A 92,262-nucleotide genomic window follows, 5' to 3' on the forward strand; every position below is an offset into this window, starting at 1 on the left:
CTCAGATCATCAGCGGGGTCTGCAATGCTGTGGACCCATTTTAATGTGGCATCGCTTGGCAAAAGGATGCGCGCCAGCGTCCCATCATAAGCCCGTGCTTTGAGCGTTTGTGCCCGCCGCGCTGTGATCGCAAGAACGGCCTGCCCGTCCAATGTCATCATATGTGCCAGTCGATCCTCAGTTAACGTTTCTGCCGCCAGCACAAGGATATTTCCAAGGATGACAGGCACGCCCATACGCAAATCCGCACGCGCACGTGCCAGCATTTCGGTTACATCGGGTGTGAAGGGCATAGAAATGTTACAACTCATCGGATCGGTTAAGACATATCTAAGGCATGACCCGAGGAATTGAAACATTCGACCGCTTTTGTGACACGCGTATGTGAGGCGGCAGGGCGGCCCCTTGCTGAACGGCCCCAAGGCTATATCTATAGGTTAACAAAACGGAGACTGAACATGGCACAGCTCAAGAAAATTCTGCTGGTAGATGACGATGACGACCTGCGCGAAGCGCTGAGCGAACAATTGATCATGACCGAGGACTTCGACGTGTTCGAAGCCGCAAATGGTGCTGATGCGATGAGTCGCGCCAAAGAAATGATCTATGATCTGCTGATTCTCGATGTGGGCCTACCTGATACCGATGGCCGCGAGTTGTGTCGCTTGCTGCGCAAGCAAGGGATCAAAAGCCCAATCATGATGCTGACAGGCCATGATGGCGATGCGGATACCATTTTGGGTTTGGATGCTGGCGCGAATGATTATGTCTCCAAGCCGTTCAAATTCCCTGTTCTTCTGGCCCGCATCCGCAGTCAGCTGCGTACGCATGAGCAGTCGGAAGATGCGATTTTCCAGTTGGGGCCATATACGTTCAAGCCGTCGATGAAGATGTTGATCACCGAGGACGATAAAAAAGTCCGCCTGACGGAAAAAGAAACCAACATTCTTAAGTTTTTGCACCGCTCTGCCGAAGGTGTGGTGGCGCGCGATGTGCTGTTGCATGAAGTCTGGGGCTATAATGCGGGCGTTACGACTCACACATTGGAAACGCACATCTATCGTTTGCGCCAGAAGATTGAGCCCGATCCAGCGAATGTACGTCTTTTGGTCACTGAATCAGGTGGTTACAGATTGATGATCTAAACTGGGGAACTTTCTTAACCCCTACGTGTTACTCCAATAACAGACAGGCTTTTTTCATGAGTTTCCTGTCGGTTTGAACCCGAAGCAGAGTGGCCGGGGTAATTGCCACTCGTTCCCTCCCTGTTGGACTTGGCCGGGCCTTTGTGCCCGGTCTTTTTTTGCGGTGTTTATGGTGGTTGCCGCAAGCCGCTCACGTTAGGGTGCGTCAAATCAAAGCTGGAGCGCCCCACATGTCCTTTACCCTTGCCACTTGGAACATCAATTCTGTCCGCCTGCGCGAACCGATTGTGTGCAAACTACTGGCCGAAGAAGGGCCGGATGTGCTGTGCTTGCAAGAATGCAAAAGCCCCGTTGATAAAATCCCGCTGGAGGCGTTTGCGGCCCTTGGTTACACCCACATGGTTGCCGAAGGGCAAAAGGGCTATAACGGCGTGGCGATCCTGTCCAAACTGCCGTTGGAACCCGCTGGCGCGCAGGATTTCGCACAATTGGGGCATGCACGTCACGTCGCAGCAAGGTTGCCTAACGGGGTGACTGTTCACAACTTCTATGTCCCTGCGGGCGGTGATGTGGCGGACCGTGAAGTGAATGAAAAATTTGGACAAAAGATGGATTACCTCTCGCAGATGCGTGACTTTTTCCATGCGGATGCCCCGCAGAAATCTATTCTGGTCGGGGACCTGAATATTGCCCCGCGCGAAGATGACGTTTGGGATCATAAAAAATTGCTTAAGGTCGTCAGCCATACGCCGATTGAAGTAGAAGCGCTGGCGCAAACTCAAGACGCTGGCAAATGGGTGGACATTACCCGTCAGGATATCCCTGAAGGTTTGCTATATAGCTGGTGGAGCTACCGTGCCAAAGATTGGGACGGTGCCGATAAAGGCCGTAGGCTGGATCATGTCTGGGCAACGCCTGATATATCCACAGCGGCCCACAGCAGCCGTGTTTTGCGCGATGCCCGTGGGTGGGAAAAGCCGTCAGATCACGCGCCCGTTTTTGCAACTTTCGATCTTTGAGCATATGTCTCTTTGAAACGCGCCCCTGACATCACATATTAGCAGTAACTGCCAAACACCGCACAATAGGACCGATGAAATGATGGATCTCAACCTTTCCGCTGCCACCCCTGCCGCCGACTTGATCAAGGACACAACCGAAGCCACGTTTATGCAAGATGTGGTCGAAGCATCGCAAACTACGCCTGTCATCGTTGATTTCTGGGCCCCATGGTGCGGCCCGTGCAAAACTTTGGGTCCGCAGTTGGAGGCGGCAGTTGTCGCAGCCAAAGGGGCTGTGAATATGGTGAAGATCAATGTGGATGAAGCACAGGGCATTGCAGGGCAGCTGCAAATCCAGTCGATCCCGACTGTGTATGCTTTTTGGAAAGGCCAGCCTGTTGACGGTTTCCAAGGCGCTGTGCCGCAATCCGAGATCACTGATTTTGTAAACCGCGTGATCAAAGCTGCGGGCGGCGAAGCGCCAGCGGATACGCTGAATGATGCTGTTGAAGCGGCAGAAGAAATGCTGACTGACGGGCAGGCCGAAGACGCGGCGCAAACTTTTGCAGCGATCCTGGGCGAAGACCCGCTGCATGCTGGGGCCTATGGCGGCATGGTGCGCGCGCATATCGCTTTGGGTGATCTGGATCAGGCCGAAGGCTTGCTGAATGGTGCACCGATCGAGATTTCCAAGTCTCCCGAGTTGGAAGCAGCCCACGCCCAATTGGAGTTGGCACGTCAGGCCGCAGACGCAGGCCCTGTGGCAGATCTGCAGGCCGCCGTTGAGGCGGATGAAAATGACCACCAAGCGCGGTTTGACCTCGCGCAGGCGCTATATGCCAATGGCGATGCAGAGGGGGCGGTCACCGAACTGCTGGATCTTTTCAGACGCGACCGTGAATGGAACGAGGGCGCAGCCAAGACGCAGCTTTTCACCATCTTTGATGCGCTCAAAGCTAATGATCCTGTGGTGCTGAATGGCCGCCGTAAACTAAGCTCAATGATATTTGCCTGAGGCGTTTCACGCGCTATCTTATACCTATGATAAAACACGCAGACCTGCCCGACACGATCCCGATCTTCCCGCTAGGCGGGGCGCTGCTGTTGCCGCGCGCCCGCTTGCCGTTGCACGTGTTTGAGCCGCGGTATTTGCAGATGATTGAGGATGCGTTGAAAACGTCCTCCCGCTTGATCGGGATGGTACAACCCAATGTCGTTCCGGGCCGTGAAGGTCCGGGCCTGCAAACCATCGGTTGTGTGGGGCGGATCACTCAGTTCTCCGAGACCGAAGACGGCCGTTACATGATCACTCTGGCTGGCATCTCGCGGTTTCGCGTGCTTGCCGAGGTGGAGGGGTTTGCCCCTTACCGCCGTTGTGAGGTGTCATGGGAGGGGTTCGATCAGGACCATCGCAGCGAAAAGACGGATGTGAATTTTAAACGCCAGCCGTTTTTAGATGCGTTAAGCCGCTATTTTGATGTGCGCGGTCTGTCGGCAGATTGGGATGCGTTGAAAGATGCGGATGACGAGTTGCTGATAAATTCACTGTCGATGATGTTGGATTTTGCGGATGAAGACAAACAGGCGCTTCTTGAGGCACCATCGTTGAGCACTAGACGTGAAACGCTAGTGACGTTGATAGAATATGCGCTGCGGGGCGGCGGTGAAGGGGAGATGATGCAATGAGCGATACCACAATCCAGTTTGACCGCCGCATGTTGGAGGCATTGATCTGCCCCCGCAGCCAGCAAACTCTCAGCTATGATGCAGAGCGTCAGGAGTTGATTTCAAAATCAGCGGGGCTGGCCTATCCGATCCGCAACGGTATCCCCGTGATGTTGATAGATGAGGCGCGGGTGCTGGACTGATAGACCGCTCTTATCAGAGAGGCTTACCACGCATTAATCTGGGCAAGTCGCCATTCAAGCCAGCCGCTTCTCGAATAAATGTCCGGCGCAATCCGGGCAGGGCGTTGATCACACCCATGCCAATGTCGCGTGCTATGCGAATGAAAGCATTGTCGTTTGAAAACAGCCTGTTAAAGCTGTCGGTGGCAAGCGCCAGCGAGGTGTTATCAAACCGCCGCCATTCCTGATACCGCGCCAAAGCAACACCTGCACCAAAGTCCTCGCCGCGCCGCTGTGCATCAACAATAACTTCGCTCAGCGCAGCAATATCGCGGAAACCCGCGTTCAGCCCTTGGCCCGCAATCGGGTGGACGCCGTGTGCGCTATCCCCTACCAAAGCGACACGTGGGGCGATCATTTCATGGGTCAAAGACAGGCTGAGTGGATAGGTATAGCGCGCACCAGCGAGAGAAATTTCACCCAGAAAATCACCAAATCGCGGACGCAGCACATCCAGATATGCCTCGTCATCTAGCGCGTGGATACGGGCTGCGTTCTCTGCGGTTTCGGACCAGACGATAGAACTTCGGTTGCCTGTCAGCGGCAGAATGGCCAGCGGGCCGGGGGGCATGAAGAATTGATGTGCGATGCCCTCATGGGGTAATTCATGCGCCACGGCGCAGACCAGAGCAGTCTGGCCATAGGCCCAGCCCGTCCGTTTGATCCCTGCACGCAGGGCGGTGCCAGAGCTGCGTCCATCCGCCCCCACACACAGACGGGCACGCAGATGTTTCCCAGACGCGAGGGTCAACGTGATGCCTGTTCCGTCAGCTTTTTGCGCGATAACCGTTTCGCCGTTCATAACGCGCACGTTTTTATTGGCGGCAACTGCATCCATCAAGGCGCGGCGCAGGTGGCGGTCTTCGACCATATGCCCCATCGGGCCTTCTTCGATCTCGGCATGGTCGAAATGCATGAAGAACGGCGATGGCCCTTCGCCTGCGCGTCCGTCAGTGACCTTGATTTCCAACATCGGTTGCGCGTGTTCAGCCACAGCATCCCACAATCCGATGCCTTGCAGCAGTCGGACCGAAGTAAGGGCCAATGCGTAAGAGCGCCCGTCAAACCCGTCTTGCGCACGCGGTGCCTCTGGCAGCGCGTCAATCACGGTCACGTTCAACCCGCTTACCGAGAGGGCGAGAGCGAGGGCAGGGCCGCTGAGCCCACCCCCAATAATGGCGATATCTGTGTCAAAACTCATGGCTTTTAATATGTCTCTGCGCAGGGGATTGTCCATGCGCCCAAGCGCCGCTACCGTCTGGGAAAACCAGATAAGGGAAAAGAAATGCAAAACTGGCTTGGCATGACAGCCGCAGACCTTGGCCGTGGCATCGCAGACGGTGAAATTGATCCGGTTGCCCTATGTGACACTTATCTGGCTGCAATTGATGTGCACCCGCTGCGGGACCGTATTTATGCGCGTGTAACTCCAGAACGTGCCCGCGGCGAAGCACGTGCATCCTCCGATCGCGCAAAAGCAGGTCAGCGTAGATCACTGCTGGACGGTGTGCCGATCAGTTGGAAAGACCTATTCGACACGGCTGATATTGGAACTGAAGCGGGGACCAAGCTGCTGGAAGGCCGCGTGCCAGAGGTTGACGCGCTGGTTTTGCAAAACGCCACTGCGGCGGGGTTGGTGTGTCTGGGCAAAGTTCACATGAGTGAACTGGCATTTTCCGGTCTGGGTTATAACCCTTCTACGGGCACACCGCCCTGCGTGAATGATGCCGGGGCTGTGCCAGGGGGATCGTCTTCGGGGTCTGCTGCGTCGGTGGCATTTGGTCTGGCGGCGGCCAGTATCGGCTCTGATACAGGTGGCTCGGTGCGTATTCCTGCGGCGTGGAATGATCTGGTTGGGCTGAAAACCACCCATGGACGGCTGAGCCTTGAGGGCGTTGTGCCGCTTGCGCTCAAGTTTGATACGATCGGGCCGTTGTGCCGTTCGGTAGAAGATGCCGCCTTGCTGACCGCCGCGCTGGAAGGCAGTAAAGCGCCCGATTTGCGCGGCGCATCACTGAAGGGGCGCCGTTTTGCGATTATTGAGACGGCGATGATGGAGGGGCTACGCGATGCGCCCAAGGCCGCTTTCATGAAAGCGGTTGCGCGCATGGAAGCTGCGGGGGCGATCATTGAAATGATCGAAGTGCCCGCAGTGCAAGAGGCGTTGGATGTGTCAGGGATACTGATGACCTGCGAAGCCTATGGCTTGTGGGGCGAGGTGATCGAGGCTGCACCTGAAAAGATGTACGATGAAATTTTGCGCCGCTTTCGATTGGGGCGAGACAGCTCGGGTGCTGATTATGTGGCGTCTTGGGCCAAACTTGATGCAGCGCGACGCGCCTATGATGTGGCGACCGCAGGCTTTGATGCCATCATCGCGCCAACATCGGCGATCATGCCGCCCAATTTGGATCGGTTAAACAGTGAGCCAGATTATTATGTAACCGAAAACTTAATGGCGCTGCGCAATACGCGCATTGGTAACTTGTTGGGATTGTGTGGTTTATCACTTCCAACAGGCACACCAAGTTGCGGGCTGATGTTGCAGGCGGCCCCTGATCAGGACACTGCACTGCTGCGTTTGGGCGCTGCTGTTGAGGCCGTATTGGCATAAGGGACCAAAAAGCCACAAACATGGTAGATTCATCGGGTTTTTCCTAGACGCCGGAGGTCAATTCAAGCTACCTTGGGTCAAACGGGGCGATAATGATCCCGATCCGAGGCAGTTGTAATGAAATATCCTGAGCGGTTTTCGAACCTTCCAGCTCATGTGTGGCCCCGTCTGCGCGCTCTTTTGGACGTGCATGAAGGTGGTGGCCCACTGATCCAGATGACCATAGGCGAGCCGAAACATGTGTTTCCGGCGTGGATCACTGATGTGATCGTTGAAAATGCCGCTGGCTTTAACAGCTATCCGCCCAACGATGGCACTCCCGCGTTGCGTGGCGCGATTGCGGGTTGGATCAAACGCCGCTACGGCGTTGCGGTGGATGCCGATACCCAAGTGATGGCGCTGAACGGCACCCGCGAGGGGCTGTATAACGCGGTGATTGCGCTATGCCCCGAGACGAAGAACGGCCAAAAGCCTGCGATCTTGATCCCGAACCCGTTTTATCAGGTCTACATGATTGCTGCGATTTCCGGCGCCGCCGATCCTGTCATGGTCAACGCAACCGAAGCCACAGGCCACTTGCCTGATTTTGACGCGGTGGATGCCGAAACGCTGGACCGCACTGTTGCTGTCTATATCTGTTCACCGGCCAATCCGCAGGGTGCTGTTGCGACGCGTGAGTATTGGGAAAACCTGATCAAATTGGCCGAGAAACATGATTTCTTGATCTTCGCGGATGAATGCTATTCCGAAATCTACCGCGACACGGCTCCTGTTGGTGCATTGCAAGTTGCGGATGAAATGGGTGCAGACCTAAACCGTGTGGTGATTTTCCATAGCCTGAGCAAACGCTCGAACCTGCCAGGGTTGCGTTCGGGGTTTGTGGCCTCTGGTGTAGAGACCATGCGCGAGATCAAACAGTTGCGTAATTATTCGGGCACGCCTTTGGCCCTTCCTTTGCAGGCGGCGTCCGCTGCTGTTTGGGAGGACGAGGCGCATGTGGTCGAAAATCGCGCACTTTATGCCGAGAAAATTGAAATCGCGGACCGCATCTTTGGCAATGTTGCGGGCTATGTCAGCCCCGAAGGCGGTTTCTTTTTGTGGTTGCCGGTGGAAGATGATGAAGAAGCCACGGTGAAACTGTGGCGTGAGACAGGCGTGAAGGTGCTGCCGGGCAGTTATCTTGCACAAAACGTAGCGGGGGCCGAAAACCCCGGTAAGAAATACATTCGCGTGGCTCTTGTGGCCCCGAAAGACGAGACCGAGCGGGGGCTTCAGGCCATCCGTGATAGTCTCTATCCGGTATAAGAGGGACGGTTATGGCATATCAAGCACGGCAGCGCGAACCGCTGATTGACAGCAACACAGCAGAAGCACTCGAGAAACGCGGCAAGGAATTGCTGGGCATTGTTCTGGTTGTGCTTGGTGTGATGGCCGCGATGATGATCGGCAGCTATACCCCGGATGATCCAAGCTGGATGTTGGCCACAGATGAACCTGCGCAAAATTGGCTTGGCCGTATGGGCGCTTCGCTATCTGCGCCGTTGTTTATGATTGTGGGCTGGGGCGCTTGGGGGCTGGCGATTGTTCTGCTGGTCTGGGGCGTCCGCTTTGCGCTGCACCGTGGTCAGGAACGCGCCATGGGCCGTCTGATTTTTGCGCCGATTGCCATGGCGCTAGGCGCGATTTACGCCGCCACGCTGACCCCCAACGCTGAATGGCTGCAAACCCATAGCTTTGGTTTGGGTGGTTTGTTTGGCGATACAATTATGGGCGTGATCCTGACTGTTTTACCCATCGGATCGACCTTTACTGTTAAGTTGATGTCCCTTTTGATGGGGGTGGGTATTTTAGCGCTTGGCGCTTTTGTCTTGGGGTTCACGCGTTCCGAGCTCAGCCGTTTTGCACGTTTCTTGTTGGTGGGTACAATCATGGCCTACGCGACATTGATGAATGTTTTAGGCCGCGGTGCCAGTGGCGCTATGGGTGCTGCGCAAGTACTTCAGGCCAAGCAGGCGGACCGCCGTGAGCACAAGCGCGCAGAGGTTGAGCAAGCAAATGCTTATGCTGCTGAACAAGCACGTGCAGAGGCTCAGGTTGCTCCGGCGATGGCCGCCCGTGCGCCGTTGATCGTGTCCAGCCGCCCCGTGGCTGAACCCGCCTATGCAGAAGACGGCTATTTCGATGAACCAGCTGCGCCTGTTGAGGCAAAAACCGGCCTTTTGGCGCGGATGCCTAGCTTGATCAAACGCCCAGAGCCGATGCCAGAGCCCGAGTTGGTAGAAGAAGATCACTATGCCGTTGTGGACGATGCGCCAGATGCCGACCGGATTCGCAGCAAAATTTCGGATGTAATCAAAAACCGTGTACGGAGCAGCAACGCAGTTCATGTGCCCGCTACAGCACCGCTGACCCGTGGTCGGGGCCGTGGCCCTGATCCTTTGGTGCTGAACACTGCGCGCGCAGAGCCACCATTGACTGCCGCTGCCGCACCGCAACGTGTTGAGCCACAAATCACGGCCTCAGTAGCACCTGTGGTTGCTGCGGCACCGCGTGCCATTCCGACAACGGCTGCTGTGCCTGTCTATCAAGACACCGATCCTATGGTGAGCCATGTTTCATTTTCGCAAGGATATGAAACAGATGAAGCGGGAGCCTATGATTCAGAAGCCTATGAAGCTGATGAGGTAAACATCTTCAACGACCACGCAGTCGAAGACGTTGCGCAGTCCGAGCCAGAATACGTGAGGCCCACCGTTGCCGCACCACAGATTCCTGTGGCCGAGCCAAAACGCGTGGTCATGCCCATGACACGCAAACCCGTTGCGCAAAGCAAACAGGCCAAAGCCGAGGCACAACCCGTGCTGTCGTTTGAAGACACGCAAACGGGGTTTGAGCTGCCGCCGTTGAGCTTGCTTGAATCCGCTGATGATGTGCAGCGCCTGCACCTAAGCGATGAGGCGTTGGAAGAAAACGCGCGTATGCTGGAAACTGTTCTGGATGATTACGGCGTAAAAGGCGAAATCGTCGCCGTACGCCCGGGCCCGGTTGTCACGATGTATGAGCTAGAACCAGCGCCGGGTCTAAAAGCATCCCGCGTCATTGGCTTGGCTGATGATATTGCCCGCTCTATGGCGGCGCTGTCCGCGCGTGTTTCGACTGTGCCTGGCCGCTCGGTGATCGGTATCGAATTGCCGAATGAAAACCGCGAGAAGGTTGTGCTACGCGAAATCCTGAGCAGTCGTGACTTTGGCGATGGCAACCAAAACCTGCCGCTGGCGCTGGGTAAGGACATCGGAGGGGAGCCTGTGGTGGCGAACCTGGCCAAGATGCCCCACCTTTTGATCGCGGGTACAACCGGTTCGGGTAAGTCTGTGGCGATCAACACAATGATCCTTAGCTTGCTGTATAAATTGACGCCGCAAGAATGCCGGATGATCATGATCGACCCTAAAATGCTGGAACTCAGCGTTTATGATGGTATTCCACACCTTCTTTCCCCTGTTGTGACAGACCCGAAAAAGGCGCTGGTGGCGCTGAAATGGACTGTGGGCGAGATGGAAGACCGCTATCGCAAGATGTCCAAAATGGGTGTGCGTAACATCGAGGGCTACAATGGCCGCGTGCGCGAGGCGCTGGCCAAAGGTGAGCTGTTCAGCCGTACGGTACAAACCGGATTTGATGAAGACACTGGCGAGCCAATTTTTGAGACAGAAGAAAACACACCAGAGGCGCTGCCTTATATCGTGGTGATTGTGGACGAAATGGCCGACTTGATGATGGTTGCGGGCAAAGAGATCGAAGCCTGTATCCAACGTCTGGCGCAGATGGCGCGTGCTTCGGGCATCCACCTGATCATGGCGACACAACGCCCCTCGGTTGATGTTATCACGGGTACGATCAAGGCGAACTTCCCAACGCGGATTTCCTTCCAAGTGACCAGCAAGATCGACAGCCGCACCATTCTAGGTGAAATGGGGGCCGAACAATTGCTGGGCATGGGCGACATGCTGTATATGGCTGGCGGTTCCAAGATTGTGCGTTGCCACGGCCCGTTTGTGAGCGATGAGGAAGTTGAAGAAATCGTCAACCACCTCAAGCAATTCGGTGAACCTGATTATGTCTCTGGCGTTGTTGAAGGACCGCCTGAGGGTAAAGAAGCAGACATCGACACGGTGCTTGGCCTGAACACAGGTGGCAACACCGATGTAGAAGACGCCCTGTATGATACGGCTGTTCAAATTGTCACAAAGGACCGGAAATGCTCCACGTCCTACATCCAACGGAAACTCGCTATCGGCTATAACAAGGCCGCTCGTTTGGTTGAGCAGATGGAAGACGAAGGTCTTGTTTCTGCTGCGAACCATGTGGGTAAGCGCGAGATACTTGTGCCAGAGCAGGGCTAATCTCCCCCGCTGGCAACCTCGTGAAAATGGCTCCCCTGCTCAGAGGGGGGCCGTTTTTGTTTGTAATGGCGCGTTACGGCGCTGCATTTGATCCGATAAACCAGGCGTCTTTATCCAAGGTTCGGCTGACTTCGGTGAACAAATCCTCGGTGTCGGCATCACCCGCATCAGAGGCGTCATCGATCGCGTCACGCACCATTTCACCGGCCTTCAGAAAGCGTTCTTTCAGTGCCGCGATGTGATCTTCGATTTTTTGCATCTCAAGCGGGTAGGCGTCTAGTTTGGTCTGTGAGGACGCCTCCTCCACCGTGCCTTTGGCGTGACCACCCAAGATCACAGCGCGCTCTGCCATCAGGTCGGCGCCTTCGCGCAAGCGGTCTGCGACTTGATCCAGCAGTTCGTGCACGCCGATATACCCCGGCCCTTTTACGTTCCAATGGGCCTGTTTGACGGCCAGCGTCAGTGAAACCATATCTGCAAGCCGCGCGTTGAGCAGATCAATCATCTTGTGGCGGGTCTGGTCATCTAGGCCAGTTACAAATGCTTCGGGCATTGGTTGTCTCCTTTGCGTTTTAACATCATTCATGGGTTAAAGCGTTTTGGAGGGGGCTTGGTTCCATGATAGGCGATTACACGCAATTTTTTCCCGTTGATATCGCATATCAAGTCGTGGTGACCTATCTATAGTATCTCGCCAACGGAATAATACAGGACCGATAAATATGCGATTCTTGAAAACAATCATGTTGGGTGCCGCGCTGAGCATCGCTGCCTCGACTGCGATGGCGGATAAAATCCCGCTGGGCAACATCAGCAACTACTTGAATGAGCTGACGACTGCTAAAGGGGACTTTACGCAGATCAACAGCGATGGGACCATTTCAACAGGAACAATCTATATCAAACGGCCTGGACGTGTGCGGTTTGAATATAATGCACCGGATACAGGTTTGGTGATTGCGGGATCAAATACCGTGGTGATCTATGACACCAAATCTAACCAGCCCCCGGAAACCTACCCGCTGTCACGTACGCCGCTATCGATCATTCTGGCGCGCAAGGTGAACCTTGGACAAGCCAAAATGGTAACGGGCCACGCTTATGATGGCACTGCAACAACGGTAACTGCGCAAGATCCTGAAAACCCGCAATATGGCAATATCCAGATGAAGTTCACGGGCCCTACGCCAGAACTCCGCCAGTGGATCATCAACGATGGAAACGGGGGCCAGACAACTGTGGTCCTTGGCGAACTACAAAAGGGTGGAAACATCCCGAACAATTTGTTCAATGTGGGCACCCCCGGCAGAAACAACCGTTAACAAGCGCGAAATTTTGACCTCAAATGATGACGTTTCTGCGCTCTGAGGCCGACAAATAGAAACCCCCGCATGATTTCACCATGCGGGGGTTTTTGATTACACACTTTGCTGCAATGGCTTAGCGCAGGCGGCATCCAGCGATTTGATCGCGATACATGAGCGAGCGGCTATCAACCTTACCTGCCACCGCAACGAGCCATGGTTTGGCGTTGTAGCTGGCGCGGCTAAAGCCTGTGTGGCCTTCGTGATAGGCGAGATATTGGTTGCGGGCGTCGGTGAGCGCGATGCCATTTCTTTCGCGACTGATGTTCATGTACCAACCCATGAAATCCGTGGCGTCTTTGATGTTATCTCGCTTCGCGCCATTGCGCCGTTCGGCTGCGCGGTATTCATCCCACGTTGCATCCAGTGCCTGACCATAGCCAAAGGCGCTGGATTGACGGCCCATGGGAATCACCCCCAAGACATATTTGAAGGGGGTGCGTGCATCGCCGACAAATTTGCTTTCCTGATGAATCGTAGCCATCTGGACGTGAATGGGGATGCCCCATTTGCGCTCTGCCGCTTTGAATGCCTTGTAATAATCGGGGCGCTGTTGGAGAATCGTACACGCATTGTCCAGATCCCGTGGAGGGGTGCTGGGGCTGCTGCCACAACTTGCCAGAAGTAGCGCGATCATCATAGCGCGAAGGGGTGTTTTCATGTGCCGCTCGCCTCAAGTTTTGTTTTTATATTTTGCGCCACATTATTCTATTTGATCCCTGATTTACAGGGGAAACCTTCGGTGCAGGGGGTGAATAAAGCGGCAATGCGCCGATTGGCAACAGTACTGTCTATGTCAAGTCCACAGACTGTTTCCAGAAACTAAGCTGCAATGATTAGACAAAATGTTCTTGTTTCGGCTACCCACGAAGGGTAGGGAGCGCATTGCAATGATTAGAACTCGCGCCAAATATCACCTTGGACAGATTGTCCGGCACAAAAAACACCCCTTTCGCGGGGTGGTTTTCGACGTGGACCCAGAGTTTTCCAATACTGAAGAATGGTATGAGTCGATTCCTGAGGAAAGCCGCCCGATCAAAGGGCAGCCCTATTACCACCTTTTGGCCGAGAACGACCAAAGCTATTATGTGGCTTATGTGTCCGAGCAAAACCTCGTCGCTGATTATTCAGGTGAACCCGTGGATCACCCTGATATTCCTGACCTTTTCGGCCCCTTCGAGAACGGCACATACCCGCTGCATTTCCAGATGAACTAAACGGGGACGCGGTTGGCGCCCCCGTTTGATTGCTCAATAACCCAACGCGCAACCGTCTTTACGGGCATCTGACGCACCTTCCAGAACACCACTTTCATGGATTTTGATCGCCTGTGCGCCGCCAATAGCGGTGCGCGGGATTTCGACCTTGTGACCCATGTCGGACAGTTCGGCGCGAATAGAATCGGAGTAACCACGCTCTACACTCAGGACGCCTTTGTCGGTAAATGCGCGGGGCGCATCAATGGCATCCTGTGGCTCCATCCCGAAGTCAGTCAAATTTGATGCGAATCGCGCATGCCCACACGGTTGGTACGCGCCACCCATCACACCAAACGGCATGATGACACGGCCCGCCTGACGGATCATTCCCGGAATAATAGTGTGCATCGGGCGTTTGCCGCCTTTCAACTCATTCGGGTGTCCTTTCTCAAGGGTGAAACCTGCACCACGGTTTTGCAGCAGTAGGCCAAATTTATCTGAGGCAAGGCCCGACCCGAATCCATGGAAAATGGAATAGATCAGGGACACTGACATGCCGTCGCCGTCTACCACGGTGATATAGATTGTATCCTTATGAACCGATTCTGACAGGGCAGCGGGGCTTTGCATTGCTTTGGTCGGATCAATCAACGCAGCAAGTTTCTTGGCTGTGCTCATCTCCAACATATGATCGGCGCGGGTGGCATAATCTGCATCCGCGAGGAAGCGGTTCCGCGCATCATAGGCCAATTTAGAGGCTTCTGCCTCGATGTGGATACGTTGTGCGCCCAGCGGGTCCATGCTTGCGATGTCAAACTGTGCGAGGATGTTAAGCATCAACAAGGCGGTAGCGCCCTGACCGTTCGGCGGGTGCTCAACAACTTCGATGTCTTTATATGAAGCGGCGATGGGGGTGGTGAGGGTGCAGCGCGCTGCGGCGAAATCGTCGGCAGTATGTTTGCCGCCATTCGCGTTCAAGACCGCCAACATATCTTCGGCGATTTCGCCGGTGTAAAAGGCATCGCGCCCGTCTTTGGCGACGCGGCGCAGCACCTCTGCCTGTCCCGGTGCGCGGAACACCTGACCCACCGTGGGTGCTTTGCCATCAATCAGATAGTGATCCCGCGCCCGACCCTGCAAGGTGCCTGCATCATTGGCCCAATCAAAAGCAACGCGAGGGGCAACCACCACGCCTTGCTCTGCATAGCGGATCGCAGGCGCAAGGAGATCATCCAAGCCCAGTTTGCCGACGGTTTCGGATAGGTGGCAAAAGGCATCGATGGCACCGGGCACTGTGACTGCATGGGCGGAATGAAGAGGCACAGTTGCCTCGCCTGAATCGCGCAGATGCGCTGCGTCAAGTGCTGCCGGTGCGCGACCAGAACCATTAAGCGCGTGAACGGTGTCGCTGCCCCCTTCGGACCACAACACAAAACAATCGCCGCCAATGCCGGTCATCTGCGGCTCACAAATACCCAGCAAAACGGCTCCGGCTATGGCTGCGTCCATGGCGTTACCGCCGCGTTCCAGCACATCAATGGCAGCTTTTGCGCCTAAGGGATGGGATGTTGCACACATGCCGCCTGTGGCCAGCACGGGCGAACGGCCAGGGAGTTGGAAGTCACGCATTGTTTGAAGGCCTCTCTCAATCATTTATTCGAGCTCAGCCTAGGGGCAATCCTTGGGCGTGCCAATGGTAATGATGTGAGTAAAGGGAGGGGGGGAGTGCCTCGGCGTCGCGTACTGGGTGGGGGCAATTAAACGCGACGCCAAGGGAAGCTATATGCAGCTACAAGGAATGGTATGACGGTAAACCGTGGCGCAATTGTGATGATCAGGTGGCGGTTCTGGGGAATTGATATGGTTATACTGCATCAAGTCAGATGTTGATGCGTTATCCGCCCACAGCTAGCCGCAAGGTGAGGTGGTTTAACCCGTCTTTTCTACGATATGAGACATCTTGGACCAATGAGCGGATCATGAACCAGCCGAATCCGCCTTCGGGCATCATTGCAATGTCTACATTGATATCGGGCGCAGGGGGATTAGGCAGCGCATGATTGCGCATCGGGGCGCCTTCGTCGGTTATGACCAGATCCAATCCGCAAGCATTGTAATCTGCCTTGATTCTTATTCCAGTTGGTTTGCCTACATAGGGTAACGCATGTTCGATGATGTTATTTAGCGCTTCAGCTAGCACCAACTGGATGGTGATCATTTCATCTTCACTGAGTCCAAGTATAGCCAGCTGTGCAGCTGTCTGAGAGATCGCATTGCATACAGCGGTTTCTACGCCAGCCAGAGAAACCGTAAAGCTGGTGAATTTCTCGCGATTAGGCATAGGGGGTTACTCTGTAAGAATGGCCCGTCATCGCAGGTCAGTGAGGGCCGCCTCTACCGTTGAGAAGACGCCAAACACTGTGTCCATCCTTGTCAGGCGGAACACTTTATCTACCGCAGGTCTTAGTCCTGCCAGTACGAGCCGCCGGTCAGGGCTTAGGTCTTTCATGGCTGCAACAATCGCGCCAAGCCCACTAGAATCAATAAAATCAACTTGATTGAGGTCCAGCAATACGGTGCCATTCCTGCCTTCCGTAATGTTGCGCATGCCATCCTTGAACATCAGCGCCACAGCAGCGTCAATGCGCGGGCCATGCACTGCAACGATCTGAATATCCGATTGTGTTGAGGTGACAAGTTCCATGATATATTCCTGCAAGGATTACGTGCGACCTTTGTTAGGGCCAAATGGCTAACAAGTGGTAAGCACCTCGGAAAAGGGAGACTAAACATGCGCAAAGTGGTGATAGCAGGGGCGTCACGGACGCCGATGGCTGGCTTCCAAGGAGAGTTTTCCAGCATGACGGCTGCTCAGCTCGGCGGTGCGGCGATCCGCGCGGCATTGGCGGGGGCTGGTCCCGCGGTTGTCCAAGAGGTGCTGATGGGATGCGTTCTGCCTGCGGGTCAAGGCCAGGCGCCTGCGCGTCAGGCGGGTTTTGCGGCAGGGCTGGGTGAAGATGTACCAGCGACAACATTAAATAAAATGTGCGGTAGCGGTATGAAGGCTGCGATGATCGGCTTTGACCAGATCGCACTTGGCCATACGGATGTGATGGTCACTGGCGGTATGGAGAGTATGACAAACGCGCCTTATGTGCTGCCCAAAATGCGGGGCGGTGCGCGGTTGGGGCATGCGTCGGTGATTGACCATATGTTCCTTGATGGTCTGGAAGATGCCTATGACAAAGGCCGCTTGATGGGCACCTTTGCAGAAGATTGCGCCGAAACCTATCAGTTCACCCGCCAAGTGCAGGATGATTACGCCCTCGCATCGCTTAGCCGTGCTTTGCATGCGCAAGAAACAGGTGCGTTTGCGGATGAGGTCACTTCCGTTGAAGTCACGTCGCGCAAAGGCAGCGCGATGATTGACGCTGACGAGCAACCAAAAACGGCCCGCCCGGAGAAAATTCCGCAACTCAAACCGGCATTCCGCGAGGGCGGTACGGTGACGGCAGCGAATTCGTCTTCGATTTCCGATGGTGCGGCGGCCCTTATTCTGGCTTCTGAAGAGGCGGCCAAAGCGCAAGGTCTCAACATTCGCGCGCATATCGTTGGTCACGCCAGCCACGCCCAAGCACCGGGCCTGTTCGCAACCGCTCCTGTGCCTGCAGCGCAAAAACTGCTCAAGCGGATCGGCTGGAGCAAGGATGACGTGGACCTGTGGGAAGTGAACGAAGCATTTGCGGTTGTGCCTTTGGCCTTTATGCACGAAATGGACATTTCTCACGACATCGTAAACGTAAACGGCGGGGCTTGTGCGCTGGGCCATCCTATTGGCGCATCTGGCGCACGGATCATAGTTACTCTGCTTAATGCATTGGAAAAGCGCGGGTTGAAACGTGGCATTGCTGCTATCTGCATTGGGGGCGGCGAAGGGACGGCGATTGCCATCGAGCTGCCTTAACATATCCGCCGCTGGCTGCTTCATTCCGCCTTTAAACTTATCGTGGCCCGTAAGGGCCACCTCCCTCAATAAAAGTGCAAAACCATGCCTCTCGATTACGAAACTCTCTCTAAAACGATAACCTCTCTAACAGAGGGCGAAACCGACGCCGTGGCGTTGATGGCGACTGTCGCCTGTGAAGTGCATCACAGTGATGATCGTTTTGACTGGACGGGGTTTTACCGTGTGACTGCCCCTGAAATATTGAAAATTGGTCCCTATCAGGGCGGCCACGGCTGCCTTGTGATCCCATTTTCACGCGGTGTTTGCGGCGCTGCCGCGCGCAGCAGAGAGGCGCAGCTTGTGGCGGATGTAGATGCCTTCCCCGGCCATATCGCTTGCGCCAGTTCCACACGATCAGAACTGGTTTTGCCTGTATTTGGGGCAGGGGGCGTGCTGCTGGGGGTCTTTGATATCGACAGCAACCAGCCAGACGCATTTACGCAAGAGGATGCCCAAAAGCTGGCCGAAATTCTGGCCAGTACTTTCAGGGACGTGACGTGAGCTAGGATGAATGAACATCGCCCAGACAAAACGGCTTGGGCGGTAGGCGCATTTGACAGTTCGGCTGGGCAAACCTTGCCGCAGACATTACAAAACAGCTTGGCGGTATTGCGCCACCCGCATATTGACGGAGACCAATCGAGATGACCTTTGAGGCATGGACTGTCTTCACCCTGTTTTGGGTGGTTTTCGTGACCACCCCCGGTCCAAACGCGGTCAATTGTATCAACAACGGCATGAACTTGGGGATGCGCAAAGCGATGGTCGGCGTCTTGGCGATTCTCACGCAAGCGTCCTTGTTTTTGCTGCTATCGGCTTTGGGTGTTACCGCTCTGATTGCGGCTTCGCCAACGGCATTCACAGTGGCCAAATTGCTGGGCGCCGCTTTTCTGATTTACCTCGGTGTACGTGGCTGGATCCAAGCGCGGAAACCGGTGACAGTTGAGGAACGCCCCGCCAAATCGATCTATCTGCGTGCATTAGCCATCGCCACGATAAATCCCAAAAGCGTCGCAGGCTATCTGGCCGCATTTTCGCAGTTTGTGCAGCCTGACGTCCCAATCTGGGACCAGATGGTGGTGATTGTACCTACCGCTCTGACGCTGACCGCGCTTAGTTATACAGGCTTTACCGGGCTGGGTGCGGGCCTTGGGCGTGCGGCGCTGGGCGCGGTGTTCAACGTCTGGGTGCGCCGGATCATGGGATTGTGTTTTATTGTCTACGGTGTGCTGCTGGGCAGTGCCGCAACTCCTTCAAGGGGATAGTTATGCTCAAAGGATCTTGCTTGTGCGGCACAATCACATTCACAGCGGCAAAAGCCGCACGTGATCCGGCGGCCTGTCACTGCACACAATGCCGCAAGCAGTCAGGGCATCATTGGGCGTCTGTTCAGGTTATGGACGATGATTTGCAGATCACTGGCACACCGCGCTGGTATGCCTCCAGCACAACTGCGAAACGGGGTTTCTGCCCGACGTGCGGATCATTTCTGTTCTGGAAAGGTCAGGCTGACCTCGACACAGGTATCAGTCTCGGCGTGCTGGACGGCGCAACAGGGCTGCGTCTGGAACGTCATATTTTCACGGACGATAAAGGCGATTATTACGACATCTCAGACAACGCATCTGACGGCCCAAGCAAGACCTGAGCGCTGGAACAGGGCGTTAGGACTGTGAAAACGGATCAGCCCTTTTGGGGCGGTAAATAGAAAGACTGCACGCATGAGCGACATCATCCTTTTAGACGGCTCAATCGGGCAGGAATTGACGAAACGCAGTTCCGCCCCCGCGACCAATCTGTGGTCAACCAGCGTTATGATGGATCAACCAGAGCTAGTCGGGGCTGTCCATGCGGAGTACTTTGCGGCGGGTGCTACAATTGCCAGCACAAACACATATGCCGTGCATCGGAACCGACTGGCGCGTGCGGGAATAGAGGATAAGCAAGCTGCGTTGATCGGTCTGGCAGTGGATCAAGCCGTGCAGGCACGCGACGCCCATGGACGCGGTCGTATTGCAGGGGCACTTGGCCCGCTGTTGGCAACCTATCGGCCTGATTTGAAACCCGATGTGGGCTTGGCGGCTGAAGGTTTTGCGGAAATGATAACCTTGCTTGGGGACCAAGTGGATGTGTTGTTGGCGGAAACCATCTGCTCTTTGCAAGAAGCCGAAGGCGTTTTTCAGGGGTATGCGGCTTCTGGATCAACCAAGCCGTTGTGGATTGGAATTTCGGTGGATGATCAGGATGGCACCAAGTTGCGGTCAGGTGAGCCGCTGTTTGTTTTGACAAGCATGCTAAGCTATTATGGTCCTGCGGCTGCTTTACTCAATTGTTCGACACCTGAAGCAATCAACCAAGGCCTGCCCATCCTCACGGATTGCGGCTTACCCTTTGGTGCATATGCAAATGGATTCACAAAGATCACAGATGCATTCAAACAAGACGCGCCTACGGTAGATGCGTTGAGTGCGCGAAGTGATCTGACGCCAGACGCCTATGCGGATCATGTCATGCAATGGGTCGGGGCAGGGGCATCAATTGTCGGCGGCTGCTGTGAGGTTGGTCCAGCGCATATCGCCGAAATTGCACGGCGCCTGAGTGCCGCTGGTCATAACATCGTCTGAAGCGGCGAATTTTCAGAATCCTATCAAGCTGCCGTGTCATGAAATGTGATCTAAGCCAAGGCCCGCAGCTTTATCAAAAGAGCAAGGGGCGGTTGTTGACGTTAAGGTCAAAGTCATCTGACGTTTCACACCTTTTTTGCTGGCAGTGTGCATAGATATGGTCGGCGCAGTATTCCTCCGTAGGGGGCGCCAAGGTGTAACGGGTACAATCTAGCGCTTTCAAGGGCCACGCACATAGCCTAGGTCTGCGCGTAGAGGAGCCCCCAAATGCGTAATACAGATACCCAACCGCCGACCGCTCATCAGGATACGCCACAAGGGCTGTTGTTTGCGGGTTGTGCTTATGTACTTTGGGGTTTTTTGCCGCTCTATATGAAGCTGCTAAGCCATGTCCCGGTGGCCGAAGTCATTGCCCACCGCGTTATCTGGTCAGTGCCTGTTGCGGCTGTGGTGCTGATCCTGATGGGGCGCACCAAAGATCTGCGCGACGCCTTTCGCAATCCGCGCATGTTGGCGATGGGTTGTGTTACGGCTCTGCTCATCTCGCTTAACTGGGGCATTTACGTTTATGCCATCGGCACAGGCCGCGCTTTGGATGCGGCAATCGGCTATTATATTAATCCCCTGTTTAGTGTTTTTCTGGCAGCCGTATTGCTGGGCGAAAAACTGGACCGCGCGCAATTGGTGGCGATTGCATTGGTGGTGGTCGCGGTGCTGGTTCTTGTGTTTGACGCTGAAGAAATGCCGTGGCTGGCGTTTGGCATGATGTTGACATGGGGCTTCTACGCACTGGCGAAGAAGAGCTTACCCATCGGCCCGAACCAAGGGTTCATGATGGAAGTCCTGATCCTGCTGCCCCCTGCGTTGGCCTATGCCGTATACGTTGGCAGCACAGGCGAGGGGAACTTCATGGCGGGCAGCGCTTATAATACGTGGCTGTTGTTAGGGTGTGGCGTCGTGACTGCGGTGCCGCTGCTGTTTTATGCAAACGGTGCCAAACGGCTGCGCCTTTCCACAATCGCGGTCATGCAATATATTGCGCCGACCATGATCTTGCTCAACGCAGTGTTTATATTCGGCGAGCCATTTGGCCGCGCGCGTGCAATTGCTTTGCCGTTAATCTGGTTGGCGTTGATTATCTACACCGTCTCGATGGTCCGGCAAATGCGCGCGGCGCGGGCTTAAGATAAGGCCGATTTGTGTTTGAGGAATGAGGGGTCTTTCGAAACCCGTTCGTTCATCGCGGCGCGCAATGCACCGATTGTTTTGTAAGGCCGCATGACGACCTCAAAGTCCTGCATCAGGCCTTCTTCATTAAGGGTAACCAGATCGACGCCGACGCAATCAAGGCCATCAACCTTGCACTGAAATTCTAGGGCCCAATCATTGCCGGACCCCATCACGCGGCGGTACTTAAAATCGGTGAAGACCTGATTAACATGGCCAAGCACAGCAGCCACGGCATCGCGGCCATTCCAAGTTGCCCAATAGGTAGGCGGCTGAAACTTGATGTCTTCGGCCATCAGTTCGGCCACACCATCGTGACGATTGGCCAGCACGAGGTCGTGAAATTTCTGGATCGTTGAATGCATATTAGTCCTCCCATTTCCGATCAGCCTGCCACGCGGCGGGTTGAAAACCTAGCCTGCACATGGGACTGAGGCGCTTATGGACGTAACGTATTCCCCTCCGATGGACCCGCTAGAGGTCTTGCACCTCGATCATGAAGTTATTTTGGTCGACAAGCCCGCTGGCCTGTTATCGGTTCCGGGCAAAGGCCCAGATTTGGCTGATTGTTTGTTAACTCGCGTTCAAGCAGCCTTCCCCGACGCGCTGTTGGTGCATCGGTTAGACCGCGATACATCTGGTGTCATGATATTCGCTATGACGCCCTATGCGCAAAGGCATCTGGGGCTACAATTTGAAAAGCGGATGACGAAAAAAACCTATGTGGCACGGGTTATGGGCGTGCCTCAGGAAAAGACAGGCACAATTGATTTGCCGCTGATTGTGGATTGGCCAAATCGCCCGCGCCAAATGGTCTGTCACGAGACTGGTAAATCGGCGCAAACGGATTGGCGTGTGATCAAAGATGACGGCAGCACAGCCCGTGTGCGCCTGACCCCCCACACAGGCCGCAGCCATCAGTTGCGCGTTCATATGTTGAGCCTCGGGCACCCGATTCTGGGCGATCCGTTTTATGCTTCTGGCGTGGCGTTGGAATACCCGCGCATGATGCTGCATTCAGAAGAGTTGCGCTTCAAGCACCCAGATGGCGGGCAATCTACCAAAGTGCGCAGTAAGGCCCCGTTTTAAGGGGCATATAAACTCTGCGCATTACGCGCCCTTACTAAGGTGGGCGGGTCTTTTGGGTATGCAATGTCAGCAAAAAGTGCGGAACGTTGGCGTAAACAAAAAGTTAATGCTATGATAGATTCTATATTTTATAGGAGACACTGCCATGTCAATTTTTGATCGACGTACACTTTTACTCTCGGGGGCTGCTACATTTATCGCTGGCCCGACTCTGGCTGCACAGGCTGGCTATCAGGTGCCTCGCCACCTTCAACCCCGCATTGTAGATATCAAAAGCGGGTTTGGTCCCAACGAAATCCACGTAGACCCGGGCCAGTTCGCGCTTTATTGGACACAGCCCGACGGCAAGGCGATCCGCTATTCCGTCGGTATCGGCACGGAAGGCCGCTATAAGTCGGGCACATTCCGTATCCGCCGCAAGGCTGAGTGGCCAAACTGGACGCCAACCCCTGCCATGATCCGTCGCGAACCGCAGATCTATGCCAAATATGCGGCAGGCATGAAGGGCGGCGGCATGAACCCACTGGGTGCGCGCGCCCTCTACCTATACAACGGAAGCCACGATACGTATCTTCGCATCCACGGCACGCCAAAACCTCAAACGGTCGCAGCGCGTGTGTCTAACGGCTGTGTGCGCATGATCAACGCCCATGTGATTGATCTCTATAACCGCGTGCCAAACGGGACGCGTGTTGTGCTGCACTAAGCAGCGCGTTGCTAAAAAATATGCAATAAAAAATGCCCCGCAAAACTGCGGGGCATTTTCATTTAGCGGGTCAATATCAGGACGGCAGTTGTGTTGTCCGCAGATACGGCAATACCGTTTTAAACTCACCGTATTTCGCTTTGGCGTCCTCATCTGAGACAGATGTCGGGATGATCACATCATCGCCCACGTTCCAGTTTGCCGGTGTCGCAACACCTTGGCTTGCTGATGTCTGCAATCCGTCCAGCGCACGCAGTACTTCGGCAAAGTTGCGGCCAACAGTCATCGGGTATGTCATCGACAGCTTCAGCTTTTTGTCAGGCCCAATGATGAACACAGAACGTACTGTGGCGCTATCGGCAGGGGTGCGGCCATCGGGCAGATAGGCCTCGGCAGGCAGCATATCAAAGGCTTTGGACAAGGTCAGATCAGCATCTGCAACAATCGGGAAGCCCGCTTTTGCGCCGCCGACTGTTTCGATGTCTGTTTTCCATTTTTTGTGGTCCTCAACCCCGTCAACAGACACGCCCAGTACTTTTGTGCCGCGTTTGGCCCATTCATCGGCCAGCTGCGCGACAGCGCCGAATTCGGTTGTGCAAACGGGTGTAAAGTCTTTGGGGTGCGAAAACAGGATCGCCCATTGATCGCCCACAAATTTATGCAGCGTCATGGTGCCTTGATCGGTCTCGACAGAAAGATCGGGGATAGTATCGTTAATGCGCAAACTCATTTCAGGTTACTCCTTGAGGTGATCCGTTAAGCAATTACATAAGCATTCAGTCGCTGACTTCCATAGCCATCTTGCACGAAGTCAGCCGCAGTGACACAGTGACGCAAACCTCAGACAAGGAGCATTACCAATGCTGGAACATCGGAATTTTTACATCAACGGTGCATGGGTCGCCCCTGCTGCCGCAAATGATTTCCCTGTAATCGACCCTTCCACCGAAGAACAATGCGCTGTGATTTCCTTGGGCGACGCAGCGGATACCGATGCAGCGGTGTCAGCTGCACGCGCAGCCTTTGATAGCTGGTCACAAACATCCAAAGAAGAGCGCACAGCCTTGATCAAAAAGCTGGCTGAAATTTATGACGCCCGCCAAGAAGAAATGGCGCAGGCCATGTCCGCAGAAATGGGCGCCCCCATTACGATGAGCCGCCAATCTCAAGTCGGCGCGGGCAGCTGGCATATCCAAGGTTTCCTTGAAGCATTTGAGGATTTCTCTTTTGAGAGCGATTACACTGCGACAGAGAAAACCCTTAAAGAACCTATTGGTGTATGCGCCCTGATCACACCTTGGAACTGGCCGATGAACCAGATTGTCCTCAAGGTAATCCCTGCACTGGCGACGGGCTGTACCGTGGTTTTGAAACCTTCCGAAATCGCCCCTCTTTCTGCGCTGCTGTTTGCTGAATTCGTGCACGAAGCAGGCTTCCCTGCTGGTGTGTTCAACCTCGTCAACGGCGACGGGGTTGGTGTTGGCAGCCAGCTCTCTTCACACCCTGAAGTAGATATGGTCAGCTTCACTGGTTCAACCCGCGCAGGCATCGCTATTTCCAAGGCAGCGGCGGATACCCTTAAACGTGTCAGCCTTGAATTGGGCGGCAAAGGTGCAAATATCATCTTTGAAGACGCTGATCCCAAAGCTGCCAAACGCGGCGCGATTCACTGTTTTGGCAACTCCGGCCAGTCATGCAACGCGCCGACACGGATGCTGGTGCATAAATCCCGCTATGACCAAGCCGTTGCAGACGCAACCAAAGTTGCGCTGAACACCCCTGTGGGTGTTGCATCCGAAGAGGGTAAACAGATGGGCCCCGTTGTGTCAGAGGCGCAATTCAACAAAATCCAAGGCTTGATCGAAGTTGGCATGTCCGAGGCACGCCTCACGGCGGGGGGGCTGGGCCGTCCTGACGGTTTGAACCGTGGTTATTTTGTTAAACCAACCGTCTTTGCGGATGTGAACAATGATATGACCATCGCGCGTGAAGAGGTCTTTGGCCCCGTTTTGTCAATCATTCCCTTCGATACAGAAGAGGAAGCAATCGCGATCGCCAACGATACGCCTTACGGTCTGACCAACTATGTGCAAACCACCGACGAAGAACAACGCCGCCGCGTAGCACGTCGTCTGCGCTCGGGCATGGTGCAAACCAACGGTGTCGGATTTGCCAAAGGGTCGCCTTTCGGTGGCTATAAACAATCCGGTAACGGCCGTGAGGGCGGGCTTTTTGGCCTAGAGGAATTCCTCGAAGTCAAAGCTGTATCTGGTTGGGCTACCGAGTAACGCGTTAACGCTTTACTAAGAAGGGGGCTGCCTGCGGGCGGTCCCTTTTCGTATTCCTTTGCGTAAATAGGGATGGGCGGATTGAGTTTAAGGCCCTGTTAGGGGTCACAACCGTTGCCTATTCGTCCACAATCTGCATAAGGGCGCGCTACACCATTAACTCCAAGGACAGCACATGGCACGCAGACGCAAAGGGCGCGATATTTCTGGCTGGGTTGTGATCGACAAACCCGCAGGACCGACATCGACAACCGTGGTCAACAAAGTGCGTTGGGCATTTGACGCGCGCAAAGCAGGTCATGCAGGCACGTTGGACCCTGACGCGACAGGCGTTCTGGCCATCGCGCTGGGTGAGGCTACCAAAACGGTTCCTTACATCACCGATGCGCTTAAGGCTTATGTGTTCACCGTGCGTTTGGGGGTTTCCACCAATACCGATGATGCCGAAGGCGAAGTTCTTGCCACGACCGATCTACGCCCTGATGACAGCGCGATCAAAGAGGCTCTGAACGGTTTTGTCGGTGACATCGAGCAAGTGCCACCGCAGTTTTCTGCCGTCAAAATTGACGGAGAGCGGGCCTATAAGCGCGCCCGCGATGGGGAACAGATGGAGATTGCGGCACGCCCGCTGTTTGTCGAAAGCCTGATCATGTTGGACCGCCCCGATGTGGATCACGTGACGCTAGAGATGGTGTGTGGCAAAGGCGGCTATGTCCGCTCGATTGCCCGCGATCTGGGCGAGGTTTTGGGCTGCAAGGCCCATGTCCGCGAATTGCGCCGCACGTGGTCTGGGCCGTTTGACGTAGATAACGCGATTACGCTCGAACAGGTTGACGAGATGGCGAAAACCTTGGCCCTTGATGAATTCCTCGGACCGCTTGAAATGGGGTTGCAGGACTTGCCACAGGTCACTGCCAGTGCCGAGGGGGCGAACAAGCTGCGCCATGGTAATCCCGGTATGGTGTTTGCCAAAGACGTTGAATACGGGGATGAATGCTGGGCCGTATATGAGGGGCAAGCCGTTGCCGTTGGCACATATCGTGCGGGTGAACTGCACCCTTCACGTGTGTTTAACACTGGCGATTCAAACGACTAACGTGATCACCCGCAGCCACATCAAAGGGGATGCGCCCTCAACGGCGGTTTATTCCGATTGCGAGGTTTATCGCTATAGCCTGACCCGTATCTGGGATGAGCAGGCGCCGCGTGTTGTGTTTATCATGCTCAACCCCTCTACGGCGACCGAGGTGCAAAACGACCCGACAATCCAGCGTTGCGAACAACGTGCCCGAAAATTGGGATTTGGCGGTTTTTGCGCGGTGAACATCTTTGCCATTCGCGCGACTGATCCGCGGGATATGCGTGCGGCAAGCGACCCCGAGGGCCCAGATAATATGGCCGCGCTGGATGCCGCTGCCCAATGGGCAGACCTGAGCATCGCTGCGTGGGGTGTGCATGCAGAGCACCGTAACCAAGGGCCAATTGTGGCGGCACGTTTGCGAGCTGCTGGCCATCGTTTGCACCAGTTGGGTTTGACCAAAGCGGGCCATCCCCGCCACCCGCTCTATCTGCCATATACGGCGCAACCTCAGATTTGGCTCGCCTAAGAATAGAGCGGCCCAAGCTAAGACGGTATTAACCTGTTTCCGATTACAGTTTTGACGATTCTGTGAGAGTCTGCGCTTATATACTTCAGCGCATTTGTTAAATTTATGGAAAAGTTGTTATGTTGTGGTTAGCGGGATTGATGGGATTGATGGGGGTTGGCGCTGTATCTTTTGTGGAGCCTCACTCCGAAGAGGAGGAGGATACAACAGAGGCACAATCGGTGGCTGATGCAACATCCTTGCGTTGGACCGGGCAAGAGACGTCGCAAGAGAATGCTCCCGTAGATAATTATGACCCACGCGGCGGCGATGATGCGGCTTTGCTTGGTGCTTCTTCCACCACACAGCCAGACCAGATCATATTGAAAGAAGGCACCAATGGTGCGGATACCGTTGCAGGGACGCCTGAAGCGGATCACATGCGCGGGCGCGATGGTTCAGACGTCTTGAACGGGGGCAATGACAATGACGCATTGTACGGTGATGGCGGTGACGACACCCTGAACGGCGATGGCGGTAATGATACGCTGCATGGTGACCACGGCGGCGATGCCTTGAATGGCGGTGCGGATGATGACGTGCTGTTTGGTCACAGTGAAAACGATACGCTGTCTGGCGATGCTGGTGATGATTATTTACAAGGCTCTGCTGGCGATGATGAATTGGCTGGGGGCGATGGCGACGATACCCTGCAAGGTGGTTTAGACAATGACACGATTGTCGGGGGCTTGGGCGCTGACCTGCTGTTTGGCGGCTGGGGTAATGATGTCCTCAGCGGTGTGGTCCATAATGCGTCAGCCGGTGACCATGACAGCGGCGATTTCCTGAATGGCGGCGGCGGCGATGACAGTATTCTTGCGGGCGCAGGCGATATAATTACCGCAGGCTCAGGCGCGGATGAGATTGTTTTAGGGGATTGGATCACCTCCGGTGAGGCAGCGCAGATTTTGGATTATGCTCCCGAAGAGGATAACATCGTCTTGCTTTGGGATGACAGCGCAGGCGATAGCGCGGAACCGCAGATCAGCCTGAGTGACGACCCAGACACAACCGAACAGACGCTGATTTTGATGGATGGTGCGGTTGTTGCAGTGGTCAACGGCAGTGATCTGGAGCTCGGGGACATCACTTTGATCCCCTACAGCACGGCCACGCATCTTGGGTTAACTGCCTGATCCCGCCTGTATCAGCTAGGCTGCAATGCAATAAGTATTTGCCAACTGAGTAAAACCCGCCTAAACGCCACAAATCGCCTGCAACTGTTGGCGATTCCTCCATGGGCCTGCACTGGACGACATCCCGGGCTGCGCCATCTATTTTAACCTTTTGACAAGGAGACCCCGATGTCGATTACGAAAGAAGAAAAAGCCCGCTTGATGAGCGAATTTGGTGCCAAAGAAGGCGATACAGGTTCCCCAGAAGTACAAGTGGCAGTTCTTAGCTCGCGCATCGCGACACTGACAGAGCACTTCAAAACACACAAAAAAGACAACCACGGTCGCCGTGGCCTGTTGAAAATGGTTGCGACACGCCGCAAGCTTTTGGACTATGTTAAGTCCAAAGATGAGGCACGTTACCAAGACTTGATCAAACGTCTGGGCCTGCGCCGCTAAGCGCCAGCCTGACATTTATGTTCGGTTTAAACCGCGCCTTGTTTCACAGGGCGCGGTTTTTCTTTTGCCTATGGTCGTTTCTCAGGGCGTGACAACCTTGATGGCTTCGCCGCGCGCTTCAATCGCTTCTGCGGCATCCAGCAATATATCTTCACGGAAACGCCCGCCGATCAGCTGGGCGCCCAGCGGCACGCGGCCCATGTCACTTTTGCCAAATCCTGTAAATACCGACATCCCCGGCAAGCCCATCAGCGGCAAGCCCACTTGCGTCAACTGGGCTTCGATCACGCGGGGAAAATCTTCGAGGTCCAGCAAATCAGGGAAAGGCGGCTCTGAGGAGACAGGGCAAATCAGAACGGGGTACTTGGCCAAAAACGCCTGCCATTCGCGTAAAAAGCCCAAGCGCGCTTGCAGTGCGTCCAGTGTCTCATTCAGGTCGGGGACGGGGGTGAGCTGGTGCATTTCCGCCAGCACATGGTTGGCATCTGGATCGTCTTCTTGTGCAAATGCGGCCTGTGCGCCACGCGCCATTTCCGCCAGCCACAGTTGCGCCTGAAGGCGAGCAGGTTCGCGAAAGGGCGGGCAGTCGATTTCTTCGACCTGCCAACCTGCATCCACCAACCGTGCGGCAGCGTCACGCAACGCCCCTTCAACCAGCGGATCAGTTTGAAGGCCCTCGGGTGCTACACATAGCGCGGCACGGCGAGGGTAATCAGCGCCTTGTAGCGGCACGGCGCTGTGCCACGGATCACCCAGATCAACCTGTGACATCACGGCCAGCGATGTGCGCACATCGCGCACAGATCGCGCATGCGGACCCGATACCGCCATCAACTGCGCCCCAATATGCCGGTCTGCACTGGAGGGATTCCACGCCGCCACACGGCCCAGCGTAGGGCGGATGCCCTGCAAGCCACAGGCATAAGCAGGATAGCGGATCGAGCCGCCAATATCCGTGCCATGGCCCATCGCCCCGATGCCCGCCGCCGTGGCCGAAGCCGCGCCACCAGATGAGCCACCGGGCGTGATGCGCGGATTATGTGGATTTTTCGTATGCCCGTGCAGGGAGTTTCGCGTAAACCAGCGCAGCGAAAACGCAGGTGTATTTGTCCGCCCGACAATCACCGCCCCTGCATTGCGCAGATTCGAAACAACAGGGTTATCCATCTCCGCGATCAAGTCTTTCTGGATGCGCAGCCCGTTGGTGGTGGCAAAACCCTTTTGATCAACGTTCACTTTGGTGGTGATTGGCACACCCGCCAGCGGCCCCAGTTCCGCGCCACTTGCGCGTGCTGCATCAACAGCGTCGGCTGCTTTCAATGCAGCTTCATCGTCGCGTGCGACGACGGCGTTGATCGCGGGGTTCACGGCATCCATCCGCGCCAATGTGGCCTCTGTCACCTCCCTCGCTGTGATGCTGCCATCCTGTATCTGTGCCGCGATTGCGACACCGTCCAATTCCCAAAGCGCCATCTTCATCTCCTCGTTTTTACGGCAGCTTTGCACGAAGCCTGTGCCCCGACAATCAAATCAAATAAAAAGCAATCTATTGAACTGTGTCGGTGCCCACTTTATGGCCATAGGCCTACCTCAAAGGAATTTGCCATGACCGACACGCCCGATGTTGCACAGTTGCTTGCCACTGCCGAAGCAATTGTAAACGATTCCACGGCTGAAACTGCTGAAGTAGAAGCCGCAACTGTTGAGACAGTTTCCGCGTTTGAGGCGCGGTTGCAGCACCATTTCGCACGCGGCCCGTTCTTTGTGAAACTCCGCAATCGCCTCAAGACTGAAGGGCATGACGACCTCGCGCAGGATGTGTACCACTATTATCTGGCTGCGAATGTGCTGAAACACGGCGGTGGGAAAAGCTATCGCGAGTTGGAGAAGCTGACGGATCAGCCGTTTACGCTTCAGGATGAAGAGGGCAAGGCGCTGATTGATGTCACGGCGGACGGTTTCCTGTCTGGTTTAGTAAACACACTTCGTCAGGCACATGCGTTTTTAGAATAACCCTGATTGCAGCCTAGATAGCGCCTTAAACCACCATTCCCTTCCCATCGGCCTTATTCTGCTGTACACGCCGCCCTATCGACTTGCCGGCGCCCGGACCTCAGCGCCGACCAAACAAGATACCGAGGTCAGGGGGAATACGCCCTCTACGCAAATGGCCAACAGGCCTACACAGGAAACGATGATGTTTAACGAAGTTAAAAAATCTATGCAGTGGGGCGAAGAGACGCTTACACTGGAAACAGGGAAAGTTGCGCGTCAAGCCGACGGTTCTGTCATTGCCACATATGGCGAGACATCCGTTATGGCAAACGTGACATTCGCACGTGCGCAAAAGCCGGGTCAGGACTTTTTCCCGCTGACCGTACACTACAACGAGAAATATTACGCCGCCGGTAAAATCCCAGGCGGCTTTTTCAAACGCGAAGCGCGTCCAACTGAAAAAGAAACACTGACAAGCCGCCTGATCGACCGTCCGATCCGCCCGCTGTTTGTACCTGGCTTCAAAAACGAAGTTCTGGTGATGTGTACCGTTCTGTCCCACGATCTGGTGAACGACCCCGACATGGTAGCAATGATTGCGGCTTCCGCAGCTTTGACCATCTCTGGCGCGCCATTCATGGGCCCGATCGCTGCTTGCCGCGTGGGTTATGAGGGCGGCAACTATGTGCTGAACCCTGAAATCGACGACATGCAAGACCTCAAGAACAACCCTGATCAGCGCCTTGATCTGGTTGTCGCCGGCACAAAAGATGCCGTGATGATGGTTGAATCCGAAGCATACGAGCTGACCGAAGAAGAGATGCTGGGTGCGGTTAAATTCGCCCATGATCAAATCCAGCCGGTTATCGACTTGATCATTGATCTGGCCGAATCCGCTGCAAAAGAGCCGTTTGATTTCCAACCGGTTGATTACTCTGACCTCTCCGCAGCCGTTAAGGCCGCAGGCGAAGCAGACATGCGCGCCGCCTTCGCAATCGGTGACAAGCAAGAGCGTACAGCAGCAGTTGCTGCCGCACGTGACGTGATCAAAGCAGCCCTGACCGAAGAGCAGCTGGCAGACAGCAACCTTGGTTCCGCGATGAAAGGCCTCGAAGCCTCCATCCTGCGTGGCGACGTTGTTAAAACCGGTGTACGTATCGATGGTCGTAAGACTGACGAAATCCGCGATATCGTTTCCCAGACTGGCATCCTGCCACGTACACACGGCTCTGCCCTGTTTACACGCGGTGAGACACAAGGTCTGGTTGTGACCACATTGGGTACCGGAGACGACGAGCAGTTCATCGACGCGCTGCACGGCAACTTCAAATCCAACTTCTTGCTGCACTATAACTTCCCTCCCTATTCGGTTGGTGAAGTTGGTCGCGTAGGCCCTCCAGGCCGTCGTGAAATCGGTCACGGTAAACTTGCATGGCGCGCCCTTCAGGCCGTTCTGCCTGCCGCAACTGATTTCCCATACACGATCCGTGTTGTGTCCGAGATCACAGAATCCAACGGCTCCTCCTCCATGGCATCCGTTTGTGGTGGCTCCTTGTCGATGATGGATGCGGGCGTTCCGCTTAAATCCGCTGTTGCTGGTGTTGCTATGGGCCTGATCCTTGAGGAAAATGGCGAATACGCAATTCTGTCCGACATCTTGGGTGACGAAGACCACCTCGGCGATATGGATTTCAAGGTTGCGGGTACTGAAAACGGTATCACGTCCTTGCAGATGGACATCAAGATCGCAGGCATTACGCCTGATATCATGGAAAAAGCATTGGCTCAGGCCAAAGCGGGCCGTTTGCACATCCTTGGTGAAATGGGCAAAGCTATCTCTGGCGCGCAGGAATTCTCTGTGCATGCTCCACGCATCGAGACAATGCAGATCCCAACGGATAAAATCCGCGAAGTGATCGGTTCTGGCGGTAAAGTTATCCGCGAGATCGTCGAAGTGTCTGGCGCCAAAGTTGATATCAACGACGAAGGCATCATCAAAATCGCATCCCCGAACGGCGAAGCGATCAAGAAAGCCTACGACATGATCTGGTCCATCGTGGCCGAGCCAGAAGAAGGTGCCGTTTATACCGGTACCGTTGTGAAGATCGTCGATTTCGGCGCCTTCGTGAACTTCTTTGGCAAGCGCGACGGTCTTGTTCACGTCTCCCAGATCGAAAACCGCCGCCTGAACCACCCTTCAGATGTTCTGAAAGAAGGTCAGGAAGTGAAAGTGAAGCTTTTGGGCTTTGACGATCGCGGCAAGGTTCGCCTGTCCATGAAAGTGGTCGATCAGGAAACTGGCGAAGAAGTAAAAGAAGAGCCGAAGTCGGAAGAATAATCTTCCCCTAGGTTCTGTCTGAACGAAAAGACTCCGGATGTAATGTCCGGGGTCTTTTTTTTAATTACAACAGGATCGTTGAGGTGTTGATCGCAGCATTTAGGGATAGCGGTAGGGGGTTAAAGCGCTAAACGGGCGGCTACTCTATACAAGACGCAGCGGCGAGGCGTGGTTATTCTTCCAGCGTATCGGCAGCGGGCGCTAGCGTGCCAGAATCGTCATCACCGTTTTCCGTTTGCGGCACGTCTTCGATCACGGGCAATTCAGGTAGGTCCTGCCCCTCTACAACACCGATGATGGGGCCTAGTGCGCCAAATCCAATGTCATTTCGCCCTAATTCGGGCGCGCGCAGGCGGGAGACATTGCCATCAAAGTAAAGTGCATTGCGCAGCCCTAAATGGTCTCGAAAGAAGCTGCCAAAGGTGTGGAATGTCACAGGGCTGTTCGAGATCACAAACACGGCCTTGGTGCCATCATCCGATGTCCCGACACCATTGCGAATGTAGCGGGAGGTAGAGCTGCGCAGGAAGCGCGGATGCAATTCACCGTCGATTACCAGCATCGGGCCTGATTGCGTCGCACTGACGCAGTCAGGTGCTTCCTCAATATAACGCAATGTTTCGATCACATCGGCACGGCGGTCACGCAGGCATAGCACACCGTTGGGCAGCAGGCCGAAATTGCCCGGCCCTGCATTGCTGATCACAGTCTGGGCTGTCTCGCCGTCTTCGATATACAGGCCAACAGGGGCACGGTTGTCGTGGTACATGCCCGCATTTGTCGCAAAGCCGAGGGCAAAGCCCTGTTGTTCCAGTGCTGCGTTCAATGTGCCGAAATAGCCGTAAGGCCGTTCTGTATCAGGTTCATACAAAAACAGCCGTAGCATGTCGCGGTTGAGGTCGACTTCACAGACCGCGTAATCCGTGCCGTCATACGGCTGAACCGTACAGGTCGCTGCCTCAAGACGAAAAGGCAGTAATAGGGCGACGCCCGTTATCACTGCCCATAGTTTCATACGTTTGGGGTCTCGTCGTCATCTGGCGCATCCGCATCGCGGCGCACAATATCCTGTGACAACATCCGGCTGGTTTCGTCCATTTGGTCAAAAGTCATGTCCAATTGGAAACGTAACTCGGGTGCGAATTTCAGCGTGAGCCTTTTTGCAACCATCCTGCGCAACTCGTAATTGTTGCGAGCCAGCATTTTAAGCACGTCTTCTTTGCCGATCCCGCCCAAGGGCAGCACATACACCGTTGCGATGCGCAGGTCATTCGACATGCGCACTTCGCCCACGGTGATGGACATGCGGTTCAGCTCGGGATCGTGAACATCGCCACGTGCAAGGATTTCGCTTAACGCGCGGCGGGTTGTCTCGCCTACACGCAGTTGCCGTTGAGTGGGGCCAGCGCCCCCATGAGATTTGTTCTTTGCCATACTCCCCATCTATGCGCTCTGAACTTCTTTGCCAAGCGGCTGCGCGCAGGCTACACCTCTGAACAACTTATTAAGCGAGGTGCAGCGCATGACACAGACAACAGGTATCACAATTACAGGGGTTTCAGGCCGCATGGGCCAGATGTTGGTGCAGCAGGTTGCCACCAATCCCAAAGCGCACCTTGTCGGTGCGGTTGAGCGCGCAGGGCATGACTGGATTGGTCAGGACTTGGGGCAGGTGATGGGCGGCGCTGCAAATGGTGTGATTGTCACAGCCGATGCTGCCGCAGCCATGATAGAGGCTGATGCGGTGATAGATTTTACTGCGCCCCTTGCCACATTGGCTTTTGCTGCCGTGGCTGCGGATGCGGGCATTGTGCATGTGATTGGCACCACAGGGATGAGCGCGGATGAAATCGCCCAGCTCTCGTTGCCTGCCAAGCGTTCGGTGATTGTGCGTGCGGGTAACATGAGCCTCGGCGTGAATTTGCTTACGCAGCTGACGCGCAAGGTCGCTGCGGCGCTGGATGAAGATTTTGACATCGAAATCATCGAATCGCACCATAATCAGAAAGTGGATGCGCCTTCAGGCACGGCCTTGATGCTGGGCGAAGCCGCCGCCGAAGGGCGCGGGGTGGCGCTGGCGGATGTAAGCGATTCGGGCCGTGACGGGATCACAGGGGCACGCAAACGCGGCGATATCGGCTTTTCTGCCATTCGCGGGGGTGACATTGTGGGCGAACATGACGTGATGTTCGCTGGCGCAGGCGAGCGGATTGTCTTACGACACATCGCCTCTGATCGCGCAGTGTTTGCGCGTGGGGCGCTCAAGGCGGCGCTGTGGGGACAGGGCCGCAGCCCGGGCGAATATGATATGCTGGATGTATTGGGCCTGAACGGCTGAAACGGCGGAGAAAAAACCGCCTAAACAGTTAAAAATCGACAGCGATGCCCTTTTTCTCCCAATCGCCATAGCGCACAGCCTCTGGCCCGTCGCGGCCTCCCAGTTCGGGGGGCAAATCCAAATCTTGGCTGTTCGCGCGGCGCTCTGCGGCTTCGGCCAAGGCGCGCAAGGCGGCAGGCGGCAGATCGGGTTCTGGCACTGGCGTAGGGGGAATCGGATTGTCAGGTACGGGTGGTTCTTTGGGTGTCGGGTTCTTGACCATGGGGCGTTCCTTTATCAACTCTCTCTTGATATACGGCGCTGCTTGCCCCAGACAACCGTAAGCCTGCCAAAAGAAAGCCCGCATTATGTCAGACACCGGCGTTGCCGCACGTAAATCCGCTGTATTCCTTCTCGATGAGATATTGGGGGAGGGGAAATTAATGTCGGAACTGCTCGGCGCAGGTGTGCTGGACCGATTACCGCCTGATGACCGCGCCCGTGCCCAACGCCTGGCGCAGGATACTTTGCGCGGCTTGGAACGTGCGGATCGCATTTTGCAAAAGCACCTTAATAAATACCCGCCGCTGACCGTCCGCAATGCGCTACGCATCGGCACGGTTGAGCTGTGCACCGGCGGTGCCGCGCATGGTGTCGTGAATGCGATGGTATCAGTCGTGTCGGGCGATCGCCATTTGAGCCACCTCAAAGGTCTCACCAATGCGGTTTTGCGCAAAGTCGCCGCTGAAGGGCCAGAAGCATGGACCGCCCGCCGCGCCCCGCGTTTGCCGAAATGGCTGCGCGGACCGTTGGTTGAGGCGTGGGGCGCTGATGCGATGGCCGCCATGGAGACCGTACATTTCAACGGTGCGCCGCTAGATCTCACTGCCAAAGGTGATCCCGCTGAACTGGCGGAACGTCTGGGTGGCACGTTGCTGCCGACGGGGTCCGTGCGTCTGTATGACGGTGGTCAGGTTTCTGCCATGGAAGGTTTCGCTGAGGGCGATTGGTGGGTGCAAGACGCCGCCGCGGCCCTTCCCGCCAAGATTTTAAACGCGCAACCATGCGAGGTGGTTGTTGATCTATGTGCCGCACCAGGCGGTAAAACCATGCAACTTGCCGCTACAGGCGCCGAAGTGCGCGCCGTGGATGACAGTCACTCACGGATGCAGCGGGTGAAGGAAAACCTGACGCGCACAGGTTTGACTGCGCGGACCTTCATCAAAGACGCCCGCCAGTTTCAGGGCGAATTTGACGCGATCTTGCTGGATGCGCCCTGCTCGGCCACAGGGACGATTCGCCGTCACCCTGATTTGCCTCACGCCAAAGATGGATCGGATTTCGGTGCGTTGATGGAGCTGCAAGAAGAAATGCTGGATCACGCTTGGTCGATGCTCAAGCCGGGGGGGCGGATGGTCTTTTGTACCTGTAGCCTGTTGCCCGACGAAGGCGAGGTGCAGATCGACGAGGCGCTTGAACGCCACGGCGACATGACCGTGGACCGCGACGCGCTGAATATTGCAGGGATTGATCCGGCTTGGATATCCTCTGAAGGTGGATTGCGGTTGCGCCCAGATTTCTGGGCCGAGCAAGGCGGCATGGACGGATTTTATATCGTTTGTCTGCGTAAATCTGGTTAAAGCGACGAGGCTAAAGGTTGTCCGCAGGTTTTGCAGGCAGCCTATCGCCGAAATGCAATGGAGCAGCTGGTTGAGCCAGAAAAAACGATGACTCCGCCCGATGGGTGCAATAGACTTCCACAAGCGCCAAGAGAGCGCATAGGCAGAGCACATGACCCAAGTTTCACAATTTAGCGCGTTCCGGACGCGTGTTTTGAATAGGTTGCACGCCCGTGCAGCAACACGCGCACGTGGACAGGTGCGCGGATTCGTGTCGTCGCCAGAGCCGCGCACAATCGGGTCATTTGCACGCGGGCGTCAGTTGTCTGCTGGGAACTTCTTGTTTGCGGGCAGTCTGCTCGTGGCGCCTAATCAGTCGCCATGGAAGCTGGATGCGCCTGATGCGGCTTTTGCGCAGGCATTGCATGGATTTGCATGGATGGATGATTTGGCTGCGGTGAGTGACAATGCGTCACGCAACGCCGCGCAAAGCTGGTTGTGGCAATGGATTGATCTGTACGGCGGAGGGGGTGGTCCCGGGTGGACCCCTGATTTAACGGGTCGGCGATTGATCCGCTGGATTAACCACGCATTGTTTGTCCTGCGTGGTGTGGGTGAAAATGCCCCTGACAGCGATGCCTTTTATCGCTCGTTGGTACAGCAAACCAAATTTCTTTCCAAACGTTGGCACGCAGCCACACCCGGACTTGCGCGGTTTGAAGCGCTGACAGGGCTGATCTATGCGGGTCTGTCTTTGGAGGGGCTAGAGTCTCTTGCTGATCCCGCCGTCAAAGCGTTGGCGCATGAATGTGAGGTTCAGATCGACGCCCAAGGCGGGGTGCCGACACGTAATCCAGAAGAATTGCTGCATGTTTTCACCTTGCTGACATGGGCCGCTGCGGCGTTGTCTGATGCGGGGCGCGGCACGCCGCAGGCGCATTTGGCCGCTATTGACCGCATCGCGCCGACGCTGCGCACGCTGCGCCACTCTGATGGTGGGCTCGCGCGGTTTCATGGGGGCGGCCGCGGTGCCGAGGGATGGCTGGATCACGCGCTTGCTGCGTCGGGTGTGCGTGGGGGGCAACCAGAAGGGCTGTCGATGGGCTATGCCCGCCTGTCTGCGGGCCGCACTAGCGTTATTATCGATGCCAGCCCGCCTCCGGGTGGCGCGGCCTCTGCTGCGGCCCATGCATCTACTTTGGCGTTTGAGCTGACATCGGGGCGGCGTCCGTTGATTGTAAACTGTGGTTCGGGCGCTTCCTTTGGTCTAGATTGGCGGCGGGCGGGCCGCGCGACGCCTTCGCATTCGGCTTTGGTGCTGGGGGGCTATTCCAGCGCCCGTCTGGACACGACTGACAGCCGTACTGGCGTTGAGGCATTGATTGACGGGCCGACTTATGTGCCTGTCGAAATCGCCCAAGTCAGTGACGGCATCAAGTTCCAAGGGGGCCATGACGGCTATGTCCTGACTCATGGGCTGACCCATGCACGCACGCTGGAATTGACCAACGATGGTCGCGCTGTGGCAGGCGAAGACATGCTGCTCGCATTGGAAGAGTCTGGAAAACGCCGCTTTGACCGTGCGCTGGATCGTACAACGCTAAAAGGTATCGGGTTTGAGCTCCGCTTTCATTTGCACCCAGAGGTAGATGCGACGCTGGATTTAGGCGGCGCTGCCGTTTCGATGGCGCTAAAGTCTGGCGAAATATGGGTTTTTCGCCATGATGGCACTGCTAAATTGACAGTGGAACCAGGTGCTTATCTGGAGGCGACACGCCTTAAACCCCGCGCCGCATTACAGATTGTTCTGACCGGACGTGCAATTAATCCCCAAACACGGGTCCGCTGGTCCTTGTCCAAAGCGCAGGAAACTGCGATTGGCGTGCGTGATTTGGAACGGGATGACCCGTATCTTGACGACGAATGACCAAAGGAGCCCTGCCATGGCTGATCTATACCCTGTAAAACGCGCCCTTCTTTCAGTTTCCGACAAGACCGGATTGGTCGATTTCGGCAAGGCGCTGAGCGCTGCCGGTGTTGAGCTACTGTCCACTGGCGGAACAGCCAAGGCACTCCGCGAGGCTGGCCTGACGGTCAAAGACGTATCCGAGGTGACAGGCTTTCCCGAGATGATGGATGGCCGCGTCAAGACATTGCACCCTGTTGTGCATGGTGGCTTGCTGGCGTTGCGCGACAATGCGGGGCATGTGGCGTCGATGGATGAACATGGCATCGGCGGGATCGATCTGGTTGTTGTGAACCTCTATCCGTTTGAAGAAACCGTTGCCAAAGGCGCGGAATATGACGAGGTGATCGAGAATATCGACATCGGTGGCCCCGCGATGATCCGCTCAGCCGCGAAAAACCATGGCTTTGTTAGTGTGATTGTCGATGTCGAAGACTACGCGCCGTATATTGCCGAGCTGGAGGCCAACGATGGTCAGACCACCTATGCACTGCGCCAACGTCTTGCCCAAACAGCATATGCGCGCACTGCGGCCTACGATACGGCAGTCAGCACATGGATGGCAGAGGCCGTGGGCGGCACGCCGCGCCGCCGCACTTTTGGCGGTACGTTGACGCAAACATTGCGTTACGGCGAAAACCCGCATCAGTCGGCAGCGTTTTACAGCGATGGCAGCAGCCGCGCTGGGGTGGCTACGGCCAAACAGCATCAGGGCAAAGAACTGTCTTACAACAACATTAACGACACTGACGCAGCGTTTGAACTGGTGTCGGAGTTTGATCCGACCAACGGCCCTGCCGTTGCGATCATCAAACACGCCAACCCTTGTGGCGTAGCGACAGGCAAAACAATGGCCGAAGCCTATGCGCGTGCCTTTGATTGTGATCGTACTTCTGCCTTTGGCGGTATCATCGCGCTGAACCAAACGCTGGATGCTGCCACAGCCGAAGCGATTTCTGGCATCTTTACCGAAGTTGTCATTGCACCCGACGCAGATGCCGATGCGATTGAAATTTTCGCAGCCAAGAAAAACCTGCGTTTGCTGACCACAGGTGGTCTGGCAGATACCAGCATTGCGCGTCTTGCCCCGCGTCAGGTGTCAGGGGGCTGGTTGGTTCAGGATCGTGATATCGGCAAGATCAGCATGGATGACTTGAAGGTTGTGACCAAACGCCAACCTACAGACCAAGAAATGAGCGATATGCTGTTTGCGTGGACTGTTGCCAAACATGTTAAATCGAATGCGATCATCTACGTTAAAGATGGTGCAACCGTTGGTGTGGGCGCAGGCCAGATGAGCCGCGTTGACAGCACGCGCATTGCCGCACGCAAAGCACAAGATATGGCCGAGGCCATGGGGCTTCCTGCGCCACTTACGCAAGGATCAGTTGTGGCGTCTGACGCGTTCTTCCCCTTTGCTGACGGTTTGGTTACAGCAGCCGAAGCAGGCGCAACCGCGCTGATCCAGCCCGGCGGTTCTATGCGTGACGAAGAAGTGATCGCCGCCGCCAATGACGCAGGGCTAGCGATGGTGTTTACTGGTATGCGTCATTTCCGGCACTAAATGAGGGGGCGGTCAGTATGCGGATAATTTTATGGGCAGGATTGGCAGCTTTGGCTGTCGATCAGATTTGCAAATATGTGGTGATCCACATGATGGAGCTTGCACGCATCCGCAGTATTGACGTGTTGCCTCCGCTGCTGAACTTCCGCTATGGTGAAAATCGCGGGATAAATTTCGGTCTATTTGGCGGGGGCTCAGAGGCGAGCCGGATTATTTTAAGCACGCTGGCGGTATTGCTCTGCATCGCTATTCTGTGGTGGGCGCGTAAAAATGCGCAAACCACATTGGCAAAAATCAGTGCAGGTTTTTTGATCGGCGGCGCGCTGGCCAATGTGCTGGATCGTCTACTTTACGGCTATGTTCTTGATTTCCTTAATGTGTCTTGCTGCGGCATCAACAATCCCTTTGTGTTTAACACCGCCGATATCTTTATATTTGCGGGCGCTTTAGGGTTGGTTATCTTTGCCGAAGACGGGCGCGGCGGGGCCAAGGCCAAAGGTGGTAAAAAGCCTCGTAAGCCGATAGTGTAAAAAGCTGGGTGACATTGCCACCCAGCCTGCGATATTGAGAGACAGTGGCGGTCTGGAGGCCTTTGATGCGTAAAATTGCTTTGTTGTTTGTACTGCCTGTAATTGTTGCGGGATGTGCCAACGTGGGCCTGCGTGATTTGCGCAGTAACTCCAAGGGTCCTGATGAATTCGGCATTCAGCCTGTGAATACACTTGCTGAACCAGCAAACTACCGCGACCTGCCCACGCCGACGCCCGGTGGTTCAAACCGCGCGGATCGCTCGGCACTTGCTGAGGGCGCAAAAGCATTCGGTGGCAGCCTTGGAAACCCAGATGGGCCTGTGCCGGCGGCTGATGGCGCGCTGGTGCAACATGCCAGTCGCTTGGGCGTGAGCGCGAACATCCGCGAAACCTTGGCGCAGACCGATGCAGACTTCCGACGCCGCAAGCAGCGTTTGACGCAATTCCGTATTGTGCCAGTTGACCGCTACAATCAGGCTTACCGTAAGGAAGCACTGGATGCTCAGGCGGAGAAAAGCCGTTGGCAACGTGCAGGGGCACGTACACCCTCTGCGCCCCCAGCAAACTAATAGCATTACATATCTGTGATTTTACCGACCGCGGCTTGATCCTGCGTGCGGGTTGCGTACCTATGTACGCAAAGCCCCTTTGGCTGACCGAAAAGGACTACCCTGATGATGCGATACGCCCGAACTGCCCTGTTATCCGCTGCGCTTATGCCCGCTGTGGCATTTGCCCAGACCAGCCCAGAGTCCAGCGGCAAGGTAACGGACTTTGTACTGGATAACGGCATGCAGGTCGTCGTTGTCGAAGACCACCGTGCCCCTGTTGTGCAGCATATGCTGTGGTATCGCGCCGGATCAGCGGATGAACCGAAAGGCTCATCTGGGGTGGCGCATTTTCTGGAGCATCTCCTGTTCAAGGCGACTGACAAACTGGAAGCGGGTGAGCTGTCAGCAACGGTTGCGGCGAATGGTGGGCGCGATAACGCTTTCACCAGCTACGATTACACCGCGTATTTCCAGCGTATTGCATCGGATCGTCTGGAACTGATGATGACAATGGAAGCAGACCGGATGAAGAATATCCGCCTGACGCCAGAAAACATCGCGACCGAGCGCAAAGTGGTCATAGAAGAGCGCAACCAGCGCACAGAAAACAACCCGCAAGCCTTGTTTGGGGAGCAGATCAGCGCCGCACAATATCTCAATCATCGCTATGGCACGCCTGTCATTGGCTGGATGCATGAGATGGAAGAGTTGGACTTGGAGGATGCGCTGTCGTTCTACGAGACGTATTATTCGCCCAACAACACTGTGCTGGTTGTATCAGGTGACGTGACCCCAGACGAAGTCCGAGCCCTAGCTGAAAAATACTATGGCCCCATCCCCGCTAACCCCGAATTGCCCGAGCGCTTGCGTACCGAAGAACCACGCCAGAACGCAGAGCGGCGGGTGATCTTTCGCGATGCCCGCGTCGCACAGCCGTATATCTCGCGCAGCTACCTTGTGCCGGAGCGCGACAGCGGGGCGCAGGAAACAGCCGCCGCGCTGACGATCCTGAGCGAAATTTTGGGAGGCGGTACAACATCTTTCCTCACTGAAAAACTGCAATTTGATACGCAGGTCGCCACCTATTCTGCCACTGGCTATTCGGGTGTGTCGCTGGATGACACAACTTTCCGTATCATCATGGTGCCTGCTGATGGCGTGAGCCTTGAAGAAGGCGAAGCCGCTTTGGATCAGGCCTTGGCTGAGTTCACGAAAAAGGGCGTTGATGCAGAGCAGTTGGAGCGGATCAAACTGCAAATCCGTGCGTCAGAAATCTATGCGCAAGACAACGTCGATGGCATCGCCAACCGCTATGGCAGCGCGTTGACATCCGGTTTGACGATTGAGGATGTTCAGGCATGGCCTGACATTCTAGACGCAGTCACTGCCGAAGACATCATGCAGGCCGCAACACTCTTGCGCCGCGAAGCATCTGTGACGGGGTGGTTGATGCGCCCTGAGCAAGGAGAAGCCCAATGATCCGTTTCGCAACTGCCCTGTTTGTCGGGGCCGCCGCTGCACTACCTGCCTATGCAGAAGTTGATATCCAGACAGTCACGTCCCCGGGAGGGATAGACGCCTGGCTGGTCGAAGAACACTCCTTGCCTTTTGTTGCAATCGAGATCGCGTTCACAGGTGGCACATCGTTGGATGTGGATGGTAAGCGCGGCGCGGTGAATCTGATGACGGGATTACTGGAGGAAGGTTCAGGCAATCTGGATGCGCGTGGCTTTGCGCGTGCGAAAGAAGCGCTGGCCAGCAGCTTTGGTTTCAGCGCGGGACCGGATCAATTGACAATTTCAGCGCGTTTTTTGACCGAGAACTTTGACGAATCTGTCGCGTTGCTGCGCGATGCGATGCAAAAACCCCGTTTTGATGATGGCGATATCGAGAGGGTGCGCGCGCAAGTTTTGTCGAATCTGGCCTTTGATGCAAAAGACCCCAATGACATTGCTAGCAAGACATTTGCGACCATGGCCTATGGCGAACATCCTTACGGCACAGTTGAGGCGGGCACCCCCGAAAGCCTTGCGGCGCTGACCCGTGATGATTTGCTGGAGGCGCACAGAAACGTGTTGGTACGTGACCGTGTGCTGGTTGGCGCAGTCGGGGATATCACGCCCGAGCAGCTTGGTGCACTGCTGGATGCCGTGATGGGCGACCTGCCGCAAAGCGGGGCTATGATGCCGCCGAAGATAGAGCCGCAGATCAAGGGTGGCACTACGGTGGTTGAGTTCGACACCCCGCAATCCGTGGCTCTCTTTGGTCAGCGCGGCATTGCGGTGGATGACGATGACTATTTCGCGGCTGTTCTGCTTAACCAAATTCTGGGGGGTGGCTCGTTTGAGAGCCGCCTGATGCAAGAAGTCCGTGAGAAACGTGGCCTGACCTACGGCGTCTATTCTTACCTGTCCTCCCGCAATTTGGCGAACGCCTATATGGGGTCTGTCAGTTCTGCCAATGACCGCATCGGCGAGGCGATTGAGGTGATCCGTGAGCAATGGCGTTTAGCAGCCCAAGACGGCGTGACCGAGAAGGAATTGCAGGATGCAAAAACCTATCTGACGGGCGCCTACCCGCTGCGGTTTGATGGGAATAGCACGATTGCGGGTATTCTGGTCGGGATGCAGTTGATCGGGCTGGATGCGGATTACATCAAAACCCGCAATGAACGTGTGGAAAGCGTGACACTGGAGGACGTGAAACGCGTTGCAGGTGAGTTAATGGAACCTGATGCGTTACATTTTGTGGTTGTGGGCAAACCTGAAGGGGTTGTGTCCGAGTAAACGGCTGTCGATCTGCCCTACTTTGGGGCAGATCGTTAATCTATCGGTAAGCCTAGTCGGGCGTCACTCTCCGTAGGGAACCCAGATGTTTTTGACTTCGGTTGACTGGGTGAGGAAGGTCTTCGCGTCCGGTTTTGCCCAATCTATCGCTTGGCCGTTTTGAACCCATGTGCGTTTAAGATTGCTGGCAGATCCCTGTTCAATCACCTTGTCCAACTCGGGGGCGCTAAAGCTCCAGACCGCGTCGATATCCATATGACGGGCCATGGCATCTGCGACGTCATTGTGGGGGCCTGTCAGGATATTGACGACACCCGCAGGGACATCCGAAGTTTCAAGTATTTGCGCAAAATCCGTAGCGGCGAGCGGGAAAGGCTCGGAGGCGCTGAGGATCACGCGGTTGCCCATGGCAATGGCAGGGGCCATCACTGCGACCAGCCCAAGCAGGGGACTTGTTGCTGAGCAAAGTGCCCCGATCACCCCAACGGGTTCTTTCATGGCCAGAGCCACACCGCGGATGGGAACGCCATGTACTTGGCCATCGTATTTATCGGCCCATGCCGCATAGGTGAAAAGGCTCTGCACTGCGGCTTCGACCTCTTTTGCCCCTGATTTCCCACCTTGTAGGGCGTCTAGGCTATGGGCGAACTCTTCACCGCGCACGGCTAGGTTTTCAGCGATGAAATAGAGGATTTGGGCGCGCAGATGGCCTGTGGTTTTGCTCCAGCCTTTGGCGGCATGGGCCGCTTCAACAGCGTTGCGTATATCTTTGCGGGATGCCTGAGGCGCGTGGCCCAGCAAGGTGCCGTTCTTGGCATAGACGGGCGTAGAGTAACCGCTGTCGGGCCGTGCCTGTTTGCCCCCGATATAGAGTTTCGCCGTGCGGTCAATTGCACCGCTTGGCGTACCAGAGCCTGACATTGCTTCTACAGATTTTAGTGGCTTGGGTTTGGATTTGGGTTTTGTATAGGCCGCAAGCCCCTCCCAGCCGCCTTCACGCCCAAAGCCGCTTTCGCGCACGCCGCCAAAACCTGCGGCCGCGTCCATCATATTGGTGCCGTTGATCCAGACAATGCCCGCCGCCAGCTTGGGCGCGATATCCAGCGCAAGGTTGATGTTCTCGCTCCAGACCGTTGCGGCAAGGCCGTAGCGGGTGTTGTTGGCGATGCTCACGGCTTCTTCCGCAGTGCGGAAAGTGGTCGAGACCAACACGGGACCAAAGATTTCTTCCTGCATCAAGGTATCGGCGGGATAAAGGCCAGTGATTAGGGTCGGCGGATAAAAGCTGCCTTCATAGGGCATCTCACAGGCGGCGACATGGGTGCTGCCTGCGGTATTGGCGGCAACTTTTGCTGTGATCATCTCCAATTGTTTGGGGTCAACGATCGCGCCGACATCGATGCTTTTGTCGAGCGGAGAACCAACACGCAGTTTATCCATACGCGCGCGTAGTTTTGCATAAAACAGGTCGGCAACGGGCTCATGCACCAGCAACCGTGACCCAGCGCAGCAGACCTGACCTTGGTTGAACCAGATCGCATCAACCAAGCCTTCAACGGCGGAATCCAGATCAGCGTCGTCAAACACGATGTAGGGGGATTTGCCGCCCAGCTCCAATGTCAGGGCTTTGCCACTGCCTGCTGTCGCCTCGCGGATGCGGCGGCCAACGGCGGTTGAACCAGTGAAAGCGACCTTGTCCACATCCGCGTTGACGATCATTTCACCGACGGTGCCATCGCCCGTGACGATGTTTACCACGCCTTTTGGTACGCCAGCTTGGCCACAGATATCGGCAAACAGCAGCGCGGTCAGCGATGTATATTCCGCTGGTTTCAGCACCACAGTATTGCCCATCGCCAGCGCTGGCGCGACTTTCCATGCCAGCATGAGCAGCGGGAAGTTCCACGGGATCACCTGACCGCACACGCCAAGGGCGGCGGCATCGGGCAGTTCGCTTTCCATCAGTTGGGCCATGCCCGCGTGATAATAAAAATGCCGCTGGGCCAGCGGGATGTCGATGTCACGGGCTTCGCGGATGGGCTTGCCGTTGCCCAGCGTTTCCAAAACCGCAAAGAGGCGGCTGTGTTTTTGCAAAAGCCGGGCCAGCGCATAAAGCACCTTTGCGCGGGCGTGTCCGCCTGCGGCTTCCCACTTTGGTTGGGCCGTGCGGGCGGCTTTGACGGCGGCATCCACATCGGTTTGGGTGCCTTGGCTGATCTGCGCAAGGATCTCGCCATTGGCGGGATTGCGGCTCTCGAACAGGCCGGCAGGCGGTGTCATTTCACCGTTAATGAAATGGCCAAAGCGGCTGCCTTGATCCACAATCCAAGCCAGCGCTTCGGCGGCGGATTCAGGGGCAGTCCCATAATCCATGGTCTCAAAAATATCGGAAACGGTCATATCTGGGCCTCTGGATCAGGATGTAGGATGGCGGTAGGCGGCGGAATAATTGCCGCTAACGTGATGTTCTAACTGGCGCTCAATATCGTTTAGCAACGAGGACGCGCCAAAGCGGAACAGGTCGGGTTGCAACCAGCGATCGCCCAGTTCCTCTTTGATCAGCGCCAAATAGGTGATCGCGTCTTTGGCTTTGGATATCCCGCCTGCGGGTTTATAGCCCACGCGGTAGCCTGTGCGGTCATAGAAATCACGGATGGCGCGGATCATCACCAAGGTCACTGGCAGGGTCGCGTTAACGCTTTCTTTGCCTGTTGATGTCTTGATGAAATCAGCACCAGCCATCATGCACACAAGGCTGGCACGGGCCACATTGCGTAGGCTGCCAAGCTCGCCCGTGGCGAGGATCGCTTTGACGTGGGCATCGCCACAAGCGGCGCGGAATATGCGCATTTCATCATAGAGCGCCTGCCAGTTGCCTTCCAGTACATGGCGACGGGAAATGACGATGTCGATCTCGGCGGCACCTGCTGCCACGCTTTGCTCGATCTCGGCGATGCGCAGGGGCAGGGGGGAGAGGCCCGCAGGAAAGCCCGTAGATACCGCTGCAACAGGGATGCCCGTCCCGCGCAAGGCGTCAACGGCGGGGGCGATCATTTCGTGGTACACGCAGACCGCGCCGGTGGTGATGGGTGGCATGCCAAGTGCGTCTAGCACAGATGCGGCAACGGGTTGGCGTGCTTTGGCGCACAGGCGGCCCACGCGACGGGCTGTATCATCGCCTGACAGGGTGGTGAGATCAATGCAGGTTACCGCCTTGAGCAGCCAAGCCGCCTGATGCGCCTTTTTAACTGAGCGCCGCGCGGGCAATGACGCTGCGCGGCGCTCAATTGCAGAGGTGTTGGCCTGCGCGCTCAGCACCCAATTCAAATCAAGAGGCATGCCCGCATTGCGCGGTTCTGTGACTTGAGGGAGCTGTGTCGCCGCAACGGCGGCAGTGGAATATGTGTCGACGGACATGGCGGCACCTTTCGGAAAATTACCCCCGCAAGGTCGCATGCCAGTCCGTTATATTGCAAGCTGTAAGGCGGTGGATGACGGGTTAGCTGCCGCGATAGGTGGAATAGCCAAACGGCGACAGTAACAGCGGTACATGATAATGCGCATCCGCGTCCGAAATGCCAAAGCGTAGCGGGATAACGTCTAAAAAGCGGGGTGTCTCGGGCGCGGTGCCAATGCTGTTCAGATAGGCGCCTGCTTCAAACACCAGCTCGTAGGTGCCTGTTTGAAACTCGGTCACGGGTAGAATGGGGCTATCTGTGCGACCATCCGCATTGGTGCGCATCTGGGCGCATTGCGTGCGCACCTCGCCTTCAAGGCGGTAAAGGGTGATTTGCATGTCAGCAGCGGGGAGGCCCAATGCCGTGTCGAGAACGTGAGTTGTAAGGTAACCAGTGGACATTGTTTTACTCCGGTTCGGGTTATGGCGACGAAGTGCAGCAGAAGGTGGCCTGCGTTTTCTACGTCACGTTGTATCGGGCGGGTGTCATGACCCTAGACATCGCCCTGATTCGAAAAATAATCAAAGTGATTCGCCAAAACGCTGATTTTGGCCGTTTTTTGTTTTGACGAGCGAATCACTCTCAGCCTATATCTAGGGCCGTAAGCTCCGGTGCACCAATTTTGTGGCAACAAAATCTATATTTGGTAGTCGGAGGCGGGGGAAAGTAATGATTAAGATTTTTGTAATGTTTGCAGCTGTACTTGTCGTGCAGGTGGGTACTGGTGTGGCGAAGGCGGATCCATCGCTTGGGCAAGCGTCATTCGTTTTTGACGGGGAGACTGTCGAGATCACGCCTAACTCGGCTGACGCTGTCAAATACACAAGTCGGTTTGCTAGGCTGACAGCATCCTGCGACCCAAACTGTATTGCACCGCAATCGGCCGCGGTGGGCATCGAAACGGTGATCGAACCGCAGGTGCTGGAGTTTTTGGAGAACACAGTGGGCGAGGGGACGGGGTTGCTGGTGGATGCGCGGATGCCAGAAGATCGGGCGTTGGGCTTCATTCCGGGGTCGGTCAACTTGCCACATGCCGCGATGGCCAAAAGAGAAGACGAAGGCGCCCGTCAGCCCATCTTGATGGCATTAGGTGCCCGTAGTTTTGAAGATGTATACAATTTTGCAGATGCACAAAATTTGATGATTTACGACAATGGTCCGTCACAAAATGATGCAGGCGAGTTGATCGCGCATTTGCTTGAGGTCGGCTATCCACCAGAAAAAATACGCTATTATCGTGGCGGCATGCAGGTTTGGTCCGTGTTGGCCCTGACGGTACAGGAGTAACGGTATGAAGAAAGACAAACCCAAGATATCATTTACGACTGGTCCTGCCAGTGATGTTGTGCGGTCTGCGCCTGCCGAAGGGCAAAGTCGTGCGCAAATGAAAGCGGCACCGGCCGCTGGAAAATCGACTGTAATGCCCAAGTCACACGATGCATCCAAACCGCTAGGAGCAGGCGCAACTTCTGGACTGAGTTCGAGTACACCAAAGCGGCATTCTGCTCCACTAATTGCGCAGGCCGCGCCGCGCAGCATGTTCACACCTGTCTTGGCTGTCGTCTCTCTGCTGACCGTTGGGTTGGGCGTGGCAGCGGTTTTCCTTTGGCAGGATGACAATCTGCAAGCAGCGACCGTACCAGCGCGCGCATCAGAACAGACGAAAGTCACAGCGCAAGGCGTGAGCGAGCCGGCCTCACTTGACTCAGTGACGCGCGCAGCAACGCCTGATCTGACAGATTTAGCGAACCGTGATCAGACTGGCAAAGCCGCGGGAGGCTCTGTAGTGGCCAATCTTGCGGCGGCCGTTCAGGTTGTGATGTATCCTGCAGAAAACCCTGCTGTTGTCTTGCAACAAACACCTGTCGCCGAAGAAGCAGTAGATTTGGTTGCCGAGGAAATGCAGGTTTTGCGTGCAGGTATCCTTGCGGGCGACTATGAAATTGACGTGATTGAACAGAATGGCGTTGGGCGTTCATCGCTCCGCTTTATCGGCGCTGAAGAAACCGGTAACGCGGCCAAGGCCGTCTTGATGCAAGCCATCACCGAAGGCCGCATCACAGCGCCCAAGCACATGTGGACGGCGGAAGGCCCTGTAGACATTGATACGTTGATGTTCGATCTGGTGCAGACCGCACTTGCAGCGGATGGCACAGTTGAAGGTGCCGATGCTGCGCGCGACATGTCCCGCACGACATTTATGGTGTCGAGAATCCAGTCCAGCAAAGTGGATGGTAAGCGCCACTACACCGTTGGGGCTGGTGACAGCCTCGCGTATATTTCACTCCAATTCTACGGTAAGCCAGATGCGTTCCAGCGCATCGTCGATGCAAACCGTAAAACGCTACAATCGCCCGAAAAGATCCAGATAGGCCAGCGGTTAATAATACCCAGCTGATAAAAACAAAAATAGACGTCTCAGCGACAATCGGGCGATCAACAGGCCGGACAGAAATGTCTGGCCTGTCTGTATTTTGGGGCCTCTTTGCAAATTGCAGGGGGGGCCGTTTTTGTGCAAGGTGGATGTGGGCTTAGGCAAAAGGACACAGCATGACACGTTACCCCAGAGATTTCACCGGATATGGTAGCAAGCCAGTTAACGTAGAGTGGCCAAATAAGGCGCGGATCGCAGTCCAGTTTGTCCTGAATTATGAAGAGGGGGGCGAAAACTGCCTGTTGCACGGGGATGCCGCCTCCGAAGCTTTCCTCTCCGAAATTGTTGGCGCAGCCCCTTGGCCGGGTCAGCGGCATTGGAACATGGAAAGCATCTATGACTACGGTGCACGAGCAGGGTTTTGGCGGTTGCACCGCTTGTTCACAGGGGCGGGTGTTCCCGTCACCGTCTACGGTGTCGCCAGCGCGCTTGCCCGTGCGCCTGAACAGGTCGAAGCGATGCAATCCGCAGGGTGGGAAATTGCCAGCCACGGCTTGAAGTGGATTGATTACCGCGACCATAGTGCGGAGCTTGAAGCCGCTGATATGGCCGAAGCAATCCGCCTTCATACGGAAGTGACAGGCGAGGCACCGCGCGGCTGGTATTGTGGCCGCACCAGCGCCAACACCGTTTGCCTTGCGGCCGAAACGGGTGCATTTGATTATGTCTCGGACACCTATGATGATGATTTGCCATATTGGTCCGACATCGCGGGCACCGACCAATTGATCATTCCCTACACGCTGGATTGCAATGATATGCGATTTGCAACGCCGCAGGGGTTCAACTCGGGTGATCAGTTCTACACCTACCTGTGTGATACGTTTGACGCGCTTTACGCCGAGGGCGAAGCAGGCGCTGCCAAGATGATGTCGATTGGATTGCACTGCCGCTTGATCGGGCGTCCGGGCCGCGTGCAAGCCTTGGCGCGTTTTCTGGACTATATCAAAGGGTTTGAAGGTGTCTGGACGCCGCGCCGCATCGAGATTGCGGATCATTGGCGTGCCAATCACCCGCCTGTTGCCAAACTGCGCCCCAGCCGTATGGCACAGGCCGAATTTGTAGAGCGTTTTGGCGGCGTGTTTGAACATTCTGCATGGATTGCGGAACGTGCTTTTGATCTGGAGCTTGGCCCCGCCCATGATAGTGCTGCTGGCTTGCACAACGCGCTGGCGCGGATGTTCCGTTCGGCCAGTCGCGCAGAGCGGCTTGGCGTTTTGACAGCCCACCCTGATCTCGCGGGTAAATTAGCCGCTGCACAGCGCCTAACCGCCGAGAGCACATCAGAGCAAGCCAGCGCAGGTTTGGACGCACTGACCGACGCTGAGCGCACTCAGTTCACCGAATTGAATGCGGCCTATGTGGCCAAACACGGCTTTCCGTTCATCATTGCGGTGAAGGATCACACCAAAGACGGCATCTTAAGCGCATTCCAAGCGCGGATTGCCAATGATACCGACACTGAATTCACCACGGCCTGTAAACAGGTCGAGCGTATTGCACGCATCAGACTGGAGCAAATTCTATGACCTACGCCTTCCCTCCCGGTGGCCTGCCTGATCAATCCGTATCGCCCGAAGGCACAGCGGTTTTTACACCCGCCTATGCGGTGCTGCCTGCTCTGACACAACGCGATATCGTGACCAGTTATTTGCCCAGTTGGACGGGCATGCGCATGTGGGTGTTGGCGCGGCCGATGTCCGGCTTTGCTGAAACCTTTAGCCAATACGCGGTTGAGCTTCAGCCAGCAGGTGGCAGCGATACACCTGAAGTGGACGAAGAAGTACAATCGGTGATCTTTGTCGCTTCTGGTCAGGTGGTCGTGAACATCGACGGTGAACGCCATGTTTTGGAAGCAGGCGGTTATGCCTATATTCCAGTGGATGTGGTTTGGACCATCTGGAACGACAGCAATGTGGTCAGCCAGTTCCACTGGATCCGTAAACGTTATGTCGGTGCCGAGGGCGTTGATTTGCCTGAGGCATTTGTGACCTCTGATCAGGCCGTAGCGCCGACAGAAATGCCCGATTGTGACGGTGTTTGGGCCACAACCCGTTTTGTAGAGCCTAATGACCTGCGTCACGACATGCATGTGAACATCGTTACCTTCCAACCAGGCGGGCGTATTCCTTTTGCAGAGACACATGTGATGGAGCATGGTCTCTATGTTTTGCAAGGCACAGCGGATTATCTGTTGAACAAGGATTGGGTGCCAGTTGTTGCGGGTGATTTCATGTGGCTGCGTGCGTTTTGTCCGCAGGCCTGTGTGGCGACAGGGGATGAACCCTTCCGCTATTTGCTCTACAAAGACGTCAACCGTCACATGCCCTTATGAGTGTTGAGATCAAGACAGAGCCGCTTACGCCGGAGGCCTTTGCCGCCTTCGGCGATGTGTTGGATGCGTCGGGTGCGCCGGACAAGATGATCAATGCGGGTTTGTGCGGTCGTCATCACGATCGCGCAGCGCTTGATTTCGGGCCGCAGGGGCGTGCAGGGATTAGCATTTTTAATGCACAACCACGCAGCTTTCCTTATCCACTCAATTTGATGGAGCGGCATCCAGAAGGGTCGCAAGCGTTCCTTCCGATGACCGCATCGCCGTTTTTGGTCATCGTCGCCGAGGACAATAACGGCAAGCCGGGTGTGCCACGCGCCTTCCTGACCCAGCCCTTGCAGGGGATCAATTTCCATCGCGGCACATGGCACGGGGTCCTGACACCGCTGGAAGCGCCTGGGATTTTTGCAGTGGTCGACAGGATTGGTGCCACGCCAAATCTCGAAGAAGTTTATCTTGATCCTGAATACGTCGTGACCCTAGGGTGAATGATCCAGAAAATACTGGTGAAATAATAAATACGACAGGGACCAATATGAGCAATTCTTCACTGGGGACGCCAGAACAACTGCGCGATCCCAATTATACACCGCCTTTGGCGCAGGCGATTCCGCTGGGCATTCAGCATGTTCTGGCGATGTTTGTGTCCAATATCACTCCTGCGATCATCGTGGCTGGCGCTGCGGGCATTGGCTATGGGTCGGATCAGGGCGCGCTCGGCTTTCCTGATATGAGCTATATGATCCAGATGGCAATGTTGTTTGCCGGCATCGCCACGCTGATCCAGACCATTGGCATTGGCCCTATTGGTGCACGTTTACCGATTGTTCAGGGTACCAGTTTCGCCTTTGTGCCGATTATGATTCCTGCCGTTCTGGGCGCCGGCACTGCGGGACTTGCAGGTTTGATGACAGGTGTTGTGATTGGCGGCGTTTTCCATTTCTTCCTTGGTTTCGTTGTGGGCAAGTTCCGCTTTGCCCTGCCGCCGCTGATCACGGGGTTGATCGTTCTGATGATCGGACTGGCGCTGGTCAAGGTTGGTATCCAATATTCTGCGGGTGGCGTGTTGAATTATAACGCTGTGCATTTGCAAACGTCTGCGCAGAACGCCTTTGTCTTTTCAGGCATGCCCGACGCAGGCAAAGGTAACGCAGCGGCCTTTGGTAGTATTCAATACTGGTTCCCCGCATTGGTGGTGGTGGCCGTGACACTGGCGATCCAGTTCTTTGCCCGTGGATTTTTGGCGATTGCTGCCGTTTTCCTAGGTATTGTCGCTGGCTATATCGTTGCCTATCTCATGGGGCAGGTTAGCTTTGCCAATGTCGGCAATGCGCCGTTGTTCCAAGTGCCTATGCCGTTCAAATACGGATGGGATATCAATTGGGCCATCATCATCGGTATGTGTTTTATGGCAGTTTTGTCCATGATTGAAACAGTTGGTGACGCCAACGGTATTACCAAAGGGGGCGCAGGGCGTGAAGCGACAGACGCGGAAGTCACTGGCGCGACATTTGCGGATGGGGCTGGATCGGCTTTGGCGGGTGTTTTCGGCAGCTTGCCCAACACGTCGTTCAGCCAGAATGTGGGCCTGATCGCCATGACTGGTGTGATGAGCCGCCATGTTGTGACCATTGGTGGCATTTTTCTGATTATCTGTGGCTTTATGCCCGTTGTCGGTGCTGTGATCCGTACCATGCCCGAACATGTTTTGGGCGGCGGCGTGATCGTGATGTTTGGTATGGTTGCCGCATCTGGCATCAACATGCTGTCCGAAGTGAATTGGAACCGCCGCAACATGGTGATCTTTGCCACGGCATTGTCCATCGGTCTGGGCCTACAAATGGTGCCCGAAGCGCTGCAACATTTAGGTGAAACGGCGCAGGTTCTACTGACCTCGGGTTTGTTGCCCTCTGCTCTTATCGCGATTGTTCTGAACTTGGCTTTGCCCGAAGATCTGGACTAAACCTCAAAACGTCAGGGCCGCATCACCACATGGGATGCGGCCCTAACTGGTACAGATTTCACGCCTGCCGCAATAGGCAGTCAAGCATGTAAATAGCGGTGGATAAGGCCGTGCAGCTGCTTTCAGAATCGCAGCGCTTCATGCTAGGTATAGCGCCATGGCAGAACCTCACCCCAATATAAGCACTCCTCAGCCGGTCATCCGTCAGCTTGATGAAACCGCAATCAACCGTATCGCCGCTGGCGAAGTGGTCGAGCGGCCTGCATCGGCTGTTAAAGAACTGGTTGAGAACGCAATCGACGCAGGTGCGCAGCGCATCACTGTGGAATATGCAGATGGGGGCAAGACCCTGATCCGCGTCACAGACGATGGCTGTGGCATCGCGGGCGATGATCTGCCGCTGGCCTTGTCGCGCCACGCGACCTCCAAGATTGACGGCAGCGATCTGCTCAACATCCATTCCTTTGGCTTTCGCGGCGAGGCGTTGCCCTCGCTGGGTGCTGTGGGGCGTTTGACGATTACCAGCCGCGCCCAAGGTCACGACGGGGCGGAAATCAGCGTGATTGGCGGCAAACACGCCGCCGTTAAACCCGCAGGGCTGAGTGCAGGCACGGTCGTGACCCTGCGCGATCTGTTTTATGCCACGCCGGCCCGCCTCAAATTCCTGCGGACCGACCGCGCCGAGGCACAGGCGATTGGTGATGTGATCAAACGCCTTGCCATGGCAGAGCCTTTTGTGCGGTTTGTGTTGCGTGATGTTTCGGGTGATGGCGCTGGCCGCGAAGTTTTCCGCGCCGAGGCTGAACAAGGCGATCTATTTGACGCGCTGCATGGGCGGTTGCGTCAAGTTCTAGGGCGCGAATTTGCCGAAAATGCCTTGGCGATTGATGCCGAGCGTGAGGGTTTTCACCTCACCGGATTTGCTGCTTTGCCGACCTATTCACGCGGGAGCGCTGTGGCGCAATATCTGTTTGTGAACGGACGACCCGTCAAAGATAAAATGCTGATGGGCGCGCTGCGTGGCGCGTATTTTGATTTCCTCAGCCGTGATCGTCATCCCGCAGCGGCATTGTTTGTAGATTGTGACCCGAACCTCGTGGACGTCAATGTGCACCCTGCCAAATCCGAAGTCCGTTTTCGGGATCCCGGTGTGGTGCGTGGCTTGATCGTGTCGGGCTTGCGCCATGCGCTGGCCAATGCGGGCCACCGTGCCTCTACAACAGTTGCGGATGCCACATTGGGGGCGATGCGGCCCGAGCCTACGGGCGAGGCGCGGATTTACCAGATGGACCGCCCGTCATCAGGCGCACGGCAAGCCGCCTATCAGGCGCAAGCGCCACAAGGGTTTGCCGAAACACAAGGCATGTGGGGCCGTGTTGAAACACCAAGCGAGGCACCGCCGCAGCCGCATGAGGAGCGGGTAGAGTACCCGCTGGGCACTGCGCGCGGCCAAGTGCATGAAAACTACATCATAGCCCAAACCGCCACAGGTATGGTGATCGTGGATCAACACGCCGCCCACGAGCGGTTGGTCTATGAAAAACTGAAAAACCAGATGGCTGCGAATGGCGTCCCCGCCCAAGCTTTGCTGATCCCCGAGATCGTTGAGCTTACCTCATCTGACCGCGCCACGATTCTGAGCGTGGCTGAGGAATTGGCGAAATTCGGTCTTGGGATCGAACCGTTTGGCGGTGATGCCATTGCGGTACGCGAAACCCCCGCCATTCTGGGTGAGGTCAACGCCGAAGCGATGATCCGCGATATTCTGGATGAGTTGGAAGGCGAAGGTGAAAGCCTGTTGGTGCAAGCCCGCATCGAGGCCATCCTGAGCCGCGTGGCCTGCCACGGCTCCATCCGTTCGGGCCGCTGGATGCGCGCGGAAGAGATGAATGCGCTGCTGCGCGAGATGGAGGCAACGCCCCATTCCGGCCAATGCAACCATGGCCGTCCTACGTATGTCGAGCTAAAGCTGAGCGACATTGAACGCCTGTTTGGCCGCACATGATCCAGCTTGGCGGGGTTGAGTTGAGCGTTGAGGAGCCTTTGTTGTTGGCGCTGCTTGTCGGTGTGGGCGTCCTCGCTCTCATCCTTGTTTTACTCGTCGTGATGCTTCTCCGTCCGACGCGTATACCTGCTGCATTGGCGCATCAATTGCATGTGCTGGGCAATGGGCAGGCACAGTTGCAGGGTAATCTACAAACCGCGTCTGATACGCAGGCCAACGCCCAAACCCAGTTAATCCAAAGCCTTGAGGCGCGGATGGCGACGGTGCAGCTTCAGATGCAACAACAGCTTGCGCAAATGCAGGAACGCACCAATCAATCGCTGCATGGCAGCGCCCAGCGAACAACCACCAGCCTGACCCAGTTGCAAGAGCGCCTTAAATCCATTGACCGTGCGCAGGACAACATCACCAAACTGTCGGGGGATGTGCTGTCATTGCAAGATATTCTGAGCAATAAACAGACGCGTGGGGCGTTCGGGGAAATCCAGCTGAATGACATTGTCTCCAAGGCATTGCCCTCGGACAGCTATACAATGCAGAAAACGCTCTCCAATGGCCGCCGCGCTGATTGCCTGATCCATCTGCCCAATCCGCCCGGACCAATTGTGATTGATGCGAAATTCCCGTTAGAAGCCTATGAGGCGCTGCACCGTGCCAGCACGGATTGGGAATTGAAATCAGCCGTGGCGAATATGCGCACAAGCATACGTAAACACATCCGCGATATTTCAGAGAAATACATCCTTGATGGCGAAACTGCCGATGGGGCACTGATGTTTTTGCCGTCCGAAGCCGTATACGCCGAGCTTCATGCGAATTTCCCTGAATTGGTCCGGGAAGGGTTTGATGCCCGCGTTTGGATCGTGTCACCAACCACCTGCATGGCAACGCTGAACACCATGCGTGCGATCCTCAAAGATGCGCGGATGCGCGAGCAGGCCGGTGAAATCCGCAAGACCTTGCGCCTTTTGCACCGTGATGTGGAATTGATCGTGTCACGTGTGGGCAAGCTGGACACCCATTTTCGCCAAGCACGTGAAGATATTGAAGGCATTGGCACCGCCGCTGAGCGTGCAGGTAAACGGGCTGCAAGGTTGGATAATTTTGACTTCGAGGAAGTGGATAAGCAAGAGGCCATAGCGCCGCTCCCACCACTGCCACAGAATTAGGTCATGTGAATGTATGCCGCTTCTACGGGTCGTAAACCTGTCCACGACAAAGGCGTGCCGTTGATATAGCTGGAATTTCACAGTGGCGCTTATCACCAAAGCGGCGGATGTGAGATGAAAGTCACGCGGCTACAATCACAATGTTTCGGTTTGTGGTCCGTGAACGCAAAGCATACGTTCATGCCGAACGGCGGCTCTTTTGCCGTTGTCTGGGGGTAAAGGTGGATAGGTTGGCGTAGTGGCAGAAGAATGGTTCTATTTCGCACTGGGCGCTGCGCTGGTGCTAATATTGGTTGCGACGCGGCGCAGGTTTGCAGATTTTTTGGCGCAAACAGTGGATGATTACGCAGAAGATTCCCCTTTATTTGATCTGCGTAGCCATTTGAATGGGCAGATGATCTGTGAGGGTATGATTTTTGGCCCGTTTGGTCGCATGACCAGTACATTTCAGGCGGAATTTGATATTGTCTGGAAAGGAAATAGCTGCACGATGAAAGAGGCGTTTGTCTTTAATGATGGGACGACCCAACATCGGGAATGGCGGCTTGAGTTGGATGGCGGTGGCGGTTTTGACGCATGGGCGGATGATGTGCCGGGAAAGGCTCATGGCGAAATGTCAGGGCCTGCGGTCCTGTTCAACTATCCAATCAAACTACCCGAGGCGTCGGGAGGATACACACTAAGAGCGTTTGATTGTATGTATCTGACAAAAGGCGGAACGGTGGTGAACAGAAGCCAGTTCCGAAAATTTGGTTTTAAGGTCGCAGAACTTGTTGCGACAATTCGAAAAAAGGAAGTGGTATGACTGAGTGGTTGGGCAAACGATATTGGTTGGTGGGTGCAAGTGACGGGCTGGGGGCTGCGCTGGCGCAGCAATTAAGCCGCGCAGGCGCGGAAGTTGTCCTATCGGCTCGCAGTGAAGACAAGTTGACAGCCTTGGCTGATAGCCTGCCTGCAAAAGCAGAAGTGGTCGCAATGGATGTGACCGATGATACCAGCGTCGCCGCCGCAACCAAGGCAGTAGGGCAGGTTGACGGGATCGTCTATCTGGCAGCAGCGTATTGGCCGTTTGGGGCTAAAGACTGGAATGCCGAACAAGCGAATACCATGGTGGATGTCAATTTCATGGGGTTGATGCGCGTGATGGGGCAGGTGGTGCCGGATATGGTGGCGCGGAATGCGGGGCATATCGTTGTCATTTCCAGCTTGGCAGGTTTCCGTGGTCAGGCGCGCTCAATCGGGTATTCAGCGTCCAAGGCTGCGACCATATCGCTGGCAGAAAGCATGCATGCTGATTTGCGCGACACCGATGTGCACGTACAGGTGGTTAACCCCGGCTTTATCAAAACGGGCCTGAGCGATAAAAACGATTTCAAAATGCCAGGTATGATGGAACCCGAAGACGCCGCGCGCGAAGTGTTCGAGCATATGAATACCGATGATTTCAAAAAGAGCTTTCCCTTCGGTATGGCACTGGCATTCCGTCTAGGTCAGTTTCTGCCCGCCGCATTATACTACCGTATCTTCAAGTGACGTCGGTAAGCCTTGCGTGATCTGTTGCGCCTGATCTGAATGTGCCGCCCCGTTTGGGGCGGCATTTCACTTTTTTTGGGTCTCACGTGCGGTGACGTTCAGAGCACACCTTTGCTACGGATGGATTTGACGCTGTCACGGGCTTCCATACGTGCCAAATAGGCGCTGATCTTGGGGTAGTCGGCTACGGTAACGCCGTCGTTGGCCAGCAGGTTGCAGGCAAAGAACAAAATGGGGTCGGCAATCGTAAAGGCCGCGCCACAGACATAATCTCCCCGCAGGCATTCGGTTTCGACGTAGGCGGCGCAAACAGCCATTGTTTCAGGTACTTTTGCCGCCATATCTGCGTGGCTATCTGCCTTGTCGGCCCAGCGGGTGCCGCGCATTTTATGGGCATGTGCGACATGCATAGTTGAGGCGACGTAATACATAACGCTGCGCATATGGGCTGCTTCCGCTGGATCGCTGGGCACCAGATTGGCATGGGGTGCTAGGGCTGCGACATAGTCCAATAGAGCGCCTGCCTCGGTCAGGATGGTGCCGTCTTCCAGCACCAAAGCAGGCACGCGGCCTTTGGGATTGATGGCAAGGTATTCCGGCTTGGTCTGCTCGGCAGTGGCAAAGTCGATGCGGGTGAGCTCATGAGGTAAACCGGCTTCGACAAGGGCGATGGCGGGCGCGACGGCGACGGTGCCTTTGGTGTAATAGAGGTTCATGGGTGATCCTTTAAATGTTGGTTTTTGACAGGCCGCGTTCGGGCGTGTCTAGATGCGGTGTCGCGTTAAACAATATGGGTGACAGATGCCCGCCGATGGGGTGAAACTGATGCAGTGAGGTGTGAAAAATGGCCACCGCAGTACGCGCAGTGGCAGCCATGCCCAGCTCCATCTGCTGCGCGATCAAATGAGCGATGAGCCCACCTGAGGTCACCACCAAGGCTGGCCCGCTTTCAGATGCGATTTCTGTCATGGCATCACGGATACGGGTTTGGAATGCCATATAGCTTTCGGGCGCGCCTTCGATCTTGCCCTCTTTCCAATGCTGTAAAACGGTTGGGAAATGTGCAAGGAATTCGTGCTCTTCGGTCGGGAAGGCAATGCCGTGTTGCTCACTCAAAAGCCCCGCGAGGGTGAAGTACTCCAACTCGTTCAGGCGGGCATCGCGGGTGGGCGTGAGATCCATCGCCATGCCATCGGCGGTTTCGATATGACGGCGTAATGTGCCCGTAAACAATCGCGTATGATGTGCGCCCGTGTCGCGCAAATGCTGGCCCAGCCACTGCGCTTGGGTATGGCCCAGATCGCTGAGACGGTCATAGCTGACCTCATCTGTGGCTGTGGAATTGGCCTGACCGTGGCGGATGAGGGTGATGGTTGACATATGCGCTCCTGCTGCTTGCACGCTTTGATAAGCGAGGTGTCGGGGCAGGGAAAGGGGCGCGTATCGGAAACATTGGCGGGGTTGCATGGCGCAAATGGGTGGCGCGGTGTCGGGAATGGTCTTATCAGAAAGATGCGCGACAGCTAGTGTTTTGATAGCACTGGGAGGAAGCTGCCATGACAGATAAAGTGACATTCACGCTGGACGGTCAGGTCGTTGAGGCCGAGGCGGGTCTGACAATCTGGGAAGTGGCCAATGGCCGCGGTCTGATAATCCCGCATCTGTGCCACAAACCCGCGCCGGGCTACCGCCCTGATGGCAATTGCCGCGCCTGTATGGTTGAGATTGCGGGCGAGCGGACATTGGCCGCATCGTGCATCCGCGAACCCAGCGATGGCATGGTCGTCACCACCAATAATCCGCGTGCCCAGAACGCCCGCAAGATGGTGGTTGAGTTGCTGATGGCCGACATGCCCGCGCAAGATGTGGCGCATGATAGATCAAGCCATATGCACGATATGGTGACGTTGAACGGCGTGGAAGAGAGCCGCTTTCCCAAGCTGGACACCGACCGTATCCCGTTGCTGGACGACAGTCATGTGGCGATGCGGGTGAACCTAGATGCGTGTATCTCATGCGGTCTGTGCGTGCGGGCCTGCCGCGAGGTGCAGGTGAATGACGTGATCGGCATGTCAGGCCGTGGGATGGACAGCTATCCAACGTTCGATATGGCCGACCCGATGGGGGCTTCCAGTTGTGTGGCCTGCGGTGAATGTGTGCAGGCCTGCCCCACTGGCGCGCTGATGCCAGCGAGCGTACTGGACGAAAACGAGCAAGGCGATAGCGCCGATTATGATCGCGAAGTCGAGAGCATTTGCCCCTTCTGCGGCGTGGGCTGTCAGATATCGCTTAAGATCAAAGATGATAAAATCAAATATGTAGAAGGCATCAACGGCCCCGCCAATGAGGGGCGTTTGTGTGTCAAAGGGCGCTTTGGTTTTGATTACATCCACCATGAGCACCGCCTGACCAAACCGCTAATCCGCCGTCAGGATGCGCCAGCAAAAGGGTTGAACGTGGACCCCGGTAACTATCTGGAGGTCTTCCGCGAGGCCACTTGGGACGAGGCATTGGATGCAGCAGCAAACGGGTTGAAAGCCATCGGCGGCAAAGGGGTGGCAGGCTTTGGGTCAGCGAAATGCACCAATGAGGAAGCCTATCTGTTTCAAAAGATCATCCGCCAAGGGTTTGGCCATAACAACGTCGATCATTGTACGCGGTTGTGTCATGCCTCCTCTGTCTCGGCGTTGATCGAAAACGTGGGGTCAGGCGCTGTGACGGCTACGTTTAACGAGATCGAAAATGCCGATGTGGCGATTGTGATCGGGGCGAACCCGATTGAAAACCACCCAGTCGCGGCGACCTATTTCAAACAATTCACCAAACGCGGTGGCAAACTGATTGTGATGGACCCGCGCGGTCAGGCGTTGAAACGCTTTGCCTATCAGATGTGCCAATTCCGCCCGGGTACGGATGTGTCGATGCTCAACGCGATCATGAATGTGATCGTTGAAGAAGGGCTGTACGATACCCAATATATCCAAGCGCATACAGAGAATTGGGAGGCGGAGAAGGCGCATCTCAAGGACTTCACGCCTGAAAAGATGGCCCCGATTTGCGGTATAGATGCCGAGACGCTGCGCGATGTCGCGCGGACCTTTGCAGGGGCCAATGCGGCGATGATATTTTGGGGGATGGGCGTCAGCCAGCACATTCACGGCACAGATAATGCGCGTTGCCTGATCAGTCTGGCATTGATGACGGGTCAAATAGGGCGGCCGGGTGCGGGCCTGCATCCGTTGCGGGGCCAAAACAATGTGCAGGGTGCATCTGACGCGGGAATGATCCCGATGTTTTTGCCAGATTACCAATCGGTCACGGATGACGGCGTGCGCTCGGCCTTTACGGATGTGTGGGAGAGCGGTGATTTCAGCGCGGAGAAGGGCCTGACCGTCACCGAGATTTTGGATGCGGTGCATACAGGCGATATCAAAGGCATGTATATTCTGGGCGAAAACCCCGCCATGTCCGACCCCGATGTGGAGCACGCCCGCCATGCCCTTGCCAAGCTAGAGCATCTGGTGGTGCAGGATATCTTTATCACCGAGACTGCCAATTTCGCGGATGTGATCCTGCCTGCCTCGGCCTTTGCCGAGAAAACCGGCACGGTGACGAACACCAACCGTCAGGTGCAAATGGGCCGTGTCGCTGTACCGCCCCCCGGTGAGGCGCGGGCGGATTGGTGGATTGAGACAGAGTTGGCGAAACGCTTGGGGCTGGATTGGACCTATACATCGCCCGCTGAAATCTTTGTCGAGATGAAGCTGAACATGCAATCTTTGGACAACATCACGTGGGACCGACTGGAGGCGCAAAACGCGGTAACCTATCCTTCGCTGAGCCCAGAAGACCCCGGACAGGCGATTGTTTTTTCTGACGGTTTCCCGCGTGCAGGGGGGCGTGCGCGGTTTACTCCCGCCAGCATCATCGCGCCCGATGATACGCCCGATGCGCAATACCCGATGATCCTGACAACGGGTCGCCAGCTGGAGCATTGGCACACGGGGTCAATGACCCGTCGTGCCACGGTTCTGGATGGGTTAGAGCCAGAGGCGAATTGCTCATTACACCCCTCGACCTTGCGCAAACTGGGCGTAGAGGCGGGTGAATTGGTTCGTTTGACCACCAAACGCGGCAGCATCGAGATCATGGCGCGGATGGATCGTGCTGTATCACCTGATATGGTTTTCCTGCCCTTTGCCTATGTGGAAGCGGCGGCAAATATCCTGACAAATCCGGCAGTTGACCCTTATGGCAAGATACCTGAGTTCAAATTCTCAGCGGTGAAAGTAGAGGCCGTGCATCCTTCTGTTGTTGCCGAGTAGAGGGCAAAGACTTACGGATAACCGTGGTTGAGTGGATTAAGGAAAAAAGATGCAGGTAGATGCGGGGCGGTTCTTGGCGGACCTTCATAAATTGCGGGAATTCGGGGCCGCGGGTGTGGGCAGAGGCGTTGTTCGGCCTGCTTATTCCGAGGCTGACATGGCGGCGCGTGACTGGCTGGCACAGCGGATGCGCGAGGCGGGGTTGCGGGTTGAGGTTGATCCGATGGGCAACCTGTTCGGCTTGGCTGATGCACCCTCTTTGCTGATGGGGTCACATAGCGATAGCCAACCCGAAGGCGGGTGGCTGGATGGTGCGCTGGGCGTGATTGCCGCCTTGGAAGTTGCGCGGGCCAGCCGTGAGGCTGGCGGGCCTGCGATCTCGGTTGTGTCCTTTCAGGATGAAGAAGGCCGTTTCGGCGTGACCACAGGCAGTGCTGTTTGGGGCGGTCATCTGGCGCAGGACGTGGCGGATTTATTGTGTGATCACAATGGTGTAACCTTGGGTGAGGCGCGCAGTGTTGTGCCCGCGACAGGCGATGTGGACCCTGTGCAGTTCACCGGATTCATCGAGATGCATATCGAACAAGGCCCCGTGATGGACAGCACAGGCGAGCAAATCGGGGTGGTGAGCGATATCGTGGGCATCCGCGATATGAAGATCACCTTTGAAGGGCAGCAAAACCACGCAGGCACTACGCCTATGGCGCTGCGGCAGGATGCTTTTCAGGCGGTTTCAACCTTTAACCAAGCGCTGGCTGAGCGGTTTGCCAATGTGGTGACACCTGCAACGGTCTGGACCATCGGGCATGTGAGCTTGCACCCCAATGCCTCGTCTATTGTGCCAGGAAAGGCTGTGTTTTCAATGCAGTGGCGCGATGGTGACGCGGATCGTTTGGGGCGGATGGAGCAGATTATTCGCGATCTGGCGCAGGAAGTGGCAGACGCACGGGGCATGCGGGTTTCCTTTGGTAAGATGCTGGGCCTAGAGCCTGTGGCGATGGATATGCGGCTGCGTAAGGCGCTGGAAACAAGCGCGAAAACTGTAGCGCCTAATAAATGGCGCGTGATGCCATCGGGGGCGTTGCATGATGCCACCAATGTGTCGCGGCTGATGCCTGTGGCGATGCTGTTTGTGCCCTCGATCAACGGGATCAGCCATGCGTTTGAGGAGGACACAGATGAGGCCGACCTTGTGGCGGGGCTGAAGGTTTTGGCGGGGGCTGTGGCTGCTTTGTAAACTTGGAAAAAGGGGGGTGTAACCCGTACACCCCACGTACACCGCACGGTGCATTATCGCGATCTTTGCAATTCTCCCAGATGTTGGGCAGATCACTGTAAGGAGACCCTGATGAACCGCAAGGACGCGCACAGCCAGATGATCCATGAACTGGAACGGCTGCAAGAAGACATGTCGGAAAATTGGTTGGATAAAAGCCTGCCTGATGATTGGAACGGACTGGATTTTTGGGACGAGGTCCCGCGCAAAAAGACCCGCGTTACCTTGCGGCTGGATGCGGATATGGTCGCGTGGTTTCGAAAGATTGGCCCGAACTATGGCCCGCGCATCAACAAGGTTTTGCGAATCTACTACACGGGGCTGTTGTCGGGGAATCTATCGGCCTATCCAAACGACAGGACCGTGCCGCGTATTCTTTTGGCAGCGCAAAGAGAGATGGAGAACCTGCGAGGTGAACTGTCAGGGGCGGGAAAGGAATGAACATGGGGATGTTGGACTAGGTCTTGCCTGATGAGGTTCAGGTAGGTGTTGGTTCGCACCTAAACCATCATCCGCAATCACGAACCACCGATAAGGCTTGTCAGGTTCTGCGCGATAGACAGACCGGACATCCGTGCGTCGCGCAGTGAAAGGCAGGAACGAGCCCTCTTTACCGAATGTTGTCCCGCATCATTTTGCGAGTGTAGAAAACTCACCTACGCGAACAGCCCTGTGCGGACATTCGGGCTTAGCAAACCACCCCATCTCTGTAACAAAGCCGCCTTGCGGACCACTTAAAAGAGGGGGCTTCATTTGCTGCTGGTCTATGGACCAACAACGACCCACGTTGCTTCAATCTGTCATTGTAAGACAACCAATTCTTAGTCTTGAAGGGGTAGCGCCAAAATTTCGCCACATTTGAACTTGATTAATGCCTTAATTTCGAAATTAACGAATCGCTAACCATAAAAAATTTCGCCCGCAGCAGTAAAACGGAGCGGAAAAACAGCAGATCGAGCAGCAACATGGCAACAAACAATAGTTCAAATCCGGCAACGGATGATGATGACCTCATAACTGGTTCTTCTGGTAGTGATACACTGACCGGAGGTCTGGGCGGCGACACCATCAATGCGGGTGCTGGTGACGATATGATTTCTGGCGACGGTCCTGTCGCAGGGGCATGGTATTTTGAGACCTACAATTACAATTTCGGAAGAGCTGACGGTCAGGCGTTTGATATCGAAGACGGAACCGGAACCGGATCTGGCTATGTTACAGATTTCGATGTCGATAATCTGACAAACTCTCTCCGTGGCACGTCAGGAGACCCTGATGATTTTGGGGTCATTTTGACCTCGACGTTAAATGTAACTGTTGGCGGCAGTTATCGGTTAACCACAAGGTCTGACGATGGATCGACTATACAGATATTTGACAGCAATGGGAATGCGCTCGATTTCAACAACCAATCAGGCGGCGTTCGTGATTATTTAAATAACGACTACCACCAAGGGGCGACAACACGATATGGCGATGTCACGCTTGACCCTAATGAAACATATACTATTCAAATTCGCTACTGGGAGAACGCCGGAGCCGAAACGCTTAGCGCGACAATTTCCGGCCCGGATACAGGGAACACATCCCAGTCTTTATTAACTTCGCCGATGGTAGGATCACCTCCTGCTTCTGGGTATCCGCCAACAGGAACTGCGGCAGGGGTTGAGGGTGATGATGTCCTTAATGGTGGCGCTGGTGATGATATTATTAGTGGTGATGGCGGAAATGATACCATTACCGGCGGTGCGGACGACGACACGATTACCGGTGGAGAGGGGTTTGATACCTTCGTCTATAACGCGGGCGACGGCCATGACTTAATCACCGATTTCAATACGGGAACGGGGCAGGACATTACTGACGGGGACCCGTCGAATAATGACTTTCTCGACCTGTCTGCGTTTTACACGGACATTTTCGAACTACGCGCTGACCTAAATGATGACGGGGTTCTGAACCAATCTGTTGGCGACTTTAGCGACAACACCGCGCTCGGCGGCTCCATTACCCTGACGGGGGTTTCGGCCAGCGATTTGACCGAAGACAATACAAATGTAGCGTGTTTCACTAAAAATACACTCATCGAGACACCCTATGGCCCAAAGCCAATCGAAACTTTGGAACTGGGTGATTTAGTGTTGACGAAAGATAACGGTGCCCAGCCCATTCAATGGATTGGTGTGCGGACTGTCCCAGCAACAGGAAAATTCGCACCCGTTCGTTTTGCCGCAGGCGCTATTGGAAACAATATCGCACTTGAGGTCTCGCCACAGCACAGGATGTTGGTTTCCGGATGGCAAGCTGAATTATTTTTTGGTGAGGCAGAGGTTCTCTCCCCTGCCATTCACCTGCTCAATGATAAGACAATTACTCGCGCCTATAAACCGAGCGTGACCTATTATCACATTCTGTTTTCAGAGCATCAGGTCATCAGTGCGCATGGCGCGTATTCCGAGAGCTTTCACCCCAGCGAAGCCTCAATTGGAGGCGTTAGCGAAGGGTCACGGAAAGAATTAAAGGAACTGTTTCCAGAACTGTTCGCTTCCAAAGACTTAAGTACATTGACGGCACGGCGGACCTTGAAGGGATATGAAAGTAAAGTGATCAACTGGTAATCATTATTCAATCCGATATGCATAACTTTGCTAACCTTCGGATGCGCCGCTGAGCCGCCGCGGGATGTTGGTGTCTGTCATATGCCTTTTTCAAAAAAGGCTAATCGTTCCAGCAGAGCGATGGATTCGAGGGCATAGATGTCGTTTGGATCGACCAACGCGTTCTTGGCTGTGCTGGCAATGGTTCCGCGACGAGTTCCTCGATGCACCGCAGGAAGAATGGATGGGGGCGTGAGCTTTGCAAAGTCAGCTTTTCATAAATTCCGTCCTCGGTATTCAGCGCAGCGAATGTCCGGTTCCCCCCTTCGTGTCGCTGGGCTGAAAATCTAATAGAATTCAGCGCTGCGGCGAAAGGCAGTAAAGTCCCGCATAGCAGACATCGAAGCTATCAAAGTGCAACGTCGGCTTTGGTGTTCAATGTTGTGGCCTGAACTCTGTTGGTGATCCGATTTATCGGTTTGCGTGATTTTCTGTAGGGACGTTGCGCCAGATCGCTAAACCCAAGCGACATCCCCAAGGAAAATATACCCCGCGCCGTAGATTGTTTTGATCAGTTGCGGGTTTTTGGGGTCTTCGCGCAGTTTGGTGCGCAGGCGCGAGATGCGGACATCCATGGCGCGGTCAAAGCTCTCGGAGGCGGCGCCGCCGAGGCTTGTTTGCATTTGGGCGCGGCTGATCAGGCGTTTGGGCGCGTCGAGGAACAGGCGCAGGACTTCGCCTTCGGCATGGCTGAAGGGGGTCTCGTCTCCGTTTTCGTCCTCTAGCATGTAGCGTTCAAAATGGGCGGTCCAGTTTTTGAAGCGCGCGGTGTTGCTGGCACGTGTGGCGGGGCGGGTGCTGCGTAGGCGGGCGCGGATACGGGCGACAACTTCGGCGGGATCAAAGGGTTTGCTGATGTAATCATCCGCGCCCAGCTCCAGCCCTGTCACGCGATCCTGAACCTGTGCGCGGCCTGAAATGATGATGACGATAGCGCCTTGTTCCAGCGCCAGACGGTGCACCAGCGTGAGGCCGTCTGTGTCAGGCAGGGACAGGTCCACAAGGCAAACATCGGGGGTGCGTTTGGCCAATGCGGCCTCAAACGCCGAGGCGCGGCCAAAACTCATGGTGTCAAAACCTGCTTCTTGCAGGACATCGGACAGGAGTGTTCGGATTTCGGGTTCGTCATCAAGGATGCTGATCAGGGGTTTTGTCATTTAGGGGCATCCTGTGTGGGTGAAATAAGGGCAGAGAGATCATCGGCGGTGAAGGGTTTGCGCAACACGGGGGCGTGTTTTTGCGCCTCTAGGAACAACGGCGCGTCAGGCGGTAGGGATGTCATGAGGATCAGCGGCGGGCTGTCAGGGCCGAGGCGGTGGGCCAGATCGGTGCCTGTGCTGTCGCCTTCCAGCTGGATATCCGAGAGGATCAGCGCGATGTCGGGTAGATCGGCCAAGAGGGCCGAGGCCTCATCGGTGGTGGTGGCTTCAATCACAGAATGCCCCATCCCCATGAGCATGTCGCGCAGGACGGCACGCAGATCGTCGCGGTCTTCTACCAGCAGCACAAGGCCCGTAGTGGCAGGCAGGGCGGCGCGGTAGGGCAGGCGCAATCTGATCTTGGCGCCTTGCGTGGCGTTTGACAGGCGTAGATCGCCGCCGGCCAGTTTGGTCATGTCATAGACCATGGGCAGGCCAAGGCCTGAGCCTTCGGCACCTTTGGTGGTAAAGAAGGGATCAAGTGCTTTGGTCAGCGCGGCGGTGGAAAAGCCGGGGCCGGTATCGGTGATCAGGAATTCGATCCACGTGTCATGCACGCGGCGTATGGTGATGTGAATGTCGCCGCTGGTGCCCATGGCATCGCGGGCGTTCAGCACAAGGTTCAGCAGGCAATCCTGAACCATACCCTGATCCAGCAGGACAGGCGCGGTTTCCAGCGGTTCTATTGTGAGGGTCATGCCTGCGGGCAGGGTCGGTTCTGCAAGAGTGGCGAGGTTTTGCATCATAAGCGGCAAATCGGTGGCCGTCAGGCGCAGGCTGCGCGGGCTGGTGATTTGGGCGATTGAGCTGATGAGCGCACCGCCACGGCGGGCGGCGGCAAGGGTGCCTTCTATCAGCGGCGGTGCATCTGCGGGCAGATCAGGCAGGCGGGCCATACGCGATTGCATCCCAAGGATGATGGTGAGCAGGTTTGAGAAATCATGTGCAAGGCCCGAGGTCATTTGCGCCGCCAAAGCGCGGCGGCGGGTTTGTTGCAATGCGGCGCGGGTTTGGGTTTCTTCGGTTACATCTGTCGAGAGGATATAAGCGCCGCCCGCAGGATCGGGGGTAAGCGCAGTTTTGATCCGCCGCGCGGTGGTTTCATCGGTGAATTCCTGCACGGTGGCGGTGCCGTTGATGGCCTTATTCAGCGCGTTAGAGACTTTTTCATAGTTCAGGTGGCCCAGAACGTCGCTCATCTTGTGGCCGATGATATCGGAGGGGCGTTCAGGGAAAATCGTGCTGAAGCGTTGGTTGCTGTAGGTGTAGCGCCCCGAGGTATCCACATGAGAAATATGGGCGGGCATCATCTCGGTTGTCAGGCGGGCGCGGGCCTCCGAAGCGGTGAGCTGGCGTTTGGTTTCCTCAAGCGCGGCGATCATGGCGGCCAGTTCGCGGTTGGATTGCGCAAGCTGTTCGGAATGAGACAGAACCTGATCACTGAGCGCATCGGAACGGGCGCGCAGCAGGGCTTCTTGGGCTTTGGCGGCGGAGATGTCTGTATAAACGGTGACCCAACCGCCTTCGGGCAAGGGGGAACCTTCGACGCTGATGGTGCGGCCATTGGCGCGGGTGCGTTCCATATAGTGGGGCTTGAAGGCGCGGGCGGTTTCGATGCGTTCGGTGACAAATGTCTCTACATCCCCGACCTCGCCGTATTCACCGCCATGGGCCAGATGGGTGATCGTGTCCCGAAAGGTAGCCCCCGGTTGGGCCAGCGCATCTGGCAGGTCAAACATGCTTTGGAAAGGCGCATTGGACAGGACCAGCCGCAGATCGTTGTCATAAATAGTCAACGCCTGCCCGATCAGGTTCAGGCCGGCCATTGTCATGGATTTGTTTTGTTCATCACGGTGTTGCATTGCGCCAGTTTGCACCCGCCGAGGGGGGTGTCAAAGGATGATCTGGTGTTGTTACAATTCGTTAGGATTGAGAAATCATCAGGAAAAAGTTGACGTGGAAGGTAACCTTGCCATTCTATGAGCTACACTGAACCGCGCAAACGCGGTCGGCCTGTCGGGAGAGACAGGATTGGGAGGATACAATTTGGCTTTGATACTATGCCCTGAGGGGCAACCCGCATCTGTGCCCGCATTGCTGCACCGCAATGCCAAGCAGTTCGCGAACGCGCCTGCGTACCGTGAAAAAGAATACGGCATCTGGCAAACTTGGACGTGGTCGCAGACCCGTGACGAAGTCGAGGCGCTGGCGCTGGGCATGTTGGAGTTGGGATTGAATGAGGGGGACTTTGTCTCTGTCATCGGGCGCAACCGTCCAAGCCTGTATTGGGCGATGATGGCCGCAGAGATGTGTGGCGCTGTGCCTGTGCCGTTGTACCAAGACGCCAATGCCGAAGAGATGACCTATGTGATGAGCCACTGCGGTGCGCGCTTTGCTGTTGTCGGGGATCAGGAGCAGGTGGATAAAATCCTTGATGTGAAGGATGAGTTGCCGCAGTTCGAGCGGATGATCTATCTGGATCCACGTGGGTTGCGCAAATACGATCACGCGGCGTTGGATCAGTACCATGCCGTGCAGGAAATGGGCCGCAAGAACCGCGACAAGCACATCAAAGAGCTGGAAGCGCGTCAGGCAAAGCTGAATTACGATAGCACAGGTGTAATGTTGTACACATCTGGCACCACGGGGAAGCCTAAGGGCGTGGTACTGAGCAACCGCAATGTCATAGAGACGGCGAAATCATCGTCGCAGTTTGATAATTTGCAGCAGAGCGACGAGATTCTGGCCTATTTGCCGATGGCATGGGTTGGGGATTTCATCTTTTCGGTTGGGCAAGCATTGTGGACGGGGTTTTGTACCAATTGTCCCGAAAGTGCGGACACCATGCATGTGGATTTGCGCGAAATCGGGCCGACATATTACTTTGCGCCGCCGCGTGTGTTTGAAACACAATTGACCAATGTGATGATCCGCATGGAGGATTCAGGCCGCTTTAAGAAACGCCTGTTTGACTATTACATGGGCGTCGCACGCAAGGTCGGGCCTGCGATTTTGGACGGCAAAGAAGTGAGCTTTGGGGATCGGCTGAAGTACCGTCTGGGCGAGATGTTCATCTATGGGCCGCTGAAAAATACGCTGGGCTTTAGCCGTGTGCGTGTGGGGTATACGGCGGGTGAGGCGATCGGGCCGGAGATTTTCGATTTCTACCGCTCGCTTGGGATCAACCTCAAGCAATTATACGGTCAGACGGAAGCGACAGTGTTCATCACCGCGCAGCCTGACGGGCAAGTGCGCAGTGACACGGTTGGCGTGACCTGTCCGGGTGTGGAACTGAAGATTGCCGACAATGGCGAGGTTTTCTATCGCTCGCCCGGTGTGTTTGTTGAGTATTACAAAAACGCTGAAAGCACCGCAGATACCAAAGACGCCGAAGGCTGGGTGGCCACGGGGGATGCGGGATTTATAGAGCCTGATACAGGGCATTTGCGGATTATTGACCGTGCTAAAGACGTGGGCAAGATGGCGGATGGATCGCTGTTTGCGCCAAAATACGTTGAGAACAAACTCAAGTTTTTCCCGAATGTTCTGGAGGCGGTTGTCTTTGGCAATGGCAAAGAAGAATGCACGGCGTTTATCAATATCGATCTGACGGCGGTAGGCAATTGGGCCGAACGCAACAACATCGGTTATGCATCTTATCAGGAATTGGCGCGCCATCCGCAAGTTATGGATACAATCCAGAGCCATGTGGAAGAGGTGAACAAATCCGTGGCCCAAGACGAGATGCTGTCAGGCTGTCAGGTGCACCGTTTTGTGGTGCTGCATAAAGAGTTGGATGCGGATGACGGAGAACTGACACGGACACGTAAGGTGCGCCGTCGGGTCATCGAAGAGAAGTATCACGATATCCTCACCGCGATGTATGACGGATCACCGCAGGTGAGCACGGAGACTGAAGTCACCTATGAGGACGGGCGTAAAGGCAGCATTAAAGCGACGCTGGAAGTCCGTTCTGCGGCGGTGATGCCTGTGGCGCATAAGATGGCCGCGCAATGAGAGTCGTGTTGGAAGTGCGCGTGAGGGGATTGCGACGCGCGTCTACGACGACGCCCCGCCCACCCTCCCGTTTTGGCGTGCAAGCCGGGGGTGCTGGATTGAGTTTGAATGGCAAAATGAAGCAGGGGGGCATCGCGTGAAAGATAACGTTGATAGCTATGTAACCAAAGACGGGCGCACCATTGGGCCTGTTGTGATGGAGATGAAGAACATCACCCTGCGGTTTGGTGGTGTTGAAGCGATCAAGGATATTTCCTTTGATATTCGTGAAGGCGAGATCAGGGCGATCATCGGGCCTAACGGCGCGGGCAAGTCTTCGATGCTGAATGTGATTTCGGGTTTCTATGTGCCGCAAGACGGGGAAGTTTGGTACCGTGGTGCGCCGCGCCCTGCAATGAAGCCGTTTCAGGTGGCACAGCAAGGGATTGCGCGGACGTTCCAGAACATTGCCTTGTTTGAAGGCATGTCTGTGCTGGACAACGTGATGACCGGCCGTTTGACGCATATGAAGTCCGGTTTGATGTCGCAGATGTTGTGGCGCGGTGCGGCTGAGAAAGAAGAGATTGAAAACCGCGAAGTGGCGGAGCGGATCATCGACTTTTTGGAAATTCAGGCCATTCGGAAAACACCTGTGTCGCGTCTGTCTTATGGTTTGAAAAAGCGGGTTGAGCTGGCGCGGGCCTTGGCGGCCGAGCCGTCGCTGTTGCTGCTGGATGAGCCGATGGCGGGGATGAACGTGGAGGAAAAAGAGGACATGAGCCGCTTTATCCTTGATGTGAATGACGAATTTGGCACCACGATTGCCTTGATCGAACATGACATGGGCGTGGTCATGGACCTGAGCGACCGTGTGGTTGTGATGGATTACGGCAAAAAGATCGGCGACGGCACGCCGCATGAGGTGCGTAACAATCAGGAGGTGATTGATGCGTATTTGGGTGTGGCACATGATTGATTTTCGGGGGGCTTTGTCATGAACGAGCAGCTGGCATTTACGATTGAGGTCTTTGCGAACGGGCTGATGGCGGGAGTTCTGTATGCTCTTGTCGCGCTGGGATTTGTTTTGATCTATAAGGCATCGGGTATTTTCAACTATGCCCAAGGGGTTATGGCGCTTTTTGCGGCGATGACCTTGGTGGGGATTCAGAACGGTCAGGTGCCGTTTGTACACTTGATTAACGCGATTTTTGGCACCGAAATTCATGGCTTTGGCTGGACGGTACCTTCGTTTGTGGCGATCATCCTGACGGTGTTTGTGATGATCGGGCTGGCGTGGGCCGTGCAACGGTTTGTGTTTCGCCATTTGGTGGGACAAGAGCCGATCATTTTGTTCATGGCGACCATCGGTTTGGCGTATTTCCTTGAGGGTGTCGCGGATTTGATGTGGGGGTCTGAGCTGAAGACATTGACTGTCTGTGCGACCGAGAGCGTCTGTCTGCCGCAAGGGATGAATATGTGGTTGGAAACAACAACCTATGAGGCCATGGGATACGGGTTCTTCATCGACAATCTGGACATCGTAGCGAGCATCATTGCGGCGTTGTTGGTGGCGGGATTGGTAATGTTTGCGCAATATACCAAGCAGGGCCGCGCGATGCGGGCTGTGGCGGATGACCATCAGGCGGCGTTGTCTGTGGGTGTGTCGCTGAACTTTATCTGGATTTTGGTCTGGTCGCTGGCAGGGTTTGTAGCCTTGGTGGCAGGGATCATGTGGGGCGCGAAATCTGGTGTTCAGTTCTCGCTATCGCTGATCGCGCTTAAGGCGCTGCCAGTGCTGATGCTGGGTGGGTTCACCTCTATTCCGGGGGCCATCGTGGGTGGTTTGATCATCGGTGTGGGTGAAAAGATGTTCGAATTCCTGATCGGCGCGCCGTTCCTTGGTGGGGCAACCGAGAACTGGTTTGCCTACATGCTGGCGCTGGTGTTTCTGGTGTTCCGTCCGCAGGGCTTGTTCGGGGAGAAGATCATTGAACGGGTTTAGCGCGCTAATCAATTTTCAACGTATTTATGCCTCTTTGAGTGTTGGCTCCTTTGGTTTAGCAGCTTGGTCGCTATGGATGTCAGGCCGTATCGAGGAAGCACAAAAAGCGTTTGAGCCCTACTCTGATGACTGGATGGCGTTGGAGAGCAAGGGAATAACACATTCCATCAACTTTAGTGGGGCAGTTCTTGCTCTAATATTGACCGTGATAGTCTGGGCCGTTCACACGGCGATCCGCACCCCAAGAAAGGCAGCTTAATGTTTTACCGTGAAGCAGGCGATTTTAATACGACCTACGCCGAGGACCAGCAGACATTTCCGATCAAGTTTGACCGGTATCGCTATTATTTGGTGATGTTCATTGCGATTGTTGTCGTGCCTTTTGTCATCAACGATTACTGGGTCAACTCACTTTTGTTGCCGTTCCTGATCTATTCGATTGCGGCGCTGGGGCTGAATATCCTTGTGGGATATTGCGGACAGGTGTCGCTGGGCACAGGCGGTTTCATGGCTGTGGGGGCATATAGCTGTTACAAGTTCATGACGGGCGTCGATATCTGGTGGGGCGGTGAATTGCTGTTCCGTCTGCCCGAGTTTAACATCTTTTTCAGCGTCATCATGGGCGGTGTGATGACCGCGATTGTGGGTGCGCTGTTTGGTCTGCCCAGCTTGCGGATCAAAGGGTTTTATCTGGCGGTGGCGACACTGGCGGCGCAGTTTTTCCTTGTCTGGCTGTTTAACCGTGTGGCGTGGTTTTATAACTACTCTGCTTCCGGTCAGATCAGCGCGCCAGAGCGTGGATTTCTGGGTGTATTGATCACCGGACCGTCTACGGCACCTTGGGCGGCCTATCTGTTTTGTCTGTTTTTCACGATCATCTGTGCCTATGCGGCGCGGAACATGACGCGTGGTGCGGCAGGGCGCAAGTGGATGGCGATCCGTGACATGGATATTGCGGCCGAGATCATCGGGGTGAACCCGTTGCGGGCCAAGCTGACCGCCTTTGCTGTGTCCTCCTTCTTTATCGGCATCTCTGGCGCATTGTTCTTTGCGGTCTATTTGGGCGCGGTGGAAGTGGGCGAAGCCTTTGGCATCACCAAGTCATTCCTCGTGTTGTTTATGGTGATCATCGGCGGCTTGGGCAGCATCTTTGGCTCCTTCGCGGGGGCGGCGTTTCTGGTGCTGTTGCCTGTGGCGCTGAAGGTTGTCGGCGTTGATTTTCTGGGCTGGCCGACGGACATCGTAGCGCATTTGCAGCTGGTGATTGTGGGCGCGTTGATCATTCTCTTTTTGATCGTTGAGCCACACGGCATTGCCCAGCTGTGGCGTCTGGCGAAAGAAAAACTAAGATTGTGGCCCTTCCCGCACTGACGCGGGGAGCCACACAAAAGCGAGGCGGGAGAACCCGCCCTTTTAAACCAATCGGATATTATCCAAGGGAGGAAACACCGATGAAATATAAACTAGGTACTCTGGCGGTTGCGGCCGTTATGGCAGCAAGCCCCGTTCTGGCGGATCTTGTGTTCCCGTCACTCAGCTATCGCACAGGCCCATATGCGGCCGGTGGCATCCAGTTTGCGGATGGCTATGCGGATTATTTCACGCTGCTGAACGAGCGTGACGGCGGTATTGGCGGCGAAAAAATTCAGGTGCCAGAATGTGAGACGGCGTATAACACCGAGAAAGGTGTTGAATGCTATGAATCGCTGAAAGACAGCGGCGGCTTGGTTTACCAACCTTTGTCCACAGGCATCACCTATCAGTTGATCCCGAAAATGACGGCGGATGATATCCCGCTGCTGACATCAGGTTTGGGCCGTACGTCTGCCAAGAACGGCAACGTGTTCAGCCATATTTTCAACTTTCCAGCCAACTACTGGGATGGCGCATCGGTTGCGATCAAATATCTGCTGGATGAAAACGGCGGCGATTTGAAGGGCAAGAAAGTGTCTCTTGTCTATCACAACTCTGCCTACGGCAAGGAACCGATCCGCACGCTTCAGGAATTGTCCAAAAAGCATGGTTTCGATCTGACCGAAGTACCCGTGGATCACCCTGGTCAGGAACAGAAATCACAATGGCTGCAAATCCGCCGTGAAAAGCCTGACTATGTGATCATGTACGGTTGGGGTGTTATGAACCAAGTTGCGATCCAAGAGGCGATCAACATTCGCTTCCCTATGGAAAACTTCATCGGCATTTGGTGGTCTGGTTCTGAAAACGACGTGTTGTCAGCGGGTGAAGGTGCTGACGGCTATAAGGCGCTAACCTTCCACAACGTGGGCAGCAATTTCCCACTATATGATGACCTGAAAAAATACGTTGTTGATGCTGGTAAAGCATCGGGCGCAGGCGATCAGGTTGGTAGCGTGATTTACAACCGCGGAATCTATGCGGCGATGTTGGCAGCAGAATCTGCGAAAACGGCGCAGGAAATCCACGGCGTCTCGAATATCACACCGAGCCAGATGCGTGACGGTATGGAAAACCTGAGCATGACCGAAGAGAAAATGGTTGCTTTGGGGATGCCTAACTTTGGCCCCGAGTTCCAAGTTTCTTGTGAAAACCACGGCGGTAACGGTCTTGTTGCTGTGACGCAGTGGGACGCCAAAGCCAAAGAATGGAGCCTGATCACGGATTTCATCGAATCCGATCAGGAGGTTATCCAAGCATTGGTTGATGAGGATTCCCAAGCCTATGCTTCGGAAAATAACATCGCGCCTGCGTGTAAGTAAGCCACGTTTCCTCTGGCCGCTGCATGGGTGGCGGCCAGAGACATCACGAATTTCAAGAAGGGTACAAGGGATATGTTGGACGCAAAACCAGCTGACGTTCAGGTTGAAAACCTGCTCGAAGTGAACAACATCGAAGTGATCTATAACCACGTTATCCTTGTGCTCAAGGGTGTGAGCCTGAACGTGCCAAAGGGTGGGATTACCGCGCTTTTGGGCGGTAATGGTGCAGGTAAAACAACGACGCTCAAGGCTATTTCGGGCCTGTTGGCATCGGAACGTGGCGAAGTGACCAAAGGCTCGATCAAGTATCGCGGGAACTCCATTCAGGCACAAGATCCTGCCGAGACGGTGAAAAAGGGTGTCGTGCAGGTGATGGAAGGCCGTCACTGTTTTGAGCATCTGACGATTGAGGAAAACCTGCTGACAGGCGCCTATACGCGCAGCGACGGCAAGGGGGCGATCGCCGCTGATTTAGAGATGGTTTATAACTATTTCCCACGGCTGCGCGAGCGTCGCAAATCACAGGCGGGCTATACCTCGGGTGGGGAACAACAGATGTGCGCCATGGGCCGCGCCCTGATGAGCCGCCCTGAAATGATCCTGCTGGACGAGCCTTCAATGGGCCTTGCGCCGCAGTTGGTTGAACAGATTTTCGACATCGTTAAATCGGTGAATGAGAAAGAAGGCGTGACCTTCTTGCTGGCTGAACAGAACACCAATGTCGCGCTGCGATTTGCCCATTACGGGTATATTCTGGAAAGCGGTCGTGTGGTGATGGACGGCCCTGCGGCTGATCTGCGTGAAAACAAAGACGTGAAAGAGTTCTATTTGGGCATGTCGGATGAGGGCCGTAAATCCTTCCGTGATGTGCGCAGTTATCGCCGCCGCAAGCGTTGGTTGTCCTAAGAGGCCCTTGCGCGATTGGCGATGATCTGCAGGCGTGTGTGAAGTTAGTAATTTGCGGGTTTTGGCCTGCGCGGAAAAACGAGTGACTGATATGAGCCATTTTGACAAACTGGAAACCCGTAGCGCAGACGAACGTGCCGCTGATCTGGCCCGTTTGCTGCCCCAGCAGACTGCCCGCGCCAAAGGTGTGGCGGGGTATGCAGGGGCATTGGATCACGTTGACCCTGACGAGATCACCAGTGCTGCGGCTTTGGTTGACCTGCCTGTGTTGCGCAAATCAGAGCTGGGCAAAGCCCAAGCGGCCAGCGCGCCTTTTGGTGGTTTCACAACCAAACCTGCGCATGGGTTTAGCCATGTGTTCCAATCCCCTGGCCCGATTTATGAGCCATCTTCAACCGATCCCGATTGGTGGCGCATGGGGCGTTTTTTGCATGCGATAGGGATTGGTGAAGGGGATATTGTTCATAACTGCTTTGGCTATCATTTGACTCCAGCGGGCATGATTTTTGAAAGCGGCGCGCGCGCTGTGGGCGCGGCGGTGCTGCCTGCGGGGACGGGCCAGACCGAGCTTCAGGTGATTGCGGCGCGTGATGTGGGCACGACGGCCTATGCAGGCACGCCTGATTATTTGAAGATCATCCTTGAAAAGGCGGATGCGATGGGTGTGAGCCTTGGCATCACCCGCGCGGCTGTTGGCGGCGGCGCGTTGTTCCCTAGTCTGCGTGCGTGGTACGCCGAGCGTGGGATCACCTGTTTGCAAAGCTATGCCACGGCTGATCTGGGCAATATTGCGTATGAATCGCCCGCTGCTGAAGGCATGATTGTCGATGAGGGTGTGATCGTTGAGATCGTGACGCCGGGCACGGGTATCCCTGTGCCAGAAGGTGAAGTGGGCGAGGTTGTTGTGACCACGTTGAACCCTGACTATCCGTTGATCCGCTTTGCAACAGGTGATCTGAGCGCGGTGATGGCGGGGGTGTCGCCTTGTGGCCGTACCAATATGCGGATCAAAGGCTGGATGGGCCGTGCGGATCAGACAACCAAGATCAAAGGTATGTTTGTGCGCCCTGAGCAGGTAGCGCAATTGGTTGCGCGTCATGATGAAATCAACCGTGCCCGTGTCATTGCAACACGCGAAGGTGAGCAAGACATGATGACGGTGCAAATCGAATCTACTGCGCCGAACGCTGATGTATATGCGGCATCGGTGGCTGAGTTGCTCAAGCTGAAAGGGCGCATTGAAGTTGTGGCACCTGACAGCCTACCCAAAGACGGTTTGGTTATCGAGGATCAACGTAGCTACGATTGAAGTGTGGTGCACAGGGCCACTTTTCTTTCTGACTAAAATCGTCGACATAGGGGCATGAACAAATCAGCCCCCTCTTTGAAGAAGAAAAAGCACGACGGTGGCCGTGGTCTGTCTGCGGTTGCTATTTTGGTGGCCTGCCTGTGCGCGTTGCCGATGCTGGCAGTTTTGCTGGCGGCGCTATCAGGTGGCACAGAAACGGTGCAGCATCTGGCCGAAACCGTGCTGGGGGGCTATGCGGTTACAACGCTGGCGCTGGTGGCGCTGGTCGCCTGTGGGACGTTTGCAGTGGGTGTCGGTGCAGCATGGCTGGTGACGATGACGCGGTTTCCCGCAGCACGGTTTTTTGAGGTGGCATTGGTGCTGCCTTTGGCCTTTCCTTCCTATGTATTGGCCTATGCCTACACCCATTTGTTGGACCACCCGGGTATCGTGCAAACCACCCTGCGTGAGGTGATGGGCTGGGGCCCGCGTGATTATTGGTTTCCTGAAATCAGGTCGCTGGGCGGTGCCGCCTTGATGCTGGTTCTGGTGCTTTATCCCTATGTTTACTTGTTGGCGCGCGCAGCGTTTCTACAGCAAAGCGGCACCACGTTTCTAGCGGCACGTGCGCTTGGGTCTTCGCCGTGGGCTGCGTTCTTCAAGGTCAGTTTGCCCTTGGCACGCCCTGCGATTGCAGGCGGTGTGTTGTTGACCGTGATGGAGACCATCGCGGATTTTGGCACCGTTTCTTACTTTGGGGTGCAGACCTTTGCCACGGGCATCTACACCAGTTGGTTTTCGCTGTTTGACCGTGTGGGCGCGGCGCAATTGGCGCTGTGTTTGCTAAGCTTTGCCTTGATACTCGCGATGTTGGAGCGGTTGCAGCGCGGGGCGGCAAAGTATCATGATCCAGCGCGACAAGCCAAATCCGCGCCAACGATGCCCTTGACGGGATGGCGGGCCACGGGCGCTGTTGTGCTATGTGGTTTGCCTGTTCTGCTGGGCGCTGTGTTGCCGATCATTGTCTTGTTCTCAATGGGGCTTGGATCAGAGCAGAACCTGCTGAGTGAACGCTATTTGGGGTATATACGAAATTCGGCGACACTGGCCTCGGTGGCGGCGGTGGTGACGGTTGCAGCGGCCATTTGTATCGGGTTTTTTCAGCGCATGCGTGGTGATAGGCTGGCCAGAGGGGCCGCTTATGTGGCGCGTTTGGGTTATGCGGTGCCGGGTGGTGTGATTGCTGTTGGATTGCTGGTGCCTTTTGCCGCGTTTGATAATGCGGTTGATGCGTGGATGCGCAGTACCTTTGATATCTCAACCGGGTTGCTGATTACTGGTTCGATCTGGCTGCTGGTGATTGCCTATATGGTCCGCTTTTTGGCGGCGGCGCTGGGGGCCTATGAAGGCGGGCAGGCGATGGTGCACGTGAATATGGATGCGGCATCGCGATCCTTGGGGCAGGGGCCTGTCGGGACGTTAAGGCGGGTGCATTTGCCGATCCTTGCGCCCAGCCTGCTGACGGCTTTGCTGATCGTTTTTGTGGATGTCATGAAGGAGTTGCCCGCGACTCTGATCATGCGGCCCTTCAATTTTGATACATTGGCGGTACAGGCTTACCGTCTGGCCAGCGATGAGCGGCTTGAGGGGGCGGCGGTGCCGAGCCTCGTGATTGTCGCCATGGGGCTAATGCCCGTGATCCTGATTTGCCGTCAGGTGAGGCGGCGCTAAACGCGTTTGAAAGAGTCAGACTGCGCGCGCCATTGGGGCGGCACGCGCAGAGCTGTTTTAGGATTTTGCGATTTTGTCTTGGGTTTTTGTGTCAAAATCACTGGCGTCATGGCGTTCGTGCAATTGTTTTGACGGGTCATCGCCAAAGGCGCGGTTGACCATCAAGCCCCGTGCAACGGCGGGGCGGGCGTCAATTGTTTCGGCCCAACGCAGCACGTTTTTATAGCTTGCCACATCCAGGAATTCGGCAGCCGAGTAGAGGCGGCCCAAAACCAATTGGCCGTACCAAGCCCAGATCGCAATGTCTGCAATTGAGTATTCACCAGCGAACCATTCATGTTCAGCCAAGTGGCGGTCCATAACATCAAGCTGGCGTTTCACTTCCATTGAAAAGCGGTTGATGGGGTATTCGTATTTTTCTGGGGCATATGCGTAGAAATGGCCAAACCCACCGCCGAGATAGGGGGCGGAGCCCATTTGCCAGAAAAGCCAGCTCATCATCTCGGTTTTCTGTGCGGGATCGGTGGGGATGAATGCGCCGAATTTTTCTGCAAGATACAGCAGGATTGAGCCGCTCTCAAATACGCGCTGGGGGGTATCGCCAGAGTGATCCATCAGGGCAGGGATTTTGGAGTTTGGGTTGATGTCCACAAAGTCGGAGCCGAATTGATTGCCTTCGCCGATGTTGATCAGCCACGCGTCATATTCGGCACCTGTATGGCCTGCTGCCAGCAATTCCTCGAGAAGAATGGTGACTTTGACGCCATTGGGTGTGGCAAGGGAATAGAGCTGAAAGGGGTGTTTGCCGACTTCGAGCTCTTTGTCATGTGTGGCGCCTGCAATGGGGCGGTTGATAGAAGCGAATTTTCCGCCACTCTCGGACTCCCATGTCCAGACTTTGGGGGGGGTGAATGTGAGATCGCTGGCCATGTGAGGCTCCTTTTCGGGGAAGTGATGCCATTTCAGGTAAGGTGGATTAACTTGCGCGCAAGTACCAGCGTAAAAATGTCTAAGGTCAGGAACGGTTTAACCGGATTTTTGATAGGAAATCAGGGCCTGAACAGCAAAAAGGCTGCCCAACAAGTGGGCAGCCTTTTTTAACAACTTCAGCAGATGCTGCTTAACCCTGACGGGCTTTAAAGCGCCTCTGTGTTTTGTTGATCACGTATACGCGGCCTTTGCGACGCACAACACGGCAGTCACGGTGCCGGTTCTTGAGCGAGCGGAGTGAGTTGCGAACTTTCATCGGTTCATTCCTTCCAAGTTGTGGCGCGGGCCAGCGCCGGGTTACGGGCGACCCAGTGGCGTATGCCAAAGGGCCAGTGAATACATGGTGGGCGATACTGGGATCGAACCAGTGACCCCTTCGATGTCAACGAAGTGCTCTACCGCTGAGCTAATCACCCACTTATATGAACGCGATTCGCCGGCCCCAAATAAAATGGGGCGCGAAAACACCGCGCCGTCTGGGTGCTATAAAAGGAGTCGGCAGCGTGATCAAGGGCTTTTGGCGCTGTAGCAAACTAGGTTATGCTTTTTATTTGAAAGGGGACCGATATGCCTGTGACTGCTTTTGATGTTTTTCTACCTGCGGCCCCTTCTTCATGTGTTGTATTTGCCTCGCCGCATTCAGGGCGCGATTATAGCTGGTCGTTCCTGCGCAAGACGGTTTTGAACGAACATGTGATCCGATCCTCTGAGGATGCTTTTGTGGATCAGCTGTTCGAATGTGCGCCGCAATTTGGTGCCGCCTTTATCAAAGCGGGTGCGCCTCGGGCTTTTGTGGACTTGAATCGCGCACGTGATGAATTGGACCCGGCCTTGATCGAAGGGGTGCGGCGTGTGGGGCATAACCCGCGTGTGGCATCGGGGCTGGGGGTGATTCCGCGTGTGGTGGCCAACGGGCGTGCGATTTACAGAGGAAAATTGACCCAGCATGAAGCGCAAGAGCGGATCACGCGCTATTGGGAGCCCTATCATACCAAGCTGCAAAGCCTGTTGGATGCTGCACATAACCGTCACGGGCAGACGGTGTTGATTGATTGCCATTCGATGCCGCATGAAGCGGTGGACAGTGTTGTCCTTGGCGGGATGCGCAGGCCGGATGTGGTGCTGGGGGATCGTTTTGGCGCAGCGGCAAGTGGCGATGTGGTGGATCGGATTGAGGCCGCTTTTGTGGAGGCGGGTTTTGTTGTGACGCGAAATACGCCTTTTGCGGGGGCTTATATTACCCAAGCCTATGGCAAGCCCGCCAAAGGACAGCATGCTGTGCAGATCGAAATTGATCGCTCCCTCTATATGAATGAGCAACTGATTCGCCCGAATGGCAATTTTGAGGCGGTGCAGGCTGCGCTGCGCGATGTTGTCAAAGCCGTCGCTTTGATTGGGCAGGGCCGTATTCCTTTGGCGGCGGAATAGGGCACAATTATCGTAATGTTCGGCCTTTGACGATGGCGTCAGCGCCAAAGCGGGTGCGAATCACGTCGGTTGCGCGCTCGGCTTCGGTGCGGCGGGCAGCATCAGGGTCTAGGAGGTCACCCAATTTATCGGCATCCGCAGCATCGCTGAGATCGGATATGCCGCAGCCGAGCAAACGGTATGAGCCTTTTTCGTTGATTTGGTCGAATAGCCCACGTGCGGTGCGGTAAATGCGATCGGCCAGTTGAGTCGGATCGCTGAGCGCGAGGCGCCGCGAGAGAAGCGTGTGATTGCTGCGTTTCAACTTGAGAGTGACAACACGCCCCGCAAGGTTTTTCGCCTTGGCACGATCAGCAACTTGAACTGCCATGCGCCAGATATGCCCGTCCAGCAACTCGGGATCGGAGGTGTCTTCGTTGAATGTTGTCTCTTTCGAGATTGATTTCAAAGGTGCATGGGCAGAGACGCGGCGGCGGTCTTCGCCACGGGCGAGATGATAGAGACGGTCACCCATCCCGCCAAAGCGCGCGACAAGATCGGATTTTTCCCAGCGCAATAGGTCAGAGAAATGGCGAATGCCCGCCTTGTCCAGCGATGCCTGCGCAGCGGCGCCAACTCCCCATATCATCCGCACGGGTTTGTCGCGCAGGAAATCTGCGGTCTCGGCGCGGCCAATGACGGAAAATCCATGGGGTTTATCGAGGTCGGAGGCGATTTTGGCTAGGAATTTATTGTGGCTCAGCCCGATGGAGCCTGTCAGCCCAAGTTCGGTTTTCATGCGCCGCACAAGACGGGCCAGCATCACGGCGGGGGGCGCGCCATGCAGGCGGGTTGTGCCGCTCATGTCCAGAAACGCTTCGTCCAGCGACAGGGGTTCAATGGCGGGGGTCAACTCTTCCATCAGGGCGCGGATGGCGCGGGAGGCTTTGACGTATTCTTCCATACGTGGGCGGATCACAACGGCTTCGGGGCATAGTTTGAGCGCCTGAAACATTGGCATAGCCGAGCGGACCCCGCGAATACGCGCGACATAGCAGGCGGTGGAAACAACCCCGCGATGGCCGCCGCCAATGATGACAGGTTTGCCTTCCAGTGACGGATCATCGCGTTTTTCAACCGAGGCGTAGAAGGCATCACAATCCATGTGAGCGATGGTCAGGTCCCACAGCTCGGGGTGGCGCGTGACACGCGGACTGGCGCAGGCAGGGCACCGGCGGGCATTCTCAAATTGTGTGAGGCAATCGCGGCAGAGTGCGGGCATGGTGGGGATTGTGATCTATCTAGGGATGCCTAATTATAAAGGGAGTAACCGGAGAGAGCCATGCAATTCGACATTGAAAAATACGAAGGCACTGCGTTCAAGGGCGCGAAACTGGCCCTGTATCTGGGGGATTATTTGGCGGCAATATTGCGCGATGACAAACCGGGCCTGATTTTTGCGGATCATTGGGATCTGCCTGGAGGCGGCCGAGAGGGGAGCGAGACCCCACTGGATTGCGCCTTGCGCGAGTGCCGTGAAGAGCTGGGGCTGTCTGTGCCGCAGGAAGCTGTGTGTTGGGGGCGTGAATTTCGCCAAGAGGATCATGCCAGCTGGTTCTATGTGGCGCAGTTGCCGATAGAGGCACAAAACGATGTGGTGTTCGGGGATGAAGGCCAGTTCTGGCAGTTGATGACTGAAGACGCGTTTTTGAAACACCCCAAAGCGGTGCCTTCGTTTCAAGAGCGGCTGGCGTTATGGATTGCCGGAAGAGACGCGAGAAAATGAGGGCGGTGCTCTAACGAAAAGCCCCCCCGCTGCTTCTAGCGGGGGGCAGGTGACGAACGTCAAAATATGACCATTCGTCAGGGAGTATCACCATCTCTTTGATAGCACGGAACCCGATTTTGACCTAGCTATTCCAAATAGGCTGTGGGGTGCGTGGCTTGCCTGTGATGGATATGGCACAGGTTCAGGTTGTAGGTGCAACAGTATTCATTTCAGATTGAATAGCGCGTGCTGCCTCGGCTGGGTTGGGCGCTTGGTGGATCGGGCGGCCGACAACCACGTGATCGGCGCCGTTCTGTATGGCCTCAGCGGGAGTTGCCACACGTTTTTGGTCGCCCAACGCGGCGCCAGAGGGGCGCACGCCCGGAGTGACGATCAACCTGCCCGCGGCTTCGGGTTGAGCGCGGATCAATGCGGCCTCTTGTGGGGAGGCGATGACGCCATCTGCGCCCGCTTCAAATGCGTTTAAGGCACGTGCGACAACCAGTTCAGGCAGGTCGCCTGCACGGATCAGGCTTGCATCCAGATCAGCGCGGTCTAGCGACGTCAGGATGGTCACACCAAGAATTTTAAGATTGCTCCCTGCCGCGCCTTCTTTGGCGGCGCGTACAACGTGGGGATCGCCATGAACTGTAAGGAAATCCAGATCAAATTGCGCCAGCCCGCGCACGGCGGATTCTACGGTTGCGCCGATGTCGAACAATTTCATGTCCAGAAAAATGCGTTTGCCGTGTTCTTGCTTGAGTTCACTTGCCAGCGCCAAGCCGCCACCGGTGAGCATCCCAAGCCCGATTTTGTAAAAACTGACTGCATCACCAAGCTTTTTGGCAAGCTCTAGCCCGGCAATGGCATTGGGCACATCAAGGGCAACGATCAGGCGGTCTGTGGCGGGGTTGGACATAGGGGCGCTCCATCTGGGTAAGGGAATGACAAACGCCTTGTGGCATAGGCGATGGCGCGGGCACTGTACAGAAAAAAGGCCCGATCACGCAGGTGCGGATCGGGCTTGAGTTTCAGAGACAGTGCAGGCAGGCAAGCGTCTCTGCTCTTGCGCAGCGGCGTGATGTGCGGGGACAACGCACATCACGGCCAAAAATGCTGCGCAGATTCAATATCTAAAAAGGATCAGCGTTAGGCAGCTTTGTCAGTTTGCGGGAAGCCAAGCTGTGCCAGCCATTGGCGCGGATCAAACGCGGTGCGTCCAGCACGGGCCTGTGCGACGCGGCGGCGCATCTGGGAATACATCCCGTTGCGTGATTTGTGGCGGCGCAATGCTTGCGTCTTCAATCCGCTTGCAGCTTGCTCAAAGCTCATCGTGATGGGGGCTTCGATTTCGCAAGGGTATTTGGCGGTGCGTGTTGTGGTTTCGACAGTGACCATCGCTTCAAAGCACTGCGTGGCCGCATTGTACATCACGTCGCTAATCTGGATCATTGGTTGTGTCATTTCATTTACCTCATATGCCCTATGTTTTTTATTGCAGGGCTTCTCTGTCTCTAGTGTCAATTTGGGCACTGTGTCTGAAAAATAAACGGCTGAGGTTAATAAAAGTTTCCCCCTGCTTTATTGATTCGCTAAAAGCTGAGGTGAATTCATTGAAAATCAATATCTTATGATAGGTGGAAAATTGCCTATCCCTGTTCACCACATCTTTCCGTTTGAAAGAATAGTCCGGTGTTATGTGATTTTCGGGCCTAGATTTGATTGCTATTGAGCCTTGATCTAACGCAAAGCACATCCCAAATATCATTTGTAAGGTCCACACTGGGTATATGCCGCCAAGCGGGTACACCCCCAAGTGGCCGCTTTTGAAAAGGAGACTACCATGGACCTGAGTAAGTTCACGGAACGGTCGCGCGGCTTTGTGCAGGCGGCCCAAACGATTGCGACACGCGACAGCCACCAACGGCTGGCACCTGAACATTTGCTAAAAGCATTGATGGATGATGAAGAGGGGCTTGCGAGCAACTTGATCAATGCATCCGGTGGAGATGCGGCTGCTGTAAAGCAGGCCGTTGCTATTGCCATTGGAAAAATGCCCAAAGTCAGCGGCGATGCTGCCCAGACCTATCTGGACGGGGCGACCACACGTGTGCTGACCGAGGCAGACGCGCTGGCCAAAAAGGCGGGCGACAGCTTTGTGCCCGTTGAACGCATCTTGATGGCGCTGTGTATGGTCAAATCTGGTGCAAAAACGGCGTTGGAGGCGGGCAAGGTCAGTGCGCAAGCATTGAACACTGCGGTTAATGATCTGCGCAAAGGGCGTACGGCAGATAGTGCCAGTGCCGAAGACGGCTATGACGCGCTGAAGAAATACGCGCAGGATCTGACGGCGCGCGCGGAAGAGGGCAAGATCGACCCGATCATCGGCCGCGACGATGAAATCCGCCGCACGATGCAGGTGCTCAGCCGCCGTACCAAAAACAACCCCGTTCTGATCGGGGAACCGGGCGTGGGTAAAACCGCGATTGCCGAGGGCCTCGCGTTGCGCATCATCAACGGGGATGTGCCCGAAAGCCTGCGCAACAAACGTCTGCTGTCTTTGGACATGGGCGCATTGATTGCGGGGGCTAAATACCGTGGTGAATTCGAAGAGCGATTGAAATCCGTCCTGACCGAGGTGACAGAAGCCGCGGGCCAGATCATTTTGTTCATTGATGAGATGCACACGCTGGTGGGCGCAGGCAAAGCGGATGGCGCGATGGATGCGGCCAACCTGATCAAACCTGCGCTGGCACGGGGTGAGCTGCATTGTATCGGTGCAACCACGCTGAACGAATACCGTAAGTATGTAGAGAAAGACGCGGCGCTTGCGCGGCGGTTCCAGCCAGTGATGGTGTTGGAGCCGACGGTGGAAGATACTGTCAGCATCCTGCGCGGTATTAAAGAGAAGTATGAGCTGCACCACGGTGTGCGGATCGCGGATAGTGCGTTGGTTGCGGCCGCCACGCTGAGCCATCGCTATATCACGGACCGCTTTTTGCCTGACAAAGCAATTGACCTTGTGGATGAAGCTGCCAGCCGTTTGCGCATGGAAGTAGACAGTAAACCAGAAGAGCTGGATGCGCTGGACCGTCAGGTGCTGCAATTGCAGATCGAGGAAGAAGCGCTGAAGCTGGAGGATGACCAAGCCTCTATGGATCGTTTGGCGACGCTGCAAAAAGATCTGGCTGATCTGAAAGAGCGCAGCGCCGAGATGACAGCCAGTTGGCAGGCAGGCCGTGACAGGCTGGAAGGTGCGCGTGAACTTAAGGAAAAGCTGGACCGTGCGCGGGCCGATCTGGACATCGCCAAACGTGATGGCAATCTCGCCAAGGCGGGCGAGCTGTCATATGGCGTGATCCCTGATCTGGAACGTTTGCTAACCGCTGCGGAAAACGCCGATGAGGGCCAGATCGTGGAAGAGGCCGTGCGCCCCGACCAGATCGCCAGCGTTGTTGAGCGCTGGACGGGCATTCCTGCTGGTAAAATGCTGGAAGGTGAGCGTGAGAAGCTGTTGCAAATGGAAGAACAGCTGCATGGCCGCGTGATTGGTCAGGATTTGGCCGTGAAGGCGGTTGCCAATGCGGTCCGCCGCTCGCGTGCGGGTCTGAACGATGAGGATCGTCCTTTGGGCAGCTTCTTGTTCCTTGGGCCAACAGGCGTGGGTAAAACCGAGCTGACCAAAGCAGTGGCCGAGTTCATGTTTGATGATGACAGCGCCATGGTGCGGATTGATATGTCCGAATTCATGGAGAAACACGCGGTGTCTCGTCTTATCGGTGCCCCTCCGGGGTATGTTGGCTATGACGAAGGCGGTGTATTGACCGAGGCCGTGCGTAGACGCCCTTATCAGGTTGTGCTGTTTGACGAGGTCGAGAAGGCGCATCCCGATGTGTTCAACGTGCTGTTGCAAGTGCTGGATGACGGTGTGCTGACGGATGGCCAAGGCCGGACGGTGGATTTCAAGCAGACGCTGATCATCCTGACGTCCAACCTTGGTGCCCAAGCATTAAGCATGGCGCCTGAAGGCAGCGATATGGTGCAGGCCAAAAAGGATGTGATGGAGGCCGTTCGTGGGCACTTCCGCCCCGAATTCCTGAACCGTCTGGACGAGACGATCATCTTTGACCGTCTTAACCGTGAAAACATGGACGGGATTGTGGATATCCAGATGGCACGCCTTCTCAAACGGCTTGCTGCGCGCAAGATCGAGTTGCAGTTGGATGAGGGTGCGCGCAAGTGGCTGGCCGATGAGGGGTATGACCCTGTATTTGGCGCAAGGCCGCTGAAACGGGTGATCCAGTCTGCCTTGCAAAACCCGCTGGCGGAAATGCTGCTGGCTGGTGATGTGAATGACGGTGACATCGTCCCTGTCAGTGCGGGGGCGGATGGTTTGATCATCGGTGATCGCATCGCAGCCAGCAACAGGCCGAAGCCCGAGGAAGCGACAGTACACTAACCTCAGTATATAGACGTAAAAGGCCCGCAGCGATGTGGGCCTTTTTGCGTTGTGGGCTATGCGGAGGTGCCCTTGCGCAACTGTAAACATCTCTAACAATAGAGTGTGAGCACTGAAATATGTACAGAAACTGTTTGGATATGGACGTGAGAAGGCTAGGTATAGCGCAACAAGCAAGGAGATAGGCCCATGGCCATGCGCTGGAAAAATACGCTGAAAGACCATCACGTCACAGACGAAGCCGCGTTTCTGAACCGTCGGCAATTGATGGGCGGTGCAGCGGCGGGTGTTGGGCTGGCCACGATGGGCGGCGTTCAGGCGCAGGCTGCGGGCGATGTTCTGACGCCGAACAGTTATGAGGATATCACCGAGTACAATAACTTCTACGAGTTCGGCACAGGCAAAGACGATCCTGCCCGCTATGCCAACACGCTGACAACGCAGCCATGGACGGTCAAGATTGACGGGCTTGTCGACAAGCCCGGTGACTATGCGTTTGAGGATATCATGAAGGCGATGACCATCGAAGAACGCATCTATCGTTTTCGCTGTGTCGAGGCATGGTCCATGGTTGTGCCGTGGAACGGGTTTGAACTGGCTGACCTGCTGGATATGGCAGGTGTGCAATCGGGCGCGAAATATGTCGCGTTTGAAACCGCGCTGCGCCCTGATGAAATGCCAGGTGTGAAATACAACGTGCTGGACTGGCCCTATGTCGAAGGTCTGCGCCTGGACGAGGCGGTGCATCCGCTGACGATGATGGCCACCGGTATCTATGGCAAAGACATTCCAAACCAGAACGGTGCGCCGCTGCGTTTGGTGGTGCCGTGGAAGTATGGCTACAAATCCATCAAATCTATTGTTCGGATTACGCTGACAGACAAACAGCCACCCACAAGCTGGAACAAAGCCAATGCCCGTGAATACGGCTTCTATAGTAATGTGAACCCCGAGGTGGATCACCCGCGGTGGAGCCAAGCCTCCGAGCGTGAGATCGGCGGTGGCCTGTTTGCCAAGCGCAAACCGACATTGATGATGAACGGCTACGCGGATGAGGTTGGTGATCTATACGCTGGCATGGATCTGACAAAAGACACCTAAACAGGTGCCTTTATGAGACGGGCCGGAACTTATCCAAGTTTCGGCCCGTGTCTGTTTAAGAGCGCGAAGGTTTTGGGCCATAGCTCTGGCCCACGGATTTCCGCACTGCGGAAAGAAAGAGTTTTTGTGACTGCGATTGTAGACCGTATCAATGCTGCCCTACGCCCGATGCCGACATGGGCACTCTATATACTATGTATCCTGCCGGTGCCGTGGTTGCTCTATCAGGCGCAGACGGGGGGCTTGGGCCGTGATCCAATCAAAGCACTAGAGCATGAACTGGGCAGTCTCGCCCTACAGCTCCTGATCGCGGGTCTATGTATAACGCCTTTGCGTAAATATGTGGGCCTGAACCTGCTAAAGTTCCGTCGCGCAATTGGTGTGATGGCATTTGTCTATGTAACGCTCCATCTGGCCGTCTGGGTGTTTTTGGACATGAGTATGCTTTGGCAGCAAATGTGGGCTGACATCTGGAAGCGCCCCTACATTACAATCGGCATGGCGGGATTCATTACATTGCTACCGCTTGCGGTTACTTCCAACAACCTGTCGGTACGAAAGCTTGGTGGAGCTACGTGGCGCAAGCTTCATAAGCTGACCTATCTTGCCGTGTTGTTAGGCGGGGTGCATTTCATCTGGTTGGTAAAGGGTATCCAGTTGGAACCTCTTTTGTATATGGCGGCGATCCTGAGTCTGCTTGCCCTGCGGTTTATGGACAAGCGTCGAGGGTGAGCGAACCTACCGTTCCGATTTGGGTGGATTCGAGTCCTCTGCGCTTTCAAAGGGGGGGTATCAGAAGTGAATCTGTGGATAACTCCGTCGTGAGGGCTGAAGGAGCGATAATAGAAGTGCTGGGAGCCTTTAGTATTTGGGGGTCATCACGGGTTAGTAAAGTGATGGGTCTTTAAGTGGTTGTATTTTAACGGAATTTCAAAATCTTAAAGAAAGTTCCGATTTTTGAAAGAAAGCGCTTGCGGGATTGTTGAGTAAACCCTAGAACGCCTCTACCGAAGCGCAGCAATGAGCTACGGGGCAGCGGACGGGTTTAGCGGAGACGCTAGGGATT

Annotated in this window: 86 protein-coding genes and 1 tRNA gene (1 of these 87 cut by a window edge); 61 read left to right on the plus strand and 26 right to left on the minus strand. The window is 55.6% G+C overall.

Translation table 11 applies throughout. The annotated features are described in order from the left end of the window. Nucleotides 1-293 carry the start of a GTP cyclohydrolase II gene (ribA, locus tag GGR95_RS09725; protein ID WP_184565280.1) on the minus strand. The gene continues 787 nt to the left of window position 1, outside the view, so only the first 293 of its 1,080 coding nucleotides appear in the window; its start codon is at nucleotides 291-293; its stop codon lies beyond the left edge, outside the window. A 165-nt stretch (nucleotides 294-458) separates the two neighbouring features. Between ribA and GGR95_RS09730 the strand changes: the two genes are divergently transcribed. The 5 genes from GGR95_RS09730 to GGR95_RS09750 all read left to right on the plus strand — a co-directional run bounded on the left by GGR95_RS09730 (nucleotide 459) and on the right by GGR95_RS09750 (nucleotide 4,014). Then, complete coding sequence (locus GGR95_RS09730; RefSeq protein WP_184565282.1) at nucleotides 459-1,145, plus strand: response regulator transcription factor; 687 nt, start codon at nucleotides 459-461, stop codon at nucleotides 1,143-1,145. A 230-nt stretch (nucleotides 1,146-1,375) separates the two neighbouring features. Further along, the gene (locus GGR95_RS09735) at nucleotides 1,376-2,164 is read left to right on the plus strand and encodes an exodeoxyribonuclease III (RefSeq protein WP_184565284.1); all 789 of its coding nucleotides are present in this window, start codon (nucleotides 1,376-1,378) and stop codon (nucleotides 2,162-2,164) included. A 79-nt stretch (nucleotides 2,165-2,243) separates the two neighbouring features. Beyond that, nucleotides 2,244-3,161 (plus strand): thioredoxin family protein, encoded by a 918-nt coding sequence (locus tag GGR95_RS09740; RefSeq protein WP_184565286.1) that lies wholly within the window; start codon nucleotides 2,244-2,246, stop codon nucleotides 3,159-3,161. A 26-nt stretch (nucleotides 3,162-3,187) separates the two neighbouring features. Further along, a complete protein-coding gene (locus GGR95_RS09745) occupies nucleotides 3,188-3,832 on the plus strand; it encodes an LON peptidase substrate-binding domain-containing protein (protein ID WP_184565288.1) in 645 nt (214 codons plus the stop codon). Then, nucleotides 3,829-4,014, plus strand: coding sequence for a Trm112 family protein (locus tag GGR95_RS09750; protein WP_184565290.1), 186 nt, complete (start codon nucleotides 3,829-3,831; stop codon nucleotides 4,012-4,014). Before GGR95_RS09745 ends, GGR95_RS09750 begins: the two co-directional genes overlap by 4 nt. 13 nt (nucleotides 4,015-4,027) lie before the next feature. On the opposite strand, the gene GGR95_RS09755 is transcribed toward GGR95_RS09750, so the two are convergent. After that, entirely contained in the window at nucleotides 4,028-5,254 is a 1,227-nt protein-coding gene (locus GGR95_RS09755; protein ID WP_184565292.1) for an FAD-dependent monooxygenase, read from the minus strand. Between the two features lie 84 nt (nucleotides 5,255-5,338). On the opposite strand from GGR95_RS09755, the gene GGR95_RS09760 reads away from it, so the two are divergent. The 3 genes from GGR95_RS09760 (at nucleotide 5,339) to GGR95_RS09770 (ending at nucleotide 11,070) form a co-directional block, all read left to right on the plus strand. Next, nucleotides 5,339-6,667: an amidase gene (locus tag GGR95_RS09760; protein ID WP_184565294.1), complete on the plus strand. Its 1,329-nt coding sequence runs from the start codon at nucleotides 5,339-5,341 to the stop codon at nucleotides 6,665-6,667. Between the two features lie 117 nt (nucleotides 6,668-6,784). Continuing rightward, on the plus strand, nucleotides 6,785-7,972 hold the full coding sequence (locus tag GGR95_RS09765; RefSeq protein WP_184565296.1) for an aminotransferase class I/II-fold pyridoxal phosphate-dependent enzyme: 1,188 nt from the start codon (nucleotides 6,785-6,787) through the stop codon (nucleotides 7,970-7,972). Between the two features lie 11 nt (nucleotides 7,973-7,983). Further along, complete coding sequence (locus GGR95_RS09770) at nucleotides 7,984-11,070, plus strand: DNA translocase FtsK (protein WP_184565298.1); 3,087 nt, start codon at nucleotides 7,984-7,986, stop codon at nucleotides 11,068-11,070. A 73-nt stretch (nucleotides 11,071-11,143) separates the two neighbouring features. Here GGR95_RS09770 and dps read toward each other — a convergent pair whose 3' ends face one another. After that, nucleotides 11,144-11,623, minus strand: a complete 480-nt coding sequence (gene dps, locus GGR95_RS09775; protein ID WP_184565300.1) for a DNA starvation/stationary phase protection protein Dps — start codon at nucleotides 11,621-11,623, stop codon at nucleotides 11,144-11,146. A gap of 169 nt (nucleotides 11,624-11,792) precedes the next feature. Between dps and GGR95_RS09780 the strand changes: the two genes are divergently transcribed. Beyond that, nucleotides 11,793-12,392: a LolA family protein gene (locus GGR95_RS09780; protein ID WP_184565302.1), complete on the plus strand. Its 600-nt coding sequence runs from the start codon at nucleotides 11,793-11,795 to the stop codon at nucleotides 12,390-12,392. Between the two features lie 118 nt (nucleotides 12,393-12,510). Here GGR95_RS09780 and GGR95_RS09785 read toward each other — a convergent pair whose 3' ends face one another. Then, nucleotides 12,511-13,095, minus strand: a complete 585-nt coding sequence (locus GGR95_RS09785; protein ID WP_184565304.1) for a transglycosylase SLT domain-containing protein — start codon at nucleotides 13,093-13,095, stop codon at nucleotides 12,511-12,513. A 229-nt stretch (nucleotides 13,096-13,324) separates the two neighbouring features. On the opposite strand from GGR95_RS09785, the gene hspQ reads away from it, so the two are divergent. Then, on the plus strand, nucleotides 13,325-13,651 hold the full coding sequence (hspQ, locus tag GGR95_RS09790) for a heat shock protein HspQ (protein ID WP_184565306.1): 327 nt from the start codon (nucleotides 13,325-13,327) through the stop codon (nucleotides 13,649-13,651). A 33-nt stretch (nucleotides 13,652-13,684) separates the two neighbouring features. On the opposite strand, the gene GGR95_RS09795 is transcribed toward hspQ, so the two are convergent. The 3 genes from GGR95_RS09795 to GGR95_RS09805 all read right to left on the minus strand — a co-directional run bounded on the left by GGR95_RS09795 (nucleotide 13,685) and on the right by GGR95_RS09805 (nucleotide 16,337). Then, entirely contained in the window at nucleotides 13,685-15,262 is a 1,578-nt protein-coding gene (locus GGR95_RS09795) for a gamma-glutamyltransferase family protein (protein ID WP_184565308.1), read from the minus strand. A gap of 265 nt (nucleotides 15,263-15,527) precedes the next feature. Further along, a complete protein-coding gene (locus GGR95_RS09800; protein WP_184565310.1) occupies nucleotides 15,528-15,974 on the minus strand; it encodes an ATP-binding protein in 447 nt (148 codons plus the stop codon). Between the two features lie 27 nt (nucleotides 15,975-16,001). After that, on the minus strand, nucleotides 16,002-16,337 hold the full coding sequence (locus tag GGR95_RS09805; RefSeq protein WP_184565312.1) for an STAS domain-containing protein: 336 nt from the start codon (nucleotides 16,335-16,337) through the stop codon (nucleotides 16,002-16,004). 87 nt (nucleotides 16,338-16,424) lie between these two features. Between GGR95_RS09805 and GGR95_RS09810 the strand changes: the two genes are divergently transcribed. The 6 genes from GGR95_RS09810 (at nucleotide 16,425) to rarD (ending at nucleotide 21,448) form a co-directional block, all read left to right on the plus strand. Beyond that, nucleotides 16,425-17,597 carry an acetyl-CoA C-acyltransferase gene (locus GGR95_RS09810; RefSeq protein WP_184565314.1) on the plus strand — a complete coding sequence of 391 codons (1,173 nt, stop codon included), beginning with the start codon at nucleotides 16,425-16,427 and terminating at the stop codon, nucleotides 17,595-17,597. A gap of 84 nt (nucleotides 17,598-17,681) precedes the next feature. Next, on the plus strand, nucleotides 17,682-18,140 hold the full coding sequence (locus GGR95_RS09815) for a GAF domain-containing protein (protein ID WP_184565316.1): 459 nt from the start codon (nucleotides 17,682-17,684) through the stop codon (nucleotides 18,138-18,140). Between the two features lie 143 nt (nucleotides 18,141-18,283). Beyond that, on the plus strand, nucleotides 18,284-18,904 hold the full coding sequence (locus GGR95_RS09820) for a LysE family translocator (RefSeq protein WP_184565318.1): 621 nt from the start codon (nucleotides 18,284-18,286) through the stop codon (nucleotides 18,902-18,904). 2 nt (nucleotides 18,905-18,906) lie between these two features. Next, the gene (locus GGR95_RS09825) at nucleotides 18,907-19,287 is read left to right on the plus strand and encodes a GFA family protein (protein WP_184565320.1); all 381 of its coding nucleotides are present in this window, start codon (nucleotides 18,907-18,909) and stop codon (nucleotides 19,285-19,287) included. Between the two features lie 73 nt (nucleotides 19,288-19,360). Then, complete coding sequence (locus GGR95_RS09830) at nucleotides 19,361-20,263, plus strand: homocysteine S-methyltransferase family protein (protein WP_184565322.1); 903 nt, start codon at nucleotides 19,361-19,363, stop codon at nucleotides 20,261-20,263. 267 nt (nucleotides 20,264-20,530) lie between these two features. Then, on the plus strand, nucleotides 20,531-21,448 hold the full coding sequence (gene rarD / locus GGR95_RS09835; RefSeq protein WP_184565324.1) for an EamA family transporter RarD: 918 nt from the start codon (nucleotides 20,531-20,533) through the stop codon (nucleotides 21,446-21,448). On the opposite strand, the gene GGR95_RS09840 is transcribed toward rarD, so the two are convergent. Beyond that, nucleotides 21,445-21,855 (minus strand): nuclear transport factor 2 family protein, encoded by a 411-nt coding sequence (locus GGR95_RS09840; protein ID WP_184565326.1) that lies wholly within the window; start codon nucleotides 21,853-21,855, stop codon nucleotides 21,445-21,447. The two genes, rarD and GGR95_RS09840, sit on opposite strands and share 4 nt — an antisense overlap. Before the next feature lie 76 nt (nucleotides 21,856-21,931). On the opposite strand from GGR95_RS09840, the gene GGR95_RS09845 reads away from it, so the two are divergent. Further along, nucleotides 21,932-22,579, plus strand: a complete 648-nt coding sequence (locus GGR95_RS09845) for a pseudouridine synthase (protein ID WP_184565328.1) — start codon at nucleotides 21,932-21,934, stop codon at nucleotides 22,577-22,579. A gap of 145 nt (nucleotides 22,580-22,724) precedes the next feature. Next, entirely contained in the window at nucleotides 22,725-23,285 is a 561-nt protein-coding gene (locus tag GGR95_RS09850) for a L,D-transpeptidase (RefSeq protein ID WP_184565330.1), read from the plus strand. A 76-nt stretch (nucleotides 23,286-23,361) separates the two neighbouring features. Here the strand turns inward: GGR95_RS09850 and GGR95_RS09855 are convergent, their stop codons facing one another. Then, nucleotides 23,362-24,015 (minus strand): peroxiredoxin, encoded by a 654-nt coding sequence (locus tag GGR95_RS09855; protein ID WP_184565332.1) that lies wholly within the window; start codon nucleotides 24,013-24,015, stop codon nucleotides 23,362-23,364. Between the two features lie 130 nt (nucleotides 24,016-24,145). Between GGR95_RS09855 and GGR95_RS09860 the strand changes: the two genes are divergently transcribed. The 5 genes from GGR95_RS09860 to rpsO all read left to right on the plus strand — a co-directional run bounded on the left by GGR95_RS09860 (nucleotide 24,146) and on the right by rpsO (nucleotide 28,793). Beyond that, nucleotides 24,146-25,573: an aldehyde dehydrogenase family protein gene (locus GGR95_RS09860; RefSeq protein ID WP_184565333.1), complete on the plus strand. Its 1,428-nt coding sequence runs from the start codon at nucleotides 24,146-24,148 to the stop codon at nucleotides 25,571-25,573. 175 nt (nucleotides 25,574-25,748) lie between these two features. Further along, nucleotides 25,749-26,669, plus strand: coding sequence for a tRNA pseudouridine(55) synthase TruB (gene truB / locus GGR95_RS09865; protein WP_184565335.1), 921 nt, complete (start codon nucleotides 25,749-25,751; stop codon nucleotides 26,667-26,669). A gap of 1 nt (nucleotide 26,670) precedes the next feature. Then, nucleotides 26,671-27,180, plus strand: coding sequence for a DUF1643 domain-containing protein (locus GGR95_RS09870; protein ID WP_343042187.1), 510 nt, complete (start codon nucleotides 26,671-26,673; stop codon nucleotides 27,178-27,180). A gap of 119 nt (nucleotides 27,181-27,299) precedes the next feature. Beyond that, the gene (locus GGR95_RS19020; protein ID WP_184565339.1) at nucleotides 27,300-28,355 is read left to right on the plus strand and encodes a calcium-binding protein; all 1,056 of its coding nucleotides are present in this window, start codon (nucleotides 27,300-27,302) and stop codon (nucleotides 28,353-28,355) included. Nucleotides 28,356-28,523: 168 nt separating this feature from the next. Next, on the plus strand, nucleotides 28,524-28,793 hold the full coding sequence (rpsO, locus tag GGR95_RS09880) for a 30S ribosomal protein S15 (RefSeq protein WP_184565341.1): 270 nt from the start codon (nucleotides 28,524-28,526) through the stop codon (nucleotides 28,791-28,793). An 81-nt stretch (nucleotides 28,794-28,874) separates the two neighbouring features. On the opposite strand, the gene GGR95_RS09885 is transcribed toward rpsO, so the two are convergent. Then, nucleotides 28,875-30,266, minus strand: a complete 1,392-nt coding sequence (locus GGR95_RS09885; RefSeq protein WP_221384816.1) for an amidase family protein — start codon at nucleotides 30,264-30,266, stop codon at nucleotides 28,875-28,877. A 132-nt stretch (nucleotides 30,267-30,398) separates the two neighbouring features. Here GGR95_RS09885 and GGR95_RS09890 point away from each other — a divergent pair, with 132 nt between their 5' ends. After that, nucleotides 30,399-30,806: a hypothetical protein gene (locus GGR95_RS09890; RefSeq protein WP_184565345.1), complete on the plus strand. Its 408-nt coding sequence runs from the start codon at nucleotides 30,399-30,401 to the stop codon at nucleotides 30,804-30,806. A 184-nt stretch (nucleotides 30,807-30,990) separates the two neighbouring features. Beyond that, complete coding sequence (gene pnp, locus GGR95_RS09895; protein ID WP_184565347.1) at nucleotides 30,991-33,126, plus strand: polyribonucleotide nucleotidyltransferase; 2,136 nt, start codon at nucleotides 30,991-30,993, stop codon at nucleotides 33,124-33,126. A 172-nt stretch (nucleotides 33,127-33,298) separates the two neighbouring features. Here the strand turns inward: pnp and GGR95_RS09900 are convergent, their stop codons facing one another. Beyond that, complete coding sequence (locus GGR95_RS09900; RefSeq protein WP_184565349.1) at nucleotides 33,299-34,141, minus strand: phosphodiester glycosidase family protein; 843 nt, start codon at nucleotides 34,139-34,141, stop codon at nucleotides 33,299-33,301. Further along, entirely contained in the window at nucleotides 34,138-34,560 is a 423-nt protein-coding gene (rbfA, locus tag GGR95_RS09905; RefSeq protein ID WP_184565351.1) for a 30S ribosome-binding factor RbfA, read from the minus strand. The genes GGR95_RS09900 and rbfA overlap by 4 nt, the downstream gene beginning before the upstream one ends. Nucleotides 34,561-34,648: 88 nt before the next feature. On the opposite strand from rbfA, the gene dapB reads away from it, so the two are divergent. Next, nucleotides 34,649-35,464, plus strand: a complete 816-nt coding sequence (gene dapB, locus GGR95_RS09910) for a 4-hydroxy-tetrahydrodipicolinate reductase (protein WP_184565353.1) — start codon at nucleotides 34,649-34,651, stop codon at nucleotides 35,462-35,464. A gap of 28 nt (nucleotides 35,465-35,492) precedes the next feature. Here dapB and GGR95_RS09915 read toward each other — a convergent pair whose 3' ends face one another. After that, nucleotides 35,493-35,678, minus strand: coding sequence for a DUF1674 domain-containing protein (locus GGR95_RS09915; RefSeq protein WP_343042196.1), 186 nt, complete (start codon nucleotides 35,676-35,678; stop codon nucleotides 35,493-35,495). 133 nt (nucleotides 35,679-35,811) lie between these two features. Between GGR95_RS09915 and GGR95_RS09920 the strand changes: the two genes are divergently transcribed. The 7 genes from GGR95_RS09920 (at nucleotide 35,812) to GGR95_RS09950 (ending at nucleotide 44,459) form a co-directional block, all read left to right on the plus strand. Next, nucleotides 35,812-37,083, plus strand: coding sequence for an RsmB/NOP family class I SAM-dependent RNA methyltransferase (locus GGR95_RS09920; RefSeq protein ID WP_184565357.1), 1,272 nt, complete (start codon nucleotides 35,812-35,814; stop codon nucleotides 37,081-37,083). Between the two features lie 151 nt (nucleotides 37,084-37,234). Continuing rightward, on the plus strand, nucleotides 37,235-38,989 hold the full coding sequence (locus tag GGR95_RS09925; RefSeq protein WP_184565359.1) for a heparinase II/III family protein: 1,755 nt from the start codon (nucleotides 37,235-37,237) through the stop codon (nucleotides 38,987-38,989). A gap of 16 nt (nucleotides 38,990-39,005) precedes the next feature. Then, a complete protein-coding gene (gene purH / locus GGR95_RS09930; protein WP_184565361.1) occupies nucleotides 39,006-40,592 on the plus strand; it encodes a bifunctional phosphoribosylaminoimidazolecarboxamide formyltransferase/IMP cyclohydrolase in 1,587 nt (528 codons plus the stop codon). Between the two features lie 17 nt (nucleotides 40,593-40,609). Next, nucleotides 40,610-41,122, plus strand: coding sequence for a signal peptidase II (gene lspA / locus GGR95_RS09935; RefSeq protein WP_184565363.1), 513 nt, complete (start codon nucleotides 40,610-40,612; stop codon nucleotides 41,120-41,122). Between the two features lie 65 nt (nucleotides 41,123-41,187). Further along, nucleotides 41,188-41,691: a DUF3035 domain-containing protein gene (locus GGR95_RS09940; RefSeq protein WP_184565365.1), complete on the plus strand. Its 504-nt coding sequence runs from the start codon at nucleotides 41,188-41,190 to the stop codon at nucleotides 41,689-41,691. A gap of 147 nt (nucleotides 41,692-41,838) precedes the next feature. Next, on the plus strand, nucleotides 41,839-43,152 hold the full coding sequence (locus GGR95_RS09945; RefSeq protein WP_246423350.1) for a M16 family metallopeptidase: 1,314 nt from the start codon (nucleotides 41,839-41,841) through the stop codon (nucleotides 43,150-43,152). Beyond that, nucleotides 43,149-44,459: a M16 family metallopeptidase gene (locus tag GGR95_RS09950; RefSeq protein WP_184565369.1), complete on the plus strand. Its 1,311-nt coding sequence runs from the start codon at nucleotides 43,149-43,151 to the stop codon at nucleotides 44,457-44,459. The genes GGR95_RS09945 and GGR95_RS09950 overlap by 4 nt, the downstream gene beginning before the upstream one ends. A 63-nt stretch (nucleotides 44,460-44,522) precedes the next feature. Here the strand turns inward: GGR95_RS09950 and GGR95_RS09955 are convergent, their stop codons facing one another. From GGR95_RS09955 to uraH, 3 genes are all read right to left on the minus strand, one after another. Continuing rightward, nucleotides 44,523-46,859, minus strand: coding sequence for an aldehyde dehydrogenase family protein (locus tag GGR95_RS09955; protein WP_184565371.1), 2,337 nt, complete (start codon nucleotides 46,857-46,859; stop codon nucleotides 44,523-44,525). A gap of 15 nt (nucleotides 46,860-46,874) precedes the next feature. Beyond that, nucleotides 46,875-47,876: a deoxyribose-phosphate aldolase gene (deoC, locus tag GGR95_RS09960; RefSeq protein WP_184565373.1), complete on the minus strand. Its 1,002-nt coding sequence runs from the start codon at nucleotides 47,874-47,876 to the stop codon at nucleotides 46,875-46,877. An 82-nt stretch (nucleotides 47,877-47,958) separates the two neighbouring features. Continuing rightward, on the minus strand, nucleotides 47,959-48,318 hold the full coding sequence (uraH, locus tag GGR95_RS09965; protein WP_184565375.1) for a hydroxyisourate hydrolase: 360 nt from the start codon (nucleotides 48,316-48,318) through the stop codon (nucleotides 47,959-47,961). A gap of 268 nt (nucleotides 48,319-48,586) precedes the next feature. Between uraH and GGR95_RS09970 the strand changes: the two genes are divergently transcribed. The 10 genes from GGR95_RS09970 (at nucleotide 48,587) to GGR95_RS10015 (ending at nucleotide 59,356) form a co-directional block, all read left to right on the plus strand. Then, the gene (locus GGR95_RS09970; protein WP_184565377.1) at nucleotides 48,587-49,204 is read left to right on the plus strand and encodes a rhodanese-like domain-containing protein; all 618 of its coding nucleotides are present in this window, start codon (nucleotides 48,587-48,589) and stop codon (nucleotides 49,202-49,204) included. A 4-nt stretch (nucleotides 49,205-49,208) separates the two neighbouring features. Beyond that, entirely contained in the window at nucleotides 49,209-50,315 is a 1,107-nt protein-coding gene (locus tag GGR95_RS09975; protein WP_184565379.1) for a LysM peptidoglycan-binding domain-containing protein, read from the plus strand. 152 nt (nucleotides 50,316-50,467) lie between these two features. Beyond that, nucleotides 50,468-51,880, plus strand: a complete 1,413-nt coding sequence (gene puuE / locus GGR95_RS09980) for an allantoinase PuuE (RefSeq protein WP_184565381.1) — start codon at nucleotides 50,468-50,470, stop codon at nucleotides 51,878-51,880. Further along, a complete protein-coding gene (locus tag GGR95_RS09985) occupies nucleotides 51,877-52,686 on the plus strand; it encodes a bifunctional allantoicase/(S)-ureidoglycine aminohydrolase (protein ID WP_184565383.1) in 810 nt (269 codons plus the stop codon). Before puuE ends, GGR95_RS09985 begins: the two co-directional genes overlap by 4 nt. Next, the gene (locus GGR95_RS09990) at nucleotides 52,683-53,174 is read left to right on the plus strand and encodes an ureidoglycolate lyase (protein ID WP_184565385.1); all 492 of its coding nucleotides are present in this window, start codon (nucleotides 52,683-52,685) and stop codon (nucleotides 53,172-53,174) included. The genes GGR95_RS09985 and GGR95_RS09990 overlap by 4 nt, the downstream gene beginning before the upstream one ends. 47 nt (nucleotides 53,175-53,221) lie before the next feature. After that, nucleotides 53,222-54,649 carry a uracil-xanthine permease family protein gene (locus GGR95_RS09995; protein ID WP_184565387.1) on the plus strand — a complete coding sequence of 476 codons (1,428 nt, stop codon included), beginning with the start codon at nucleotides 53,222-53,224 and terminating at the stop codon, nucleotides 54,647-54,649. A gap of 157 nt (nucleotides 54,650-54,806) precedes the next feature. Next, nucleotides 54,807-56,654: a DNA mismatch repair endonuclease MutL gene (mutL, locus tag GGR95_RS10000; RefSeq protein WP_184565389.1), complete on the plus strand. Its 1,848-nt coding sequence runs from the start codon at nucleotides 54,807-54,809 to the stop codon at nucleotides 56,652-56,654. Then, entirely contained in the window at nucleotides 56,651-57,823 is a 1,173-nt protein-coding gene (locus GGR95_RS10005) for a DNA recombination protein RmuC (protein WP_184565391.1), read from the plus strand. The genes mutL and GGR95_RS10005 overlap by 4 nt, the downstream gene beginning before the upstream one ends. Before the next feature lie 334 nt (nucleotides 57,824-58,157). Beyond that, the gene (locus tag GGR95_RS10010) at nucleotides 58,158-58,628 is read left to right on the plus strand and encodes a DUF3833 family protein (RefSeq protein ID WP_343042193.1); all 471 of its coding nucleotides are present in this window, start codon (nucleotides 58,158-58,160) and stop codon (nucleotides 58,626-58,628) included. Then, nucleotides 58,625-59,356, plus strand: a complete 732-nt coding sequence (locus tag GGR95_RS10015; RefSeq protein ID WP_184565395.1) for an SDR family NAD(P)-dependent oxidoreductase — start codon at nucleotides 58,625-58,627, stop codon at nucleotides 59,354-59,356. The genes GGR95_RS10010 and GGR95_RS10015 overlap by 4 nt, the downstream gene beginning before the upstream one ends. Before the next feature lie 98 nt (nucleotides 59,357-59,454). Here the strand turns inward: GGR95_RS10015 and GGR95_RS10020 are convergent, their stop codons facing one another. Both GGR95_RS10020 and GGR95_RS10025 read right to left on the minus strand, forming a co-directional pair. Next, a complete protein-coding gene (locus GGR95_RS10020) occupies nucleotides 59,455-60,072 on the minus strand; it encodes a glutathione S-transferase family protein (RefSeq protein ID WP_184565397.1) in 618 nt (205 codons plus the stop codon). A 10-nt stretch (nucleotides 60,073-60,082) separates the two neighbouring features. Continuing rightward, entirely contained in the window at nucleotides 60,083-60,736 is a 654-nt protein-coding gene (locus GGR95_RS10025) for a histidine phosphatase family protein (RefSeq protein WP_184565399.1), read from the minus strand. 176 nt (nucleotides 60,737-60,912) lie between these two features. Between GGR95_RS10025 and fdhF the strand changes: the two genes are divergently transcribed. From fdhF to GGR95_RS10045, 4 genes are all read left to right on the plus strand, one after another. Beyond that, the gene (gene fdhF / locus GGR95_RS10030; protein WP_184565401.1) at nucleotides 60,913-63,681 is read left to right on the plus strand and encodes a formate dehydrogenase subunit alpha; all 2,769 of its coding nucleotides are present in this window, start codon (nucleotides 60,913-60,915) and stop codon (nucleotides 63,679-63,681) included. A 49-nt stretch (nucleotides 63,682-63,730) separates the two neighbouring features. Then, nucleotides 63,731-64,918 carry a hydantoinase/carbamoylase family amidase gene (locus GGR95_RS10035; RefSeq protein WP_184565403.1) on the plus strand — a complete coding sequence of 396 codons (1,188 nt, stop codon included), beginning with the start codon at nucleotides 63,731-63,733 and terminating at the stop codon, nucleotides 64,916-64,918. Nucleotides 64,919-65,029: 111 nt separating this feature from the next. Beyond that, entirely contained in the window at nucleotides 65,030-65,398 is a 369-nt protein-coding gene (locus tag GGR95_RS10040) for a BrnA antitoxin family protein (protein WP_184565405.1), read from the plus strand. Between the two features lie 524 nt (nucleotides 65,399-65,922). Beyond that, nucleotides 65,923-67,575: a Hint domain-containing protein gene (locus GGR95_RS10045; RefSeq protein WP_184565407.1), complete on the plus strand. Its 1,653-nt coding sequence runs from the start codon at nucleotides 65,923-65,925 to the stop codon at nucleotides 67,573-67,575. Between the two features lie 494 nt (nucleotides 67,576-68,069). On the opposite strand, the gene GGR95_RS10050 is transcribed toward GGR95_RS10045, so the two are convergent. Together GGR95_RS10050 and GGR95_RS10055 are read right to left on the minus strand one after the other, a co-directional pair. Then, nucleotides 68,070-68,771 (minus strand): response regulator transcription factor, encoded by a 702-nt coding sequence (locus GGR95_RS10050; protein ID WP_184565408.1) that lies wholly within the window; start codon nucleotides 68,769-68,771, stop codon nucleotides 68,070-68,072. Then, nucleotides 68,768-70,675: a PAS-domain containing protein gene (locus GGR95_RS10055; protein ID WP_184565410.1), complete on the minus strand. Its 1,908-nt coding sequence runs from the start codon at nucleotides 70,673-70,675 to the stop codon at nucleotides 68,768-68,770. The genes GGR95_RS10050 and GGR95_RS10055 overlap by 4 nt, the downstream gene beginning before the upstream one ends. A gap of 184 nt (nucleotides 70,676-70,859) precedes the next feature. On the opposite strand from GGR95_RS10055, the gene GGR95_RS10060 reads away from it, so the two are divergent. From GGR95_RS10060 to GGR95_RS10100, 9 genes are all read left to right on the plus strand, one after another. Then, nucleotides 70,860-72,830: an AMP-binding protein gene (locus tag GGR95_RS10060; RefSeq protein WP_221384818.1), complete on the plus strand. Its 1,971-nt coding sequence runs from the start codon at nucleotides 70,860-70,862 to the stop codon at nucleotides 72,828-72,830. 136 nt (nucleotides 72,831-72,966) lie between these two features. Then, nucleotides 72,967-73,785, plus strand: coding sequence for an ATP-binding cassette domain-containing protein (locus GGR95_RS10065; RefSeq protein WP_184565412.1), 819 nt, complete (start codon nucleotides 72,967-72,969; stop codon nucleotides 73,783-73,785). An 18-nt stretch (nucleotides 73,786-73,803) separates the two neighbouring features. After that, a complete protein-coding gene (locus tag GGR95_RS10070) occupies nucleotides 73,804-74,811 on the plus strand; it encodes a branched-chain amino acid ABC transporter permease (protein WP_184565414.1) in 1,008 nt (335 codons plus the stop codon). Next, complete coding sequence (locus tag GGR95_RS10075; protein WP_184565416.1) at nucleotides 74,798-75,070, plus strand: hypothetical protein; 273 nt, start codon at nucleotides 74,798-74,800, stop codon at nucleotides 75,068-75,070. Before GGR95_RS10070 ends, GGR95_RS10075 begins: the two co-directional genes overlap by 14 nt. Beyond that, nucleotides 75,070-76,182 carry a branched-chain amino acid ABC transporter permease gene (locus GGR95_RS10080; protein ID WP_184565418.1) on the plus strand — a complete coding sequence of 371 codons (1,113 nt, stop codon included), beginning with the start codon at nucleotides 75,070-75,072 and terminating at the stop codon, nucleotides 76,180-76,182. Before GGR95_RS10075 ends, GGR95_RS10080 begins: the two co-directional genes overlap by 1 nt. An 80-nt stretch (nucleotides 76,183-76,262) precedes the next feature. Further along, nucleotides 76,263-77,546 (plus strand): ABC transporter substrate-binding protein, encoded by a 1,284-nt coding sequence (locus tag GGR95_RS10085; RefSeq protein WP_184565420.1) that lies wholly within the window; start codon nucleotides 76,263-76,265, stop codon nucleotides 77,544-77,546. Between the two features lie 72 nt (nucleotides 77,547-77,618). Then, nucleotides 77,619-78,452 (plus strand): ABC transporter ATP-binding protein, encoded by an 834-nt coding sequence (locus GGR95_RS10090; protein ID WP_184565422.1) that lies wholly within the window; start codon nucleotides 77,619-77,621, stop codon nucleotides 78,450-78,452. Nucleotides 78,453-78,543: 91 nt separating this feature from the next. Further along, the gene (locus GGR95_RS10095; protein WP_184565424.1) at nucleotides 78,544-79,761 is read left to right on the plus strand and encodes a phenylacetate--CoA ligase family protein; all 1,218 of its coding nucleotides are present in this window, start codon (nucleotides 78,544-78,546) and stop codon (nucleotides 79,759-79,761) included. 54 nt (nucleotides 79,762-79,815) lie between these two features. Then, complete coding sequence (locus tag GGR95_RS10100; RefSeq protein WP_184565426.1) at nucleotides 79,816-81,471, plus strand: ABC transporter permease; 1,656 nt, start codon at nucleotides 79,816-79,818, stop codon at nucleotides 81,469-81,471. Between the two features lie 57 nt (nucleotides 81,472-81,528). Here the strand turns inward: GGR95_RS10100 and yghU are convergent, their stop codons facing one another. The 3 genes from yghU to GGR95_RS10115 form a co-directional block, all read right to left on the minus strand. After that, on the minus strand, nucleotides 81,529-82,401 hold the full coding sequence (gene yghU / locus GGR95_RS10105) for a glutathione-dependent disulfide-bond oxidoreductase (protein WP_184565428.1): 873 nt from the start codon (nucleotides 82,399-82,401) through the stop codon (nucleotides 81,529-81,531). Nucleotides 82,402-82,591: 190 nt separating this feature from the next. Further along, nucleotides 82,592-82,717, minus strand: coding sequence for a type B 50S ribosomal protein L36 (gene ykgO, locus GGR95_RS10110; RefSeq protein ID WP_005850168.1), 126 nt, complete (start codon nucleotides 82,715-82,717; stop codon nucleotides 82,592-82,594). Between the two features lie 85 nt (nucleotides 82,718-82,802). Next, nucleotides 82,803-82,877: transfer RNA gene (locus tag GGR95_RS10115), tRNA-Val, on the minus strand. A gap of 151 nt (nucleotides 82,878-83,028) precedes the next feature. Between GGR95_RS10115 and GGR95_RS10120 the strand changes: the two genes are divergently transcribed. Continuing rightward, a complete protein-coding gene (locus GGR95_RS10120) occupies nucleotides 83,029-83,889 on the plus strand; it encodes an N-formylglutamate amidohydrolase (RefSeq protein ID WP_184565430.1) in 861 nt (286 codons plus the stop codon). Nucleotides 83,890-83,896: 7 nt separating this feature from the next. Here the strand turns inward: GGR95_RS10120 and GGR95_RS10125 are convergent, their stop codons facing one another. Next, on the minus strand, nucleotides 83,897-85,150 hold the full coding sequence (locus GGR95_RS10125; protein WP_184565432.1) for a DNA polymerase IV: 1,254 nt from the start codon (nucleotides 85,148-85,150) through the stop codon (nucleotides 83,897-83,899). Between the two features lie 60 nt (nucleotides 85,151-85,210). Between GGR95_RS10125 and GGR95_RS10130 the strand changes: the two genes are divergently transcribed. Next, nucleotides 85,211-85,654, plus strand: coding sequence for an NUDIX hydrolase (locus tag GGR95_RS10130; RefSeq protein WP_184565435.1), 444 nt, complete (start codon nucleotides 85,211-85,213; stop codon nucleotides 85,652-85,654). 184 nt (nucleotides 85,655-85,838) lie between these two features. On the opposite strand, the gene pyrF is transcribed toward GGR95_RS10130, so the two are convergent. Together pyrF and GGR95_RS10140 are read right to left on the minus strand one after the other, a co-directional pair. Beyond that, the gene (gene pyrF / locus GGR95_RS10135; RefSeq protein ID WP_184565437.1) at nucleotides 85,839-86,555 is read right to left on the minus strand and encodes an orotidine-5'-phosphate decarboxylase; all 717 of its coding nucleotides are present in this window, start codon (nucleotides 86,553-86,555) and stop codon (nucleotides 85,839-85,841) included. A 230-nt stretch (nucleotides 86,556-86,785) separates the two neighbouring features. After that, the gene (locus GGR95_RS10140) at nucleotides 86,786-87,100 is read right to left on the minus strand and encodes an orotidine 5-phosphate decarboxylase (RefSeq protein WP_184565439.1); all 315 of its coding nucleotides are present in this window, start codon (nucleotides 87,098-87,100) and stop codon (nucleotides 86,786-86,788) included. A gap of 379 nt (nucleotides 87,101-87,479) precedes the next feature. Here GGR95_RS10140 and clpB point away from each other — a divergent pair, with 379 nt between their 5' ends. The 3 genes from clpB to msrQ all read left to right on the plus strand — a co-directional run bounded on the left by clpB (nucleotide 87,480) and on the right by msrQ (nucleotide 91,928). After that, on the plus strand, nucleotides 87,480-90,095 hold the full coding sequence (gene clpB / locus GGR95_RS10145) for an ATP-dependent chaperone ClpB (protein ID WP_184565441.1): 2,616 nt from the start codon (nucleotides 87,480-87,482) through the stop codon (nucleotides 90,093-90,095). Nucleotides 90,096-90,284: 189 nt separating this feature from the next. Then, nucleotides 90,285-91,196 (plus strand): protein-methionine-sulfoxide reductase catalytic subunit MsrP, encoded by a 912-nt coding sequence (gene msrP / locus GGR95_RS10150; protein WP_184565443.1) that lies wholly within the window; start codon nucleotides 90,285-90,287, stop codon nucleotides 91,194-91,196. Between the two features lie 135 nt (nucleotides 91,197-91,331). Then, the gene (gene msrQ, locus GGR95_RS10155; RefSeq protein WP_343042197.1) at nucleotides 91,332-91,928 is read left to right on the plus strand and encodes a protein-methionine-sulfoxide reductase heme-binding subunit MsrQ; all 597 of its coding nucleotides are present in this window, start codon (nucleotides 91,332-91,334) and stop codon (nucleotides 91,926-91,928) included. Nucleotides 91,929-92,262 lie beyond the last annotated feature (334 nt).

This window comes from Sulfitobacter undariae (assembly GCF_014196805.1).
GTDB lineage: Bacteria > Pseudomonadota > Alphaproteobacteria > Rhodobacterales > Rhodobacteraceae > Sulfitobacter > Sulfitobacter undariae.

What these genes read in the sequence shown, in the direction of transcription:
- GGR95_RS09730 (WP_184565282.1), top strand. Translation starts at nt 459, where the DNA reads ATGGCACAGCTCAAGAAAATTCTGCTGGTAGATGACGATGACGACCTG.
- GGR95_RS09735 (WP_184565284.1), top strand. Translation starts at nt 1,376, where the DNA reads ATGTCCTTTACCCTTGCCACTTGGAACATCAATTCTGTCCGCCTGCGC.
- GGR95_RS09740 (WP_184565286.1), top strand. Translation starts at nt 2,244, where the DNA reads ATGATGGATCTCAACCTTTCCGCTGCCACCCCTGCCGCCGACTTGATC.
- GGR95_RS09745 (WP_184565288.1), top strand. Translation starts at nt 3,188, where the DNA reads ATGATAAAACACGCAGACCTGCCCGACACGATCCCGATCTTCCCGCTA.
- GGR95_RS09750 (WP_184565290.1), top strand. Translation starts at nt 3,829, where the DNA reads ATGAGCGATACCACAATCCAGTTTGACCGCCGCATGTTGGAGGCATTG.
- GGR95_RS09755 (WP_184565292.1), bottom strand. Translation starts at nt 5,254, where the DNA reads ATGAGTTTTGACACAGATATCGCCATTATTGGGGGTGGGCTCAGCGGC.
- GGR95_RS09760 (WP_184565294.1), top strand. Translation starts at nt 5,339, where the DNA reads ATGCAAAACTGGCTTGGCATGACAGCCGCAGACCTTGGCCGTGGCATC.
- GGR95_RS09765 (WP_184565296.1), top strand. Translation starts at nt 6,785, where the DNA reads ATGAAATATCCTGAGCGGTTTTCGAACCTTCCAGCTCATGTGTGGCCC.
- GGR95_RS09770 (WP_184565298.1), top strand. Translation starts at nt 7,984, where the DNA reads ATGGCATATCAAGCACGGCAGCGCGAACCGCTGATTGACAGCAACACA.
- dps (WP_184565300.1), bottom strand. Translation starts at nt 11,623, where the DNA reads ATGCCCGAAGCATTTGTAACTGGCCTAGATGACCAGACCCGCCACAAG.
- GGR95_RS09780 (WP_184565302.1), top strand. Translation starts at nt 11,793, where the DNA reads ATGCGATTCTTGAAAACAATCATGTTGGGTGCCGCGCTGAGCATCGCT.
- GGR95_RS09785 (WP_184565304.1), bottom strand. Translation starts at nt 13,095, where the DNA reads ATGAAAACACCCCTTCGCGCTATGATGATCGCGCTACTTCTGGCAAGT.
- hspQ (WP_184565306.1), top strand. Translation starts at nt 13,325, where the DNA reads ATGATTAGAACTCGCGCCAAATATCACCTTGGACAGATTGTCCGGCAC.
- GGR95_RS09795 (WP_184565308.1), bottom strand. Translation starts at nt 15,262, where the DNA reads ATGCGTGACTTCCAACTCCCTGGCCGTTCGCCCGTGCTGGCCACAGGC.
- GGR95_RS09800 (WP_184565310.1), bottom strand. Translation starts at nt 15,974, where the DNA reads ATGCCTAATCGCGAGAAATTCACCAGCTTTACGGTTTCTCTGGCTGGC.
- GGR95_RS09805 (WP_184565312.1), bottom strand. Translation starts at nt 16,337, where the DNA reads ATGGAACTTGTCACCTCAACACAATCGGATATTCAGATCGTTGCAGTG.
- GGR95_RS09810 (WP_184565314.1), top strand. Translation starts at nt 16,425, where the DNA reads ATGCGCAAAGTGGTGATAGCAGGGGCGTCACGGACGCCGATGGCTGGC.
- GGR95_RS09815 (WP_184565316.1), top strand. Translation starts at nt 17,682, where the DNA reads ATGCCTCTCGATTACGAAACTCTCTCTAAAACGATAACCTCTCTAACA.
- GGR95_RS09820 (WP_184565318.1), top strand. Translation starts at nt 18,284, where the DNA reads ATGACCTTTGAGGCATGGACTGTCTTCACCCTGTTTTGGGTGGTTTTC.
- GGR95_RS09825 (WP_184565320.1), top strand. Translation starts at nt 18,907, where the DNA reads ATGCTCAAAGGATCTTGCTTGTGCGGCACAATCACATTCACAGCGGCA.
- GGR95_RS09830 (WP_184565322.1), top strand. Translation starts at nt 19,361, where the DNA reads ATGAGCGACATCATCCTTTTAGACGGCTCAATCGGGCAGGAATTGACG.
- rarD (WP_184565324.1), top strand. Translation starts at nt 20,531, where the DNA reads ATGCGTAATACAGATACCCAACCGCCGACCGCTCATCAGGATACGCCA.
- GGR95_RS09840 (WP_184565326.1), bottom strand. Translation starts at nt 21,855, where the DNA reads ATGCATTCAACGATCCAGAAATTTCACGACCTCGTGCTGGCCAATCGT.
- GGR95_RS09845 (WP_184565328.1), top strand. Translation starts at nt 21,932, where the DNA reads ATGGACGTAACGTATTCCCCTCCGATGGACCCGCTAGAGGTCTTGCAC.
- GGR95_RS09850 (WP_184565330.1), top strand. Translation starts at nt 22,725, where the DNA reads ATGTCAATTTTTGATCGACGTACACTTTTACTCTCGGGGGCTGCTACA.
- GGR95_RS09855 (WP_184565332.1), bottom strand. Translation starts at nt 24,015, where the DNA reads ATGAGTTTGCGCATTAACGATACTATCCCCGATCTTTCTGTCGAGACC.
- GGR95_RS09860 (WP_184565333.1), top strand. Translation starts at nt 24,146, where the DNA reads ATGCTGGAACATCGGAATTTTTACATCAACGGTGCATGGGTCGCCCCT.
- truB (WP_184565335.1), top strand. Translation starts at nt 25,749, where the DNA reads ATGGCACGCAGACGCAAAGGGCGCGATATTTCTGGCTGGGTTGTGATC.
- GGR95_RS19020 (WP_184565339.1), top strand. Translation starts at nt 27,300, where the DNA reads ATGTTGTGGTTAGCGGGATTGATGGGATTGATGGGGGTTGGCGCTGTA.
- rpsO (WP_184565341.1), top strand. Translation starts at nt 28,524, where the DNA reads ATGTCGATTACGAAAGAAGAAAAAGCCCGCTTGATGAGCGAATTTGGT.
- GGR95_RS09885 (WP_221384816.1), bottom strand. Translation starts at nt 30,266, where the DNA reads ATGGCGCTTTGGGAATTGGACGGTGTCGCAATCGCGGCACAGATACAG.
- GGR95_RS09890 (WP_184565345.1), top strand. Translation starts at nt 30,399, where the DNA reads ATGACCGACACGCCCGATGTTGCACAGTTGCTTGCCACTGCCGAAGCA.
- pnp (WP_184565347.1), top strand. Translation starts at nt 30,991, where the DNA reads ATGTTTAACGAAGTTAAAAAATCTATGCAGTGGGGCGAAGAGACGCTT.
- GGR95_RS09900 (WP_184565349.1), bottom strand. Translation starts at nt 34,141, where the DNA reads ATGAAACTATGGGCAGTGATAACGGGCGTCGCCCTATTACTGCCTTTT.
- rbfA (WP_184565351.1), bottom strand. Translation starts at nt 34,560, where the DNA reads ATGGCAAAGAACAAATCTCATGGGGGCGCTGGCCCCACTCAACGGCAA.
- dapB (WP_184565353.1), top strand. Translation starts at nt 34,649, where the DNA reads ATGACACAGACAACAGGTATCACAATTACAGGGGTTTCAGGCCGCATG.
- GGR95_RS09920 (WP_184565357.1), top strand. Translation starts at nt 35,812, where the DNA reads ATGTCAGACACCGGCGTTGCCGCACGTAAATCCGCTGTATTCCTTCTC.
- GGR95_RS09925 (WP_184565359.1), top strand. Translation starts at nt 37,235, where the DNA reads ATGACCCAAGTTTCACAATTTAGCGCGTTCCGGACGCGTGTTTTGAAT.
- purH (WP_184565361.1), top strand. Translation starts at nt 39,006, where the DNA reads ATGGCTGATCTATACCCTGTAAAACGCGCCCTTCTTTCAGTTTCCGAC.
- lspA (WP_184565363.1), top strand. Translation starts at nt 40,610, where the DNA reads ATGCGGATAATTTTATGGGCAGGATTGGCAGCTTTGGCTGTCGATCAG.
- GGR95_RS09940 (WP_184565365.1), top strand. Translation starts at nt 41,188, where the DNA reads ATGCGTAAAATTGCTTTGTTGTTTGTACTGCCTGTAATTGTTGCGGGA.
- GGR95_RS09945 (WP_246423350.1), top strand. Translation starts at nt 41,839, where the DNA reads ATGCCCGCTGTGGCATTTGCCCAGACCAGCCCAGAGTCCAGCGGCAAG.
- GGR95_RS09950 (WP_184565369.1), top strand. Translation starts at nt 43,149, where the DNA reads ATGATCCGTTTCGCAACTGCCCTGTTTGTCGGGGCCGCCGCTGCACTA.
- GGR95_RS09955 (WP_184565371.1), bottom strand. Translation starts at nt 46,859, where the DNA reads ATGACCGTTTCCGATATTTTTGAGACCATGGATTATGGGACTGCCCCT.
- deoC (WP_184565373.1), bottom strand. Translation starts at nt 47,876, where the DNA reads ATGTCCGTCGACACATATTCCACTGCCGCCGTTGCGGCGACACAGCTC.
- uraH (WP_184565375.1), bottom strand. Translation starts at nt 48,318, where the DNA reads ATGTCCACTGGTTACCTTACAACTCACGTTCTCGACACGGCATTGGGC.
- GGR95_RS09970 (WP_184565377.1), top strand. Translation starts at nt 48,587, where the DNA reads ATGATTAAGATTTTTGTAATGTTTGCAGCTGTACTTGTCGTGCAGGTG.
- GGR95_RS09975 (WP_184565379.1), top strand. Translation starts at nt 49,209, where the DNA reads ATGAAGAAAGACAAACCCAAGATATCATTTACGACTGGTCCTGCCAGT.
- puuE (WP_184565381.1), top strand. Translation starts at nt 50,468, where the DNA reads ATGACACGTTACCCCAGAGATTTCACCGGATATGGTAGCAAGCCAGTT.
- GGR95_RS09985 (WP_184565383.1), top strand. Translation starts at nt 51,877, where the DNA reads ATGACCTACGCCTTCCCTCCCGGTGGCCTGCCTGATCAATCCGTATCG.
- GGR95_RS09990 (WP_184565385.1), top strand. Translation starts at nt 52,683, where the DNA reads ATGAGTGTTGAGATCAAGACAGAGCCGCTTACGCCGGAGGCCTTTGCC.
- GGR95_RS09995 (WP_184565387.1), top strand. Translation starts at nt 53,222, where the DNA reads ATGAGCAATTCTTCACTGGGGACGCCAGAACAACTGCGCGATCCCAAT.
- mutL (WP_184565389.1), top strand. Translation starts at nt 54,807, where the DNA reads ATGGCAGAACCTCACCCCAATATAAGCACTCCTCAGCCGGTCATCCGT.
- GGR95_RS10005 (WP_184565391.1), top strand. Translation starts at nt 56,651, where the DNA reads ATGATCCAGCTTGGCGGGGTTGAGTTGAGCGTTGAGGAGCCTTTGTTG.
- GGR95_RS10015 (WP_184565395.1), top strand. Translation starts at nt 58,625, where the DNA reads ATGACTGAGTGGTTGGGCAAACGATATTGGTTGGTGGGTGCAAGTGAC.
- GGR95_RS10020 (WP_184565397.1), bottom strand. Translation starts at nt 60,072, where the DNA reads ATGAACCTCTATTACACCAAAGGCACCGTCGCCGTCGCGCCCGCCATC.
- GGR95_RS10025 (WP_184565399.1), bottom strand. Translation starts at nt 60,736, where the DNA reads ATGTCAACCATCACCCTCATCCGCCACGGTCAGGCCAATTCCACAGCC.
- fdhF (WP_184565401.1), top strand. Translation starts at nt 60,913, where the DNA reads ATGACAGATAAAGTGACATTCACGCTGGACGGTCAGGTCGTTGAGGCC.
- GGR95_RS10035 (WP_184565403.1), top strand. Translation starts at nt 63,731, where the DNA reads ATGCAGGTAGATGCGGGGCGGTTCTTGGCGGACCTTCATAAATTGCGG.
- GGR95_RS10040 (WP_184565405.1), top strand. Translation starts at nt 65,030, where the DNA reads ATGAACCGCAAGGACGCGCACAGCCAGATGATCCATGAACTGGAACGG.
- GGR95_RS10045 (WP_184565407.1), top strand. Translation starts at nt 65,923, where the DNA reads ATGGCAACAAACAATAGTTCAAATCCGGCAACGGATGATGATGACCTC.
- GGR95_RS10050 (WP_184565408.1), bottom strand. Translation starts at nt 68,771, where the DNA reads ATGACAAAACCCCTGATCAGCATCCTTGATGACGAACCCGAAATCCGA.
- GGR95_RS10055 (WP_184565410.1), bottom strand. Translation starts at nt 70,675, where the DNA reads ATGCAACACCGTGATGAACAAAACAAATCCATGACAATGGCCGGCCTG.
- GGR95_RS10070 (WP_184565414.1), top strand. Translation starts at nt 73,804, where the DNA reads ATGAACGAGCAGCTGGCATTTACGATTGAGGTCTTTGCGAACGGGCTG.
- GGR95_RS10080 (WP_184565418.1), top strand. Translation starts at nt 75,070, where the DNA reads ATGTTTTACCGTGAAGCAGGCGATTTTAATACGACCTACGCCGAGGAC.
- GGR95_RS10085 (WP_184565420.1), top strand. Translation starts at nt 76,263, where the DNA reads ATGAAATATAAACTAGGTACTCTGGCGGTTGCGGCCGTTATGGCAGCA.
- GGR95_RS10090 (WP_184565422.1), top strand. Translation starts at nt 77,619, where the DNA reads ATGTTGGACGCAAAACCAGCTGACGTTCAGGTTGAAAACCTGCTCGAA.
- GGR95_RS10095 (WP_184565424.1), top strand. Translation starts at nt 78,544, where the DNA reads ATGAGCCATTTTGACAAACTGGAAACCCGTAGCGCAGACGAACGTGCC.
- GGR95_RS10100 (WP_184565426.1), top strand. Translation starts at nt 79,816, where the DNA reads ATGAACAAATCAGCCCCCTCTTTGAAGAAGAAAAAGCACGACGGTGGC.
- yghU (WP_184565428.1), bottom strand. Translation starts at nt 82,401, where the DNA reads ATGGCCAGCGATCTCACATTCACCCCCCCCAAAGTCTGGACATGGGAG.
- ykgO (WP_005850168.1), bottom strand. Translation starts at nt 82,717, where the DNA reads ATGAAAGTTCGCAACTCACTCCGCTCGCTCAAGAACCGGCACCGTGAC.
- GGR95_RS10120 (WP_184565430.1), top strand. Translation starts at nt 83,029, where the DNA reads ATGCCTGTGACTGCTTTTGATGTTTTTCTACCTGCGGCCCCTTCTTCA.
- GGR95_RS10125 (WP_184565432.1), bottom strand. Translation starts at nt 85,150, where the DNA reads ATGCCCGCACTCTGCCGCGATTGCCTCACACAATTTGAGAATGCCCGC.
- GGR95_RS10130 (WP_184565435.1), top strand. Translation starts at nt 85,211, where the DNA reads ATGCAATTCGACATTGAAAAATACGAAGGCACTGCGTTCAAGGGCGCG.
- pyrF (WP_184565437.1), bottom strand. Translation starts at nt 86,555, where the DNA reads ATGTCCAACCCCGCCACAGACCGCCTGATCGTTGCCCTTGATGTGCCC.
- GGR95_RS10140 (WP_184565439.1), bottom strand. Translation starts at nt 87,100, where the DNA reads ATGACACAACCAATGATCCAGATTAGCGACGTGATGTACAATGCGGCC.
- clpB (WP_184565441.1), top strand. Translation starts at nt 87,480, where the DNA reads ATGGACCTGAGTAAGTTCACGGAACGGTCGCGCGGCTTTGTGCAGGCG.
- msrP (WP_184565443.1), top strand. Translation starts at nt 90,285, where the DNA reads ATGGCCATGCGCTGGAAAAATACGCTGAAAGACCATCACGTCACAGAC.